The sequence below is a fragment of the Brevundimonas sp. 01N35 genome (assembly GCF_056399785.1).
The window spans coordinates 168,932-280,367 of the sequence record NZ_JBFTRZ010000003.1 but is presented as its reverse complement, the minus strand read 5'-3'; the positions used below and the strand labels follow the sequence as shown (position 1 = coordinate 280,367).

General features: G+C 66.7%; 104 protein-coding genes and 1 tRNA gene (2 of these 105 cut by a window edge). 59 read left to right on the top strand and 46 right to left on the bottom strand.

Annotated features, from left to right (window positions below):
- On the top strand, window positions 1–939 hold the 3' portion of the coding sequence (locus AC1DJ5_RS04575; protein ID WP_477019824.1) for a phosphoenolpyruvate carboxykinase (GTP). The gene continues 918 nt to the left of window position 1, outside the view; the window shows 939 of its 1,857 coding nt (coding positions 919–1,857); its start codon lies off the left edge, out of view; its stop codon occupies window positions 937–939.
- A gap of 48 nt (window positions 940–987) precedes the next feature.
- Complete coding sequence (locus AC1DJ5_RS04570; protein WP_441456014.1) at window positions 988–1,998, top strand: NAD(P)/FAD-dependent oxidoreductase; 1,011 nt, start codon at window positions 988–990, stop codon at window positions 1,996–1,998.
- On the opposite strand, the gene AC1DJ5_RS04565 is transcribed toward AC1DJ5_RS04570, so the two are convergent.
- Window positions 1,995–2,729, bottom strand: coding sequence for a TonB family protein (locus AC1DJ5_RS04565; protein WP_441456013.1), 735 nt, complete (start codon window positions 2,727–2,729; stop codon window positions 1,995–1,997). The genes AC1DJ5_RS04570 and AC1DJ5_RS04565 overlap by 4 nt on opposite strands.
- A gap of 123 nt (window positions 2,730–2,852) precedes the next feature.
- Here AC1DJ5_RS04565 and AC1DJ5_RS04560 point away from each other — a divergent pair, with 123 nt between their 5' ends.
- Both AC1DJ5_RS04560 and spbR read left to right on the top strand, forming a co-directional pair.
- Complete coding sequence (locus AC1DJ5_RS04560; protein WP_441456012.1) at window positions 2,853–3,659, top strand: transglycosylase SLT domain-containing protein; 807 nt, start codon at window positions 2,853–2,855, stop codon at window positions 3,657–3,659.
- Window positions 3,660–3,755: 96 nt separating this feature from the next.
- On the top strand, window positions 3,756–4,898 hold the full coding sequence (gene spbR / locus AC1DJ5_RS04555) for a SpbR family protein (RefSeq protein WP_441456011.1): 1,143 nt from the start codon (window positions 3,756–3,758) through the stop codon (window positions 4,896–4,898).
- 74 nt (window positions 4,899–4,972) lie between these two features.
- Here the strand turns inward: spbR and AC1DJ5_RS04550 are convergent, their stop codons facing one another.
- The 3 genes from AC1DJ5_RS04550 to AC1DJ5_RS04540 all read right to left on the bottom strand — a co-directional run bounded on the left by AC1DJ5_RS04550 (window position 4,973) and on the right by AC1DJ5_RS04540 (window position 7,448).
- Complete coding sequence (locus AC1DJ5_RS04550) at window positions 4,973–5,449, bottom strand: Hpt domain-containing protein (RefSeq protein ID WP_441456010.1); 477 nt, start codon at window positions 5,447–5,449, stop codon at window positions 4,973–4,975.
- 63 nt (window positions 5,450–5,512) lie between these two features.
- Complete coding sequence (locus AC1DJ5_RS04545; protein ID WP_441456009.1) at window positions 5,513–6,292, bottom strand: NAD kinase; 780 nt, start codon at window positions 6,290–6,292, stop codon at window positions 5,513–5,515.
- Between the two features lie 31 nt (window positions 6,293–6,323).
- Window positions 6,324–7,448: a DUF2336 domain-containing protein gene (locus tag AC1DJ5_RS04540; RefSeq protein ID WP_477019823.1), complete on the bottom strand. Its 1,125-nt coding sequence runs from the start codon at window positions 7,446–7,448 to the stop codon at window positions 6,324–6,326.
- Between the two features lie 164 nt (window positions 7,449–7,612).
- Between AC1DJ5_RS04540 and AC1DJ5_RS04535 the strand changes: the two genes are divergently transcribed.
- The 4 genes from AC1DJ5_RS04535 to AC1DJ5_RS04520 all read left to right on the top strand — a co-directional run bounded on the left by AC1DJ5_RS04535 (window position 7,613) and on the right by AC1DJ5_RS04520 (window position 13,645).
- Entirely contained in the window at window positions 7,613–8,377 is a 765-nt protein-coding gene (locus tag AC1DJ5_RS04535) for a class II aldolase/adducin family protein (protein WP_441456007.1), read from the top strand.
- Window positions 8,374–9,150 carry a hypothetical protein gene (locus tag AC1DJ5_RS04530; RefSeq protein WP_477019822.1) on the top strand — a complete coding sequence of 259 codons (777 nt, stop codon included), beginning with the start codon at window positions 8,374–8,376 and terminating at the stop codon, window positions 9,148–9,150. The genes AC1DJ5_RS04535 and AC1DJ5_RS04530 overlap by 4 nt, the downstream gene beginning before the upstream one ends.
- Window positions 9,151–9,260: 110 nt before the next feature.
- A complete protein-coding gene (locus AC1DJ5_RS04525) occupies window positions 9,261–10,412 on the top strand; it encodes an efflux RND transporter periplasmic adaptor subunit (protein ID WP_477019821.1) in 1,152 nt (383 codons plus the stop codon).
- Window positions 10,412–13,645, top strand: a complete 3,234-nt coding sequence (locus AC1DJ5_RS04520) for an efflux RND transporter permease subunit (protein WP_477019857.1) — start codon at window positions 10,412–10,414, stop codon at window positions 13,643–13,645. The genes AC1DJ5_RS04525 and AC1DJ5_RS04520 overlap by 1 nt, the downstream gene beginning before the upstream one ends.
- A 19-nt stretch (window positions 13,646–13,664) precedes the next feature.
- Here AC1DJ5_RS04520 and AC1DJ5_RS04515 read toward each other — a convergent pair whose 3' ends face one another.
- Window positions 13,665–14,195: a c-type cytochrome gene (locus tag AC1DJ5_RS04515; protein ID WP_441456004.1), complete on the bottom strand. Its 531-nt coding sequence runs from the start codon at window positions 14,193–14,195 to the stop codon at window positions 13,665–13,667.
- 149 nt (window positions 14,196–14,344) lie between these two features.
- Here AC1DJ5_RS04515 and AC1DJ5_RS04510 point away from each other — a divergent pair, with 149 nt between their 5' ends.
- On the top strand, window positions 14,345–14,617 hold the full coding sequence (locus AC1DJ5_RS04510; protein WP_441456003.1) for a FeoA family protein: 273 nt from the start codon (window positions 14,345–14,347) through the stop codon (window positions 14,615–14,617).
- The gene (gene feoB, locus AC1DJ5_RS04505; protein WP_477019820.1) at window positions 14,617–16,488 is read left to right on the top strand and encodes a ferrous iron transporter B; all 1,872 of its coding nucleotides are present in this window, start codon (window positions 14,617–14,619) and stop codon (window positions 16,486–16,488) included. The genes AC1DJ5_RS04510 and feoB overlap by 1 nt, the downstream gene beginning before the upstream one ends.
- A 78-nt stretch (window positions 16,489–16,566) precedes the next feature.
- Here the strand turns inward: feoB and AC1DJ5_RS04500 are convergent, their stop codons facing one another.
- The 3 genes from AC1DJ5_RS04500 to AC1DJ5_RS04490 all read right to left on the bottom strand — a co-directional run bounded on the left by AC1DJ5_RS04500 (window position 16,567) and on the right by AC1DJ5_RS04490 (window position 17,780).
- A complete protein-coding gene (locus AC1DJ5_RS04500; RefSeq protein WP_477019819.1) occupies window positions 16,567–17,193 on the bottom strand; it encodes a TetR/AcrR family transcriptional regulator in 627 nt (208 codons plus the stop codon).
- A 20-nt stretch (window positions 17,194–17,213) separates the two neighbouring features.
- A tRNA-Thr gene (locus AC1DJ5_RS04495) sits at window positions 17,214–17,289 on the bottom strand.
- A gap of 53 nt (window positions 17,290–17,342) precedes the next feature.
- Window positions 17,343–17,780, bottom strand: a complete 438-nt coding sequence (locus tag AC1DJ5_RS04490; RefSeq protein ID WP_441456000.1) for an HIT family protein — start codon at window positions 17,778–17,780, stop codon at window positions 17,343–17,345.
- A 116-nt stretch (window positions 17,781–17,896) separates the two neighbouring features.
- Here AC1DJ5_RS04490 and AC1DJ5_RS04485 point away from each other — a divergent pair, with 116 nt between their 5' ends.
- Both AC1DJ5_RS04485 and AC1DJ5_RS04480 read left to right on the top strand, forming a co-directional pair.
- A complete protein-coding gene (locus AC1DJ5_RS04485; RefSeq protein ID WP_441455999.1) occupies window positions 17,897–18,250 on the top strand; it encodes a phage holin family protein in 354 nt (117 codons plus the stop codon).
- A 68-nt stretch (window positions 18,251–18,318) separates the two neighbouring features.
- On the top strand, window positions 18,319–18,912 hold the full coding sequence (locus AC1DJ5_RS04480) for a DUF2239 family protein (protein WP_441455998.1): 594 nt from the start codon (window positions 18,319–18,321) through the stop codon (window positions 18,910–18,912).
- Here AC1DJ5_RS04480 and AC1DJ5_RS04475 read toward each other — a convergent pair.
- Window positions 18,909–20,381 carry a serine hydrolase gene (locus tag AC1DJ5_RS04475; RefSeq protein WP_477019818.1) on the bottom strand — a complete coding sequence of 491 codons (1,473 nt, stop codon included), beginning with the start codon at window positions 20,379–20,381 and terminating at the stop codon, window positions 18,909–18,911. The genes AC1DJ5_RS04480 and AC1DJ5_RS04475 overlap by 4 nt on opposite strands.
- 266 nt (window positions 20,382–20,647) lie before the next feature.
- Between AC1DJ5_RS04475 and AC1DJ5_RS04470 the strand changes: the two genes are divergently transcribed.
- The 4 genes from AC1DJ5_RS04470 to AC1DJ5_RS04455 all read left to right on the top strand — a co-directional run bounded on the left by AC1DJ5_RS04470 (window position 20,648) and on the right by AC1DJ5_RS04455 (window position 24,779).
- Entirely contained in the window at window positions 20,648–21,118 is a 471-nt protein-coding gene (locus AC1DJ5_RS04470; RefSeq protein WP_441455996.1) for a phasin family protein, read from the top strand.
- A gap of 195 nt (window positions 21,119–21,313) precedes the next feature.
- Window positions 21,314–21,643, top strand: coding sequence for an ATP-dependent Clp protease adapter ClpS (gene clpS, locus AC1DJ5_RS04465; RefSeq protein WP_441455995.1), 330 nt, complete (start codon window positions 21,314–21,316; stop codon window positions 21,641–21,643).
- A gap of 11 nt (window positions 21,644–21,654) precedes the next feature.
- Window positions 21,655–23,955 (top strand): ATP-dependent Clp protease ATP-binding subunit ClpA, encoded by a 2,301-nt coding sequence (gene clpA / locus AC1DJ5_RS04460; RefSeq protein ID WP_477019817.1) that lies wholly within the window; start codon window positions 21,655–21,657, stop codon window positions 23,953–23,955.
- Between the two features lie 248 nt (window positions 23,956–24,203).
- Window positions 24,204–24,779, top strand: a complete 576-nt coding sequence (locus AC1DJ5_RS04455; protein ID WP_441455993.1) for a DUF4287 domain-containing protein — start codon at window positions 24,204–24,206, stop codon at window positions 24,777–24,779.
- Between the two features lie 150 nt (window positions 24,780–24,929).
- Here AC1DJ5_RS04455 and AC1DJ5_RS04450 read toward each other — a convergent pair whose 3' ends face one another.
- From AC1DJ5_RS04450 to AC1DJ5_RS04435, 4 genes are all read right to left on the bottom strand, one after another.
- Window positions 24,930–25,235, bottom strand: coding sequence for a CsbD family protein (locus tag AC1DJ5_RS04450; protein ID WP_477019816.1), 306 nt, complete (start codon window positions 25,233–25,235; stop codon window positions 24,930–24,932).
- A gap of 84 nt (window positions 25,236–25,319) precedes the next feature.
- On the bottom strand, window positions 25,320–26,555 hold the full coding sequence (locus AC1DJ5_RS04445; RefSeq protein ID WP_441455991.1) for a GNAT family N-acetyltransferase: 1,236 nt from the start codon (window positions 26,553–26,555) through the stop codon (window positions 25,320–25,322).
- Entirely contained in the window at window positions 26,552–27,010 is a 459-nt protein-coding gene (locus tag AC1DJ5_RS04440) for a RidA family protein (protein WP_477019815.1), read from the bottom strand. The genes AC1DJ5_RS04445 and AC1DJ5_RS04440 overlap by 4 nt, the downstream gene beginning before the upstream one ends.
- 55 nt (window positions 27,011–27,065) lie before the next feature.
- Window positions 27,066–28,328 carry a DNA polymerase IV gene (locus tag AC1DJ5_RS04435; protein WP_477019814.1) on the bottom strand — a complete coding sequence of 421 codons (1,263 nt, stop codon included), beginning with the start codon at window positions 28,326–28,328 and terminating at the stop codon, window positions 27,066–27,068.
- Between the two features lie 120 nt (window positions 28,329–28,448).
- On the opposite strand from AC1DJ5_RS04435, the gene AC1DJ5_RS04430 reads away from it, so the two are divergent.
- The gene (locus tag AC1DJ5_RS04430) at window positions 28,449–28,814 is read left to right on the top strand and encodes a response regulator (protein WP_441456067.1); all 366 of its coding nucleotides are present in this window, start codon (window positions 28,449–28,451) and stop codon (window positions 28,812–28,814) included.
- A 6-nt stretch (window positions 28,815–28,820) separates the two neighbouring features.
- Window positions 28,821–30,185 carry a PleD family two-component system response regulator gene (locus AC1DJ5_RS04425; RefSeq protein ID WP_441455988.1) on the top strand — a complete coding sequence of 455 codons (1,365 nt, stop codon included), beginning with the start codon at window positions 28,821–28,823 and terminating at the stop codon, window positions 30,183–30,185.
- 101 nt (window positions 30,186–30,286) lie between these two features.
- Here the strand turns inward: AC1DJ5_RS04425 and rpmG are convergent, their stop codons facing one another.
- Window positions 30,287–30,454 carry a 50S ribosomal protein L33 gene (rpmG, locus tag AC1DJ5_RS04420; RefSeq protein ID WP_003164451.1) on the bottom strand — a complete coding sequence of 56 codons (168 nt, stop codon included), beginning with the start codon at window positions 30,452–30,454 and terminating at the stop codon, window positions 30,287–30,289.
- 135 nt (window positions 30,455–30,589) lie between these two features.
- Here rpmG and AC1DJ5_RS04415 point away from each other — a divergent pair, with 135 nt between their 5' ends.
- On the top strand, window positions 30,590–31,147 hold the full coding sequence (locus AC1DJ5_RS04415; RefSeq protein ID WP_477019813.1) for a hypothetical protein: 558 nt from the start codon (window positions 30,590–30,592) through the stop codon (window positions 31,145–31,147).
- A gap of 20 nt (window positions 31,148–31,167) precedes the next feature.
- On the opposite strand, the gene AC1DJ5_RS04410 is transcribed toward AC1DJ5_RS04415, so the two are convergent.
- Window positions 31,168–31,872, bottom strand: coding sequence for an NUDIX hydrolase (locus AC1DJ5_RS04410; RefSeq protein ID WP_477019812.1), 705 nt, complete (start codon window positions 31,870–31,872; stop codon window positions 31,168–31,170).
- A 142-nt stretch (window positions 31,873–32,014) separates the two neighbouring features.
- Window positions 32,015–34,330, bottom strand: coding sequence for a ribonuclease R (gene rnr / locus AC1DJ5_RS04405; protein ID WP_477019811.1), 2,316 nt, complete (start codon window positions 34,328–34,330; stop codon window positions 32,015–32,017).
- Window positions 34,331–34,444: 114 nt separating this feature from the next.
- Here rnr and AC1DJ5_RS04400 point away from each other — a divergent pair, with 114 nt between their 5' ends.
- The 3 genes from AC1DJ5_RS04400 to AC1DJ5_RS04390 are packed head-to-tail and all read left to right on the top strand — an operon-like array spanning window position 34,445 to window position 37,765.
- Window positions 34,445–35,848 carry a pyridoxal-phosphate dependent enzyme gene (locus AC1DJ5_RS04400; RefSeq protein WP_477019810.1) on the top strand — a complete coding sequence of 468 codons (1,404 nt, stop codon included), beginning with the start codon at window positions 34,445–34,447 and terminating at the stop codon, window positions 35,846–35,848.
- Window positions 35,849–35,852: 4 nt separating this feature from the next.
- Complete coding sequence (locus tag AC1DJ5_RS04395; protein WP_477019809.1) at window positions 35,853–36,605, top strand: alpha/beta hydrolase family protein; 753 nt, start codon at window positions 35,853–35,855, stop codon at window positions 36,603–36,605.
- Entirely contained in the window at window positions 36,602–37,765 is a 1,164-nt protein-coding gene (locus tag AC1DJ5_RS04390) for a cystathionine gamma-synthase (protein ID WP_477019808.1), read from the top strand. Before AC1DJ5_RS04395 ends, AC1DJ5_RS04390 begins: the two co-directional genes overlap by 4 nt.
- A gap of 7 nt (window positions 37,766–37,772) precedes the next feature.
- Here AC1DJ5_RS04390 and AC1DJ5_RS04385 read toward each other — a convergent pair whose 3' ends face one another.
- The 6 genes from AC1DJ5_RS04385 to AC1DJ5_RS04360 all read right to left on the bottom strand — a co-directional run bounded on the left by AC1DJ5_RS04385 (window position 37,773) and on the right by AC1DJ5_RS04360 (window position 40,948).
- Window positions 37,773–38,033: a hypothetical protein gene (locus tag AC1DJ5_RS04385; RefSeq protein ID WP_441455981.1), complete on the bottom strand. Its 261-nt coding sequence runs from the start codon at window positions 38,031–38,033 to the stop codon at window positions 37,773–37,775.
- A gap of 102 nt (window positions 38,034–38,135) precedes the next feature.
- Window positions 38,136–38,348 carry a cold-shock protein gene (locus tag AC1DJ5_RS04380; protein ID WP_114816421.1) on the bottom strand — a complete coding sequence of 71 codons (213 nt, stop codon included), beginning with the start codon at window positions 38,346–38,348 and terminating at the stop codon, window positions 38,136–38,138.
- Between the two features lie 279 nt (window positions 38,349–38,627).
- A complete protein-coding gene (locus tag AC1DJ5_RS04375) occupies window positions 38,628–38,840 on the bottom strand; it encodes a cold-shock protein (protein WP_003167329.1) in 213 nt (70 codons plus the stop codon).
- Between the two features lie 171 nt (window positions 38,841–39,011).
- Window positions 39,012–39,242, bottom strand: coding sequence for a CRISPR-associated endonuclease Cas2 (locus AC1DJ5_RS04370; RefSeq protein WP_441455980.1), 231 nt, complete (start codon window positions 39,240–39,242; stop codon window positions 39,012–39,014).
- A gap of 53 nt (window positions 39,243–39,295) precedes the next feature.
- The gene (locus AC1DJ5_RS04365) at window positions 39,296–39,991 is read right to left on the bottom strand and encodes a TorF family putative porin (protein WP_441455979.1); all 696 of its coding nucleotides are present in this window, start codon (window positions 39,989–39,991) and stop codon (window positions 39,296–39,298) included.
- Between the two features lie 30 nt (window positions 39,992–40,021).
- Entirely contained in the window at window positions 40,022–40,948 is a 927-nt protein-coding gene (locus AC1DJ5_RS04360) for an NAD(P)H-dependent flavin oxidoreductase (protein ID WP_441455978.1), read from the bottom strand.
- A gap of 275 nt (window positions 40,949–41,223) precedes the next feature.
- Here AC1DJ5_RS04360 and queF point away from each other — a divergent pair, with 275 nt between their 5' ends.
- A complete protein-coding gene (gene queF / locus AC1DJ5_RS04355) occupies window positions 41,224–41,685 on the top strand; it encodes a preQ(1) synthase (protein ID WP_178828914.1) in 462 nt (153 codons plus the stop codon).
- A gap of 26 nt (window positions 41,686–41,711) precedes the next feature.
- Here queF and AC1DJ5_RS04350 read toward each other — a convergent pair whose 3' ends face one another.
- Complete coding sequence (locus AC1DJ5_RS04350; protein ID WP_441455977.1) at window positions 41,712–42,749, bottom strand: hypothetical protein; 1,038 nt, start codon at window positions 42,747–42,749, stop codon at window positions 41,712–41,714.
- A gap of 201 nt (window positions 42,750–42,950) precedes the next feature.
- Between AC1DJ5_RS04350 and AC1DJ5_RS04345 the strand changes: the two genes are divergently transcribed.
- On the top strand, window positions 42,951–43,775 hold the full coding sequence (locus tag AC1DJ5_RS04345; RefSeq protein ID WP_477019807.1) for a DUF817 domain-containing protein: 825 nt from the start codon (window positions 42,951–42,953) through the stop codon (window positions 43,773–43,775).
- 131 nt (window positions 43,776–43,906) lie between these two features.
- Here AC1DJ5_RS04345 and AC1DJ5_RS04340 read toward each other — a convergent pair whose 3' ends face one another.
- Window positions 43,907–44,509: a nitroreductase family protein gene (locus tag AC1DJ5_RS04340; RefSeq protein WP_477019806.1), complete on the bottom strand. Its 603-nt coding sequence runs from the start codon at window positions 44,507–44,509 to the stop codon at window positions 43,907–43,909.
- Between the two features lie 45 nt (window positions 44,510–44,554).
- Here AC1DJ5_RS04340 and AC1DJ5_RS04335 point away from each other — a divergent pair, with 45 nt between their 5' ends.
- The 3 genes from AC1DJ5_RS04335 (at window position 44,555) to AC1DJ5_RS04325 (ending at window position 46,337) form a co-directional block, all read left to right on the top strand.
- Window positions 44,555–45,184, top strand: coding sequence for an NUDIX domain-containing protein (locus AC1DJ5_RS04335; protein ID WP_477019805.1), 630 nt, complete (start codon window positions 44,555–44,557; stop codon window positions 45,182–45,184).
- 25 nt (window positions 45,185–45,209) lie between these two features.
- Window positions 45,210–46,031 (top strand): serine O-acetyltransferase, encoded by an 822-nt coding sequence (gene cysE / locus AC1DJ5_RS04330; RefSeq protein WP_477019804.1) that lies wholly within the window; start codon window positions 45,210–45,212, stop codon window positions 46,029–46,031.
- Window positions 46,032–46,127: 96 nt separating this feature from the next.
- Complete coding sequence (locus tag AC1DJ5_RS04325) at window positions 46,128–46,337, top strand: DUF3126 family protein (protein ID WP_441455972.1); 210 nt, start codon at window positions 46,128–46,130, stop codon at window positions 46,335–46,337.
- A 92-nt stretch (window positions 46,338–46,429) separates the two neighbouring features.
- On the opposite strand, the gene AC1DJ5_RS04320 is transcribed toward AC1DJ5_RS04325, so the two are convergent.
- Window positions 46,430–47,029 carry a hypothetical protein gene (locus tag AC1DJ5_RS04320; protein WP_477019803.1) on the bottom strand — a complete coding sequence of 200 codons (600 nt, stop codon included), beginning with the start codon at window positions 47,027–47,029 and terminating at the stop codon, window positions 46,430–46,432.
- Between the two features lie 79 nt (window positions 47,030–47,108).
- Here AC1DJ5_RS04320 and AC1DJ5_RS04315 point away from each other — a divergent pair, with 79 nt between their 5' ends.
- The 3 genes from AC1DJ5_RS04315 (at window position 47,109) to AC1DJ5_RS04305 (ending at window position 51,024) form a co-directional block, all read left to right on the top strand.
- Entirely contained in the window at window positions 47,109–47,975 is an 867-nt protein-coding gene (locus tag AC1DJ5_RS04315) for a 50S ribosomal protein L11 methyltransferase (RefSeq protein WP_477019802.1), read from the top strand.
- Window positions 47,976–48,138: 163 nt separating this feature from the next.
- Window positions 48,139–49,965, top strand: a complete 1,827-nt coding sequence (locus AC1DJ5_RS04310; protein WP_477019801.1) for an aminopeptidase P family protein — start codon at window positions 48,139–48,141, stop codon at window positions 49,963–49,965.
- Between the two features lie 72 nt (window positions 49,966–50,037).
- Complete coding sequence (locus tag AC1DJ5_RS04305) at window positions 50,038–51,024, top strand: aldo/keto reductase (RefSeq protein WP_477019800.1); 987 nt, start codon at window positions 50,038–50,040, stop codon at window positions 51,022–51,024.
- A 160-nt stretch (window positions 51,025–51,184) separates the two neighbouring features.
- Here the strand turns inward: AC1DJ5_RS04305 and AC1DJ5_RS04300 are convergent, their stop codons facing one another.
- The 3 genes from AC1DJ5_RS04300 to ligA all read right to left on the bottom strand — a co-directional run bounded on the left by AC1DJ5_RS04300 (window position 51,185) and on the right by ligA (window position 54,613).
- Window positions 51,185–51,607, bottom strand: a complete 423-nt coding sequence (locus AC1DJ5_RS04300) for a DUF2147 domain-containing protein (protein WP_477019799.1) — start codon at window positions 51,605–51,607, stop codon at window positions 51,185–51,187.
- Window positions 51,608–51,677: 70 nt separating this feature from the next.
- Window positions 51,678–52,280, bottom strand: a complete 603-nt coding sequence (locus AC1DJ5_RS04295; RefSeq protein ID WP_477019798.1) for a 3'-5' exonuclease — start codon at window positions 52,278–52,280, stop codon at window positions 51,678–51,680.
- Complete coding sequence (gene ligA, locus AC1DJ5_RS04290) at window positions 52,280–54,613, bottom strand: NAD-dependent DNA ligase LigA (RefSeq protein ID WP_477019797.1); 2,334 nt, start codon at window positions 54,611–54,613, stop codon at window positions 52,280–52,282. The genes AC1DJ5_RS04295 and ligA overlap by 1 nt, the downstream gene beginning before the upstream one ends.
- 140 nt (window positions 54,614–54,753) lie before the next feature.
- Between ligA and AC1DJ5_RS04285 the strand changes: the two genes are divergently transcribed.
- From AC1DJ5_RS04285 to AC1DJ5_RS04275, 3 genes are all read left to right on the top strand, one after another.
- Window positions 54,754–55,722 carry a M28 family peptidase gene (locus AC1DJ5_RS04285; protein WP_441455964.1) on the top strand — a complete coding sequence of 323 codons (969 nt, stop codon included), beginning with the start codon at window positions 54,754–54,756 and terminating at the stop codon, window positions 55,720–55,722.
- A gap of 97 nt (window positions 55,723–55,819) precedes the next feature.
- Window positions 55,820–56,443 carry a methyltransferase family protein gene (locus AC1DJ5_RS04280; RefSeq protein WP_441455963.1) on the top strand — a complete coding sequence of 208 codons (624 nt, stop codon included), beginning with the start codon at window positions 55,820–55,822 and terminating at the stop codon, window positions 56,441–56,443.
- A gap of 56 nt (window positions 56,444–56,499) precedes the next feature.
- Window positions 56,500–57,015, top strand: coding sequence for a hypothetical protein (locus tag AC1DJ5_RS04275; protein WP_477019796.1), 516 nt, complete (start codon window positions 56,500–56,502; stop codon window positions 57,013–57,015).
- Window positions 57,016–57,038: 23 nt separating this feature from the next.
- Here the strand turns inward: AC1DJ5_RS04275 and AC1DJ5_RS04270 are convergent, their stop codons facing one another.
- Window positions 57,039–57,503: a peptidylprolyl isomerase gene (locus AC1DJ5_RS04270; RefSeq protein WP_300201005.1), complete on the bottom strand. Its 465-nt coding sequence runs from the start codon at window positions 57,501–57,503 to the stop codon at window positions 57,039–57,041.
- A 79-nt stretch (window positions 57,504–57,582) separates the two neighbouring features.
- Between AC1DJ5_RS04270 and AC1DJ5_RS04265 the strand changes: the two genes are divergently transcribed.
- Window positions 57,583–58,305 (top strand): RlmE family RNA methyltransferase, encoded by a 723-nt coding sequence (locus tag AC1DJ5_RS04265; RefSeq protein WP_441455961.1) that lies wholly within the window; start codon window positions 57,583–57,585, stop codon window positions 58,303–58,305.
- Between the two features lie 162 nt (window positions 58,306–58,467).
- Here the strand turns inward: AC1DJ5_RS04265 and AC1DJ5_RS04260 are convergent, their stop codons facing one another.
- Entirely contained in the window at window positions 58,468–59,007 is a 540-nt protein-coding gene (locus AC1DJ5_RS04260) for a DUF2061 domain-containing protein (RefSeq protein WP_477019795.1), read from the bottom strand.
- Between the two features lie 140 nt (window positions 59,008–59,147).
- Here AC1DJ5_RS04260 and guaB point away from each other — a divergent pair, with 140 nt between their 5' ends.
- The 5 genes from guaB (at window position 59,148) to guaA (ending at window position 64,789) form a co-directional block, all read left to right on the top strand.
- The gene (gene guaB, locus AC1DJ5_RS04255) at window positions 59,148–60,605 is read left to right on the top strand and encodes an IMP dehydrogenase (protein WP_477019794.1); all 1,458 of its coding nucleotides are present in this window, start codon (window positions 59,148–59,150) and stop codon (window positions 60,603–60,605) included.
- Between the two features lie 63 nt (window positions 60,606–60,668).
- On the top strand, window positions 60,669–61,061 hold the full coding sequence (locus AC1DJ5_RS04250) for an MAPEG family protein (protein WP_477019793.1): 393 nt from the start codon (window positions 60,669–60,671) through the stop codon (window positions 61,059–61,061).
- Between the two features lie 7 nt (window positions 61,062–61,068).
- Entirely contained in the window at window positions 61,069–62,499 is a 1,431-nt protein-coding gene (locus AC1DJ5_RS04245) for an RsmB/NOP family class I SAM-dependent RNA methyltransferase (protein ID WP_477019792.1), read from the top strand.
- Window positions 62,496–63,230 carry a 5'-methylthioadenosine/S-adenosylhomocysteine nucleosidase gene (locus AC1DJ5_RS04240; protein ID WP_477019791.1) on the top strand — a complete coding sequence of 245 codons (735 nt, stop codon included), beginning with the start codon at window positions 62,496–62,498 and terminating at the stop codon, window positions 63,228–63,230. The genes AC1DJ5_RS04245 and AC1DJ5_RS04240 overlap by 4 nt, the downstream gene beginning before the upstream one ends.
- Window positions 63,227–64,789, top strand: coding sequence for a glutamine-hydrolyzing GMP synthase (guaA, locus tag AC1DJ5_RS04235; RefSeq protein WP_477019790.1), 1,563 nt, complete (start codon window positions 63,227–63,229; stop codon window positions 64,787–64,789). Before AC1DJ5_RS04240 ends, guaA begins: the two co-directional genes overlap by 4 nt.
- A 273-nt stretch (window positions 64,790–65,062) precedes the next feature.
- Here guaA and AC1DJ5_RS04230 read toward each other — a convergent pair whose 3' ends face one another.
- Together AC1DJ5_RS04230 and AC1DJ5_RS04225 are read right to left on the bottom strand one after the other, a co-directional pair.
- Window positions 65,063–65,437: a hypothetical protein gene (locus tag AC1DJ5_RS04230; RefSeq protein WP_477019789.1), complete on the bottom strand. Its 375-nt coding sequence runs from the start codon at window positions 65,435–65,437 to the stop codon at window positions 65,063–65,065.
- A 123-nt stretch (window positions 65,438–65,560) separates the two neighbouring features.
- Window positions 65,561–67,003: an aldehyde dehydrogenase family protein gene (locus tag AC1DJ5_RS04225; protein ID WP_441455950.1), complete on the bottom strand. Its 1,443-nt coding sequence runs from the start codon at window positions 67,001–67,003 to the stop codon at window positions 65,561–65,563.
- 248 nt (window positions 67,004–67,251) lie between these two features.
- On the opposite strand from AC1DJ5_RS04225, the gene kdgD reads away from it, so the two are divergent.
- The 3 genes from kdgD to AC1DJ5_RS04210 all read left to right on the top strand — a co-directional run bounded on the left by kdgD (window position 67,252) and on the right by AC1DJ5_RS04210 (window position 70,743).
- On the top strand, window positions 67,252–68,196 hold the full coding sequence (kdgD, locus tag AC1DJ5_RS04220) for a 5-dehydro-4-deoxyglucarate dehydratase (protein ID WP_441455948.1): 945 nt from the start codon (window positions 67,252–67,254) through the stop codon (window positions 68,194–68,196).
- A gap of 62 nt (window positions 68,197–68,258) precedes the next feature.
- Window positions 68,259–69,158: a LysR substrate-binding domain-containing protein gene (locus AC1DJ5_RS04215; RefSeq protein ID WP_477019788.1), complete on the top strand. Its 900-nt coding sequence runs from the start codon at window positions 68,259–68,261 to the stop codon at window positions 69,156–69,158.
- A 10-nt stretch (window positions 69,159–69,168) separates the two neighbouring features.
- The gene (locus tag AC1DJ5_RS04210; protein ID WP_441455945.1) at window positions 69,169–70,743 is read left to right on the top strand and encodes a carboxylesterase/lipase family protein; all 1,575 of its coding nucleotides are present in this window, start codon (window positions 69,169–69,171) and stop codon (window positions 70,741–70,743) included.
- Here AC1DJ5_RS04210 and AC1DJ5_RS04205 read toward each other — a convergent pair.
- Genes AC1DJ5_RS04205 through AC1DJ5_RS04195 form a run of 3 tightly spaced genes read right to left on the bottom strand, consistent with a single transcriptional unit; the run spans window position 70,740 to window position 75,123 of the window.
- Window positions 70,740–71,933, bottom strand: a complete 1,194-nt coding sequence (locus tag AC1DJ5_RS04205) for an SGNH/GDSL hydrolase family protein (RefSeq protein WP_477019787.1) — start codon at window positions 71,931–71,933, stop codon at window positions 70,740–70,742. The genes AC1DJ5_RS04210 and AC1DJ5_RS04205 overlap by 4 nt on opposite strands.
- On the bottom strand, window positions 71,921–73,768 hold the full coding sequence (locus AC1DJ5_RS04200) for a DUF8034 domain-containing protein (RefSeq protein WP_477019786.1): 1,848 nt from the start codon (window positions 73,766–73,768) through the stop codon (window positions 71,921–71,923). The genes AC1DJ5_RS04205 and AC1DJ5_RS04200 overlap by 13 nt, the downstream gene beginning before the upstream one ends.
- Window positions 73,768–75,123, bottom strand: coding sequence for an MFS transporter (locus AC1DJ5_RS04195; RefSeq protein ID WP_477019785.1), 1,356 nt, complete (start codon window positions 75,121–75,123; stop codon window positions 73,768–73,770). Before AC1DJ5_RS04195 ends, AC1DJ5_RS04200 begins: the two co-directional genes overlap by 1 nt.
- A gap of 348 nt (window positions 75,124–75,471) precedes the next feature.
- Between AC1DJ5_RS04195 and AC1DJ5_RS04190 the strand changes: the two genes are divergently transcribed.
- Complete coding sequence (locus AC1DJ5_RS04190; RefSeq protein ID WP_441455938.1) at window positions 75,472–78,276, top strand: TonB-dependent receptor; 2,805 nt, start codon at window positions 75,472–75,474, stop codon at window positions 78,274–78,276.
- 713 nt (window positions 78,277–78,989) lie between these two features.
- Here AC1DJ5_RS04190 and AC1DJ5_RS04185 read toward each other — a convergent pair.
- A complete protein-coding gene (locus AC1DJ5_RS04185; RefSeq protein WP_441455936.1) occupies window positions 78,990–80,369 on the bottom strand; it encodes a sigma-54-dependent transcriptional regulator in 1,380 nt (459 codons plus the stop codon).
- Window positions 80,366–82,159 (bottom strand): sensor histidine kinase, encoded by a 1,794-nt coding sequence (locus tag AC1DJ5_RS04180; protein WP_441455934.1) that lies wholly within the window; start codon window positions 82,157–82,159, stop codon window positions 80,366–80,368. Before AC1DJ5_RS04180 ends, AC1DJ5_RS04185 begins: the two co-directional genes overlap by 4 nt.
- 339 nt (window positions 82,160–82,498) lie before the next feature.
- Between AC1DJ5_RS04180 and AC1DJ5_RS04175 the strand changes: the two genes are divergently transcribed.
- The 11 genes from AC1DJ5_RS04175 to AC1DJ5_RS04125 all read left to right on the top strand — a co-directional run bounded on the left by AC1DJ5_RS04175 (window position 82,499) and on the right by AC1DJ5_RS04125 (window position 100,453).
- Window positions 82,499–83,770, top strand: coding sequence for an MFS transporter (locus AC1DJ5_RS04175; RefSeq protein WP_477019856.1), 1,272 nt, complete (start codon window positions 82,499–82,501; stop codon window positions 83,768–83,770).
- A gap of 156 nt (window positions 83,771–83,926) precedes the next feature.
- Window positions 83,927–86,428 carry a TonB-dependent receptor plug domain-containing protein gene (locus AC1DJ5_RS04170; RefSeq protein ID WP_477019784.1) on the top strand — a complete coding sequence of 834 codons (2,502 nt, stop codon included), beginning with the start codon at window positions 83,927–83,929 and terminating at the stop codon, window positions 86,426–86,428.
- 61 nt (window positions 86,429–86,489) lie between these two features.
- Window positions 86,490–88,679 (top strand): penicillin acylase family protein, encoded by a 2,190-nt coding sequence (locus AC1DJ5_RS04165; protein WP_441455930.1) that lies wholly within the window; start codon window positions 86,490–86,492, stop codon window positions 88,677–88,679.
- On the top strand, window positions 88,676–90,202 hold the full coding sequence (locus AC1DJ5_RS04160; protein WP_441455928.1) for a CRTAC1 family protein: 1,527 nt from the start codon (window positions 88,676–88,678) through the stop codon (window positions 90,200–90,202). The genes AC1DJ5_RS04165 and AC1DJ5_RS04160 overlap by 4 nt, the downstream gene beginning before the upstream one ends.
- 560 nt (window positions 90,203–90,762) lie before the next feature.
- Window positions 90,763–93,039, top strand: coding sequence for a TonB-dependent receptor (locus tag AC1DJ5_RS04155; protein ID WP_477019783.1), 2,277 nt, complete (start codon window positions 90,763–90,765; stop codon window positions 93,037–93,039).
- Window positions 93,040–93,041: 2 nt separating this feature from the next.
- Window positions 93,042–94,364: a spinster family MFS transporter gene (locus tag AC1DJ5_RS04150; RefSeq protein ID WP_477019782.1), complete on the top strand. Its 1,323-nt coding sequence runs from the start codon at window positions 93,042–93,044 to the stop codon at window positions 94,362–94,364.
- A complete protein-coding gene (locus AC1DJ5_RS04145) occupies window positions 94,361–95,989 on the top strand; it encodes a carboxylesterase/lipase family protein (RefSeq protein WP_477019781.1) in 1,629 nt (542 codons plus the stop codon). Before AC1DJ5_RS04150 ends, AC1DJ5_RS04145 begins: the two co-directional genes overlap by 4 nt.
- On the top strand, window positions 95,989–97,578 hold the full coding sequence (locus tag AC1DJ5_RS04140) for an AMP-binding protein (protein WP_477019780.1): 1,590 nt from the start codon (window positions 95,989–95,991) through the stop codon (window positions 97,576–97,578). The genes AC1DJ5_RS04145 and AC1DJ5_RS04140 overlap by 1 nt, the downstream gene beginning before the upstream one ends.
- Before the next feature lie 107 nt (window positions 97,579–97,685).
- The gene (locus AC1DJ5_RS04135; RefSeq protein WP_477019855.1) at window positions 97,686–98,315 is read left to right on the top strand and encodes a TetR/AcrR family transcriptional regulator; all 630 of its coding nucleotides are present in this window, start codon (window positions 97,686–97,688) and stop codon (window positions 98,313–98,315) included.
- 78 nt (window positions 98,316–98,393) lie between these two features.
- A complete protein-coding gene (locus AC1DJ5_RS04130; RefSeq protein WP_477019779.1) occupies window positions 98,394–99,281 on the top strand; it encodes an SDR family NAD(P)-dependent oxidoreductase in 888 nt (295 codons plus the stop codon).
- Window positions 99,281–100,453, top strand: coding sequence for an acetyl-CoA C-acyltransferase (locus tag AC1DJ5_RS04125; protein WP_477019778.1), 1,173 nt, complete (start codon window positions 99,281–99,283; stop codon window positions 100,451–100,453). Before AC1DJ5_RS04130 ends, AC1DJ5_RS04125 begins: the two co-directional genes overlap by 1 nt.
- A gap of 48 nt (window positions 100,454–100,501) precedes the next feature.
- Here the strand turns inward: AC1DJ5_RS04125 and AC1DJ5_RS04120 are convergent, their stop codons facing one another.
- The 4 genes from AC1DJ5_RS04120 to AC1DJ5_RS04105 all read right to left on the bottom strand — a co-directional run bounded on the left by AC1DJ5_RS04120 (window position 100,502) and on the right by AC1DJ5_RS04105 (window position 103,511).
- Window positions 100,502–100,774 carry a hypothetical protein gene (locus tag AC1DJ5_RS04120; protein ID WP_477019777.1) on the bottom strand — a complete coding sequence of 91 codons (273 nt, stop codon included), beginning with the start codon at window positions 100,772–100,774 and terminating at the stop codon, window positions 100,502–100,504.
- A 101-nt stretch (window positions 100,775–100,875) separates the two neighbouring features.
- Entirely contained in the window at window positions 100,876–101,571 is a 696-nt protein-coding gene (locus tag AC1DJ5_RS04115; RefSeq protein WP_441455915.1) for a pirin family protein, read from the bottom strand.
- 85 nt (window positions 101,572–101,656) lie between these two features.
- Window positions 101,657–102,742: a chorismate synthase gene (gene aroC, locus AC1DJ5_RS04110; protein WP_441455914.1), complete on the bottom strand. Its 1,086-nt coding sequence runs from the start codon at window positions 102,740–102,742 to the stop codon at window positions 101,657–101,659.
- A 10-nt stretch (window positions 102,743–102,752) separates the two neighbouring features.
- Entirely contained in the window at window positions 102,753–103,511 is a 759-nt protein-coding gene (locus AC1DJ5_RS04105) for a DnaJ C-terminal domain-containing protein (protein ID WP_477019776.1), read from the bottom strand.
- Between the two features lie 139 nt (window positions 103,512–103,650).
- On the opposite strand from AC1DJ5_RS04105, the gene AC1DJ5_RS04100 reads away from it, so the two are divergent.
- The gene (locus tag AC1DJ5_RS04100; RefSeq protein WP_441455910.1) at window positions 103,651–104,082 is read left to right on the top strand and encodes a YciI family protein; all 432 of its coding nucleotides are present in this window, start codon (window positions 103,651–103,653) and stop codon (window positions 104,080–104,082) included.
- A 60-nt stretch (window positions 104,083–104,142) separates the two neighbouring features.
- Window positions 104,143–104,805 carry a pyridoxamine 5'-phosphate oxidase gene (gene pdxH, locus AC1DJ5_RS04095; protein WP_477019775.1) on the top strand — a complete coding sequence of 221 codons (663 nt, stop codon included), beginning with the start codon at window positions 104,143–104,145 and terminating at the stop codon, window positions 104,803–104,805.
- 4 nt (window positions 104,806–104,809) lie between these two features.
- Here the strand turns inward: pdxH and AC1DJ5_RS04090 are convergent, their stop codons facing one another.
- Window positions 104,810–105,454, bottom strand: coding sequence for a TetR/AcrR family transcriptional regulator (locus tag AC1DJ5_RS04090; RefSeq protein ID WP_477019774.1), 645 nt, complete (start codon window positions 105,452–105,454; stop codon window positions 104,810–104,812).
- Between the two features lie 58 nt (window positions 105,455–105,512).
- Entirely contained in the window at window positions 105,513–106,157 is a 645-nt protein-coding gene (gene udk, locus AC1DJ5_RS04085) for a uridine kinase (protein WP_477019773.1), read from the bottom strand.
- 282 nt (window positions 106,158–106,439) lie between these two features.
- Here udk and AC1DJ5_RS04080 point away from each other — a divergent pair, with 282 nt between their 5' ends.
- Both AC1DJ5_RS04080 and AC1DJ5_RS04075 read left to right on the top strand, forming a co-directional pair.
- Window positions 106,440–108,068 carry a long-chain-fatty-acid--CoA ligase gene (locus tag AC1DJ5_RS04080; protein WP_477019772.1) on the top strand — a complete coding sequence of 543 codons (1,629 nt, stop codon included), beginning with the start codon at window positions 106,440–106,442 and terminating at the stop codon, window positions 108,066–108,068.
- A 17-nt stretch (window positions 108,069–108,085) separates the two neighbouring features.
- Window positions 108,086–108,787, top strand: a complete 702-nt coding sequence (locus AC1DJ5_RS04075) for a DUF1499 domain-containing protein (RefSeq protein ID WP_441455901.1) — start codon at window positions 108,086–108,088, stop codon at window positions 108,785–108,787.
- Here the strand turns inward: AC1DJ5_RS04075 and AC1DJ5_RS04070 are convergent.
- The 3 genes from AC1DJ5_RS04070 to AC1DJ5_RS04060 all read right to left on the bottom strand — a co-directional run bounded on the left by AC1DJ5_RS04070 (window position 108,784) and on the right by AC1DJ5_RS04060 (window position 110,880).
- Window positions 108,784–109,710 (bottom strand): MBL fold metallo-hydrolase, encoded by a 927-nt coding sequence (locus AC1DJ5_RS04070; protein WP_477019771.1) that lies wholly within the window; start codon window positions 109,708–109,710, stop codon window positions 108,784–108,786. The two genes, AC1DJ5_RS04075 and AC1DJ5_RS04070, sit on opposite strands and share 4 nt — an antisense overlap.
- A 232-nt stretch (window positions 109,711–109,942) precedes the next feature.
- A complete protein-coding gene (locus tag AC1DJ5_RS04065; RefSeq protein WP_441455897.1) occupies window positions 109,943–110,347 on the bottom strand; it encodes a protein tyrosine phosphatase family protein in 405 nt (134 codons plus the stop codon).
- Window positions 110,348–110,349: 2 nt separating this feature from the next.
- Window positions 110,350–110,880: a hypothetical protein gene (locus tag AC1DJ5_RS04060; protein ID WP_441455895.1), complete on the bottom strand. Its 531-nt coding sequence runs from the start codon at window positions 110,878–110,880 to the stop codon at window positions 110,350–110,352.
- A gap of 275 nt (window positions 110,881–111,155) precedes the next feature.
- Here AC1DJ5_RS04060 and AC1DJ5_RS04055 point away from each other — a divergent pair, with 275 nt between their 5' ends.
- On the top strand, window positions 111,156–111,436 hold the 5' portion of the coding sequence (locus AC1DJ5_RS04055) for a TonB-dependent receptor domain-containing protein (protein WP_441455893.1). 2,764 nt of this gene lie beyond the right edge of the window; only the first 281 of its 3,045 coding nucleotides appear in the window; it begins with the start codon at window positions 111,156–111,158; its stop codon lies beyond the right edge, outside the window.

Here is a 111,436-nt window from a genome sequence, read left to right as displayed (position 1 = left end):
GACGACGGCCGCCTGTATGCGGTGAACCCGGAAGCCGGCTTCTTCGGCGTGGCGCCGGGCACCAGCCGCAACACCAATCAGAACGCCCTGGCGACCCTGACGAAGAACACGATCTTCACCAACACCGCCCTGACCGCGGACGGCGACGTCTGGTGGGAAGGTCTGACCAAGGAGGCCCCCGAGGGTCTGACGACCTGGAAGGGTCAGCCCTACGACGCGGCCTCGGGCGAGCCCGCCGCCCACCCGAACGCCCGCTTCGCCGCCCCCGCCGGTCAGTGCCCCGCCATCGCGCCGGAATGGGAAGACCCCAAGGGCGTGCCGATCGACGCCATCCTGTTCGGCGGTCGCCGCGCCTCGGCCGTGCCGCTGGTGACGGAGGCCTTCGACTGGGAGCACGGCGTCTTCCTCGGCTCGACCGTGGCTTCGGAAGGCACTGCCGCCGCCGAGAACAAGGTCGGCGAACTGCGCCGTGATCCCTTCGCCATGCTGCCCTTCTGCGGCTACAACATGGGCGACTATTTCGGCCACTGGCTGAAGTTGGGCGCGCAGGCCGATGCGGCCAAGCTGCCCCGCCTGTTCTTCGTCAACTGGTTCCGCAAGGGCGAGGACGGCAAGTTCGTCTGGCCCGGCTTCGGCGACAACGCTCGCGTCCTGAAGTGGATTGTCGAGCGTCTGGACGGCAAGGCCGAGGCCGTGGACACCGCCGTCGGCCGCGTGCCGTCGAAGGCGGCGCTGGACCTGTCGGGCCTGAGCCTGTCGGACGCCGAACTGAAGATCCTGCTGGATGTCGATGCCGACGTCTGGACCGAGGAGGCGGCCCTGATCCCCGCGTTTTATGAGAAGTTCGGCGACCGCCTGCCCCAGGCCCTGTGGAGCCAGCACGCGGCCCTGACCAAGCGTCTGGACGAGGCTAGAGCGGCCAAGCTCGCCGCCGAATAGGTCCATCGCCGGGTTGAAATCGGGGCGCGGTCGGTCGAAGGACTGGCCGTGCCCCTTTTTAATTCTCAAGACATCGTGGTCGTCGGCGCGGGCGTCCTGGGCCTATGCACGGCGGCCGAACTGGTCCGGCGCGGACATCGCGTGACGGTGGTCGATCCCGGCGGCGTCAACGCCTCGGCGGTCGCCGCCGGCATGATCGCGCCGGCGATGGAAAGCGCCATCGACGATCTGAGCCCTGACCACGCCGCCCTGCTGCGGCGCGGGCGCGATGTCTGGGCCGGATTCTCCTCGGCGACGGGCGTGGCGCTGAGCCGCGATCTGGCAGAGTGGCGGGGCGGCGAAGTCGAGGGGCTGGCCGCGCGGCTGGCCTCGCTGGGCTTCGAGCATGACTTCGACCGCGACGCTGGGCGGCTGACCACTGATGAAGACTGGAAGGTCGAGCCGGCGCAGGCGCTGCAGGCGATGAGCCGGGGTGTTCGCCTGGTGGAAGGCTGTGCGACGTCGCTGTTGCGGTCAGGGACGCGTTGGCGGGTCGAGACGACGGCGGGGCCGGTCGAGGCCGATCAGGTCGTGCTGGCGACCGGGACGGGCGCGCCACTGGCGGGTCTTCCCGAAGCCGTCGCCAGCCTTCTGGCCCTCATCACGCCAATTCGGGGTCAGATCGGTCTGGTCCGCGAACGGCTGACGGATCGGGTTCTGCGCGGGCCTGGGGCCTATGTCGCGCCCATGGGCGAGGGGTCGGTGATCGGCGCGACGATGGAGCCGGGCGAGCGGTCGCTGACGCCCGATCCCGAGCGATGCGCGCAGATGCTGGCGGCGGCCTGGGCTGTACTGGGTCAAGCGCCGCGACCGCTGGACATCGACTGGCGCGCCGGGGTTCGCGGGGCCACGCCCGACGGCCTGCCGATGGCGGGCGCGGTCGAGAGGGGGCTGCATCTGGCCCTGGGGCCGCGCCGCAACGGCTGGCTGCTGGGGCCGTTGGTCGCTGGCGTCGTGGCTGACGAAGTCGAGGGCCGGCCCTCGCAGGAACCGGCCCTCGCGCCCCGTCGCTTCATCTAGCCTTCAGGCAGGTTGAAGCGAATGGCCATGCTGACGCGGGCGCCGTCGACGGCCTGACCGTCGACCGTGCGCGGGCTGAGGCGGAAGTAGCGCGTCAGGCCCAGAGCTGCGCGGCCAAAGCCCTGATTGCCGGGCGTCTCGGATGCGACCGAACAGCCGGTCAGGGAGCCGTCCACCCGGACCAGGCAGGACAGGTTGGCGACGCCGCTGACGCCGCGCGCCTCGGCCGCCGAGGGGTAGGCGCGCATCATCTGCTCGGCCGTCGGCCTCTTGACCCAGTCCGGGTTGGTGATGACCGGGACCGGAGGCGTCGGTTGGGCCGTGGCGGCGCTTCCGTGCGCGGGCGTCGATGCCGGCTCAGTCAGGTTGATGATCGGACCGGCGTTTGCCGACGTGACGGGCGCGACTGGAACTTCCAGCGGAGCGACGGTCGAGGCGACGACGCGATCCGGCCGATGGATCGGCGGCGTCGGCGCGGGCGGAGCCGTGGGCGCGACCGCGGGCGGCGGGAGAACAGGGCGGATCATGTCGACGAGGGTGACCACGTCCTGGCCTTCGTCCGGCGTGGCGGCGATCTCGAACTTCTGCTGATACAACCACACGCCGGCGCCGACGTGGACCAGGGCCGAAACCCCGATCGCCGCCCACATCCAGCGGGGAATCGGCTTTCTTCGCTCGGAAAAGTCTATCGGGCTCACCAGTCCGGGGCCGCCCGCGGTTCTGATCATCATGGCCTTCAACTGTCGCAGGCCCTCCCCAGCGCCCACGCAACAAAGTTCGCGCCAAGCTTGCGGCGATATTGCGGCGCTTGTTCGTTAGGGGTTCGTTAACCTTGGTTAGCGACCGTCAACCATATGAGCGTAGGGGCGATTCCATCATCCGGCGGGGTTGAGGCGGCCATCAGGCGTGCGTCCAGCACGACCGGCGTGGACTTCGATTTCCTGATGAAGACGGCGCGTCGCGAGAGCGCGATGAACCCGTCCGCGCGGGCCGGCGCCTCGTCGGCCTCGGGTCTGTTCCAGTTCATCGAACAGACCTGGCTGTCGACCGTGAAACAGCACGGCGCCAAGCACGGCTACGGACAGTACGCCGATCTGATCCATCGCGACGACGACGGGCGCTGGCGGGTGCAGGGTTCGGCCCGCAACGTCGTGTTGGATCTGCGCTTCGACGCCCAGGCGTCCTCGACCATGGCGGCCGAACTCACCGCGTCCAACGCGGCCTATCTGCGCGGCCGCACGGGACGCGAGCCGGGCGCGGGCGACCTCTACGCCGCCCACTTCCTCGGCCCCGCAGGCGCCGCGAAGCTGATAGAGGCGATGCAGTCGCGGCCGCAGGCCAGCGCGGCGTCCCTGTTCCCTGAAGCAGCGTCGGCCAACCGTTCGATCTTCTATCGCGACGGCCGCTACGCCACGGTGGCCGAGGTGCACGCCAACCTGCAGCGCACGGCGGGCGAGGGCGCTCCGGCGGCGGGTACGGGGTCTGGGCTGACCACGGCCTCGGACCTGAGCGACAAGGACCGGATGCTGGCGGCGCGGCTGGATCGGTTGAAGCAGGACCAGAGCCTGCTGGCGCTGCTGCTGGGGCAGGACGGCCAGGGCGGCGGCCCGGGCGGCGGATTCGGCGGGGCCTTTGCGCCGCCTTCGGACGCGGCAGCGTAAAAGAACCTGGTTTCGTCTCATTCCTAACGAGGCGTTAACTATGTAACGCTAGGCGTGACGATTGATTCTTCGCCCGTCTAGCTCACGAGCTCTTCCATGACCGCCTACCGCGCCCGACTGACGGAAAGCGACATCAGGCGTCTGATCAAGTCGGATGCGGAAGACGACCGCGCGGCGGCGGCGCACAAACTGTGCCGCAGCATCGACCGCATGCCGCTGGACGACGCGGGCCGGGCGGCGGCGCAGAAGATCCTGAACGTGCTGGCCAATGACGCCGCCGAACTGGTGCGGCGGGCGCTGGCTGTCACTTTGAAGGCGTCCGAGCTGATGCCGCGCGAGGTGGCGCGCCGCCTGGTCGCCGACGCGGACAGCGTGGCCTTGCCGATCATCGGCAGTTCGCCCGCCTTCACCGACGACGACCTGATCGAAATCATCCGCGCGGGCTCGGTCGTGCGTCAGAATGCGATCGCGGGACGCGAGCGGGTGCCGCGCGACGTCGCCACGGTTCTGGCGGCCGAGGGCTGCCGCTCGGCGGTCCGCACTCTGGCGGCCAACGACAACGCCGACCTTTCCGAGGACGCGCTGCGCGTGGTCATCGACCGCTTTGGCGGTGCGCCCGAGGTAGTCTCGGCCGTCGCCTATCGCCAGGTCCTGCCGCTGTCGGTGACCGAACGGCTTGTGGCCCTGGCCAGCGACGCGGTGCGCGAGCATCTAGTGACGCGCCACGCCGTGGCCCCTGAGACCGCGATCCAGTTCGCCCAGTTCGCGCGCGAGCGGGTGACGGTCGATCTGGTGGATCAGGCGCGGGTCAGCGACGATCTGCCCGCCTTCATCGCCGGACTGAGCGCCCGCAAGGTGCTGAACGCCTCGCTGCTGTTGCGGGCGCTGGCGCGGGGGCAGATGGCCCTGTTCGAGCACGCCCTGGCTGAACTGACCGGCACGCCGCATCACCGCGCCTGGCTGATGGTGCATGACGCCGGGCCTTTGGGCCTGAAGTCGATTTATGATCGCGCCGGCCTGCCGCCGCGCCTGTTCCAGGCCTTCCGCGCCGGCGTGGACACCTGGCGGGCGCTGCAGGCCGAGGGCGGCGACACCGCCAGCGACCTGTTCCGCCAGCGGATGCTGGAGCGGTTCCTGAGCCAGCGGCCCAATACGTCGCGCGAGGATCTGGCCTATCTCATGGAGCGGCTGGATCGGCCCGGGCTGCCCGAAATCGAGACCGCCGTCAGCGCGGCCTGACGGATCAGGCTGAACACCATACGAAAAAAGGCGCCTCCGCAGGGGGGGCGCCTTTTCTGTTTGAGGGGCTCGGATCAGGCCAGGTGTTCGGCGACCCGGGCTTCCAGGGTTTCGGCCAGGGCGCGGCCGGTTGGATGATCGTCGGTCTGGATTTCGTCGCGGACCACGGCGCGAATAGCGTCGATGTGGGCGTCCAGGATCGCCACCGGCGCCTGCATCCGCTTGTCGGCGTCGTCCATCATCCGGCACAGGGAGCCGGCGATTCGCGTCACCAGCGGATACTGGTAGGTGGAGCCCAGGCCCTTCAGGTCGTGGGCGCGGAAATAGAGCCCCTCGGCCGTTTCGGGGGTGTAGCCCTTAGTGCGGATATCGGCCTGGGCCTGATCCAGCTTGACGATCTCGTCCTGAAGCCATTGGCCGAACTGAGCCGACATGGCTTTGAGGGCTTCTTCGGCCTTGGCGATGGCGTTGGCGTCGATGCCGCCGAAGCCCCCGCCGATCTTGGCGCGCAGGGGGTTGGGCGGGCGAATGACTTGCGGAGGGTTGGTCACGTCACTGGCTCCTGAACTCTTAGCGACGAGCCTAGACGCGGGAGGCTTAAAAACCCGTGACGTTTAACCGGCGAACTGTTCGGCCATGACGCGTTCCTCGAACGACCGCCCGGCGTCGAACAGCATGGTCAGGCTGATGTCGCGGCGTTCGCGCACTTCGACGTGGGTCACGCGGCGGACCTCGAAATTGTCGGCCGTGGCGCTGACGGGGCGTTTGTCGGGCTCCAGCACCTCGAATCGGACCCTTGCCGTATGCGACAGCAGGGCGCCGCGCCAGCGCCGGGGACGGAAGGCGCTGATCGGGGTCAGCGCCAGACTGGGCGCGTCCAGCGGGATGATCGGGCCGTGGGCCGACAGGTTGTAGGCGGTCGAACCGGCGGGCGTGGCGACCATGCAGCCGTCGCAGCTGAGTTCCTCCAGCCGCACCTTGTCGTTGATGCTGATGCGCAGCTTGGCGCTCTGGCGAGTCTGACGCAGCAGGGAGATCTCATTGATCGCCAGCCCGCTGTGGACTTCGCCGCTTTCGGTCCAGGCGTCCATCTGCAGCGGGTGGATCACGGTGCGGTCGGCCTCGGCGAGGCGCGCCAGCAGGTGGTCCTCGTCATAGTCGTTCATCAGGAAGCCAACCGAGCCCCGGTTCATGCCGTAGACCGGGGTGCGCAGTTGCAGGTTGTTGTGCAGGGTCTCCAGCATGAAGCCATCCCCGCCCAGGGCGACGATCACGTCGGCTTCGGCCACGGGAACCGAACCGTAGCGTTCGCTCAGGCGCAGGCGCGCGGCCTCCGCTTCCGGCCGGTCGCTGGCGACGAAGGTGAGGGCGAGGGGAGGGCGGGACTGGGTCACGCCGCTACGCAAGCCGAGCCGGTCGGCCGTGTCAAACGGAAGCGGCGTCGATTTCCGCCATCAGTAACCGGAATTCATAGGCGGCCTGATCCGCCGACCGCTCGGCCAGCCGCCAGGCGGAGCTGTCAGGATCGCGCGGGAAGCCTTGGTTCAGCTTGCGGATTTCGGTCAAAATGGCGGGGAAGGCGGCGCGGTCCAGCCCTACCGCGATACACGCCAGGAACAGAGGGCGGGCGGTGTCGCCCGCAAGCGCACGTTTAACCTGGGCGACCTCGAACCGGCCCAGGGTGGCTAGGCCGTGCGCGAAGACGCCAAGCTTTTCCTCACGCAGGGCGCGGATCAGATAGGCCGGGCGCAGTTGGCCGGCCGCGTGCAGTTTGGTCACCAAGCGGGCGTCGGGGTCCTCTGCGGTGGATCCCCATTCGGCGGCGGGTTGGCCGGCGGCTTGGGTGGCGGCCTGGACGGCTTCCGCCAAGCGAGCGGGGTCGAGAGTGAAACGATCGCTGATGGCCTGACGCAGGGCCTCGCCGACCCACTGATACAGGCGCAGTGCCAGATCTTCGTCCAGCAACGGGTGACGGGTCAGGGGCGCGCGCAGGGCGGCCAACTGACGCGAATGTCCGATCAGATCGGCGAAGGCGGCGGTTTCGATCTGGGCGCTGCGGTTGGTCACAAGCGCAGTCATCACCGCCGGGTCGCCGCCGGCGATGATGGCGCGGGCGACGGCGGCGCCGATGTTGGGGCGCAGGGCTACCTGTATCTGATGCTCGATGGAACGGTCGGCCAGAAGCTGCAACAGGTCGTCGTCCAGCAGCAGGGGGCTGGCGGCGATCACCGGGCGAGCGATCTCGATCTCGTCGGCGGCCAGCATCCGCACCAGGGCGGCGGGCGCCCATTCGACCCTGGCCAGCCGCTGGGCCAGGACCTGACGGATTTCGCGCTCGGCGCTGCGGGTCAGGGCGATGAAAATGTCGGCCAGGGCTTCGGGCGCGCCGCCATGCGCGCCGGCGGACTCATAGAGACCCGCCACGCCCATCAGCAGCCGGTTCTGGTCGTCGGGCGAGCGCTTCTTGGCCAGGTCGAGCAACTGGTTCAGCCCGGAGAGGGGTATGGCCTGCGATGGCTTGGTCGGGTCTAGCGGAACGACTGTGGACACCGGCGGCTCCGCGTATCGAAAGACGGCCGCCTCGGCCGCGCGGCATAGTCGTCCGGCGCGCGTGAAAACAGGGTTAACGAAAACCTTCCGGGCCGAACGCGGGTCGCTTGACGGCGGAGCAGGGCGGGGCGAGGTTCAACGGAACAATGATAAGGGAGGTCGTCATGGCGGATGGATCGGCGGCATCGCTGAAATCGCGGGTGTCCGAGGCCGAGTGGCAGGCGCGCGTCGAACTGGCGGCGCTCTATCGGCTGGTGGCTCTGCACGGGTGGGACGACATGATCTTCACCCATGTCTCGGCGCGCGTGCCGGGGCCGGAGCATCATTTCCTGATCAACCCCTACGGCTGGTATTTCGACGAGATCACGGCCTCGTCGCTGGTGAAGGTCGATCTGGACGGCAACATCGTTCAGGACACGACCAGCTTCATCAATCCGGCCGGCTTCACCATCCATTCGGCGGTCCACGCCGCGCGCGAGGACGCTCATTTCGTCATCCATCTGCATACGGTGGCGGGCGTCGGCGTCGCGGCGCAGCAGCACGGCCTGCTGCCGATCAGCCAGAACGCCTGCCTGTTGCAGCATCAGGTCGCCTATCACGGCTATGAAGGGCTGGCGCTGAACCACGACGAGCGCGAACGGCTGGTGGCCGATCTGGGCGACAAGCCGCTGATGCTGCTGCGCAACCACGGCACGATGGCGGTGGGCCAGACGGCGGCCCAGGCCTGGGTCGGGATCTTCTTCCTGGAGCGGGCCTGCGCCCAGCAGGTGGCGGCCCTGTCGGGCGGGCGCGAGCACGTGCTGATCGCGCCGGACGCCGCCCAGGCCGAAACCAAGGATCAGGGGCGGGGGATCGGCTTCATCTCGTCGCTGGCCTGGCCGGGGGCGCTGCGCCAGCTCGAGCGAAAATCGCCCGGCTACGACGTGTGAGGGCGGTCGGGGGGCTGCTGATCGTTCTGGGGCTGGCGTCGGCGTCTTCGGCCGTCGCAGGAACCTGGAGCCTGCCGAAGGGGCAAGGGCAGGTGATCGTGAAATACGAGGACATGCAAGCCGACGAGGGGTTCGGCCCCAACGGTGGTCGCGTCGATCTTCCCGCTGAACGGCTGGACCGGTCCGTGTCGGCGTTTGTCGAATACGGCCTGACCGACCGGGTGACGCTGCAGTTCAAGGGCGAATGGCAGCAGGGGCGAGACGCCTATGTCGACTTCGACGGAAGCGGCCCGGTCGAAATCGGCGCGCGCTGGCAGGCTTACCGCGACGACCACACCGCCGCGGCCGTTTATGTCGGCTACGCCCAGGGCGGGGCGGCGCGCAACGCTGGATATGCGTCGCCGGGCGCGGGCGACAGCGACTGGGAGGCGCGCGCGCTGGTCGCCCGTTCGCTGGACGGCGGCGGGCGAGCGTGGGCGCCTCAACGCAGTTTTGTCGAGGCGCAGGTGGCGCGACGCTGGCGTCAGGGCCTGCCGGACGAGGTACGGGTCGACCTGACAGCCGGAGCCCATCTGAGCGCGAACTGGATGCTGCTGGGACAGGCGTTCGGCGGCGCGACGGATGGCGAGAGCGCGCGCTGGCTGTCGGTCGAGGGCTCGGCGGTGCGCCGTTTTGGCGACTGGAGCGTGCAGGCGGGATGGCGGCAGGCCATGGCGGGCCGAGAGACAGTCGTGTCGGGCGGGCCTGTCATCGGCCTTTGGCGACAATTCTGACGCGGTTTTCCGCGACGGAAACCAAACACCTCGACGTTACAGATACTTTATTTGCGTAACGGCCATGACCCGCTAAGCGGGAGCGCTTGTTGTCGGGGAGACTGCGTCGCGTGTTCAAACGCCATTTTTTCATCATCGCTGCGGCCTGTCTCGTGGGGCTTATGGTCCTGGCGGCGGTTCTGAAAATCACTCTCGCTGACGACAGCAAGGGCGGCGGGGGCGGTCCCGGTGGTCCTGGCGGCCGGGGCGGACCCGGCGGCGGTCGGGGCCAGGCCGTGGCCGAGGCGGTCGTGACCCAGCGTGAGTTCGCCGATCAGATCCGTGTTCTGGGCGTGGCCCGCAGCCGCCACTCGGTCAACATCACCTCCAATACGACCGAACTGATCACGCGGGTGATGTTCACGGACGGCCAGCGCGTCGCCGCGGGCGCGCCCCTGGTCGAGTTGCAGGCGCGCGAGGAAGACGCTGATCTGATCCAGGCGAATGCGCGACTGGTTCAGGCGCAGCGCGAGTATGATCGCTACAAGACCCTGGCCGAGCGCGGCGTCGCGCCGCGCATCACGGCCGAACAGGCCGAGACAGCGCTTCACACCGCCCGCGCGGCCGTCGCGGCCTCGGAAGCCCGTCGCGGCGACCGCATGCTGCGCGCACCCTTCGCCGGGGTGCTGGGCCTGACCACGGTGACGCCGGGCACGCTGATCACGCCTGGGGCGGTCATCACCACCCTGGACGACACCAGCTCGGTCCGCGTCGACTTCCCCCTGCCGGAGCGTTATCTGGGTGTGCTGCGGCTCGGCACGCCGCTGACCGCGACCTCCGACGCCTATGCCGGCGAGGTCTTTTCCGGCCGCATCGCGCTGCTGGACACGCGCGTCAATGAACAGACCCGCGCCGTCATCGCCCGCGCCGAATTCGCCAACCCCGGCAATCGTCTTCGCCCCGGCATGATGATGCGCGTCGCCGTTCAGCAGGGTCGTCGCCAGAGCCTGGCGGTGCCGGAAGCCGCCGTTCAGTATGAAGGGCAGGGCGCCTTCGTCTATCGCATCGCGCGCGGCGAGAAGGGCACGACTGCTCAGCGCGTCGAGGTGCAGACCGGCGCCGTCGAGGGCGGCTTTGTCGAAATCCTGTCGGGTCTGGACAACAACGACCACGTCGTCGCCTCGGGCCTGAATCGTATCCAGCCCGGCGCGCCCGTGAGCGTCGGCGGCGGCGGGGACGAGCAGAAGGGCGGCGCGCGCGCAGCTCAGGCGGCCCGCCAATGATGCTGTCCGATCTCTCGGTCCGCCGCCCCGTCTTTGCGGCGGTGGGGGCCATCGTTCTGTGCGTGATCGGCCTGGCGGCCTTCTTCTTCCTGCCCGTGCGGGAACTGCCGGACGTCGATCCGCCCATCGTTTCGGTCAACACCACCTACGCCGGGGCCTCGGCCGAGGTGATCGAGAGCCGGATCACCGAGCCGATCGAGCAGCAGATCGCCGGCATCCAGGGCGTCCAACGCATCAATTCGACCAGCCGCGACGGCCGCTCGAACGTGAACATCGAGTTCTCGCTGAATCGCAACATCGACGACGCCGCCAACGACGTGCGCGACCGCGTTTCGCGCGTCGTCGGCCGTCTGCCGGATCAGGCCGACCCCCCGGAAGTGGCCAAGGCCGATTCCAACAGCCAGCCGATCATGGTCCTGTTCCTGCGCTCCACGACGATGAACCGGCTGGAGCTGACGGACTACGCCGACCGCTATCTGGTCGACCGGTTCGCCACCGTGCCGGGCGTGGCCCAGGTCCAGATCTTCGGCGAGCAACGCTACGCCATGCGTATCTGGCTGGACGCCGCCGCCATGGCCGCGCGCGGCCTGACGGTCAACGACGTCGAGACGGCTCTGACCAACCAGAACGTCGAACTGCCGGCCGGTTCGCTGGAGTCGACGCAGAAGGACTACACCGTCCGCGTCGCCCGCACCTATGCGCGGCCCGCCGACTTCGCCCAGTTGCCGATCGGCACGCGCGGCTCGGCCTCGACCGCCACGGGGGCGCAGGCGTCCGGCACCCTTGCCGGGGCGACGACCGCCATGACCAACGGCGTGACCGGCGCCCTGCTGGGCAACGCCGCCTATGTCACCCGCCTGGGCGATATCGCCCGGATCGAGGAGGCGCCCGCCGAGGCGCGGCGCCTGTTCCGCGGCAACGGCATCGACCAGATCGGTCTGGCCGTCACGCGTCAGGCCCAGTCGAACGACCTGGCCATCTCCGAGGGCGTGCGCGCCCTGATGTTGCAGGTGCAGCCGACCCTTCCGCCGGGCACGACGCTGGAAGTCGGGTCCGACAATTCGGTCTTCACCTCCCACGCCATCGACGAGGTCTGGATCACCATCGGCATTTCGATGGCGCTGGTGGCCCTGGTCAATTTCATCTTCCTGGGCAGTCTGCGGGCGGCGATCATCCCTTCGGTGGTGGCGCCCATCTGCCTGCTGGCGACCTTCATCGTCCTGGCCCCGCTGGGCTTCTCGCTGAACCTGCTGACCCTGCTGGCTCTGGTGCTGGCCATCGGCCTGGTCGTCGACGACGCCATCGTGGTGGTCGAGAACATCCAGCGTCGCCTGGACCTGGGCGAGCCCCCGCTGATCGCCGCCGAGCGCGGCGCCCGTCAGGTCTTCTTCGCCGTCGTGGCGACGACCGTGGTCCTGCTGTCGGTGTTCGCGCCCCTGCTGTTCCTGCCCGGATATGTCGGCCGTCTGTTCGTCGAACTGGCGGCGGCCATCGCCGCGGCCGTGGCCTTCTCGGCCTTCCTGGCGCTGAGCCTGTCGCCCATGCTGGCATCCAAGATCCTGAAGCCGGCGCAGACCGGCGGGTGGCTGGCGCGCCGCGTCGATCGGGCGATGGATGCGCTTAAGAACTCCTACGCCAACTCGCTGAACGCTCTGTTGGGCCGTCGCATCGCCGTCGTCGGCGTCATCGGCCTGATCGTCCTGGTCGCGGCCGGGGCGGGCGGCATCTTCCTGACCCTGCCCAGCGAACTGGTGCCGCCCGAGGACCGGGGCCGCGTCGGCGTTCGCGTTCAGGGGCCGGAAGGCGCCGGCTTCGATTACACCCGCAAGATCATGCTGGGGCTGGAGCCGATCCTGGCCGAGTACAAGGAAAAGGGCGAAGTCGAATCCTATCTGATCTCGGCGCCCGGCTTCGGCGGCGGCAGCTACAATTCCGGCAGCGCCAGCCTGACGTTGAAGGACTGGTCCCAGCGCAAGCGCTCGGCGGACGAGATCGCGCAGGAACTGAACCGCAAGCTGCGCGGCCAGACCGACGCCCAGGTCAACGCCTCGACCCCCGGCGCCTTCCAGCGCGGCGGCGGCAGCTCCAACTCGGTCGAAATGATCGTCACCGGCGCCGAATACGGCCCGCTCTACAACTGGCTGCAGCCCATCCTGGCGGCGGCGCAGGAGAACCCGGGCTTCTCGCGTCCGCGTCTGAACTATGAGCCGAACGCGCCGCGCCTGCTGGTCAACGTCGACCCGCAGAAGGCGGCGGCCCTGGGCGTGTCGTCGCAGCAGATCGGCCGCACCCTGGAGACCATGTTCGGTTCCCGCCGCGCCACGACCTATATCAAGGGCGGTCAGGAATACGATGTCATCCTGCAGACCGACCGCAACAACCGTCGCGAGGTCGCGGACCTTCAGGCGCTGTATGTCGCGACCGGCGCGGGGCAATTGGTGCCGCTGTCGGCAGTGGTCACGACCGAGACTTCGGGCGACACGCCCGACCGTCGTCGTCTGGACCGTCAGCGGGCGATCACGCTTCAGGCCGACCTGAACCCGGGCACCACGATCGCGGACGCCATGGCCTTCCTGAACGCCGAGGTCGCCAAACAGCCGCAGGGCCTGGCCACTGTCCGTTGGGGCGGCGCGGCGCGGGATCAGCAGGAGGCGGGCAGCGCCGTGGGCTGGGCCTTCGCCCTGGCCTTGCTGCTGGTCTTCCTGGTTCTGGCGGCCCAGTTCGAGAGCTGGATCACCCCCGCGGTCATCATGCTGACGGTGCCTCTGGCGGCGGCGGGCGGGTTGTTCGGCCTGCTGATGGCCGGGTCCAGCCTGAACATCTACAGCCAGATCGGCCTGATCATCCTGATCGGGGTGGCGGCCAAGAACGGCATCCTGATCGTCGAATTCGCCAACCAGCTGCGCGATCAGGGGCGTTCGATCCGCGAGGCGATCATCGAGTCGTCGTCGCTGCGCCTGCGCCCCATCATCATGACCTCGATCGCCACCGCCTTCGGCGCCCTGCCGCTGGTGCTGTGGCACGGGGCGGGGGCGGGCAGCCGCCAGACCATCGGCGTGGTCATCTTCACGGGGGCGATCTTCGCCACCGTCCTGACCCTGTTCGTGGTGCCGGTGATCTATGGCGTGCTGGCGCGCTTCACCAAGTCGCCGGAATGGACCGCCCGCAAGATCGAGGAGTGGGAAGCCCAGGAGTTGGCCGACGGAAAGTCGGCGGACATGACTCCGGGGTAAATCGCTGTGGGCTGAATCCTCAGGAAGCGGGGGCCGTCGCGGGAGCGGCGGCCTTCGCCGTTTCCGGCTTGTAGCCCGTCTCCACCTTCAGGAAGGCGATGACGTCGCGGCGGTCGGTGGCGTCGGGAAGGCCGGGGAAGGTCATCTTGTTGCCCGGCAGGAAGATCTTCGGGTTCTGCAGCCAGTGGTCCAGCTTGTCCGCGTCCCAGGTGAAGCCCGCCGTCCGCATGGCGTGCGAGTAGCTGTACTTGTCCAAGGCCCCGGCCTGGCGGCCGAAGACGCCGTACAGGTTCGGCCCGGCCATATTCGGGCCGCCCGGCGTGATGGTGTGGCACGATCGGCAACGGGCGAAGGCGCGACGGCCGTTCTCCAGATCGCCAGCGTTGTAGGGCGAGGGCAGGGCGGCCAGCATCGCCACCTTCTCCGCTTCGGTCGGTGCGGGCGGAGGCGGGGCCTTGGCTGTTTCGGCGCCGGGCGCGGCGTTGTCGCCGCAGGCGGCCAATCCCAGCGAGGCGGAAAGAACAGCGGAAAGGATCAGGGCGGTGCGCATGGCGGACTCCATAGGCCAGACCGCCTTGATAGCCGATGGACGTTTGGTCGCAACGCTGCGGTTATCCTTACTGGACGCGGCGGCCTCGCACCTGATAATCACTGTCAATAGAGAGTGAACGGCGCCCGCGCGCCGTTGTAATGAGCGCCATGACCGACACCATCAAACTCAGCCAGGCCCGTCGCGGCGATCGCGGCGTCATCGTTCAGGTCGGCGCGCATTGCCATCATCAGGACCATGAGGTCGAACTGGAGCGCCGCCTGCTGGAATTGGGCTTCGTCGAGGGCGCCCACGTCGAACTGTTGCACGAAGGCCTGTTCGGTCGCGATCCGATCGCCATCAAGGTGGACGACATGCGCGTCGCCCTGCGTCGCCACGAGGCCGCCAGCCTGACCATCCGCCTGGAAGGCGGAGCCCTCTGATGGACATGGCCGTTCGCACCGCCCGCGTCGCCCTGGTTGGCAACCCGAACAGCGGCAAGACCGCCCTGTTCAACGCCCTGACCGGCGCGCATCAGAAGGTCGCCAACTACGCCGGCGTCACCGTCGAACGCAAGGAGGGGCGGATCACCGCCGCCGACGGGCGCACCCTGTCGGTGCTGGACCTGCCGGGCACCTATTCGCTGCGCGCGCGCAGTCTGGACGAAGAAGTCACCCGGGACGCCGTTCTGGGCGCCCTGCCGGGCGAGACGCCGCCGGACGTCGTCATCTGCGTCGCCGACGCCACCAATCTGCGTCTGGTGCTGCGCCTGGCGCTGGAGCTGAAACAGGTCGGGCGCCCGATGGTTCTGGCGCTGAACATGTACGACATCGCCCAGCGTCAGGGCCTGCGCATCGATCTGGAAAAACTGTCGGCTGAGGTTGGCGCGCCGGTGGTGACCACGGTCGCCACGCGCAAACGAGGCATCGCCGAACTGGTCGCCGCCGCCCAGGCCCAGGCTGATCAGGCGGTGGGCGAGACCCACAGCGAATGGCACGCGCCCGCAGCCGCCGAAATCCGCGCCGCCCACCGCGAAGCCGAACGCATCATGAAGGCCTGCGTGCGTCCGCCCGAGCGGCCGGACACGCTGACGGGCAAGATCGACAGCGTCCTGCTGCACCCGGTCGCCGGTCTGGCGATTCTGCTGGGCGTGCTGTTCCTGATGTTCCAGGCGGTCTTCACCTGGGCCACGCCCGCCATGGACGGCATCGAGGCTGGTTTCGCCCTGTTGGGTCAGGCGGTCGCCGCCTTCGTGCCCGACGGCCTGGTGCAGAGCCTGATCGTCGACGGCCTGATCTCGGGCGTCGGCAGCGTTCTGGTCTTCCTGCCGCAGATTTTGCTGATCTTCCTGTTCATCATCGTGCTGGAGGACTTCGGCTATATGGCGCGCGCCGCCTTCCTGATGGACAAGATCATGGGCGGGGCCGGGCTGCACGGCCGCGCCTTCATCCCCCTTTTGTCCAGCTTCGCCTGCGCCATTCCCGGTATCATGGCGACGCGGGTGATCGAGGCCCGGCGCGACCGGCTGACCACCATCCTGATCGCGCCGCTGATGACCTGTTCGGCGCGGATTCCCGTCTACACATTGATCATCGCCGCCTTCATCCCGAACCGGACGGTCTGGGGCTTCGCCAATCTGCAGGGTCTGGTGATGTTCGGTCTCTACGCCAGTGGCATCATCAGCGCGCTGCTGGTCTCGCTGGTGGTGCGCAGGGTGTTCTGGCGCGGCGCGGTCGAGCCTTTCATGATGGAACTGCCCGCCTACAAGATGCCCGACATCAAGAGCGTCCTGTTCAATCTGTGGTTGCGGGCCAAGATTTTCCTGCGTCGCGCGGGCAGGATCATCCTGCCGTTGATGATCATCGTCTGGGCGCTGGCGACCTTCCCCTATCCGCCGGAGGGCGCGACCGGGCCGGCCATCGACTATTCCTTCGCCGGCATGATCGGCAAGGCGCTGGCGCCTGTCTTCGCCCCCATCGGCTTTAGCTGGCAGATGGTGGTGGCCCTCGTCCCCGGCATGGCCGCGCGCGAAGTGGCCGTCGCGGTGCTGGGCACGGTCTACGCCGTCGCCGGGGCCGAGGAGAATGTCGGGGCGCTGGCCTCGGTGCTGTCCGCGGACTGGTCGCTGGCGACGGGGCTGGCCTTCCTCGCCTGGTATGTCTTCGCGCCGCAATGCCTGCCGACCATCGGTGTCGTGCGCCGGGAAACCGGCTCGCTGAAATGGACGTTGATCATGGTCGGCTACATGTTCGGCCTGGCCTATCTGGCGGCCTTCATCGTCTATCACCTGGCCGTGGCGCTGGGCGGGGGCTAGGCCGCTTCGGGTCGAGAAGGCGGAGCCTTCTGACCGCGGCCCACAAAAATGAAGGGGCGCTCACGCTCTCTTCGGGCGTCAGCGTCCGGTCGTCAGCTTGACGACGATGTGGGCGGTGGTGTCGACGATGGCCTCTGCCGTGTCGGCTCGGCGCATCAGGGCGAAGCCGGCGGCGACGGATTCCACCAGATTAGCGGTCTCGTAAGAGGTCAGGCGCGGGCTCAACCCCTCGGGAAGATAGCCGTTGGCCTTGGCCTGGGCGATGCGGCGCTCCAGCGCCAGGTGCAGGCGTCGCTGGCGCTTGATGCGGCTTTCGGCGAAGGCGGGCTCGCCCTTGTCGGCCAGCATGTGTTCGACCCGCAGCACAGGCCCGTGGTCGTTCCATAGCGTCAGCACCTCCAGCACATAGGCGCGGACGGCTTCGAAGGCGCGGTCCCCGGTCCAGTCGGCGTGAATGTGCTTGGCCAGGCGCTGGAAGTCCTCGCCGGCCTCCTCGCACAGGATCAGCAGCCCTTCATCGACCGAGTTGAAATAGGTGTAGAAGGTCGGCGCCGAGACGCCCGCCGCCTGGGCCACGTCGGCGGCGCGGATTTCGCCCAGATGCTTGTGGTTCAGCAGGCCGCGTAGGGCGTCGAGGATGGCGCGACGAGTGCGCGCGCCGCGCGTCCCGATCTTGTGGCCCAGTTTGTTGGTCGTCTCGGACATGGAGGAGGCGGCCGGAGAGGTGGTGCCGGTTGCAGGAATCGAACCCGCGACATCCAGTTTACAAAACTGGCGCTCTACCAACTGAGCTAAACCGGCGTTGCGCGCCTTATGCTGGCCCGGCGCGGCGGAGGCAAGCGAGGAAAGCCGCTTCAGTCCAGTTCGGCGGCGATCCGGGCGGCCAAGGCCTTCAGCTGTTCGGCGTCGGCCATGGGGGCGTGGCCGTGGCCCTTCATGGCGCGGTCGCTCCAGCGCGGGATGATGTGGAAATGCAGGTGGAAGACGGTCTGGCCGCCAGCCTCGCCGTTGAACTGCATCAGGCTGAGACCGTCCGGCTTCAGCGCCCTTTCCACCGCGCGCGCGGTGCGCTGGACGGCGGCGGTCAGCGTCGCCAGCGTCGCGGGCTCGACATCCAGAAGATTGCGTGCCTGAGAGGTCTTGGACACGACGAGCACATGACCTTCGGACTGGGGGAAGACGTCCATGAAGGCCAGCACGTCATCGTCTTCCCACACCTTCACGGTCGGGATCTCGCCGCGCAGAATCCTGGCGAAGATGTTGTCGGGGTCGTAGGCGCCGTGAAGGCTCATGGGGAGGCTCCGTCAGTGTGGTCGGGCCAAGGCTAGCAGGGCAGAGCGGATTTCGCACGGAGCCGAACGCGATCTGGCGCACTATATGGTCAAGGTTCAACCAGACAGAGGCTGTCATGCTGCGTTTTATTGTTCAGGCCGTCGTCACCGCCCTGGGGCTGTGGCTGGCGGCCAAGATCGTGCCGGGGGTGGACTTCACCTCGACCGGGTCGCTGATCGCAGCGGCGGTCATCCTGGGTCTGGTCAACGCTATCGTGCGGCCGATCATGGTGATCCTGACCCTGCCGCTGACCATCGTGACGTTCGGTCTGTTCCTGCTGGTGGTGAACGCGGCGATGATCGGGCTGACGGCCTGGTTCCTGGGCGGGTTCGTCGTCAACGGCCTTTGGGCCGGGATCGGCGCGGCCATCGTCACCGGCGTGGTCAGCTGGATCGCCGCCTCCCTATTCGGTGAGGGCGAGCGCGCCTAGGTAATTATCCGGATAATATTGACGCCCATATTTTATCCGGGTAAATCATCGCGACCTTCAAGGAGCCGATGATGACCGCCGCTACCTGCACCGCCTTCGCCGGCGACCGCCTGATTGCATCGGGTGCGCCGTCCCAGGTCGCCGCGGCCGTAAAGGCCGTGCATGACGCGGGGAAGGCGGTTCTGGTGTTCGATGACGCCGACGCCCGTCCGGTCGAGTTCGACCTGCGCGGCGATCTGGACGCGGTCCTGGCGCGCCTGACGCCCGCCGAACTGGTCGAGAAGCGCGGGCCGGGGCGGCCCAGGCTGGGCGTCACTGCCCGTGAGGTGACGCTGTTGCCGCGTCACTGGGACTGGCTGGCGGCCCAGCCGGGCGGGGCGTCGGTGGCGCTGCGCAAGCTGGTCGAGAGCGCCCTGCGCGAGGCCGAGGGCCCGGACCGGGTGCGCCGCAGCCGCGAGGCCGCCTATCGGTTCATGACCGCCGTAGCGGGCGACAAGCGCGGCTACGAGGAGGCGACGCGGATGCTGTTCGCGGGCGACTGGATCGCCTTCGACCTGGCGGTCGAGGGCTGGCCTGCGGACGTGCGCGACTACGCCAATCGACTGGCCGAGGGCGGTTGGCGCAATGGTAAGGGCCGAAAGGCGACCACCGAGCGCGATTAGCTCGGGCGGATGACCATACAGGTGACGCGGCGTTCGTTCAGGGTCTCGCATGCGGCTTCGGCGGCGGCCTGGGTCATGCCGGTAAAGCGCGAGCGATACCAGCCGTTGGCGGTCTGCACGTCGCGTTGCGCCTCGGTGAACTGGGTGCGGAAGCGGCGACTGACGTCGTTCAGCCAGTCACGCGCGACGGTTTCCTCGCGGAAGGCGCCGACCTGAACCGTCCAGCGGCCGGCGGGCTCGCGCGCAGCCTGGCGGGTCGGTTCACGCGTCGGCGTAGCGGCGGCGGATGAGGATGAACGGCGCGTGGCCGTCGTCGTCCCGCCGTTCAGCGCGGCGGTAAGGCTTTCCGGCGGGCGAGGCGCTTCGGCGCGCTGGACCGGGGCCGCGGCGCGGGGCGTTGCGGCGCGAGGAGCGGGCGCAGGCGTCCGGGCCGAGGGCGGCGGCGTGATTTCGGTGGGCAGGGTGCGCGGCGCCGGCCCGGAGACATAGGCGACCGTCGTCGAACCGACGCCTTCGCCGTCCTCGTCCGAAGCCGAGGCGTATTCCACCGGCGGGTTCGGATCTGCGATGACGCCGAAGCCGCGTTGTTCGAAGAAATTCTGGGCAATCTGGATCGGTTCGCCCTGGCCGCGACGGCGTTGGACCTCGAAGCCGGTGTCCATCAGTTCCGAGACATGAGAGTTGCGGCTGGCCGTCGAGCGGCCGCCCATGACGATGGTGATGATCCGCTTGCCGTCCCGGACCGATGAGGCGGCGAGGTTGTAGCCCGAGGCGTTGGTGAAGCCGGTCTTGATGCCGTCATAGCCGCGGCCGGTAGCCAGCAGACCGTTGGTGTTGCGATAGTCGCGACCGTTGTAGGCCCAGTCGCGCAGGCCGAGGTAGCGGTAATATTGCGGGAAGTCGCGCATGACCGCGCGGCTGAGGATCGACAGGTCGCGGGCGGTCGTCGCCTGACGCGTGTCGGGCAGGCCGTTGGCGGTGGTGAACCGAGTTTGGTCCATCCCCAACTCCTTGGCCTTGGCCGTCATCCGGGCGGTGAACTGGGCTTCCGAGCCGCCGATGTGCTCGGCCAGGACCACGGCCATGTCGTTGGCGCTGCGGACCGCTGTGGCGCGCATGGCGTCGTCCAGGCTGATCGACTGGCCGGCGGCGAGGCCCAGTTTCGACGGGGGCTGCGACGCGGCGCGCGGCGACACGGTCAGAGTGTCGGTCAGCTTGACCTTGCCGGACTCCAGCGCCTCGAACGTCAGGTACAGGGTCATGACCTTGGTGATCGAGGCGGGATAGCGTCGGGCGTCGGCGAAGCGAGAGAACAGCACCTCACCCGAGGCGGCGTCGACCACGATGGCGGCGTAGCGCGAACTGTCGGAATCCTGAGCGACCGGCGGAAGCGCGCCGAGGGCAGGGGTCAGGACGAGCCCGCCCAGAACCATGGCGGCCAGGAAGCGACGGCGGAATACGGCGTTCATGGTCAATCAACTAGCCTCGTCACTGTGGCGCGAAGACGACCCCGATCATCGCGCGTTAACAGAGGCTAACATCGGACTCCGGGGTTTCGAGACGGTTAACAAGCCGTCAACGGAGTTGTGATCGGCGCGGGCGGGAACGGGTGATCGCCGATCATATTGTGCGCCGCACAAATTTAACTTGAAGTCATTTCGCACATGCACCATATGACCCCTGTCGCGATGAACGCCGTTCGTCGTGAGGCCCTTTTCGCTTCAGGAGAGTCCCAATGGCTGACGCCGCCGAGACTGTTAAGAAGACCGTCGAACAGACCACCGCCAAGGCCAAGGCCCAGGCAGAGAACATCCAGGCCGCCGGCGCCAAGGCCTTCCGCGAAGGCGTGGACAAGTCCGTCGCCTCGCTGACCGAGCTGAACGCTCAGGGCAAGAAGAACCTGGAAGCCGTGGTCGAGTCGGCAGCCGCCGCCCAGAAGGGCGCCGAGGCCCTGTCGCAGGAAGCGCTCGCCTTCTCCAAGAAGAGCTGGGAAGACGGCGTCGCCGCCGCCCAGTCGCTGAGCCAGGCGCGTTCGGTGCAGGAACTGGTCGAGCTTCAGACCTCGTGGGCCAAGTCGGCCGCCGAGGCCTATCTGGCGCAGTTCGGCAAGGCGACCGAGATCTTCACCGCCTCGGTGAAGGACAGCTTCAAGCCCATCAACGAGCGCGTCACCGCGACCGTCGAGACCTTCCAGGCCGCCCGCTAAGCCGGATAAGTTTCAGTAGGCGTACAATCAGGCCCCGGCGGAAACGCCGGGGCCTTTTTGCGTCTGGGAGGCGTTTCAAAGCGTGGCGGTCGAGAAGACGTGTAGCCGCAGGCGACACGACTCACTGGACGCCCCTACAAATCCGGCCATCATTGCCTATCTGATCCATCGAACTCCCCCGAAGACGGACAAAGAATGCCTACGAGACGGCCAGGTGAAGAAGGCGGAGGCGCAGGCGCCGCCGTCGTCACCGAGACAAAGCCGAAGCTTCAGCGGCCCTCCCTATATCGGGTGCTGATCCTGAATGACGACTACACCCCTATGGAGTTCGTCATCTATGTGCTGGAGCGGTTCTTCCAGAAGAGCCGCGAGGACGCGACCCGCATCATGCTGCATGTGCACCAGCATGGCGTTGGGGTGTGCGGCGTCTTCACCTACGAAGTGGCCGAAACCAAGGTCGCCCAGGTGGTCGAGACGGCGCGCCGTCACCAGCATCCTCTGCAATGCACGATGGAAAAAGACTGAGAGGATCTCCCATGCCCTCCTTTTCTCGTCCTCTCGAAGAGACCCTGCACCGCGCGGTCAGCTATGCGAACGAGCGTCGGCACGAATACGCCACGCTTGAACACCTGCTGCTGGCCCTGATCGACGATATCGACGCGGCAGCCGTGATGACCGCCTGCAACGTGGACCTCGGCGCGCTGAAGGCGGCTCTGACCCTCTATGTCGACAACGATCTGGCCGCCCTGGCCACGGCCGACGGCGACGACGCCAAGCCCACAGCGGGCTTCCAGCGCGTGATCCAGCGCGCGGTGATCCACGTCCAGTCGTCGGGCCGGGAAGAGGTTACGGGGGCCAATGTCCTGGTCGCCATCTTCTCGGAGCGCGAAAGCCACGCCGCCTATTTCCTGCAGGAGCAGGACATGACGCGCTATGACGCGGTCAACTTCATCGCCCACGGCATCGCCAAGAAGCCGGGCGCGACCGAGGCCCGCCCCGCCAAGGGCTCGCCCGAGGACGCCGAGGACGCCGCCGCCGTGAAATCGGGCGGAGAAGCGCTGGAGGCCTACTGCGTCGACCTGAACGAGAAGGCCCGCAAGGGCAAGATCGACCCCCTGATCGGGCGTCAGGCCGAGGTCGAACGCTCGATCCAGATCCTGTGCCGCCGGACCAAGAACAACCCGCTGCTGGTCGGCGACCCCGGCGTCGGCAAGACCGCCATTGCGGAGGGCCTGGCCCGCAAGATCGTCAACGGCGAGGTGCCGGACGTTCTGAAAGACGCCACCATCTACAGCCTCGACATGGGGGCGTTGCTGGCCGGCACCCGCTATCGCGGCGACTTCGAGGAACGGCTGAAACAGGTCGTCAAGGAACTGGAGACGCACGAGAACGCGGTCCTGTTCATCGACGAGATCCACACGGTGATCGGCGCCGGCGCGACCTCGGGCGGGGCGATGGACGCGTCCAACCTGCTGAAGCCGGCCCTGGCCTCGGGCAGCCTGCGCTGCATGGGCTCGACCACCTACAAGGAATACCGCCAGCACTTCGAGAAGGACCGCGCCCTGGTCCGCCGCTTCCAGAAGATCGACGTCAACGAGCCGACGATCGAGGACACGGTGAAGATCCTCAAGGGTCTGAAGACGACCTACGAGAACCATCACAAGCTGCGCTACACCGACGCCGCCATCCGCACGGCGGTCGACCTGTCGGCTCGCTACATCACCGACCGGAAACTGCCCGACAAGGCCATCGACGTGATCGACGAGGCGGGGGCCGGCCAGATGCTGCTGCCGGAATCCAAGCGCAAGAAGGTCATCGGTCAGAAGGAGGTCGAGGCCGTCATCGCCAAGATGGCCCGCATCCCGCCCAAGTCGGTGTCCAAGTCGGACACGGAATCCCTGCGCGAGCTTGAGGCCGACCTGAAGCGGACGGTCTATGGCCAGGAGCAGGCCATCGACCAGGTCTCGTCGGCGATGAAGCTGGCGCGGGCGGGGCTGCGCGATCCGAACAAGCCCATCGGCGCCTTCCTGTTCAGCGGCCCGACCGGCGTTGGCAAGACCGAGGTGGCCAAGCAACTGGCCGCCACGCTCGGCATCGAGATGCAGCGCTTCGACATGTCGGAATACATGGAGCGCCACACGGTCAGCCGCCTGATCGGCGCGCCTCCGGGCTATGTCGGCCATGACCAGGGGGGCCTGCTGACCGACGCCGTCGACCAGCACCCGCACTCGGTTGTGCTGCTGGACGAGGTCGAGAAGGCCCACCCCGACGTCTACAACATCCTGCTGCAGGTGATGGACAACGGGACCCTAACCGACGCCGTGGGCAAGAAGGTCGACTTCAGGAACGTCATCCTGATCATGACCACCAACGCCGGGGCCGCCGACAACGCCCGCGCCTCCATCGGCTTTGGCCGGGGCAAGGTCGAGGGCGAGGACGACAAGGCCATCCAGCGCCTGTTCGCGCCGGAGTTCCGCAACCGCCTGGACGCCATCGTGGCCTTCAAGCCTCTGGGCGCCGAGACGATCCGCTCGGTGGTGACCAAGTTCGTGATGCAGTTGGAAGCCCAACTGGCGGACCGCAACATCACCATCGAACTGACCGACGAAGCCGCCGACTGGCTGGCCAAGAACGGCTTCGACGAACTGTATGGCGCACGCCCCCTGGCCCGCGTCATTCAGGAGCACATCAAGAAGCCGCTGGCCGACGACATCCTGTTCGGCCGCCTGACCCGCGGCGGCCACGTCAAGGTCGAGCTGAAGGACGGCAAGATCGCCTTCGACATCACCCCGACCAAGGGCGCGGCGGTGAAGGAAGAGGAAGAAGAAACGGCCTGATTTCGGTCAGGTCGAAGTCAGAGGCCCGGGCGGAAACGCCCGGGCCTTTTTCTTTAGCGCTTCCCCATAACCCCGCTCATCCCGGCGGACGCCGGGATCCAGTCAGAGCCAAGGACGTTCCCCGGCGAATTCTAGCGTGAGTACTTGTAGCCAAAGAGCTGGATCCCGGCGTCCGCCGGGATGAGCGGAAGAGGTGGTCGCGGAGCATCCAGCGTTGCATAGTCCTCTCGAATTCGAGAGGGACGCACATGACCGCAGTGCTGACGGAGCGGCAGAAGAAGTGGTTCGCCACGGTTCAGGCCAATCTGGAGAAGAACACCGGCAAACCGCTGGCCGACTGGGTCGCCATCATGAAGGCTTGTCCCGAGACCGCGCCGCGCGCTCAGGCGGTCTGGTTGAAGACGGAACACGGCGTCGGCCAGAACCACGCGGCGCAAATCCTGGACGCCTGCCGCCCGTCCGACGGCCCCGGCTGGGACGAGCCCGAGGCCCTGCGCGCCGCGCTGTGGAAGGATGCCGATTCGGCGGCGATCCTGGAGGCGGTCGAGCGGGGCGCGGACGGGGTCGAGGGTGTCATCTCGGGCCAGCGCAAGGGCTACACCGCCTTCTCACGCACGGTGCAGTTCGCGGCCATGCGTCCGCTCAAGGGCGGTCGGGCGCTGCTGGGCTTGAAGTTGGCGCCGGAGGCCTCGCCGCGCCTATCGCCGTCGGCGCGGCGGGAAAGCTGGTCCGAGCGGCTGACGGCCGTGGTCGAACTGGACGCGCCGGATCAAGTGGACGCGGAGATTGGCCGCCTGTTCGCCCAGGCGGCCGATAACGGTTGATGACCTTTCCTCCCTGTTCGCAAGGCGAATGGGGAGGTGGATCGGACGCGTAGCGGACGAGACGGAGGGGGCGACTCGACGGTTGATGTCAGTGCCGCCCCCTCCACCACTGCGTGGTCCCCCTCCCCACGAGTGGGGAGGAAAGGAATGTCAGCGTTTACGGCCCAGCGCGCCCAGAAGCACCGCAGCCCCGGCGATGAGGGCGGTGGTCAGCAGGGGTTTGCGGCGAGCGAAGTCCAGTCCCTTGTGGGCGGGATCGCGAAGATCGGCGGGGGCCTTGTCGACCATGCCGTCCAGTCCGTCGATAACGCGGCCATAGGCGTCCTTCGCCTTGCCCTTGAACTCGGTCAGCTTGCCTTCGACCTGAAGCTTGCCGTCGCCGGTCAGGCGGCCCGCGCCGTTCTGGGCCTTGCCCTTCAGTTCCGTCGCGACGCCTTCAATACGTTGATCAGTCATGGTGATCCCTGATGTGAGGAGGAGACTCCTCTCCCCAAGCGCGCTGGTGTCCCGAGGGTTCCTCGCGGCGCTCGCGGCGAAATGTCAGGCGCTGCGGTAAGGCGACAAGGTTTCGGCCATCTCAGCCATCTCGGCCTCGACCGCCGGGCGCTCGTTGTCGAGATAGCGGGCGACCGGATCGCGCAGGGCCGGGTCGGCGATCCAGTGGGCGCTATAGACCGGGGAGGGCAGGTAGCCGCGCGCGATCTTGTGCTCGCCCTGTGCGCCCGCCTCGACGCGGGACAGGCCGCGCGCGATGGCGAAGTCGATGGCCTGATAGTAGCAGAGCTCGAAATGGAGGAAGGGGACCTCCTCCAGCGCGCCCCACTGACGGCCATAGAGAGCGTCGCGACCGATGAAGTTCAAGGCCCCGGCGATGGGCGTCCCATCCCGAAAGGCCATGACCAGGGCGATCCGGTCAGCCATGGACGCGCCGACGCGGGCGAAGAAGTCGCGCGTCAGATAGGGCCGGCCCCATTTGCGGTCGCCGGTGTCCATGTAGAAGTCGAAGAAGGCGTCCCAGTGCGCCTCGGTCAGGTCGGCCCCGCTCAGGACGCGGATGTCGAGACCTGCTTGCGCCTCGCGCCGCTCGCGCCGGATGGTCTTCCTCCGATTGGACGACAGGGCGGCCAGAAAGTCGTCGAAGCTCCGATAGCCGTCGTTGCGCCAGATGAACTGGATGTCGCGTCGAGGGAGAAGGCCCGCCTCGGTCATGAGGCGCCATTCGGGCTCGGTCGGGAAGTTGACGTGCAGGGATGAGGCGCCGAGCCGTTCGACCAGGGTCAGGGCGCCTTGCAGCAGGGCCGCCCTGATCGCGTCATCCCGGCCGGAGCGAAGCGCAGAGCCGGGACCGCCAAGGGCGCTGCCGTCGGCGTCTTGGGCGGCCCCGGATAAGCCCCGCGGGCTTTCCGGGGTGACGCCGGGTTTGATCAGAAAACGCGGCCCCGTCGCCGGGGTGAAGGGCACGGCGCTCAGAAGCTTGGGATAATAGCGGCCGCCGGCGCGCTGATAGGCGTCGGCCCAGCTGTGGTCGAAGACGTATTCGCCCTGGCTGTTCCCCTTCAGATAGAGGGGCATGACGCCGAGAACGGCGCCGTCGTCATCGTGCAGGGACAGGTGGCGCGCCCCCCAGCCCTGGGACGGGACGGCGCTGCCGGACGCCTCGCACGCGTGCAGGAAGTCGTAGGAGACGAAGGGATCGCCGGTCGGGGCCGCGCAGGCGTCCCACGCGTCCCGGCCTATGTCGGCGACCCCGTCGTTGACCTGGAGCGTGAAGCTCACTTCACCTCGATGATGGCGTCGACTTCGACTGCGAAGCCGAGCGGCAGCTTGTAGACGCCGACGGCCGAGCGTGAGTGCTTGCCCGCGTCGCCGAAGACCTGGACCATCAGGTCCGAGCAGCCGTTGATGACGGCGGGGATGGCGATGAAGTCCGGTCCGGCCTGGACGAAGCCGCCCAGCTTGACGATGCGGACGACGCGATCCAGGTCGCCGTCGACGGCGGCGTTGATCTGGGCCAGCAGGTTGATACCGCACAGGCGAGCGGCCTCGGCGGCCTGTTCCGGGGTCACGTCCACGCCGACGGTGCCCTTGATGCCGCCATTGGCGTCGTTCGACAACTGGCCCGAGATGAAGATCTGCGAGCCCGACTGGACGTAGGAGACGTAGCTGGCGACGGGCTTGGCCGGCTCGGGCAGGGTGATGCCGAGTTCGGCGATGCGGGCGTGGATGCTCATGTCGGAGACTCCGTTGAATGGGTTGTGCGGGGTTTAGCGCGCCAGACGGGCGGCGTCATCCGGGCTTCTTCAGGGCGCGGCCCGCGACCACGGCGGCGACGCCGAATTTGGCGCGCAGGGCGTCGATGGCGGTCTCGGTCTTCAGGGCGCGGGTCTCGGCGGTGGCGAACAGGCCGGCGGGCGCGGCCCCGGCGTCGGTGATCTCGGCCAGGCCGATGCCGATCAGTCGATAGGGGACGCCCAACTCCGGCTTCAGCAGGTCGCGCCCGGCGGAAAACAGCACCCGCGCCGTCTGCACCGGCTCGACCAGGGTGACGCGGCGGGTGACGATCTTGAAGTCGCTCTTGCGCAGCTTCAGCACCACGACCCGGCTGGCCACGCCGTCGCGTCGGGCCTTGGACGCCAGCTTCTCGCACAGGGGCCAGAGCTCGGCCTCCAGAGCCTCGGCCGTGGTCAGGTCGTCGTTGAAGGTGGTCTCGGCGCTCATGCCGCGCCGGTCGTGGTCTGGTCGAACCGGACGGGCGTCGCGGGCATGGCTGAGGTCGTAGAGGCGAAGGCCCGTCTCGCCATAACGCCGGACCAGATCCTTGACGTCGGCGGCGGCCAGATCGCCGACCGTGGCGAAGCCGTCCGAGCGCAGGGTGCGGCCGAAGACCGGGCCGACGCCGGGCAGGATGGAGACGGGACGGGGCGCCAGCAGGTCCTTCGCCTCGGCCACGCCGATGACGGAAAAACCGCGCGGCTTATCCAGTTCAGACGCGATCTTGGCCAGGAATCGGTTGGGGGCCAGGCCGATGGAGACGCTCAGGCCGGTCTCGTCCTCGATCCATTTCTGTAGCCGGATCAGTTGGAAGGCGGGCGGGCCGCCGTTCAGCCGCTCGGTCCCCGACAGATCGATCCAGGCCTCGTCCAGCGACAGGGTTTGAACCAGCGGCGTCAGCTTTTCTATCGCGCCGAAGATGCGCCGGCTCTCGGCGACGTATTTGGCGAAATCCGGTTTGATGACAACGGCGTCGGGACAGGCCTTCAGCGCCTTGTACATGGGCATGGCCGAGCCGACGCCGTGCAGGCGGGCGACATAGCAGGCGGTCGAGACCACGCCGCGCTTGCCGCCGCCGATGATGACCGGCTTGTCGCGCAGTTCCGGCCGGTCGCGTTTCTCAACCGAGGCGTAGAAGGCGTCGCAGTCCAGGTGGGCGATGGACAGGTCGGCCAGTTCGTCATGGGCGATGACCCGGCGCGAGGCGCAACTCGGACACCGCGCGACCTTGCGGTCGCCGGTCCACAGGCAGTCGCGGCAGACGGCCGTCAGGCTCAAAAGGAACTCCGGTTCTTCAGCTTCACGTCAACTTAAGACTGCGCGCGTCACAGTGCATACGAAGAAGGCGAAAAGCCCATCGCAGGTGCGCGATTTCGAGGCGAAACAGCCGGGTGGCGGATGTCCAAGAAAGTCCTCATCGTCGAGGATAACGAGCTGAACATGAAGCTTTTTCATGATCTGCTCGAGTCCCAGGGCTACGAAACCCTGCAGACCCGTGAAGGGCTGCAGGCGCTCGCCATCGCGCGCGAACACCGGCCCGACCTGATCCTGATGGATATCCAACTGCCGGAAATCAGCGGCCTTGAGGTCACCAAGTGGCTCAAGGACGACGAAGAGCTGAACCATATCCCCGTCATCGCCGTTACCGCCTTCGCCATGAAGGGCGATGAGGAGCGGATCAGGCAGGGTGGTTGCGAGGCCTATATCTCCAAGCCCATCTCGGTGGTGTCGTTCCTCGAGACAATCCGCAAGCATCTGGGGTAGGGCCGCATGAGCGCGCGCATCCTGGTCGTGGACGACGTCGACACCAACGTCCGACTGCTCGAAGCCAAGCTGACCATCGAATATTACGACGCCCTGACCTGCAGCGACGGGTTGACGGCCATCGCCCTGGCGACGGCGGAACAGCCGGACCTGATCCTGCTGGATGTCATGATGCCTGGCCTAGACGGGTTCGAAACCTGTCGCCGTCTGAAGGAGGACCCCCGGACCCGACATATCCCCGTGGTGCTGGTCACGGCGCTGGACGGGCGACATGATCGTATTCGCGGCCTGGAAGCCGGCGCCGACGACTTCCTGACCAAGCCGCTGGACGACGTGATCCTGATGGCGCGGGTCAAGAGCCTGACCCGGCTGAAGATGGTCATGGACGAACTGCGCGAGCGCGAGGAAAGCGGGCGGCGGGTCGGCGTCGACACGGCCGGCGTGGCGCGGCTCAAGGGCTCCGGCGGGCGGGTTCTGGTCGTCGACGACAACGAGCTTCAGGCGGCCAAGGTGGCGCAGGAACTGGCGGTCGAGCACCGCCCCCTGATCGAATCGACGCCCGAGGCGGCGCTGGAAGCGGCGCGGGGGCCGGTCGATCTGATGATAGTCAATGTCACGTCCGAGGGCTTTGACGGGCTGCGCCTGATCGCCCAGGCGCGCTCGAAGGAGCCGACGCGGCGGTTGCCGATTCTGGCCCTGGTGGATTCGCAGGACCGGCCTCGGCTTCTGAAGGCGCTGGAACTGGGCGCCAACGACATCCTGACCCGGCCTGTCGATCCCGAAGAGTTGTCGGCGCGGGTGCGCACTCAAGTGCGGCGCAAGCGTTACGGCGACTTCCTCCGGGAAAAGCTGGACTACAGCCTCGAGATGGCCGTCACCGACGCCCTGACCGGACTTCACAACCGCCGCTATATGTCCAGCCAGCTTCAGGCCCTGGTGGCGCGCGCCAACAACGGCGGCGAGCCGCTGGCCGTGCTGGTGCTGGACATCGATCACTTCAAGGCGGTCAACGACGGCTTCGGCCACGACGCCGGCGATGAAGTGCTGCGCGAGTTCTCGGTGCGTTTGGCGACCAATGTCCGGGCGGTGGATTTGCCCTGCCGATTCGGCGGCGAGGAGTTCGTCGTGGTCATGCCCGGCACCACGCTGGAGGACGCCAGGCGAATCGCCGAGCGAATCCGTCGTGACGTGGGCGCGGCGCCGTTCCGCGCCCTGGGCGGGCGCGAGCTTCTGAACATCACCGTTTCTGTCGGCGTGGCGGCGACGACGGGCGAGGGCGATACGCCCGAAGCCCTGCTGAAGCGGGCGGACGAGGGGGTCTATGAGGCCAAGGCTTCGGGCCGGAACAAGGTCGTCGCCCGCGCGGCTTGAGCGGCTTAGTTATTGAACGTGCAACGAAAAACGCCCGGCTCAAAAGCCGGGCGTTTCGAATTCTGCAGTCAAGCGAGCCAAAAGCCCGGGCGGTTAAGCCCTTACTTGATCTTGCCTTCCTTGAACTCGACGTGCTTGCGCACGACCGGATCGTACTTCTTGACGACCATCTTTTCGGTCATCGTACGGGCGTTCTTCTTGGTCACGTAGAAGAAGCCGGTGTCGGCGGTGGAGTTCAGGCGGATCTTGATGGAAGCCGGTTTGGCCATCGGAATTACCTTTGCGACGGCGAAAGCCGCATGAAACAAGAGGCGCGGAACATACTCAGGCGCGAACCAAAGTCAACGCCCGCGATGTCGCGTTGAGGAATGGCTTCTAGCGGCTAGGCTGCCGGAATGAAAGCCATGACCTCGATCGCCTTTGCGGCCGCCGCCCTGACCCTGTCGTCCTTGCCCGCCGCCGCGCAGGCGGAGACGCCACAGGACGCCTTCTTCAAGAACCTGAGCGCCCTGTGCGGCCAGCGCTTCGAGGGCAAGGTGGTGACGACCGACGCCGCCGATTCGGATTTCGCCAGCCAGCGGCTGCTGATGCATGTCCGCGATTGTTCGGCCGAAGAGATTCGCATTCCCTTCTGGGTCGGCGCGGACCGGTCGCGTACCTGGGTGGTGACGCGCACGGCCACCGGGCTGCGGTTGAAACATGATCACCGCCACGACGACGGCACGACCGACGTCCTGCACTGGTATGGCGGTGACACGGCGGGATCGGGCACGGCCCAGCGGCAGGAATTCCCGGTCGATCAGGAATCCATCGACTTGTTCACCGCCAACAACGCCTCGGTGTCGAACACCAACACCTGGGCGATGGAAGTCCATCCGGCGCAGATGTTCGCCTATGAACTGCGTCGCCCCAGCCGCCATTTCCGCGTCGAGTTCGACCTGACGAAGCCGGTCGCCCAGTAAAGACGGGGGGCCTCGGGCCGTCAGTCCCGATGTTCGACCACGTGGCGGCCCCGCACCATGCGCACGAAGGGCAGGGGGCGGTTGGGATGCTCCAGCCGCTCGGCCATTTCGCCTAGGACGAAGCGGGTGATGGCGGGCAGGTCCAGGCGCTGCGCCTCGGCCAGCGGCAGCCAGGCGATCTCGTCCAGTTCGCCTGAGCCCTTGATCCGGTCGGGATCGCGCAGCGCCTCGACCGGGGCCATGAAGAAGCGGGCGTCGAAGCGGCGCGAGCGGCCCGGCGGGGTCACGGCGCGGGCCACGTAGGACAGCACCGACAGGTCGGGCAGGACGCCCGCCTGACGATACTCGCGCCAGGGTCCAGCGACCGAGGCGGGAGGGGCGGGGCGGCCCAGGATCAGGCCGGTCTCCTCGAACGTCTCGCGCACGGCGGTCAGGGCCAGGGCGCGGGCGCGGCGGGCCGGCATTTCGGCCTCCAGCCGCCGGGCCACGTCCGAGGACAGGTCGCCGGTCGAGGCGGCGGTGAAGTCGGAACGGTCGATACGTCCGCCAGGAAAGACCCACTTCGACGCCATGAAGACATGACCGGGCGCGCGACGCCCCATCAGCACCTCGGGCCGGTCGCCGCCGCGCGTCAGGATCAGGGTGGCGGCATCCTTGGGCCGCTGTCCGCCGCCCGTGCGCGGGGCGTCGGCCAGGTCCTGAGCGGCGTCGAAGGGCGCTCTCATATCCGCTCACCCCGGCGGACGCCGGGGTCCAGTGAGAGCCAGGCCCGCTGCGGCGCACCTGCTTGGGCAATGATCCGCGCGCGGCGTCTGAAAGCCAAAGAACTGGATCCCGGCGTCCGCCGGGATGGGCGGGAGGAAAGGGTCACCGCCGCTTGCCTTTCCGAACCCCCTTCAGTCCGCCGGAGGGCTTCACGCCGTTGCGGGGCTTGGGGCCGCCGGGGCGGCCCTTGCCGCGCTGGGGCGGGCCGTCGCCACCGCGTCCGCGAATGCCGTAGCGCGGGGCCGGGGCGTTGGGGTCGCGCGGGTCAGGCTCGGAGAGCATTTCCAGCACCAGGCCGCCGGTGACCGGCGTGGCCTCCATCAGCTTGACCTCGACACGACGGCCCAGCGTGAACCGCTTGCCGGTGCGTTCGCCGACCAGGGCGTGGGCGCGGTCGTCGTGGGTGAAATACTCGCTGCCGAGCGTCGAAACCGGCACCAGGCCGTCGGCTCCCGTCTCGTCCAGGCGCACGAACAGGCCGAAGCGGGTGACGCCGGTGATCCGGCCGCTGAAGGTCGCGCCGACGTGGTCTTCCAGGAAGGCGGCGATGTAGCGGTCCATGGCGTCGCGCTCGGCGGCCATGGAGCGGCGCTCGGTGGTCGTGACCTGCTCGGCAATGGCGGTCATTTCGGCGATCTCGCGGTCCGTCAGCCCGTCCGAGCCCAGGTTCAGCCCTCGGATCAGGCCGCGGTGAACGATCAGGTCGGAATAGCGCCGGATCGGCGAGGTGAAGTGGGCGTAGCGGTCCAGGTGCAGGCCGAAGTGGCCGACGTTGTCCGGCGAATAGACGGCCTGCATCTGGGTGCGCAGCACCACCTCGTTGACGACCTCGGCGTGGGGGCCGTCGCGGGTCTCGTCCAGCAGCTTGTTGAACCGCTTGGTGTTGGCCGGCTCGCCCTTGTTCCAGGGCATGGCGATGGTGTGCAGGAAGTCCGCCAGGTTGAAGATCTTCTCCTGGCTAGGCGCTTCGTGGACGCGATAGATCAGCGGCGTGCGCGTCTTCTCCAGCGTTTCGGCGGCGCAGACGTTGGCCTGGATCATCATCTCTTCGATCAGGCGATGGGCCTCGAGCGACTTGCGCGGCTCGATGGCGGCGATGCCGCCGCCGGGGTCCATCACCACCCTGCGTTCGGGACTTTCGATCGCCAGGGGGCTGCGGCGGTTGCGGCCCTTCAGCATGGTCGAATAGGCGTTCCACAGCGGATAGAGGATGGCGTTCATGATCGGACCCGTCACGTCGTCCTGCTGGCCGTCGATGGCGTTCTGGGCCTGCTCGTAGGAGAGCTTGGCGTGCGACCGCATCAGGCCGCGCACGAACTTGTGCCCGGTCTTCTTGCCGTCCTTGTCGAAGATCATCCGCACGGCCATGCAGGCGCGGTTCTCGCCCTGCTTCAGGCTGCACAGGCCGTTGGACAGGACTTCCGGCAGCATCGGCTCGACGCGGTCGGGGAAGTAGGTCGAGTTGCCCTTGTCGCGCGCCTCGCGGTCCAGCGCCGAGTTGGGCCGGACGTAGGCCGCCACATCGGCGATGGCGACCCAGACGATCCAGCCGTCCGGGTTCTTGGCGTCCATATCGCGCTCAGCATAGACGGCGTCGTCGTGGTCGCGCGCGTCGGCCGGGTCGATGGTGATGAAGGGAACCTCGCGCAGGTCCTCGCGGCCCTTCAGCGTCGGCAGGGCCTGATCATCGGCCTCGCGCTCCACCTGTTCGGAAAAGCCGGTCGGCAGGCCGTGGGCGTGGATGGCGATGATGGAGGCGGCGCGGGGATCGTCCTCGCGGCCGATGGTCTCGAGAATCTTGCCGCGCTTGGGTCCGTAGCGGTGATCGCCCTTTTCGATGGAGGCCAGCACCAGATCGCCGTCGCGCAGGTCGCCCGCCACGGCGTTGGGGATCAGCAGAACGTCCTTGGAGCGCTTGTCGACCGGCTCGACGCGGGTTTCGCGGGCGGATTTGCGGATCACGCCCAGGACGCGGTTGGTCCCGGCGTCCAGCCGCTTGACCAGCCGGGCCTCCCAGCCCTCGGCGCCTTGCGTAAACTTGACCAGCAGTCGGTCGCCCAGGCCGGGCGCGGGCGTCTTGCCTTCGCGATCAGGCAGCAGAAGCGCGCGCGGCGCGTCCTCGCCGGCCTTGACCAGTTCGACGTAGAGCTCGCCGTCGGCGTCGCGATCCACGACATCGACCACGCCCACGGCGGGCAGGGCGCCGGCCTCGGCAAAGCCCTTGCGGCCGCGCTTGCCCAAGGCGCCTTCGGCCTCCAGCGTCTTCAGCATTTCGCGCAGTTGGCGGCGTTCGATCCCTTTCAGGCCGAAGACGCGGGCGATGTCGGCCTTCTCGGCCTCGCCGGCTTCGCGCAGGAAGGCGATCAGGGTGTCTTTGTCGGGCAGACCCGCGGCGGGGCGTTTGGGCGTCTTGGTCATTGCGTCCTATGTAATGCGCTTCGGGGCAAATGGGTGAAAACTTGCGTGAGTTGACCGCGAGGGCGCCGACGCCCAGCTTCCGCCCCTGAACACGCCCTTTTCGGAGCCTTCCGCATGTCGATGTCCGACGCCCCCGTCCTGTCCCGTCCCGTGGGGTCGCTGCTGGACCTGATCGGCAAGACGCCGATGGTCGAGGTGACCAAGATCGACACCGGCCCCTGCCGCCTGTTCCTGAAGCTGGAGAGCCAGAACCCAGGAGGGTCGATCAAGGATCGGATCGCCCTGTCGATGATCGCGGCCGCCGAGGAAGCCGGCTGGCTGAAGCCCGGCGGCACGATCGTGGAAGCGACCGCGGGCAACACCGGTCTGGCCCTGACGCTGGTCGGCAAGCAGAAGGGCTACAAGGTCCTGCTGGTCATCCCCGACAAGATGTCGAAGGAGAAGATCCAGCATCTGCGGGCCATGGGCGCCGACGTTCGCCTGACCCGTTCGGACGTGCCGCACGGCCACCCTGAGTACTACACCGACATGGCCGAGCGCCTGGCCCAGCAGATTCCGGGCGGCTATTTCGTCAACCAGTTCGCCAACGACGCCAACTCCGAGGCCCACTTCAAGACGACGGGGCCGGAGATCTGGGAGCAGATGGAGGGCAAGGTCGACGCCTTCGTCGCCGGCATCGGTTCGGGCGGCACCATCACCGGCATCGCCCGCTATCTGAAGGCGCAAGGCTCGGACGCCGAGATCATCCTGGCCGACCCGGTCGGTTCGGCCCTGGCGGGCCTGATCAACGAAGGCGTGGCTGGTCCGGACGGCAGCTATACGGTCGAAGGCATCGGCCAGAACTTCATGCCCGAGACCGCCGATCCTGACCTGATCGACAAGGCCTATTCGATCCCTGACTCGGAGGCGATCGCCACGGTGCGCGACCTGCTGCTGAAGGAAGGCATTCTGGCCGGCTCGTCGTCGGGCACCCTGATCGCCACAGCCCTGCGCTGGTGCCGCGAACAGACCGAGCCGAAGCGGGTCGTGACCTTCGTCTGCGACACCGGCGCCAAGTATCTGTCCAAGGTCTACAACGACGCGTGGTTGGCTGATCAGGGCCTGACCCAGCGCGAGCTGCACGGCGACCTGTCGGACCTAATCACCCGAAAATACGCTAATGGCGACGTGGTCGTGATCGGGCCAGACGACACCCTGGACACCGCCTTCAAGCGGATGAAGGGGGACGGCGTCTCGCAGCTGCCGGTCATTCAGGACGGCCGCCTGGTCGGCATTCTGGACGAGAGCGACATCGTCCACACGATGAACACCGACGACATCACCCGTCAGGAGCGCTTCGCCATGCCGGTGTCCTCGGCCATGACCCGCGACCTGGACGCGCTGCAGGTCAAGGAATCGCTGGACGCCCTGATCCCCATCTTCGACCGCGACCGGGTGGCCATCGTGCTGGACGGCGAGACCTTCGTCGGCCTGATCGCCCGCACCGACCTGATCAACCACCTCAGCCTGAACCGGTAGGGCCATGCTGACCCGGCGCGCAGGGCTGGGCGGGCTGGGCGGCGTCGCTCTGGCGACGTTAGGCGGCGGCGTCTTGGCGCAGGCCGCGCCCTTCGAGGGCGTGGCCTTCGACAGCGGCGGCAAGTCGATCCGCGCCATCTATTACCCCGCTCAGGGCGACGCGCGGGGCTCGGGGGTCGTCATGATGCATGGGGCGGGAGCCCGGATACGAAGCGCCGGACCCTGGCATGAACTGGCGCTGCGGTTTGCCGGGGACGGCTACGCCGTGATGACGCCCCTATTCGTCGACGCAGCCCCGGACGATGGTCGACGGCCGCCGCCGGTCATGGCGGCCTGGCGGCGGGTCGGGCTGGACGGGGCCGACTGGCTGGCGACGCGAGCCGGTGTAGAGCCCGAGCGGATCGGCCTGTTCGGCTATTCCCTGGGTTCCTACGTCGCGGTGGACGGCGCTCTGGGGGGCGGTCACGCGGGGGCGGCGATTGGTCTGGCTGGCGGTGTGGATGTCTATACGCCGCGAAATCCGCAACGACATATCCCGGTTCTGATCATTCGGGCCGAGAACGACGCCCATGTGAAGCCCGGCAACACCGCCGCCTGGGCCAGCTTCATCCGCGATCACGACGTGCCGGTGCGGGTCCAGGTGCTGCGTGGCGCCGGACATATTTTGAATGCACAACAATGGGCCGAGGTGTTCACCCGGTCCTCGGACTATTTCGACGGCAACATCGGCCGTCGCAGAGACAGGACAAGATCATGAGCTTGCTCAAGAACAGCCAGGGTTTCTCGACCCGCGCCATCCACGCGGGCCAGAAGCCCGACCCGACCACGGGCGCGGTGATGACGCCGATCTACGCCACCTCGACCTACGCCCAGGAAAGCCCGGGCGTGAACAAGGGGTATGAGTATGCGCGCGGCAAGAACCCGACGCGCGAGGCGTTCGAGGCCTGCATCGCCGATCTGGAGGGCGGGGTTCAGGCCTTCGGCTTCGGCTCGGGTATGGCGGCGACCTCGACGGCGCTGGAACTGCTGGACGCCGGGTCGCACATCGTCACCGGCGACGACCTGTACGGCGGCTCGTGGCGGCTGTTCGAGCGGGTGCGGCGGCGCTCGATGGGGCTGGACTTCGCCTATGTCGATCTCAGCGACCTGAAGGCGGTCGAGGCGGCGATCACCGACAAGACGCGGATGCTGTGGGTCGAGACCCCGACCAATCCGATGATGAAGCTGGCCGACATCGAGGCCCTGTCGAAAATCGCCAAGGCGCACAAGCTGATCCTGGTAGTCGACAACACCTTCGCCACGCCGTGGAGCCAGCAGCCGCTGGCCTTGGGCGCGGACGTGGTCATGCATTCGGCGACCAAGTACCTGAACGGCCACTCCGACATCGTCGCCGGCGTTCTGGTGGCCAAGGATGCCGAGATGGCGGCCCAACTGAAGTTCCTGCAGAACTCGATCGGCGGGATCATGGGGCCGTTCGACGCCTTCCTGGCCAACCGGGGGCTAAAGACGCTGGGCCTGCGCATGAAGGCGCACAATGAGAACGCCATGGCCGTGGCGCGCTGGCTGGAAGACCGCGCCGGCGTCGCCAAGGTCATCTATCCGGGCCTGATCAGCCACCCGCAGCACGATCTGGCTGCGCGCCAGATGAACGGCCGCTTCGGCGGCATGGTCACGGTGCTGATCGACGGCGATCTGGAGCAGACCAAACGGGTGTTGGAGCGGGTCCGCGTCTTCACCCTGGCGGAGTCGCTGGGCGGGGTCGAAAGCCTGGTGAACCACCCGGCGATCATGACCCACGCCAGCGTGCCGAAAGAGGTGCGCGAGGCCGGCGGCGTCACTGATAACCTGATCCGTCTATCGGTCGGGGTCGAGGACGTGGAAGACCTGATCGCCGATCTGGATCAGGCCTTGAGCTGAAGGCCGATCAGGCCGTCTTGGGGGGCAGGGCGGTCTGGTGGCCGGTCGCGGGCGGCAGCTTCTTCTTGGGGGCTGCGCGCTTGCGCACGACCGTAGCCTTGGGCGCTGCAGCGATTTCGGCCAGACGGGCGTCGATCAGCGGAATGATTTCGGACGCGGAAGCGACCTGAACCGGTGAGCCGGTTTCCGCGAGGCGAGCGGCGTTGGCGCGCAGGGCCTTGAGGTCGGTTTCGGTCAGGGTCGGAATTCTATCGGCCAGGGAAGTCATGGGCGTCTCCAGATGGCGTCAGGGCCGGCGCGCATGCGACCGGCCCCTCAGCGAATAGAAAGCGAGTTCGGCGACTTTTCAGCCGCCGATCAGGTGCTGAGATTAGTCAGCAGCCTGAAGACGGCCAGCGGACTCTTTGCCGCTGCGGCTGTCGCGTTCGATTTCGTAGGAGATCTTCTGGCCTTCGTTCAGCATGCCGAGCGAAGAAGCCTCGACGGCCGTGGCGTGGACGAAGACGTCCTTGCCGCCGTCGTCAGGCTGGACGAAGCCGTAGCCCTTGGTGGAATTGTACCATTTGACAGTGCCGGTAGCCATTTTCAGGACTCCCCGTTTGAGTGGCCGCAGGAAGGATATCCTGGTGGCCTGTCGGGTCTGAATGGATCGGCTTTGGACCTCGGTGCGCGATGCAAAGGGGCAGCAGCGTTTCGCAGAGAGATCGACAAGATAGAGGTGGGCGCTTTGCCGGCCATTAGCAAGGGCAGGAGGCAAAAAGGCCTTGGAGAGGCCTTGGCGCATGCCCCAAACGAAAACGGCGGCGACAGCCGAAGCCGTCGCCGCCGTTAGAAATCCGCGCCGAATGAACGGCGCGAGAAATCAGCCTTCGGTCTTCAGTTGACCGGCCGATTCCTTGCCCGAGCGACGGTCGCGCTCGATTTCGTACGAGACCTTTTGGTTCTCGTCGAGGCCACGCAGGCCGGCAGCTTCGACAGCCGAGATGTGCACGAACACGTCCTTGCCGCCGTCATCCGGTTGGATGAAGCCGTAGCCCTTGGTGGAGTTAAACCATTTCACAGTGCCGGTAGCCATTTTCAGGACCTCCGCTAGTCGTTGGCCTCGGGGAACATCCCTTGGGCCTGTCGGGTCTGAATGGATCGGCTTAGTCCTCGGTGCGCATAGCAAAGGGGCAGGAGCGTTACGCAGAGAGATCGACGAGGGGTAAAATGGACGGCAATCGCGTCCAACGCAAGCCCCTAGGTTTCAGGCGTCTTCTTCCTCGACTTCGACCGCGGCTGAATCTTCGGCGCCGCCGACGAAATTCTCCTGGCAGCGTTTGCGCAGGGCGGCGGTGATCGTGCCGCCGTAGAGGCTGTCCTGAATGCGGTCATAGCCCTCGCTCTGAAGGGCCTGTTTGACGTCGCTGACCGTCCGGCAAGCGCCGCTTTCAGCCAACTGATACGCACGCTCTAGGGTGGTGGGGCGGAAAGTCATGCCCTTAACGTAGGGACTTTCCGCCGATTGACCACCGCTGATCGGTCAGGAACTCAGAAGGCGTAGCTGACGCCCGCCACCAGGGCCGAGCGGTACTGCTCGCCCGGAACATCGGCGTCGGTGTCGTAGTAGCGCAGCTCCAGATCCATCTTCGGGGTCAGGGCGTAGCTGCCGCCGACGTTCCAGCCGGTGTAGTCGATGGCGTTGTTCTGCTCACGGCGGCCGATCTCGGCCGAGACGTTCAGCTTGTCCGTGAAGTCCCAGCCGCCACGCACGGCGACCCAGGTCCAGGCCTTGGTCGAGCCGGTGCCGTCGGGCGAGTACTGCAGCCGCAGACGGGCGCTGGCCGGGCCGATCGACCGCTTCATGTCGGCGGTGAATTCCCAGGCGTCGGCGTCATAGCCGTCGTCGGCGCCGATGCGGTACTTGTGGGCGACGCTCAGGTCGAAGTCGAAGCCGGCGAACTCGGGGCGGACGCCCACGGCCAGTTCGTTCTCCAGCTTGGAGCCGCCGCCGTCGATGGTTTCCAGGCCGCCTGAACCGTAGAACAGGCCGCTGGCGCTCTCCCATTCCGCCGTCCCGAAGACGAAGGGATCGCCGTCGGACTTGGAGGCGTCCTTGGAGCGGTTGTCCGTCGCCGCACCGGCGGAGAAGGACCACTTGCCCGCGTCCTGCGCATGGGCCGTGGAGGCCAGCAGGACCAGGGGGGTGGCGGCGAGAAGGGCGGCGTTCGTCAGGGTGCGGAGCATGAGGGCCTCGTGAAAGCGACGAGCCTGCCTCTAGAGACGCTTCTTATCGAATTTGTCACAGGCTTGCGAAAATTCATCCGTCAACCGCGCGACAAGCTGGGCCGCGGAGGGGATGTCGTGCACGGATCCGGAACCTTGGCCTGCGGACCAGACGGTCTTCCACGCCTTGGCTTCCTCGCCCATGTCCAGCTTGTGCGCGGGCAGGGAAGCGGGGTCGATCTTGTTCTCGACCAGGGAGGGGGTCAGGAAGTTGGCGGGGATGCCCGAGACGGCGGGCGTATAGGTGATGTCGGCGGAGCCGGAGGCGACGATCAAGTCCTTGTAGTGGGGCTGGGCCGCGCTTTCGGTCGTGGCGATGAAGCGGGTGCCCATATAGGCGAAGTCGGCGCCCATCATCAGCGCCGCCGCCACGTCCTGACCCGTCGAGATGCAGCCCGCCAGGATGATGGTCCCTTCATAGAAGCTGCGCACCTCGTTGATCAGGGCGAAGGAATTGACCACGCCCGCGTGGCCGCCGGCGCCGTTGGCGACCAGGATCAGGCCGTCGACCCCGGCCTCGGCGGCCTTTCTCGCATGGCGGACATTGGCGATGTCGTGGAAGACCACGCCGCCGTAGCCGTGCACCGCATCCACCACGTCGCGCACCGCGCCGAGCGAGGTGATGATCAGCGGCACTTTTTCTTCGACCGAGACCATCATGTCGGCCATCAGGCGCGGGTTGGTCGGATGGACGATGTGGTTGACGCCAAAGGCGGCGGCGTCGGGCTTCAACCGCGACTTGATCTCCTGAACCCAGTCGCGATAGCCCTCGGTCGTGCGCTGGTTCAGCGAGGGGAAGGTGCCGATCGCGCCCGCATTGCAGGTCTCGACCACCAGATCCGGCCCCGAGACCAGGAACATGGGGGCCGCGATGACCGGCAGCTTGAGGCCGGACTGCAAGGAAGCGGGAATGGCCACGGGCGTCTCCTGGGTTGCTTTTGGCTACGCTAGACGGCTGTCGCGGGGGAAGGCAATGCATCCATCACCCTTCTCCCACGAGGGGAGAAGGACGATTGAAGAGGGCGCGCCGAAAAAACAGAGTCCAATTCGTCTGAATCGTCTGAAATCCCCCTCAGGCCCATCCGTCCGCGAGCCGCATTCTACCACGGCCAGCAGGGGCGCCAGGTCGATTGTCGAAACGCCCGCGCGGGGCGAGGATTTTCTTTGGCGGGGCGAACGCCTAAATGGCGGGCATGACGCACTATACCGACAGCCTGTCCCAGCTCGGCGCCCAGACCGCCGCCCCGACCAACCCGGAAGAGGCGGTGCTGGAACGCGTGCCCAATCCGCACGCCGACACCCTGTATGTCGCGCGCTTCACCGCGCCCGAGTTCACCAGCCTGTGCCCGGTGACGGGCCAGCCCGACTTCGCCCACATCGTCATCGACTATGTGCCCGGCGACTGGCTGGTCGAGTCCAAGAGCCTGAAGATGTACCTGACCAGCTTCCGCAACCACGGCGCCTTCCACGAGGACTGCACCGTCGCCATCGGCAAGCGCCTGGCCGACCTGCTGCAACCGAAATGGCTGCGCATCGGCGGCTACTGGTACCCGCGCGGCGGCATCCCCATCGACGTCTTCTGGCAAACCGGCGCGCCCATCGAAGGCGTCTGGCTGCCGGATCAAGGCGTCGCGACCTATCGCGGGCGGGGGTGAGGGGCGTATGCAGCCAAGCAGGTGGCCTAGGTGCGCGGAGGGGAGCGTCGACCTTTGCCTCGCCGTCGGGCGGCAAGTTCTTCCTTCATGATCTTGTTGAATTGAAGCTGCCAATCCGACGTGTGGACGACACGATCGAATTTAGCGTCATGATCTCGTAGGAGGTCGAGGCGCGAACGCTTCGAGATTTCGTCCCAGTCATCATAGAGGATGTATAGCGCGTTCCCGTATCTGAGGTTTTCGAAAACTACTAGGTCTTCGGCGAACTTGGCACCGAAATAAGATCCAAATTGTCCTGATCCTCGAATGTAGGACTCGGGCTTCAGCTTGCTAAAGGCAGAGGTTCGATCTCGAAGATGTTTTTCGAAGTCTGGTGCTTTAGATGCTTTGCTCGGCTTTGAAGAAAACCATGCGACGACATCATCAATTGTTCCTGGTGGGAATATGTCCCAGTCGAGCTCTATGGTGCGAATAAAATCGTCTTTGCTGGCGGTGGTGGAAAATATACCCGTAACCCCGGTGTTCTCCTGCAGCACGTTTAGCGCCCAGAGAAGCATTAGTTCGAACTCCGGCTGGCTACGGCTCAGCAGAGGTGTAAGTGCGAACTTGACTAAGACGTAGTCGCCAGTCGTTTGAGATAAGATCGTTGGCTCAATCTCCATGCCCTGAGGCTCGAAGACTTGATTCTGATAGACCTGCCTGCTTTGGTAGTGGGTGTGCGTTCCGTACGTTGACGCGTCACCGAAGTTTGGCGTTTCCCATACGAAGCTCTTAGAGACCATGGGGAGGTCTCGGCGTTTGCGTTCCCAGCCTCGGGCGTTCCGGTAAGACCACTTGCCTGCATCTTCGACAGGCTGCTTGGGGCCGTCAGTTACGATGGCATCGTCTAGCAAGTCGACATTTAGGCCCAGGTGGCTGTAGAGGCCGCTATTGATATCAGCGACGCGAACTGACTTTACAGCCGCGACTGCGATTAGGTCGCCGTCGACCTTCTCAAGATCGGTCCGCACCTTCGGTGGGATTTTCAAGAAGTTGCTCTTCCACGGAAAACGCTTTTTACCCATTGCCATACCCCCATTAGTCAAGCTTGCATCTTGCAGATGGTGTCCGTTCGACGAACGTCAAGTTCTCAATCTGTCTCGCGGATGTTCGCCCCTTCGCGCGCCGGATGTCGTAGGGGGCATGGTGTCCGATTGGGCTGCTGCTAACCTCCTCTCATGACCCCATCCCCCCGTCTCCCGCTCGAAGCCTGGGGCCGTCGGCTGATGACCCACGCGGAGGCGTGGGCGGATCGGGGGCGGTGGCGGGGGTATGCCTATGAGTTCCTGTGGTTCGGGCTGAAGCAGGGGTGGGCCTGTCTGTTCGGCGGGGCCATGCTGGTGCTGCTGGTCGGGACGCATCTGCTGTGGCCGGTCCTGTGGCCTGAGGGCGGGGCGCCGGTGGCGCGCTATGACGTTCTGGTCATCGGGGCGCTGGGGATACAGGGGCTGATGCTGGCCTTCCGGCTGGAGAGCTGGGAGGAGGCGCGGGTCATCTTCCTGTTCCATGTCGCCGGGACGATCATGGAGCTGTTCAAGACCTGGCACGGGTCGTGGCTCTACCCTGAGGACTCGCTGCTGCGGATCGGGGCGGTGCCGCTGTTCTCGGGCTTCATGTATGCGGCGGTGGGCAGCTATATCGCGCGGGTGCAGCGCATCTTCCATATCCGGGTGAGGCACTATCCGCCGCTGTGGACGACGTGGGTTCTGGCGGCGGCGATCTATGTCAACTTCTTCGCCCATCACTGGCTGCCGGATGTGCGGATCGCGCTGTTTGCGGCCACCGTGCTGCTGTTCGGGCGGGGCTGGTTCTGGTTCACCGCAGACCGGCGGCGGCGGTCGATGCCGCTGCTGCTGGGCTTTGGGCTGGTGGCCCTGTTCATCTGGTTCGCCGTGAACCTGGGGACGTTCGCGCGGGCCTGGGTCTATCCGGGGCAGGAGAGCGGGTGGGAGATGGTCAGCCTGAACAAGCTGGGGGCGTGGTTTTTGCTGATGATTATTTCGGTGGTGCTGGTGTCGATCGTGCATCGGCCGGAGGCGGAGGCGAGGTAGGGCGTCCTTCTCCCCTTGCGGGAGAAGGTGGCCGAGCAACGCGAGGTCGGATGAGGGGTCTCGCCGCCGGTTGCAAAACCCCTCATCCGCCCCTTCGGGGCACCTTCTCCCGCAAGGGGAGAAGGGAGGATTTACGGCCGCCGGGTGACCTTGTGGGCCATGACCGGGCGGGGGCGTTCCAGGGGGGGCTCGGCCAGGGTTCCCATGTGGATGAAGCCGGCGATGGTCTCGCCGTCCTCGACGCCGAACAGGGCGACGGCGGCGGGGTCGTAGGCGTACCAGTCGGTGATCCAGCTGGCCGAATAGCCCAGCGCGTCGGCGGCGTGTTCCAGGTTCATGCAGACGGCGCCGGCGGACAGCTGCTGCTCCCAGACCGGGACCTTGTGGCCCTGGATGGGGGTCGAGATCACCAGAATGGTCAGGGGCGGATTGGCCAGCTTGGCCAGGACGGCCAGGTCCTTGTCGACGCGGCCCTGGGCCTCGGCCAGGACGGCGAGGGCTTCGGACAGTTCGGTGCGGCTCTGCGGGCCCAGCACCACGAAACGCCAGGGGAAGAGCTTGCCGTGGTCCGGGGTGCGGGCGCCGAGGTGCAGGATCTGGTCGATCTCGGCCTCGGAAGGGCCGGGCGCGGCGAGCGACTGGGCCGGGGCCGAGCGGCGCGTCGCCAGGCGGTGCAGCAGTTCGTCGGAGCGGACGGGCAGGGGCAGGGCGGTCGAAAGATCGGCGTCGGTCATCTCGTCTAGCTAGGATTTCGCGGCGTCCGGCGCCATAGCGGAGACATGAGCGATATCGTCGATATCAAACCGCGCTGGGCCGAACACCTGCCGGAACCGCCGCGCTGGCGCAGCGACGGGACGAGCGTGCTGGTCGACACGCCGTGGATGCGGGTGACGCGGCACCCGGCCGTCGCCCCAACGGGCATGGACGCCGACTATGTGGTGATGCGGCCCAAGAACGTCGGGACCGGGGTCCTGCCGCTGCACGACGACGGCACGGTGGTTCTGGTCGGGCAGCATCGGTTCACCCTGATGCGCTATTCCTGGGAAATGCCGGAAGGCGGCGCGCCGAGGGACGAGGACCCGTTCGACGCCGTGCGCCGCGAACTGGCGGAAGAGGCCGGGGTGCGGGCCGATCACTGGCGGGCGGCCCTGGACATGGATCTGTCGAACTCCATCACCGACGAGCGGGTCATGACCTGGGTGGCCTGGGGGCTGAGCCCGGTTCCGGTCGATCCCGATCCGACCGAGGTGATCGTGTCGGCGCGCGTGCCCTTCCTGGACCTGATGGCCGAGATCAAGCGCGGGGCGGTGCGCGACGCCATGACGGTGGCGACGGCCTACAAGGCCTACCATATGGCGCGGGAAGGCGAACTGCCCGCCGCGCTGGCGCGGGCCATGCTGGGGGCGTAGGATCGCACCCTGAATCGGAGGGCCGATGGCCAAGCTGGAAGTCGTGCCGCAACAGCCGGACCTTTGGGCGCAACTGCGCGCCGCGGCGGAAGAGGCCGCGCGCGAGGAGCCGCGTCTGGCGTCGCAGCTGAACGCCGTGGTGCTGGCGCATGACGACCTGGCCGGGGCGTTGAGCTTCCAGATCGCGCGCAAGCTGGGCGACGCCGAACTGGGGGCCATGACGGTGCGCGAGGTCGCCCTGTCGGCCTTCGCCGCCGACCCGGGCATCGTCGCCGCGGCCGAGGCGGACCTGAAGGCGGTGCAGGACCGCGATCCGGCGATCCGGTCGTTGTTGCAGCCCTTTATGTATTTCAAGGGCTTCCAGGCGCTGCAGGCCTGGCGCGTGGCGCATTGGCTGTGGAGCGAGGGGCGCGACACCCTGGCCTTCCATTTCCAGAGCCGCATTTCCGAACTGTTCCAACTGGACATCCATCCGGCGGCGCAGATCGGCTCGGGCGTCTTCCTCGACCACGGCACGGGCATCGTCATCGGCGAGACGGCGGTGGTCGGCGACGAGGTGTCGATGCTGCACGCCGTGACCCTGGGCGGGACCGGGGCCGAGCGCGGCGACCGTCACCCCAAGATCGGCCGCGGGGTCCTGCTGGGCGCGGGGGCCAAGGTGCTGGGCAACATCACGATCGGCGACTACGCCAAGGTGGCCTCGGGCTCGGTGGTGCTGAAGCCGGTGCCGGCGGGCTGCACCGTCGCCGGGGTGCCGGCGCGCATCGTCAACTGCCCGACCGACGCCACGCCGGCCCGGACCATGGATCACACCCTGGCCGACATCGCCTATGATTTCGTCATCTGAAGGGGCCGCCGTCTGTGGACGCCTGCTGCGTGGGCTTCCCATGGCGAGACGCCTTCTCTAGGGTCCGCCGTCAACGACACCAACGAGGCTCCCCCCGTGAAAGAATCCGATCTGAAGCGCGTCGAAACGCACCTGAAGCGCACCTTCAACCACGGCGGCATCAAGGTGAAGGCCCGCAAGGTCGCCGACTCCGCCGAAGTCTATGTCGATGACGAGTTTATCGGCGTGGTGTTCGAGGACGAGGACGAGGCCGGCTCGTTCATGTTCGAGATGGCGATCCTGGCCGAAGACCTGCCGGAAGAATAAGCCGCGTCTCCAGAGCCTTCTGGAAACCACGCAGGAAAAAGGCCGGAGGGGCGAACCCTCCGGCCTTTTGTCGTTTCAGGCGATGGCCGAAATCAGTTCTTCTTGCCGAAGATCATGTCGCCCAGCTTGGCGAGGAAGCCCTTGGGCTCCGCCTTGGGCTCCGCCTTGGGCTCTGCCTTGGGAGCGGGCGCCGGTTGCGGAGCCGCAGCGGGCTTGGGCGCTTCGACCGGCTTGGGAGCCGGGGCGGGCGCAGCCGCGACCGGAGCAGGAGCGGGCGTCGGAGCCGGGGTGGGGGCCGGAGCAGCAACCGCAGCCGGGGCGACGGCGGGCTTGGGCGCTTCGACCGGCTTGGCGACGGGTTTCGGTGCAGCCTTGGGCGCCGCAGTCTTCTTCGGCGCGGCGGTCTTGGCGGGAGCCTTCGGAGCAGCGGTCTTGGGCTTCGCCGCGGCGGCCTTCACGGCCGGAGCCTTGGCGGCGGCTTTCGGAGCGGCCTTTGCGGCGGCCTTGGGCGCAGCCGTCTTGGCGGCGGGCTTTGCAGCAGCGGCCTTGGGAGCGGCGGTTTTCGGCGCGGCCTTCGGTTTTGCAGCGGCCTTCGGCGCCGCAGCGCTCGACTTTGCCGCCGGTTTCGGCTTGGAAGCGGCAGGCGCCGCCTTCGGCGCAGCAGATTTCGACTCAGACGGTGCTTTAGCCATGGATTCCCGGACCCCTCAGTGGAAACGGGCGATCCGCACGCCCGCACTCGTGATTCGTTATCATAACGGTGTTTGAGAAATGTCCGAGTCCGCTCTCCAGGTAATTGCACGCGGCGAACGCGAAGCCGCCGAAGCCGCCGCCGCCGCCATCGACGCCAACCCCCTGCTGGAGGGCGCGACCTATTCGATCCTGGAAGAAGACGAGGACAAGGGCGTTTGGCGCATCGACGCCTTCCCGACGACGGACGAGGAAGCCGAGGGCATCGCCGCCACCCTGCGCGCCCAGGGCGAGCTGGAAGTGATCGTCGAGAAGTTGGCCGACGCCGACTGGCTGGCCATGTCGCTGTCGGGCCTGCCGCCGGTCGAGGCCGGGCGCTTCTTCGTCTATGGCGCCCACGATCAGGGCAAGATCCCCGAGGGTCGGGTCAACCTGAAGATCGACGCCGGCGCGGCCTTCGGCACCGGCCACCACGGCACGACGGTCGGCTGCCTGGAGGCCTTCGACAACCTGTTGCAGACCGAAAAGTTCGACAAGGTTCTGGACGTCGGCTGCGGCACGGGCGTGCTGGCCATCGCGGCGGCCAGGACGGGCTCGCCCATCGCCGTCGGCACCGACATCGACGAGCCCTCGGCCCGCATCGCCAACGAGAACGCAGCGATCAACGACGCCAAGTGCGAATTCTATTTTGCCGACGGCCTGAGCGATCCGCGCATCGCCCAGCACGCGCCTTATGATCTGGTCTTCGCCAACATCCTGGCCGCGCCTTTGGTGTTTTTGGCGCCCGAGATCGGTCAGGCGTTGAAGTCGGGCGGCGTCGCCATTCTGTCGGGCCTGCTGCGCACGCAGGAGGAGCGGGTGCTGGACGCCTATCGTCCGCTGGGCTTCGTCGTTGAGCAGACCATCCACCACGACGCGTGGAGCGCGTTGCAGCTGCGCAAGGGCTGATGCTCTGATCCTTCTCCCCTTGCGGGAGAAGGTGGCTCGCGGAGCGAGACGGATGAGGGGTTGCGGGACATCAAGTCTCGCAGCCCCTTTTGCGTTGAGAGACCCCTCATCCGCCCCTTCGGGGCACCTTCTCCCACGAGGGGAGAAGGGATAAGAGCTACCTATGCGCCAGACCTTCGACGAAACCACCGATCCGTCCTTCGGGGGGAAGCATCTGCCCTTGCTGCGGGCGAAGATGGCTGAGCAGGGCCTGGACGGCCTGCTGGTCCCGCACGAGGACGAGCATCAGAACGAATACCTGCCCGACGCCAGCGAGCGTCTGGCCTGGGTCAGCGGCTTCACCGGCTCGGCCGGGGCGGGCGTGGTGCTGACGGACAAGGCCGCCGTCTTCGTCGACGGCCGCTATACGGTTCAGGCCAAGGCCCAGACCGATCCGGCCCTGTTCGAGCGGGTCGAGCTGGGCAGGCTGGCCGCCTGGCTGGAGACCCTGACCACCGGTTCGGTCATCGGCTATGATCCGCGCCTGCACAGCCCCGACGCCCTGGCGACCCTGCGTGCCGCCGTCGAGAAGGCCGGCGCGACGCTGAAGGCCGTCGAGCCCAACCCCATTGATCTGGCTTGGGGCGATGCTCGCCCGGCCCAGCCGCAGGCGCCGGTGGTCCCGCACGAGGACCGCTATACCGGCGAGAACGCCGCCTCCAAGCGCGCCCGCATCGGTCAGGCCATCGCCGCCAAGGGCGCGGAGGTGGCGGTGCTGACCTCGCCGTCGTCGCTGGCCTGGCTGTTCAATATTCGCGGCGGCGACGTGATCCGCACGCCTCTGCCGCTGGGGCAGGCGGTGGTGAAGGCCGACGGGACGGCCAAGGTCTTCCTCGACCCCGCGAAGATCACCAATGAACTGCCCGGCTGGCTGGGCGACGCCGTGACGCTGGAGGCGCCCGAGGCGCTGCCCGCCGCGCTGGACGCCCTGTCGGGCTGCAAGGTGCTGATCGACCCGGCGGTGTCCTCGGCCTGGTATTTCGACCGTCTGGAAACGGCGGGCGCCGCCATTGTGCGCGGCATGGACCCCTGCGCCCTGCCGCGCGCGCAGAAGAACGAGGTCGAGATCGAGGGCAGCCGTCAGGCGCACATCCGCGACGGCGCGGCCCTGACCCGCTTCCTGCATTGGGTCGATACGGTCGCTCAGGCTGAACTGCCGGACGAGCGGGCGGTGGTCGAGGCGCTGGAGGGCTTCCGCGAGGCGACCGGGATGCTGAAGGACCTGTCCTTCGACACCATCGCCGGGGTCGGCCCGAACGGCGCCCTGCCGCACTACAAGCCGGTCGGCGCCAAGATCCGTCCGATGGAGCAGGGCAGTCTGCTACTGGTGGACGGCGGCGGTCAGTATCTGGACGGGACCACGGACGTGACCCGCACCATGGCCATCGGCGAGGGGACGGCGGACCAGCGTCGCATGTTCACCCTGGTGCTCAAGGGGCATGTGGCCATGGCGGTGATCCGCTTCCCCGCCGGGACCACGGGGCATCAGTTGGACGCGGTGGCGCGTCAGCCGCTGTGGAACGCGGGCTTCGACTTCGACCACGGCACCGGCCACGGCGTCGGCTCCTATCTGGGCGTTCACGAGGGGCCGCAGCGCATCGCCCCCTACGTCAACACCCAGCCGCTGCTGACCGGCATGATCCTGTCGAACGAGCCGGGTTATTACCGCGAAGGCGAGTGGGGCATCCGCATCGAGACGCTGCAGGTCGTGACCGCTCCGGCCCAGGTTCCGGGCGGCGAGCGGCCGATGCACGGCTTCGAGCAACTGACGCTGGCTCCGCTGGATCGCAAGCTGATCGACACAGCCCTGCTGACCGCCGATGAGCGCGCCTATGTCGACGCCTATCACGCCGAGGTCCTGGCCAAGGTCGGGCCGCTGCTGGCCGACGGCGTGCAGAAGGACGAGGCGGCGCTGGCGTGGCTGAAGGCGCAGACTTCGCCCTTGAACTAAGGCCGAACGGCGCCATCTGGTGAAGGTCGGCGGCAACGTCGCCGGCCCTCTCACATCAGAAGGAAGGCGCTCATGAAGACGCGCAAGCTGGGCCCGAACGGACCCGAAGTCTCGGCCATCGGTCTGGGCTGCATGGGCATGAGCGCCTTTTACGGCCGTTCTGACGAGGCCCAGTCCATCGACGTGGTGCATCGCGCGCTCGACCTGGGCGTGACCCTGTTCGACACGGCCGAGGTGTACGGGCCGCACACCAATGAACTGCTGCTGGGCAAGGCGCTGAAGGATCGGCGCGACCGGGCCTTCATCGCCACCAAGTTCGGCATCGGCTACAATGCCGACCGCACGGCGTTGGCCGTCGACGGGTCGCTCGCCAACGTGCGGCGCGCCATCGAGGGCAGCCTGAGCCGGCTCGGCGTCGACCACGTCGACCTCTATTATCTGCACCGCGTCGATCCCGATACGCCGATCGAGGAGACGATCGGGGCGATGGGCGAGCTGGTGACCGAGGGCAAGGTCCGCTTCCTCGGCCTGTCCGAAGCCGCGCCCGCGACCCTGCGCAAGGCCCATGCGGTCCACCCCATCACCGCCCTGCAGACCGAATATTCGCTGTGGAGCCGCGAGCCGGAGGACGAGATCTTCGCCACGGTGCGGGAACTGGGCATCGGCTTCGTGCCCTACAGCCCGCTGGGGCGTGGCTTCCTGTCGGGCGAGATCAGGTCGGTCGACGATCTGGCCGCCGATGACTTCCGCCGCTCGAACCCGCGCTTCATGGGCGAGAATTTCCAGAAGAACCTGGATCTGGTGGCGGCGGTGGGCGCCATCGCCGCCGACAAGGGCGTGACGGCGGCGCAACTGGCCCTGGCCTGGGTGCTGGCCCAGGGCGAGGATCTGGTTCCCATCCCCGGCACGCGCCGGATTGCAACGCTGGAGCAGAATGTCGCCGCGACCGAGATCGTGCTGACGCCGGAAGACCTGGCGCGGATCGAGGCGGTCTTTCCCAAGGGGGCGGCGTCCGGCGAACGCTACGCCGCAGCGGGGCGCTCGGCGCTGAACCGCTGAAGCATCCGATCCTCCCCTATGTAGCGTAGCGAAATGGGGGAGGGGGACCGCCGCAGGCGGTGGAGGGGGCGGCTTCAAGCGTAGGCGGCTAGGTTTCGCCCCCTCCACCATGCTGCGCATGGTCCCCCTCCCCCGCAAGCAGGGGAGGATTGCCAGAGGCCTACTGGATGCGGGTCCAGGTCTGGGTCTTGCACAGGGGGACGACGATGCAGCCGCGCAGGCGCAGACTATTGTCGCCGGTCATGGTGATCGTGCCGTGATAGGTGCCGCCGTCATCGGGATTATAGACCGAGCCGCCGCGCCATTCGGCTGGCCCGCCGGTGAAGCCTGAAAGCAGCGGCAGGTTGCGCAGGGTGCGGCCGCGAAGCTCGGGGTTCTTGTTGCGCACGTCGCGGGCGTTGGGATCCTGACGGATGCGGTCGGAGGTCTCCAGCGTGCCGCACAGTGCCTGGCCGCAGCGGGCGATGCGCACCTGACCGCCGTTGGTCGGCGTCTGCCACAGGCCGGTCGGGTCAGACGCCAGAGCGGGCGAGGCCAGGGCAACCACGCTTGCCGCCAGGGCAAGAACGAGCGGAGCTTTCATCTTGTTTCCTCGCGTTATAGTCCGAAGCTGATCCTGGTTCGCGATAGAATCAAGGCCCTTGGCGAGACCGTTAGCGCGGCTTCCTGGGCTTGGCCGAGGAGCAGGGGCTGTAGCCGCCGGCGTGCAGCCGTCCGAGACTGATGCCCGTCGCCCGCGCGAGCGAACTGGCGCAGGCCGCCTCGTGCATCCGCAGGGTCTCCAGAGCGACAGAGGCGCAGGCGAAGGCGTCTTCGGCGGCGTCGTGGTGTTTGAACTGGATGCCCAGTTCGGCGCAGACGTTGTTCAGCTTGTGCGAGGCGAATTCCGGCCAGGTGATCTGGGCCAGTTTCACCGTGCAGAGGTAGTCGAACTCGGGATAGGCGAGGCCGTAGTGGTCGCATGTGCCGCGGATGACGCTGACGTCGAAGGCGGCGTTGTGGGCCAGCACGGTCCGGCCCTGCAGGCGCGGGGCGATGGCGGCCAGGACGGCGGGGAACTCCTCCGCGTCCGCGACCTGATCCGGGCCGATGCCGTGGAAGGCGATGTTGAAGCTGGCGAAGCGCATGCCCGGCGGGCGGATATAGTGGTGCTCGACGGACTCGATCCGGCCGTCGTTGATCCAGGCCAGGCCGATGGAGCAGGGGCTGGCCCTCTGTTCATTGGCGGTTTCGAAGTCGATGGCTACGGCTCGCATCAGGCGACCGAAGTTCCCGCAATAAGCGCCAGCCATTCGTCCTCGGTCAGGACGGCGACGCCGTGCTTTTCGGCGTCCTTCAGCTTGGAGCCGGCGCCGGGACCAGCGACGACATAGTCGGTCTTCTTGGACACCGAGCCCGAGACCTTGGCGCCCAGGCTTTCGGCGCGCGCCTTGGCCTCGTCGCGGGTGAAGCGTTCCAGCGAGCCGGTGAAGACGACGGTCTTGCCGGCGACCGGACTGTCGGTCACAGGCGCGGCCACGTCCTCGACCCGGTCCAGTTCGGCCAGCAGGGCGTCGACGACCTCGCGGTTGTGCGGCTCGTGGAAGAAGTGGGCCAGGGCTTCGGCGGCGACGGGGCCGACGCCCGAGACGCCCGCGATCTGGTTCAGCATTTCGGAGGGACCTTCGCTGCGGGCGACGGCCGCCCAGCGGGTCAGGTCGGCCCAGCCGCCGGAGATTTCGGCCAGCGAGCGACGGGCGGGCGCGGCCATGCCGGGGAAGGCGAGGGCGATCTTCTGATCCATCGGCGCCGCGGGCCAGGGATCGTCGGCAGGCGGCCGCGCCTCGGCCATCAGGGTCAGGACGCGTGGCGAGATGGCGTGGGTCGCGGCCAGGGCCTTCCAGTCGTCGCTGGCCAGACCCTGCGACGCGGCCATGCAGGCGTCGCGGAAGGCGGTCCAGCTGCCGAAGGCGCGCGACAGGACCAGCGAGGTCTGCTCGCCGATCTCGGGCACGCCCAGGCCGAAGATCAGGCGGTCCAGGCTGATGGTCCGCCGCGCCTGGATCCCGGCGACCAGATTGCCGACGCTGGTCTCGCCGTAGCCGTCTTCCCGACGCAGCAGGGCCAGTTTTTCCTCGTCGCGGGCCAGGCGGAAGATGTCCGCCGGCTCCTTGATCCAGCCGCGCGCGTGGAAGGCGGTCAGGTGCTTTTCGCCAAGCCCTTCAATGTCGAAGGCGCGGCGGCTGACGAAGTGCTTCAAGCGTTCGACGATCTGGGCGTCGCAGATCAGGCCGCCGGTGCAGCGGCGTTTGACCTCGTCGCCCTCGCGCACGGCCTCCGAGCCGCAGACGGGGCAGACGTGGGGGAAGGCGAAGGGTTCAGCCCCTTCGGGACGCAGGCCTTCGACCACGCCGACGATCTGCGGGATGACGTCGCCGGCGCGTTGCAGGATGACGGTGTCGCCGATGCGCACGTCCTTGCGGGCGATCTCGTCCTCGTTGTGCAGGGTGGCGTTTCGCACGACGACGCCGCCGACGGTGACGGGGTGCAGCCGGGCGACAGGGGTCAGGGAGCCGGTGCGGCCGACCTGGATGTCGATGCCCTCCAGCACGGTGGTCGCCTGTTGCGCCGGGAACTTGTGGGCGATGGCCCATCTAGGGCTTCTGGCGATGAAGCCCAGGCGATGCTGCCAGTCCAGGCGGTCGACCTTATAGACCACGCCGTCGATGTCGTAGCCGAGGCCGCTGCGGTCGGTCTCGAGCCCGCGATAGACGCCGACTAGCCCTTCGGCCCCCTCGACGCGGCGGGACCGTTCGTTGACCTGGAACCCCCAACTGCGGAAGGCTTCCAGAGCGCCGTGCTGGGTTTCAGCGAACGAGGCCGAGGTCTCGCCCCAGGCGTAGGCGAAGAAGGTCAGGGGGCGCTTGGCCGTGATCTTCGGGTCCTTCTGGCGCAGCGAGCCGGCGGCGAAGTTGCGCGGGTTGGCGTAGGTGCGGCGGCCCTCGGCTTCGGCGGCGGCGTTGAAGGCGTCGAAGGCGTCATTGGGGGCATAGACTTCGCCCCGGATCTCGATGACGTCGGGCCAGCCGGAGCCGGTCAGGCGCTGCGGGATCGCTGCGATGGTCTTCAGGTTGGCGGTTACGTCCTCGCCGGTCTTGCCGTCGCCGCGCGTGGCGCCCTGGATCAGGACGCCCTTTTCATAGCGCAGGCTGGCCGAGAGGCCGTCGATCTTGGGCTCGGCCACGAAGGCGATCGGCTCGTCGCCGGGCAGCTTGAGGAAGCGGCCGATGCGGGCGACGAAATCGCGCACCTCGCCTTCATCAAAGGCGTTGTCCAGCGACAGCATGGGCACGCCGTGGCGGACCTCGGCGAACTGGGTCGAGACCGGCGCGCCGACGCGCTGCGACGGCGAGACGGGGCTGGTCAGGGCCGGGAAGCGGGCCTCGATGGCCAGGGCGCGGCGCTTCAGCTCGTCGTAGTCGGCGTCGGAAATCTCGGGCGCGGCGTCGGCGTAGTAGAGGGCGTCGTGGCGGGCCAGTTCGGCCGACAGATGCGCCAGCTCCTCGCGGGCCTGGTCTTCGGTCAGGATGTCGACGGGAGTTTCGGACATGGGAATCGCGCGGTCAGCCTCGTTGGTCCGGCTGTTTAGCACTGGCGGGGGCTGCGTCGCACAGTCCATGACAGAAACGTAATCTGACGCGGGCTCCGACGCCCGCTAGCGTCCGCCGACCCACCTGCCCGGAGCCTTCCATGCGTCCTGTTCTCGCCAGCCTGTCCGCCGTCGCCGCCGCCCTGACGCTGGCCGCGTGCGAGACGACGACGCCTGTCGAAACGCTGCCGGCGGCGGCTCCGATCGAGGCTTCGACGGCGGACTACGCCCAGTTGATGGACGACCTGCGCATTCTGTCGGCCGACGACATGCAGGGGCGCGACACGGGATCAGAGGGCGGGGCCAAGGCGCGCGACTACATCGTCGGCCGGCTGGAGGCGCTGGGCGTACAGCCGTCGCCGATGGGGCGGCTGCAGCCGTGGGAGATGCAGGGCCGCACGCGCGAGGGGCCCAAGTGGTTCAACGGGACCAATATCCTGGGCGTCATTCCCGGCACGCGCGTCGGGGACAAGTACATCGTCGTCACCGCCCATTACGACCACGTCGGGGTGCATGGCGATCAGATCTACAACGGCGCCGACGACAACGCCTCGGGCGTGGCGACCATGCTGGAGCTGGCCAAGCGGCTGAAGGCCAATCCGCCGGAACACACCGTCCTGATCGTCGCCCTGGACGGGGAAGAGCGGGGGCTTCTGGGGGCCAAGCGTTTCGTCGAGGCGCCGCCCATGCCGCTGTCGTCGATCTCGATGAACATCAACTATGACATGACCGCCCGCGCCGAGACGGACGGCAAGCTGTGGGTCACGGGCACTTATCAACATCCATATTTCCGTCCGCTGCTGGAGCGGATCGCCGCGCGCGGCGCTGTGGCGCTGGCCTTTGGCAAGGACACGCCCGAGGACAAGGGCGAGGACAACTGGGTCAATGCCTCGGACCACGGCGCCTTCAACGCCGTCGGCCTGCCGTTCCTGTATTTCGGCGTGAACTACCACCCCGACTATCACCGCCCCAGCGACGACTATGAGCGGGTCACGCCCGGGGTGTTCCAGGCCTCGACCGAACTGGCCATCGAGAGCTTCCGCGCCCTGGACGGCTGGCTGGACCAGTAGGTTCGCGGTGCGGGCGAAAATCGCTCGCAAATAAAGGGCTTGCGCGGGACGCTGAACGGGCGTTTGGCTCCCTCCGAAATGGGGGGAAGTAGGCGTCATGTCAGCAGTGCAAGGGTTCGATATTCAAAAGGTCCAGAAGGTTCGCAAGATTGCTCTTGCGATCGGCCTGGCGGCCGTGGTGGGCCTAGCCTTCTTCACGCGGTCCAGCTGGGGCGAGGGCGGGCTTCACGAGGTGCTTGAAGCCGTCGGCCTGGGCCTGATCGTCATCTGCATTGTAGGACGCGCCTGGTGCTCGCTCTATATCGGCGGGCGCAAGAAGGCCGAGATCGTCAATCGCGGCCCTTACTCGATCAGCCGCAACCCGTTGTATATTTTCAGCTTTATGGGCGCGTTCGGCGTCGGCGCCCAGACGGGCAGCCTGATCCTGGCCGCCCTGTTCCTGATCCTGACCGTCGGCGTCTTCTACGCCACGGTGCGGCGCGAAGAGGCCTGGCTGTCGGAAGCGTTCGGCCAGACCTATGCCGATTATTGCGGCCGCACGCCGCGCTTCTGGCCGAACTTTTCCAAATGGCATGACGAGGGGATGCTGGAGATCAAGCCCAGCTTCTTCCTGGCTACGCTGCGCGATGGGCTGGTCTTCCTGCTGGCCGTGCCGCTGTTCGAGTCGGTCGAGAAGCTGCAGGATATCGGCTGGCTGGCCTCGCTGATCCATCTGCCGTGAACCCATCTGCGATGAGGCGGGGGCGTTTCGCGGCTGTCGCGGCTCTGGCCGGCCTCATGGCGTTGGCGGCCTGCGACCAGCCGCCCAAGGCGCCTGAAACCGTGACGGCGTCGAAAGCTGCGGCCTTTGCTCATGATTTGCCGGAAGACGTGTCCGGCTATTACATCCCGACCGCCGAGGTTCGGGTGGACAACTGGCGTCTGCACCACGTCTTCATGGGACAGGTCCCGGACTTCATCGCCTGGGAGGGGGGCGAGCGACCGGCGGGCTTTGCGCCGGTGATGATCGAGTTCGAGGACATGACGGGGCCGCCGGTCGAGACCGTCAACGGCAAGAACCGGCGTCGGCTGCGCCTGATCCCGGCGACCTACGATGTGACCGAGAACCGGGTGCGCGTTCAGGCCCTGTCGGGCGGATTGGGCGCGGTGTCGTTCGATGGAAAGCTCGACCAGGGCGCGCTGGCGACGGCGCGGCGCAATCTGGGAGACAAGGGCGTCGTCCTGAAGGGGACGCTCAAGGTCGGAAACCGGACCTTCAACAACGTGTCGATGCGATGGTGGGCGGGGGACTGATCCCCCGCCGCTAGTACCGTTCGTTAGGCGACGGTCGCCTTGACGATCTTGCCCGGAGCGCGGGGCGGCTCGCCCTTGGGCAGGGCGTCGACGTGTTCCATGCCTTCGATCACTTCGCCCCAGACGGTGTACTGGCCGTCGAGGAAGCGGGCGTCGTCGAAGCAGATGAAGAACTGGGAGTTGGCGCTGTTGGGATCCGAGGTGCGGGCCATCGAGCAGACGCCGCGGACGTGCGGCTCCTTCGAGAACTCGGCCTTCAGGTTCGGCTTCTTGGAGCCCGAGGTGCCGGTGCCGGTCGGGTCGCCGCCCTGGGCCATGAAGCCCGGGATGACGCGGTGGAAGACCACGCCGTCATAGAAGCCTTCCGAGGCCAGTTCGGTGATGCGGGCGACGTGGCCGGGGGCCAGATCGTCGCGCAGCTTGATCACGACGTTGCGTTCTTCGCCGTCGCCGGTGTCCAGGGTGAAGGTCAGGGTTTGGTCGGCCATCAGGCTCTCCTTGGTGTGTGCGGGCCAGAATTGTGCGCGGGTCATAGCGGCTGAACGCTGTCACCGCTATGTGGGAAGCATGACTGACGACGAAAAGCCCACCGAGAAGCCGCCGGAACGCCGCCGGATGGTTCGCCCGCCCACGGGCGGCACCGCCGCAGGGCGCGGCCTGGGCCAGAAAATGAAGACGGCCGACACCAAATCCATGTCGAGCCAGCAGTGGATCAAGCGCCAACTGTCGGACAAGTGGTCCGAGCGGGCGCGCGCCGAGGGCTGGCGCAGCCGGGCGGCCTTCAAGCTGCTGGAGATCGATGACCGTTTCCGCCTGATCAAGAAGGGCTCGCGGGTCATCGACCTGGGCGCGGCCCCGGGCGGCTGGATCCAGGTGGCGCTGAATCGCGGGGCGACGGCGGTGGCGGGCGTGGACCTGCTGATGATCGAGCCGATTCCCGGCGCGACCCTGATCCAGGCCGACTTCACCCATCCGGGCGTGGACCAGCAGATGATCGACGCCATCGGCGGCCGACCGGACCTGGTGCTGTCGGACATGGCGCACAACACCGTGGGCCACCGCCAGACCGACCACCTGAAGATCATCGCCCTGATCGAGATCGCCGCCGACTTCGCCATCCGCACGCTGAAGCCCGGTGGGAATTTCGTATCCAAGAACTTCCAGGGCGGCGACGCTGGCGGGGTTCTGGCGCGGCTGCGCGAGGAGTTCGAGACGGTGAAGTACGTGAAGCCGGAATCGAGCCGCAAGGGCAGCGCCGAGGTCTTCCTGGTGGCGCTGAACAAGCGGTAGGGCCCCCTCTATTCCGCTCATCCCGGCGGACGCCGGGATCCAGTCCTTTGGCCACGCACACGCCGACTTACGGCCAGAACGACTCTTTCAGTCGCTGCGTCTGAGGTTCTCACTGGATCCCGGCGTCCGCCGGGATGAGCGGCGGTGGGGTACGGGTGCACTCTAAGCCGAGGCGGCGGCTTCCGCCGCCCGGCGGGCCTTCTTGGCTTCGATCCGCGTCCAGATACGGTCGTGCAGGGTGAAGAAGACCGTCTGCACCAGGGGCTCGACTGTGCCGATGGCCAGGGCGATGCGCCAGTCGCGGGTCAGGGCGAAAGCCACGAGCACCGCCACGGCGAAGTGCATGACGCCATAGGTCACGGTCTTCAGCGCCACCTGTTTCAGGCTGCGGGGCAGGGCGTGGCTGTGGCCGTGATGGTTGTGCACGCGGTTCTGCTCGTGGGCGTTCATCAGCTCCAGACGGGCGGTGACGGCCTCGGCGGTTTCCTCGAAGCCTGACAGCATCCGGCGTTGCTCGACCCGGCGCCAGACCCGGTCGTGGATGGAATAGGCGAGGGTCTGGAAGATCGGTTCGACCACCCCGACCGCCAGGGCGATGCGCCAGTCGCGGGTCAGGGCGAAGGCCACGAGGATGGCCACGATCAGGTGCATGAGGCCGTAGCTCGCGATCTTGAGCGCGAGGCGTCGGGCGGTGCTGATCAATATGCGAACCATTCGCAATATGTGGGTTTGAACGCGCCGGGACGCAAGGCAATTCCTCTTATTCCCGGCATAGGTCCGTCTTGGGGTTGCGGTGGCCCGCCCTCGGGCGCTATACGCGGCCCGCAAAACGGAGACTCCTCATGGAGATACGCGAAGGCCTAACCTTCGACGATGTTTTGCTCGAACCCGGCCCGTCCGAGATCATGCCAGCGATGGCGGATGTCTCGACCCAGCTGACGCGCAACATCAAACTGAACATCCCGCTGCTGTCGTCCGCCATGGACACAGTGACCGAAAGCCGTCTGGCGATCGCCATGGCGCAGGCCGGCGGCCTGGGCGTGCTTCATCGCAACATGACCATCGAGGAGCAGGCCGAGCAGGTCCGCACCGTCAAACGCTATGAAAGCGGCATGGTCATCAACCCGGTGACCGTCTCGCCCGACACGACCCTGGGCGAGGTTCGCCAGATCGTCGAACGCAAGAAGATCACCGGCTTCCCGGTGGTCGATCCGGCGACGGGCAAGCTGGTCGGCATGCTGACCAACCGCGACATGCGGTTCGAGAGCGATCCGTCGATCAAGGCCTCGGCCCTGATGACCACGGGCGACCTGATCACCGTGCGCGAAGGCGCCGGTCGTGAAGAGGCGTGGAACCTGCTGCGCACGCGCAAGATCGAACGCGTCATCGTCGTCGACGAGGCTTATCGCGCGGTCGGCCTGATCACGATGAAGGACATCGAGAAGGCCCAGGCCTTCCCGAACGCCGCCAAGGACGAGCAGGGCCGCCTGCTGGTCGGCGCCGCCTCGACCGTCGGCGATGCGGGCTATGAGCGCGCCATGGCCCTGGCCGAAGCGGGCTGCGACGTGGTGGTGATCGACACCGCCCACGGCCACTCGATCTCGGTCGCCCAGGTGGTCGAGCGCATCAAGCGCGAGAACAACCGCCTGCAGATCATCGCCGGCAACGTCGCCACCTATGACGCCACCCGCGCCCTGATCGACGCGGGCGCCGACGCCGTGAAGGTCGGGATCGGTCCGGGCAGCATCTGCACCACCCGCATCGTCGCGGGCGTGGGCGTGCCGCAACTGACCGCCGTGATGGACGCCGCCCGTGCGGCCAAGGACAGCGGTTCGTCGGTCATCGCCGACGGCGGCATCAAGTATTCGGGCGATCTGGCCAAGGCCATCGCAGCCGGCGCCAGCGTGGCCATGATGGGCTCGATGTTCGCCGGCACCGACGAAAGCCCCGGCGAGGTCTTCCTGTACCAGGGCCGGACCTACAAGTCGTATCGCGGCATGGGCTCGGTCGGAGCCATGGGCGCCGGCTCGGCCGACCGCTACTTCCAGAAGGAAGTCTCGACCGAGAAGCTGGTCCCCGAAGGCATCGAGGGTCAGACGGCCTACAAGGGTCCGATCTCTCCGGTGCTGCACCAGATGGTCGGGGGCTTGCGCGCCTCCATGGGCTATGTCGGCGCCGCCACGATCAAGGACTTCCAGGAACGCGCCCGTTTCGTGCGCATCACCAATGCGGGTCTGCGCGAAAGCCATGTCCACGACGTGATGATCACGCGCGAAGCGCCGAACTATCGTCAGGGCTGACCTGATCCGCTCCCGGTTCCAGCCGGGAGCGGTTTCGTTTCGAGCGGATGCGGAGGATAGGGCGTGACGACTGAACTGACCTATCTGGCGGCCGTGTTGATCCTGGCCCTGGTGCAGATCCTTCTGCCGGCGGGCGCTCGCCTGCTCGAGTTCGGCGTCGCCTGGAACGCCGGCGCGCGCGATCAGACGCCGGAGCCCAAGCATCCGCTGACCGGCCGCCTCGAAAGAGCCCAGCGGAACCTCTATGAGACCCTGCCGCTCTTCATCGGCGCCGTCCTGATCGCCCATGTCACGGGTCAGGAAAGCGCTCTGACCCTGTGGGGCGCAGCCTTCTATTTCTGGGCGCGCGTCGCCTATATTCCGCTCTACGCCCTTGGCGTGCCCTATATCCGGTCGTTGGTCTGGCTGGTCTCGTTCGCGGGACTGGCGATGATCCTCACGGCCCTTTTCATTTGAGATCCGATTGACTCCTGCAGCCCGCCTCGCCGCCGCCGCCTCCGTCCTCGACAGCATCGCCCACAGCCGCCAGCCGGCCGAGGTGGTGCTGAAGGCATGGGGCGCCGCCAACCGTTACGCGGGGTCCGGGGATCGTCGCGCCATCGCCGACCGCGTCTATAAGGTCATCCGCGCCCGCGGCCGTCTGGTCTGGGCCATGGGCGGACGTGAAGACGGCCGGGCTCTGGTCATCGGTTCGCTGTCGCTGATCGACGGTCTGCCGCTGGACGAGATCGAATTGCTGCACTCGGGCGAGGGCTATGGCCCGCGTCCGCTGTCGAAGCAGGAGCGCGGCCGTATCACCTCGGCGCCGGGCGAACTGCCCGGCTGGGTCGCCGCCGGCCTGCCCGAGTTCGTGGTCGAGGACTTCAAGATCACGTTCGGCGACCGCTGGACCGAAGAAGCCCACGAACTGATGGCGCCGCGCGCGCCCATCGACCTGCGCGTCAACGTCGCGAAAACCACGGTCGCGGCCGTCGAGGCGGAACTGGTCGCAGCCGGTCTGTCGCCCGTGCGCACGCCCTGGTCGGCCGTGGGCCTGCGCCTGTCGGCCGAGCCCCCGCCCAACGTCCAGGCGCTGGAGGCCTTCAAGCAGGGCCATATCGAAATTCAGGACGAAGGCAGTCAGGTCGCCTGCTGGCTGACGGGCGTCGTGCCCGGCATGACCGTGGTCGACTATTGCGCCGGCGGCGGCGGCAAGACCGTGGGTCTGGCCATGCTGGGCCAGCCGGTCATGACCAAGGCACCCAAGGTTCAGGCCGAGGCCGCGCCGGTCGCCGCCTGGTCGCCGGTCGGCGGGGACGGGGAGGCGGCTCCGGTCGCCAAGCCCAAGGCCAAGCCGGTCGAGATCACCAGCAACATCCGCCTGTTCGCCTATGACGTGGTGAAGAAGCGTCTGGACAACATCCGTCCGCGTCTGGCCCGCGCCGGCGTCACCGCCGACCTTCGCCTGCTGGGCCAGAACGGCGGCGGGGTCGAGGACCTAGTGCGTCAAGCCGACGTGGTTCTGGTCGACGCGCCGTGCAGCGGTTCGGGCACCTGGCGTCGTCGTCCCGAGGACGCCTGGCGTCTGAAGCCGTCCGAGGTCGAGCGCCTGCACGCCCTGCAGGTCCAGATTCTGGATCGCGCCTCGGCCCTCGTGAAGCCGGGCGGCCGTCTGGTCTTCGTCACCTGCTCCATGCTGCGCGGCGAGAACGAGGCCACGGCCGACGCCTTCGAGGAAAACCACCCCGAGTTCGCGCCCGTGCCGGTCGCCGAGGCACTGAACAGCCCGGCCCTGACCGACGCTGCGCGCGATCGTCTGGGCGCCCTGGCGGCTGGCGGTCATCGCCTGCGTCTGTCGCCCGCCTCGACCGGCACCGACGGCTTCTTCGCCGCCGTCTATGAGCGGACGGCGTGAGCGAGGGCCGCTCAGAAACCATCTATGGCCTGACGGTCCTGCCCGTCATGGCGGCGCCGGCTGAATACGGCGCCGCCCTTCAGGCGCGCATCGTGCCGCTGATGACCGGGGTCGGGCCGGTCGAGGCGGCGATCGCCCTGACGGCCGCCCTGACGCGGCTGGAGGCGGGCGACGCCCTGCCGGACCTGATCGTCTCGCTGGGCTCGTGCGGGTCGCGCGACCTGGACCATGCGGCGGTCTATCAGGCCTCGTCCGTCAGCTATCGCGACATGGACGCCAGCCCGCTGGGGTTCGAGAAGGGGCGGACGCCTCTGCTGGACCTCCCGGCCATCCTGCCTCTGCCTTGCCCCATTCCCGGCGTGCCGACGGCGACCCTGTCGACCGGCGCCAATGTCGTCTCAGGCGCCGCCTATGACGCCATCGACGCCGAGATGGTGGACATGGAGACCTTCGCCCTGCTGCGCGTCGCCCAGACGTTTGGCGTGCCGCTGGTGGCGCTTCGCGGCGTCAGCGACGGCAAGAGCGAGCTGACCAAGCTTGAGGACTGGACCTCCACCCTGCACCACGTCGACGCCAATCTGGCGCTCGCCTGGGACCGTCTGAGCGAGGTGCTGACGACGCAAGGGCTGGCTGCCTTGGTCGATGTTCCCGCCTCGCGACTTGATCCCGACGTCTTCACCCGTCAAGAACCCGCCCCATCAACGCCCGCTTCGGATTCTGAGTCCTCATGACCGCCCCTCATACGCATGAAGCCGTCCTCATCGTCGATTTCGGCAGTCAGGTGACGCAACTGATCGCGCGGCGACTGCGCGAAGCCGGCGTCTATTGCGAGATCCATCCGTTCAACAAGGCGGGCGAGGCGCTGAAGGCGATGGCGCCCAAGGCCATCATCCTGTCGGGCGGCCCCAACTCGACCACGGACGCCGACAGCCCCAAGGCTGACCACGCCCTGTTCGACGCCGGCGTGCCGGTGCTGGGCATCTGCTACGGCGAACAGACCATCTGCGCCGAGCTGGGCGGTAAGGTCGAGAGCGGCCACCATGCCGAGTTCGGCCGCGCCGAGATCGTCATCACCCGCGAGAGCCCGCTGTTCGCCGGCATCGGCGCCCTCGATCACCGCGAGCCGGTATGGATGAGCCACGGCGACCGCGTCACCGCCATCCCCGAAGGCTTCCACGTCATCGCCACCTCGGAAGGCGCGCCCTTCGCCGCCATCGCTGACGAGGAGCGCAAGATCTACGGCGTGCAGTTCCACCCGGAGGTGATGCACACCCCGCGCGGCGCCGTGATCCTGAAGAACTTCACCCACGGCATCGCCGGCCTGACCGGCGACTGGACCATGGCCGCCTATCGCGACGAGCAGATCGCCAAGATCCGCGAGCAGGTCGGCTCGGCCAAGGTGGTCTGCGGCCTGTCGGGCGGGGTGGACTCGTCTGTCGCCGCCGTCCTGATCCACGAAGCCATCGGCGACCAGCTGACCTGCGTCTTCGTGGACACCGGCCTGCTGCGCAAGGAGGAGGCGACCCAGGTCACGACCCTCTTCCGCGAGCACTACAACATCCCGCTGGTACATGTTGATGCGTCGAAGGAATTCCTCGGCGAACTGGCCGGGATTTCGGACCCCGAGACCAAGCGCAAGACCATCGGCCGCGTCTTCATCGAGATTTTCGACCGCGAGGCCGCCAAGATCGACGGCGCCGAGTTCCTGGCCCAGGGCACCCTCTATCCCGACGTGATCGAGAGCGTCTCGGCCTCGGGCGGACCCTCGGCGGTGATCAAGAGCCACCACAATGTCGGCGGCCTGCCGGACTTCATGAAGCTGAAGCTGGTCGAGCCGCTGCGCGAACTGTTCAAGGACGAGGTCCGCGCCCTGGGCCGCGAGCTGGGCCTGACCGACGCCTTCGTCGGACGCCACCCCTTCCCGGGGCCGGGTCTGGCCATCCGCATCCCCGGTGAGATCACGCCCGAAGCGGTGGCGACCCTGCAAGACGCCGACGCCATCTACCTCGACGAAATCCGCAAGGCGGGTCTCTACGACGATATCTGGCAGGCCTTCGCCGTCCTGTTGCCGGTCAAGACGGTCGGCGTCATGGGCGACGCTCGGACCTATGAAAAGGTCCTGGCCCTGCGCGCCGTCACCTCGACCGACGGCATGACCGCCGACTTCTACCAGTTCCCCTGGGACATCCTGGCCAAGACCGCCACGCGCATCATCAACGAAGTCCGCGGCGTCAACCGCGTCGTCTACGACGTGACGTCGAAGCCCCCCGGCACCATCGAGTGGGAATGAAGGCTTGGTGTAATGTTAGCAATAACAATAGCTTAAGTGCCGTGCCAGATAGTCGATTTCACATGGTCAATGAGCCTTGGCCTTGGCTAAGTGTTTGAAAAGTCGGGCTCGAGGCGATCAAAGCCGGAAACGATGGCGCTCTGCGCCTCGAGGCCTGAGACGATCCGAGCCAGCTCCGTGCGTTTTTACACGGCCTCGACTCAAAGCTGCGGTTCGGAAGGTCTGCTTTGGGACCTATCGCCGGGGCCGCTCGGACGGGTCTTCGCCAAAGGCTCAGTGAGGCCAGCGTTCGGTGAGGAACTGGGCCTCGCCGTCGGCGAAACGAATCTCGGCCGAGGGTTCCGCCGGCTGTCCGGGCGCAAACAGTTCGAAGATGGCGATCCCGTCCTTCTGAACGCTCTCGATGATGCGCTCGGGGCGGGCCTGTCTCAGGACGCTATCTGTCAGGGCGCGGACGGGTTCTGGCATTTCTTCGAAGGCCAGGTCGCGTTGGATCTCGACGATATCGAAGCGCCCGTCGATCTGCTGGACATCCAATTCGATCTCGGTCCCGTCAGGCCGTTGGCCGGCCACGTCGAAATAGATGCGGTCCTCGCGTTCCTTGCGCTCGGCGCCAGTGATGGTCAGGCCGGACGACGCCGCCAGCACTTGGGCAGTCAGGGCGGGGGGCAGTTCAGCCGGGGTCAGAGGCGTGATGACGGAGTGCGGCCCTGAGGCAGGGTGATCTGGACCACGGCGGCAGGACCAGGGAGGGCGAGCCTAGTCTGGCTCCTAACCCGCCGAGTAGCTGGTCTTGATCTGGGTGTAGAACTCCACCGCGGCGAAGCCCTGTTCGCGGGGGCCGTAGGAGGACTTCTTCGAGCCGCCGAAGGGCACGTGGTAGTCCACCCCGGCGGTGGCCAGGTTGACCATGGTCATGCCGGCGCGGGCGTTCCTCTGGAAGTCGCGGGCGTGTTTCAGCGACTGGGTGACGATGCCCGCCGACAGGCCGAATTCGACGCCGTTGGCGACGGCCAGGGCTTCTTCGTAGCTGGCGACGCGGATGGTCGAGGCGACGGGGCCGAAGACTTCCTCGGTGTTGATGCGCGCATCCGGCAGGGTGTCGGCGATCAGGGTCGGCTGGACGTACCAGCCCGGCTTGTCGAGGCTGAGGCGCTCGCCGCCGACGACAATGCGGCCGCCGCCGGCGCGGGCGATGTCGATGTAGTTGTAGGACACCTCGCGCTGGGCCTCGGTCACCGCCGGGCCCATCTGGGTGTTGGGGTCCAGGGCGTCGCCGACCCGCAGCGCCGCGACCTTCTCGGCCAGCAGCGCCACAAAGCGGTCGTGGATTCCGTCCTGCACGATCAGGCGGCTGGAGGCGGTGCAGCGCTGGCCGGTGGCGAAGAAGCTGCCGTCCAGGGCGATGGCGACCGCCCGCTCCAGATCGGCGTCGTTCAGCACGATCAGCGGGTTCTTGCCGCCCATCTCCAATTGCACGCGGGCCTGACGCTTCATCGCGCCCTCGGCCACGCCGGCGCCGACGGCCTGCGAGCCGGTGAAGCTGATGCCGTCCACGCCCGGATGGGCGACGATGGCGCGGCCCACGTCGCCGTCGCCGATGACCATGTTGACCACGCCCTTGGGCAGGCCCGCCTCATGCAGGACAGCGATCAGGGCCTCGGCCGTGGCCGGCGTCGGACCGGCCGGCTTGATCACGACCGTGTTGCCGAAGGCGATGGCGGGGGCGATCTTCCAGGCCGGAATGGCGATGGGGAAGTTCCACGGTGTGATCAGGCCGAAGACGCCGACCGGCTGGCGATAGGTCTGAATCTCCACCCCCGGACGGGTCGAAGTCAGGTTCTGGCCGTGAACGCGCAGCGCCTCGCCGGCGAAATACTTCAGGATGCGGCCAGCGCGGACGGTCTCGCCGATGCCCTCGGCCAGGGTCTTGCCCTCTTCGCGCGACAGCAGGCGGCCGATCTGTTCGCGCCGCTCCATGATCATCGAGCCCGCCCGGTCCAGCACGTCGAAGCGGACCTCGGGCGAGGCGTCGGCCCAGCCGGGGAAGGCTGCCCGCGCCGCCTGTACCGCCTGATCCACCTCGGCCGCCCCGCCCTTGGGCGTGCGGGCCACGACGTCGCGCGTATCGGACGGGTTCAGGCTCTCGCCCGCCAGCGCCCCGCCGACCTTCTCGCCGCCGATCCAGTGGGAGAGTTCGAGCGTGTCCGTCATGGGAAGCGTCCTTTGCCTTGGCCTTTGGCGATATGGTCTAGCGGCCCGCCGACCGGATGCGAACCTTCAAGACGGCATAGATCAAGAGCATTCGGGTATTGATCCAGCATCGTCGGATCAAGCCAAAAGCAGCATCGGTCGATAGTCCCTTTGGCTTAGACCGGAATGGTCGCCCTCGATACGGTCCTTCCCAGACGCGAATGAGAGCGCCGTTGGGGCTGCTTTTCCGCGAGAAGACAGGGAATTCCATGTCCAGAATGACCCCGGCGGAGATGGCCGGAACGATTGGCGGCGGCCTGCTGTCCTTCCCCGTCACCCACTTCGACGCCCAGGGCCGTTTTGTCGAAGCGGCCTATCGCGAGCACTGCGACTGGATGCTGCAGAACGATCTCGCCGGTCTGTTCGCGGCGGGCGGCACGGGCGAGTTCTTTTCGTTGAAGCCGTCGGAAGTCGAGGCAGTCGTCAGGGCCGCCGTCGCCGAGACGAACGGGCGCACGCCGGTCATCGCCGGGGCCGGTCATGGGACCGCCATCGCGGTCGAGATGGCGCAGTCGGCCGAGGCCGCTGGCGCGGATGGCGTCCTGCTGCTTCCTCCCTATCTGATGTTCCCGGGGCAGGAGGGCCTGGCCGCCCACGTCGAGGCCGTGTGCAAGTCCACCAAGCTGGGCGTCATCGTCTATAATCGCGACAACGCCATCCTGAACGCCGACACGCTGGAGAAGCTGTGCGCGCGCAACCCGAACCTAGTCGGGTTCAAGGACGGCGTCGGCGAAATCGAGCTGATGATGCAGGTTTATGCCCGCCTGGGCGACCGGCTGACCTATATCGGCGGCCTGCCGACGGCCGAGACCTTTGCGCCGGCCTATCTGGAGATGGGCGTGACGACCTATTCCTCGGCCATCTTCAACTTCGTGCCGGACTTCGCGCTGAACTTCTACAAGGCGGTGCGGGCGCGGGATCACGAGACGATCATGGCGGGCCTGCGCGATTTCGTGCTGCCCTACATCGCCCTGCGCAACAAGGGCAAGGGCTATGCCGTGTCCATCGTCAAGGCGGGCATGACTGCCGTCGGCCGCACCGCCGGCCCGGTGCGCACGCCCCTGGTCGACCTGAAGGACAGCGAGTTCGCCGAGCTTCAAGCCCTGATCGCCCGCATCCAGCCGACGTCGGCCAAGCTCGCGGCGAACGGCTAGGGCATGACCTGTTCCCATCGGATCGAAGCGCCTAGGCTCATCGATCCGATGGAGGGGGGACCATGTTCGAACTGAGCCAACTGCGCTGCTTCGTGGCCGTGGCCGAAGAACTTCACTTCGGTCGGGCGGCGATGCGCCTGAACATGACCCAGCCCCCGCTGAGCCGACAGGTGCAACTGCTGGAGCGCATTCTCGGCGTGGTGCTGCTGGATCGGACCAGCCGGTCGGTGCGGCTGACGCCGGCCGGTCGGTCCTTCCTGATCGAGGCGCGCCGCATCCTGCGTCTGGCCGAGTCGGCGTCGCTGGCGACGCGGCGGATCGCCAGCGGCGAGGCGGGCCGGGTGGCGATCGGCTTCACCGCCGCCTCGGGCTACAGTTTCCTGCCCAAGCTGGTCGAACTGGCACGCGAGCGTCTCCCCAGCGTCGACCTGGCGTTGCGGGAAATGGTGACTGGCGAACAGATCGAGGCCCTGCTGACGGGGCGGATTGATCTGGGGCTAATCCGGCCGCCGCTGAACCGGCCCGAGTTCGACAAACTGCGGGTCATGACCGAGTCTCTGGTGGCCGCCCTGCCGTCCGGCGATCCCAGGCTGGAGAAGCCAGTCCTGTCGCTGAGCGATTTCGACGCCCTGCCGATGATCATGTATGCGCCCGAGGGGGCCGGCTATTTCCATGGCATGCTCAGCGGCCTGTTCGATGCGGCGGGGGTCTCGCCGCAACAGGTCCAGCACATGAGCCAGATCCATTCCATCCTGGCCCTGGTCCACGCCCGCATCGGCACGGCGGTGGTGCCAGAGGCGGCGATGCGCCTGCATTTCGACGGGGTCGAGTTCCGCCCGCTGGACATCACGCCCGCGCGGCCGGTCGAGCTGTTCGTGGCCTGGCGACGCGATAATGACAATCCGAGCCTGAAACCGCTGCTCGACCTGTTCAGAGCTCAGGTTGAGGACGAGGCTCCCTGAAGGACGTTTCATGACCCTGAACCCGACGCGTCGAACCCTTGGCACGCTTGGCGGGGGACTGGTTCTGGCCGTGATGGCCGGCGGCGTTCACGCCGAGGGCGCGTCGCCCGTCGCCGAGACCCGCCACGGCAAGGTGCGCGGCTATGTCGATCGCGACATCAAGGTCTTCAAGGGCGTACGTTACGGCGCGGACACCAGCGCCCGTCGCTTTCGTCCGGCGGAGAAGCCCGCGGCCTGGAACGGGGTCGCGGACGCCACAGCCTATGGCCACGCCTCGCCGCAGAAGAGCAGCGAGCCGGATCAGGCCGAGGACTGCCTGTTCCTCAATGTCTGGACTCCGGCCCTGGCCGACGGCGGGGCGCGGCCGGTCATGGTCTATGTGCACGGCGGAGCGCACGCCAACGGCTCGGGCTCCAGCCCGCTTTATGACGGCGTGGCCCTGTGCCGCCGCGGCGACGTGGTGGTGATGACGGTCAATCACCGGCTGAACGTCTTCGGCTACAACGGTCTGGGGCAACTGCTGGGCGGCGAGTTCGCGGCCTCGGGCAGCGTCGGCAATCTGGACCTGATCCTGGCGCTGGAATGGGTGCGCGACAACATCGCCGGCTTCGGCGGCGATCCGTCGAACGTCACCGTGTTCGGCCAGTCGGGCGGGGGCGCCAAGCTGGTGACCCTGATGGCCATGCCCCGCGCGGCGGGCCTCTATCACCGCGTCATCACCATGAGCGGCCAGCATGTGACGGCCATGGGGCCGCAGCACGCCGAACTGCGGATGCGGCGCTTCCTTGAACACCTGGGGCTGACGCCCGATCGAGCCGGCGAGTTGGCGACCTTGCCGGCGGGACGGCTGGTCGAGGCCCTGTCGATGGCTGATCCGCTCGAGAAGGGTGGGATCTATTTTCACTCGGTGATGGATCACGAGACCCTGCCGCGGCATCCCTTCGTGCCGGATGCGCCGCGCGAGAGCGGCCACATCCCCATGATCATCGGCAACACCCACGACGAAGCGCGCGCCTTCACGGCGGGGGACGAGCGGAACTTCCACCTGACCTGGGACACGGTGGCGGCCAAGCTGGCGCCCGAGTTCGTGGTCGATCTGAACGCCCAGTATGTCGTCGACTGGTACCGCCAGCGCTTTCCGCAGATGTCGCCCAGCGACGTCTTCTTCGCGGCGGCGACGTGCGGACGCTCGCGGCCGGGTCATCTGATCCAGGCCGAGGAAAGGGCGAAGCTGAAGGGGCCGACCTGGATGTATCAGCTGGACTTCGGCTCGCCGGTCGAGCCGCGTCTGGGCGCCTACCACAGCTTCGACATCGCCCTAGCCTTCGATAACTGCGACAAGCCGGGGTCGAAGACGGGAACGGGGCCAGAGGCGCTGAAGGTCGTCGAGACGATGAGCGAGACCTTCATCGCCTTCGCGCGGACGGGCGATCCGAACAATGCGGCGGTCCCCGGTTGGAGGCGCTACACCTTGCCTGAACGGGCGACGATGATCTTCGACGTCGATAGCCGAAGTGAGAACGATCCGCGCGCTGACGAACGTCGCCTGTTCCAGACCGCGCCCTTCCTGAAGCAGGGAACCTAGTCGCAGGCGTCAAGGGGGATGGCCTCGGCCATGGCTTGATAGCCGGCGTCGGACGGGTGCAGCCAGTCGCCGCTGTGGAAGGCGGTCCGCAAGCGCGCAGGTGCGGTTGGATCGCGGAGGATGGCGTCGAAATCGACGACGCCGTCGGCCTCGGCCTGATCGCGCAGCCAGGCATTGACGGCCTGCCGGATCGCTTCGCCTTCGGGGGTGAAGTAGTTAGCGCCCTCGAAGGGCGGAAGGGTTGCCAGGACGACCTTTAGCCCGGCCGCCTGGGCGCGGCGGATCACCTGACGATAGGCGGCGATCAGGTCATCGGGGCTGACGACCTGATGCTCATACTGCGGCCGGGCGGGGCGGCCGATGTCGTTAATGCCTTCCAACAGGATCAGGCAGCGCGCGCCGGAGGGAACCAGGGCGTCGGCGTCCAGCCGCTCCAGACCCGACGGCCCCGAGCCCCGATGCAGCAGACGGTTGCCGCCGATCCCGGCGTTGATGATCGCCCACGGACGCCCGGTCTCGACCAGACGCGCCGCCAGCCGTTCCGGCCATCCTCCCGCGCCGCCGGGCAGGGCACCGGTGCCTTCGGTGATGGAGTCGCCGAAGGCCACGATGACGCCAGTCGGCGTGGCGCTCTCGACCTCGATCCCGGCCAGCAGGGCGCCCAGCCGCAGGGGCGCGCTTTCGGCGCCGTCCGCGCTGCGCAGGGTCTGACGCAACCGGTGCGTCGGCAGGCGCGTGGGGCGGGGCAGGGCGATGCTGACCGTCACCCGATCCATGGCGGCGACCGGCAGGTCGATCGGGTCCGAAACCAGCGGCGCGCCCGCGGGAAGGACCGGCGCGTGGCCGCCGCCGAAGCGGACCTCGCGCGTCAGGTCGTCCAGATGCACGGTCACGGCGCCGAGGGCCACGGGGTCGGCGCTGTAGGCGTTCGACAGGCGCAGCCGGATGCGCCCGCCCGACGCCGTCACCCGCGCGGTCTGGGTCAGGATCACGCCCTCGACGACCGCCGGCCCCAGCGGACCGCGCACGTCCCTGGGGTTGGGGGCGGAGGCGGGGCCGACGGGGCCGGCCTCCGACGAGGGCGGAAAGGCGTAGGCGGCGACCCAGCGTTCCTGAGCGACGGCTGGGCTGACGGCTAGGCCCAGCAGTCCCAGACCGACAACGAGGGGGCGACGCCCTATCGACGCCACGGAAATTTCAGCGTCGGCGGATTGACGTAGCGGTCCATGGTCAGGACCAGGCGCGCGCCCGCGCCCGGCTCCAGCCGTAGGTTGAAGTCGGGCCCGTTCACGGCGCGGCGACTGTCGCCGATCTGCACGTCGCGGATGCGGTGCTCGCCATAGCCGCCGCCCTGGATGACGACGGTGCGGGCCTCGGTCTGGCTGAGGTTGACCAGGGTGACGCAGGTCTCGGTCGCGGTCATCCGATCGATCAGGGCGGCCGTGTCCGGCGGCAGGCCGGCGCGGCGCGCGTCGGCGTCGAAGTAGCGCAGACGGGCGTAGAGCGGCGACCCGCCGGCGTTGGCGCTGCTGGGCGCCCAGGACGGCCGGGCGATGTGCAGGGCGCCCATGGTCTGATGCATCAGGGCGGTGATGCTGCACGGATTGATGTCCAGCACGCCGTCGGCCAGACGGGTGTCGGGCGTGGTGGTGTCCTCGCGCTGGGCCTTGGCGCGTTCAGCGACCTGGGCCAGATCGGCGCGCAGGGCGGTCTCGACCCAGCCCGGGTTGCGTCCCTCCAGATAGGCGACCCAGGGATGGTCCGGCGCGCGGCGGCGGTCGCTGTCCTTCATCGACAGCCACCAGATATCCAGGGTGTTGGCCTGATGCAGGCCGTCCTTGAAGCCGTACCAGCCGTCGGCGCCGTACATGGTCGGCGTCTGCACCTTGCCGTTGACGGTGCGTTTCTGGGCGTTGATGCGGTCGGCCTGGGCGCGCCAGGTCTGCAGATACTTGTCGTCGCCGGTCAGCAGATAGGCGTTGAAGAAGCCCATGGCGGTGCGCGGCACCCGGTTGCGGTCCTCGCGCTTGCCGGTGACCGGGTTCACGGGACTGAAACCCCAGCCGTAGGCGCCGCCCCACCACTTGCCGTCGGCGGCCGAGCCGATCACCCCGTCCAGGCCGATGTTGGAGGGCAGGATGTCGTCGTTGGCCCTGGCCCGCTCGGCCCAGGCGTCGATATAGCCCAGCAGCCAGTCGCGGTACTTGGGTTCCTGCTCCAGCATGAAGGCGTTCAGCGCCAGGGTGGTCGAGAACATGTTCAGCGGGTGGTCGCCGACGACGTCGGTGTATTCCTCGTAGTGCTGAAGCGTCTGTTCGTAGGTGTCCTCGCCGTGCTCCATGAAGAAGTGCGTCGGATCGAAGGGATCGCCGGCCCAGTCCAGCGCCGTCGCCTTGCGCAGCATCGGACCCTTGGAGCCGTTCATCAGGCTTCGGATGATCTTGTGCTGCGGATCGTAGTTCGGGGCGCTGGGGTCTTCGCCCATGTAAAGGCCGGCGAAGCGGTGGGCGCGGTCGCGGAAGCGGGGATTGTCCGGGTCAGACAGGCCCTGGACGTTGAACAGCGTCATCTCTTCGGCGTGATGCTGCCAGTCCAGCTGGACGTTGAATTCCTTATGGAACATGCCCTCGCGGGCGATCTCGACCTCGGTGGTCTTGGCCTCGGTGAACTGACGCAGGTGGCCTTCCCAGGCCTGGGTGTACATGGCCCTGACCCGGTCGGGCGCGCCGATGGCGTGCAGCAGGGGCCAGCCGTTGACGTTCTCGATGGCGTCGTCGGGGCCGTCGTTGGCACCCCAGCGCTCGAAGCAGAGGAAGTAGCCGCGCTCGTCGAAATAGCGGGCGTAGAAGGCTTCGCACGCCTCGGTGTTGGCCCGGATCAGCTCGCGTTGCAGCAGGGACCAGGTCGGCGCGGCCATGGGGGCGCCGACCTGGATCGCAGCGGCGTGCGCGGCCGAGGGCTTCCACGCCGTTCCCAGCGCAGCGACCGAGGCGCCGGCCAGAATCTGTCTGCGATCGAACCGCATCAGGCGTTCTCTTCCGCCGAGGCCAGGGTCAGGCGCTCGATCTTGCCGGTGATCAGGAAGTAGGCGGCGATGACCAGCAGGCAGTGCAGGCCCACGAACCATAGGGCGCCGTCGAACGAACCGGTCGCGGCGACGATGTAGCCGATGACGATCGGCGTCACGATGCCCGCCGTATTGCCGAAGGTGTTGAAGATGCCGCCGGTGACGCCGACGAACTCGCGCGGCGAGGTGTCGGACACCACGGCCCAGCCCAGGGAGGCTATGCCCTTGCCGAAGAAGGCCACGGCCATGACGGCCACGATCAGGGCCGAGCTTTCGATATAGGCGCAGGCGATGATCAGGGCCGACAGCAGCATGCCGATCAGCAGCGGCGTCTTGCGCGCGATGGTCAGCGAGCCGGTCTTCTTCAGCAGGGCGTCCGAGATGACCCCGCCCAGCACGCCGCCGGCAAAGCCGCACAGGGCCGGAGCGGCGGCCGCGAAGCCGGCCTCCAGAATGTTCAGACCGCGTTCCTTGACCAGATAGATCGGGAACCAGGTCACGAAGAAATAGGTCAGGACGTTGATGCCGTACTGGCCGATGAAGACGCCGATGAGCATGCGGCTTTTCAGCACCTGCTTGACGTTGGGCCAGGAGAAGGCGACCGCCTTGGTGACGGTACGGTCTTCCATGCGGATCAGGCCGCCGCCGGCCTCGATGTAGTCGAGTTCGGCCTGATTGACGCCGGGGTGGTCGACGGGGTTGCGCACCACCTTCCAGAAGACGAAGGCGGCGAGAATTCCCAGGCCGCCCATGACGAAGAAGACCGAGTGCCAGTCATAGGTATGCACCAGCCAGCCCATGAGGGGGGCGAAGACGACCAGCGAGAAGTACTGGGCCGAGTTGAAGATGGCCGAGGCTGTGCCGCGCTCCGAGCCCGGGAACCAGGCGGCGACCAGCCGGGCGTTGCCGGGGAAGGAGGGGCTTTCGGCCAGCCCGACCATGAAGCGCATGGCGAACAGACCGGCGAAGATCGCGCCGCCCGTCAGGAAGCCGGAGAAGCCCTGAACGAGGGTGAAGAAGGACCAGGCGGCGATGGCCAGGGTGTAGATCAGCTTGGTGCCGAAACGATCCAGCAGAGCGCCGCCCGGGATCTGGCCGATCACATAGGCCCAAGCGAAGGCGGACATGATGTAGCCCATCTGGATGGGGTCGAGACCCAGATCTTTCGACGCCGCATCGCCCGCGATCGAAAAGGTCGACCGGTCGGCGTAGTTGATCGTCGTCAGGAGGAAGATCAGCAAAAGGATGCCGTACCGCACCTTGGTGCGGGGCGGGTTCGCGGCGAGTGCGGCCGCAACTGTCCCGTCGATCATCTATGCGTTTCCTCGATCTGCGAGACCAGACCGGGGGCGTCGATCACCGCTGGCCGTCTCTCCCTCACAGCGCCTCTGCGGGCGCCTTTAGACCGACGATAGGCAGGAAGTCCGCCGGGCGTCTAAGCTAAAATCCCTATAGATCGATCCAGGTTTGGTATCGATAGGAAACCGGTATCAGTTCATATCCTGCATCGGTTCATGCCTTCTTCGGATTGGCGTGCATCGATCTCGTGAACCTATCGTCATTATGCGAGATCGGGTGACCGGCGCGCGGCGCGAGGCTCCTCGGATCACGCGCCCCATAGAGAGATCCGCGAAACGCGGGCGATTAGGGAGGGAGAGGCGATGCGTTCCAAGCATGGATTCCAATTTGCGTTGAAGGCCGGGGTGTCTGCGGTCGCCGTACTGGTGGCGAGCGCTGGCGGCGCTCATGCGCAGTCGGCCGGCGCGGCGGGCCAAGACGACCCCACGACCCAGGTCGATGAAGTCGTCGTCACCGGCTTCCGAGCCAGCCTGCAGGGCGCCATCAGCGCCAAGCGCCGCGAAAGCGGCGTCGTGGATGTCATCAAGGCCGAGGACATCGCCGACTTCCCCGACCTGAACCTCGCGGAATCGCTGCAGCGCGTTCCGGGCGTCACGATCACCCGCGCCAACGGCGAAGGTCGCCAGATTTCGGTGCGCGGCCTGGGTTCCGAATACACCCGCGTCCGCGTCAACGGCATGGAGGCCATCGCCACCACCGGCGGCACGGTCAACTCGGGCGGCACCAACCGCTCGCGCGGGTTCGACTTCAACATGTTCGCGTCCGAGCTGTTCAACAGCCTGACGGTGCGCAAGTCGGCCTCGGCGGACGTCGAGGAAGGCTCGCTGGGCGCCACGGTGGACCTGCAGACTGCGCGTCCGTTCGACTATCGCGAGCCGACGCTCGTGGTCGGGGTCCAGGGCAGCTACAACGACCTGGCGCGCGACGTGAAGCCTCGCTTCACCCTGCTGGCCTCGGACACCTGGATGGACGGCAAGTTCGGCGCCCTGTTCTCGGCCGCCTACGAGCAGCGTCACATCCTGGAAGAAGGCGCCAACATCACGCGCTGGACCTACGGCGGCGCGAACGGGGGGTTCAATGCGGCCTCTACGATTGATGGTTATACGATCGGTCAGATCAACAGCACCAACTATCAGGGCGCTTCGCCGACCGCGCTCTATCACCCGCGAATCCCCGCCTACGTCCAGTACGACCACAACACCGAGCGTCTGGGTCTGACCGGTTCGCTGCAGTTCAAGCCCGACGACCAGACGACCCTGACGCTGGACGTGCTATATTCCGACGTGAAGAGCACGCGCGACGAGGCGCAACTTCAGGCCATCGGCTTCAGCCGCGCCGGCACCGGCAAGCCGCAGACGATCATTCGCTCGGGTACCGTCGAGGGACGTAACATCGTCAAGGGCGTGTTCGACAAGGTCGACGTGCGCACCCAGTCGGCCCACGACGAACTGCAAACCCAGTTCCAGCAATATACCTTCACCGCGACGCGTAACTGGACCGACCGGTTCCGCTCAGGCTTCATCGGCGGCTATTCGCGGTCGGAGTTCACCAACCCGGTCTCGACCATCGTCACCTTCGATCGGGCCGACACCAACGGCTTCTCCTACGACTTCACGTCGCGGATGCCCAAGTTCGACTTCGGCTTCGACCTGACCAACCCGGCCAACTGGTCGATGATCAACGGCACGTCGGAAGTCCGCATCCGTCCCAACGCCGTGACCAACACCTTCACCACCGCCAAGGCCTATGGCGAGTGGGACGCCAACGAGCACATCACTCTGAAGGCCGGTCTGGACTATCGTCGTTTCGGCTTTGACTCGTCCGGCCAGACACGCGCCACGGAAACCGTTGTCCAGACTCTGACTGCGGCGCAACTGGCCGACGTGTCGCGGGTCTTCTCTGGCTTCGGACGCAACCTCGGCCTGCCGGGCGGGGTCGCTACCAGCTGGCTGGCGCCCGACCTGAACAAGTTCATCTCGACCTATAACATCTATTCCAACACCGGCATCTACGCGATCAGCGATCAGACTAACCAGGCGCGGGGTCAGAACGTCACGGTCCATGAGAACGATATCGGCGCCTACTTCCAGGCTGATTTCCGCTTCGACGCCTTTGGCTTGCCGTGGCGTGGCGACGCGGGCGTGCGTTATGTCCTGACCGAGCAGTACTCGGACGGCTATGCGCTGGTCGGCAACGCCATCCAACTCGCCCGGGCGCGCCGCGACTACGACATGTGGCTGCCTTCGGCCAATCTGGCGGTGGACCTGACGGATAACGTGGTGGCTCGCCTGTCGGCGGCCCAGACCATCTCGCGTCCGTCGATCAGCAGCCTGACCCCTGGCAGCGACATCAGCATCCAGGGCTCCAACCTGAGCGTCTCGTCGGGCAACCCCAACGTCATGCCGACCAAGTCCGACAATGTGGACGTGTCGCTGGAGTGGTATCCGGACGCGGACAGCTTGTTCTCGGTGGGACTCTTCTACAAGAAGATCAACACCTTGGTTCAGACCCTGCCGCAGGACATCCCCTTCAACCAGACGGGCCTGCCTCTGTCGTTGCTGGATGGCACGGGGGTCGCCCCCACCGCAATGTTCCGCACCACCCAGCCGATCAACACGGACGGGGGCAATCTGACCGGCTTTGAGATCAATGCCCAGAAACGCCTGAGCTTCCTGCCCGGCTGGATGGAGAATTTCGGAGTCCAGGCGAACTACACCTTCGTGGACTCCAAGGTCGAGTATCGGACCTCGCCCCTGCCCAATACGCCGGTGATCGAAGACACCTTGCTCGGCCTTTCGAAAAACGCCGCCAACTTCACCCTCTACTACGAGACCGACAAGTTCAGCATCCGGGGCTCGGCCGCCTATCGTCAGGGCTATCTGACCCAGGTGCCGGGCAACGACGGCAACAGCGTCCACGGCACCAACGAGACCCTGAACTTCGACGTCCAGGCCTCCTACAACATCAGCGACAAGCTGAAGGTCAGTGTCGAGGGCATCAATCTGACCGACGAGTTCAACGACCAGTACGTCGACGCCAGCAATCGCCTGAATGTTCGCAGCCACACCGGTCGCCAGGTCTTCGTGGGCCTGCGTTACACTTTTTAAGCGGGCTTCCTTCTCCTGTCCCGCGCTTGACGCCGTCCCTCAATGAGGGGCGGCGTTTTTTTAGTTGCCCGACAGCCCTATGAAGCGGTGCGCGAGTGTGAGGTATCGCTCAAATCCTGCTCCCGCACCCAAAATAACAAGAACCCCAGGGCCAAAATCCTGGGGTTTTTCGAGGATCTACGGCGTGGTGATGCTGAGCTTGTGGGTCGTGCCGTAGAGTGAAGGGCTGATCAGGGTGTTGGAGCCCAAGTTCACACGGAAAGCGAAGAAGAAGGTCGAGTTCGCCGGATAGCCGTTGAGCGCAGGGGTGGTGCCGCTGCGGCTCCTTCGTTGTCAATACGTATAGAAATATGTCGTGTTCACGCGTTTTTACAGCAGTTAAGTTGTTCAACGTTTTAAGAATACTTAAATTTTGTCGGTTTCTGGATCGGTGTCGGTTGGCTGGGAGTGAAATATAATTACGTAAAAACAAATCGCTACATGGATTTTGTGCAATCGAGTGGGAGTGAGGGGCGGCGGGCCCGCTGAGATAGTCTCCATATAGGGGCTTTGTTGACGATAGAGCGACTTTAGGCGCCTGCGGCCGGTTCGACCCGCGACTTCACGGTATTAGATTTGCGGTGTTGGCGTCGGTGTCTGACGCAATTCAGATTCTTGGAGCGTCCGCTCCGGTCACTCGGTCTTCACCGTCATCCGCATGGGGTGATGCAACTTTAGCCGTTTCTTGTCGACTTGGCCCGGTAGGTATTGGCGTCGATATTATGCCGCTTGAGCTTGTCGTAGAGTGTCTTGCGCGCCACCCCGAGCAGGGCCATCGCCTCGGTCATGTTTCCCAAGGTGGACTGGAGGGCTTCGCTGATGATCAGGGCTTCGTAGGCGTCGATGCGGTCTGTCAGCGGCGCGTGCCCAAGAGGGGCGGTTCCACCGTTGGCGGCAGGAAGGTCCAGCACGGCGCTGACGGCGAAGTTGCGCAGTTCGCGCACATTGCCGGGCCAGTCATGCTCCACCAGTCGCCGGCGAACGTCGTCTGACATCGTGTAGTCCTTGACGCCAATTCGCTTGGCCGCCTGCGCGGCGAAGAAGGCGAAAAGGGGGAGGATGTCCGACCGACGTTCCCGCAGCGCCGGCACGCGCAGGCGCACGACGTCCAGTCGGTAGAACAGGTCTTCGCGGAAAGCGCCCTTCTTCACCGCTTCGTGCAGATCGCATTTGGCGGCGGCGACCACATGCAGATCGACCGGCCGCGGTTCGCCTCCACCGAGAGATGTAACCTCGCGTTCCTCAAGTACCCGCAACAGTTTGACCTGCAGAGTGGGGCTCATGCTGTCGACTTCGTCCAGAAACAGCGTGCCTTTGTCGGAGGCTTCGATCCGGCCGACGTGCTGAGGCTGGCGATAGCCGGAGCGATCAGGCGCGTGGCCGAACAGTTCGGCTTCGGCGAAAGCGTCGGGAACGGCGCCGCAGTTGACGGCGATGAAGGGACGACCTCGCCGGCGGCCGAGCCGATGCAGCAGCAGGGCGACCAACTCCTTGCCGGTGCCGGTTTCCCCTTCGATCAGGACGTCCAGATCCGCCTTTGCGACGTGGGAGATCGTTTCCCGCAAGCGAACCATGACGGCGCTGTTGCCGATCAGGGGGCTGTCCGTATTGATGACGGCTGCGGCGGCGACGCGAAGAGCGCGGTGCTCCATCGCGCTGCGTCGGCTCTCCAGGGCCTGGCTGGCGGCACCGACCAGCCGCTCCAGCGGAAAGGGCTTTGTCAAAAAGTCGAAGGCACCGTCCTGAAGCGCCTGCACAGCCATGGGGATGTCGGCGTCGCCGCTGATCAGGATCACGGGGATTTCGGAATCGATGGTGCGGATGCGCGCGAACAGCTCCAGCCCGTCCATGCCCGCCATGCGAATGTCGGTCACGACCACGCCGGGGAAGTCGGCGTTCAGCATCGCAAGCGCCTGTTCCGCATCGGCGCACGGCCAGACGGTCAGATCGGCCAGTTCCAGGGCCTCGGTGATGGCGCGCCTGAGGGCGGCGTCGTCCTCAACGAATAACACCGGCGCAAGGCGGGGCTGGGGCGGGGGCAGGGGCTCGGTCATGCGCGTCTCAAGGTGATGCAGAATGCGGCCCCGCCCAGCCGCGAGGGGGCGGTTTTCAGGCTGCCGCCGAACTCGCGAGCGATGTCGCGCGCGATGCCCAGGCCGAGGCCCAGACCTTCCGGCTTGCTGGTGATGAAAGGGGTGAACAGCGCACCGGTAACATCGCCGCTGAAGCCGGGTCCGTTGTCGTGAACCATGACGCGGACGGTGTCGGCATCGTCCGCTTCGACATCGATGGCGATGCGAGGGGAGGCCGTTTCGTGAAGCGCTTCCACGGCGTTCTGAACCAGATTTATGAGAATCTGCTCCAGTCGGATGCGGTCGGCCGTGACGAGGATAGCGGCGTCCGGGCTGTCCAGGCAAAGGGTCACGCCAGCCGCGCGGATGCCGTCTGAGATTAGCAACAGGGCGCCTTCGATGGCCTCGTTCAGATTCACGGCCTGGATGGCGGGCGTGCCGCGTCGCGCAAAGCGACGCAGTTCGGTGGTGATCTTTCCGACGCGGTCCACCAGTTCGACAATGCTGCCCAGATTGCTCTTCGCGCGGCTCAATTCGTTGCGGTCGAGCAGGCGGCCAGTGTTTTCGGCGTGGGCGCGAATGGCGGCGATCGGCTGATTGATTTCGTGGGCGACGCCGGTGGTGACCTGTCCTATCAGGCCGAGACGATTGGCCTGGGCCAGTTCTTCACGCGCCGCGCGCCAGCGACCGTCGGCGGCCATCCGGCGCTGGGATTCCGATTTCAGGCGCTCATTCACCTGACGCAATTCGGCGGTCCTAAGCGAGACTTCATCTTCGAGCATCTGCTGCATGTCGGTCTGGGCCAGCCGTCGCATGTGAACGCGCCAGAAGAGGGCGAAGGCGAGCGCGCCGACGATGATGGCGCTGAGCACCGTCAGGCGCGCGCCGCCAGCGGCGCGGGCGCGAGCGGGCTCCACCGGCTCGAAATGCACGAGGCGGGCGCCCCTAAGCGCCACTGGCGTTTCGGCGGTGCGATAGGGGGCGTCCCTGACGGAGAAGCGCAGATCTCCCCCAGCGTCCGGGCGCAGATTCACACGATCCAGGGGCTGGGATCCGAACTGCATCGTGCGGCGAATCTCATCCTTCTCGGCCGCCGTGGCGAGACGGGTGGCGCGAAAGCGCCAGGGTTCGTGTCCGGTGATGATGACGACGCCGTGGGACTCGATGATCGCCGTGCGGCCGCGTTCGCGCGCCCACTGTGTCTCCAGTTTGGAGAAATCGATCTTAACGACGATGACGCCCAGGGCCTTGCCCTGTTCATCGATGCGGCGCGCGACAAACAGACCGGAGCGGCCGGTGACGGAGCCGACGGCGAACAGTTCCGCCTCTCCATCGGCCATTGCGCCCTGGAAATAGGGACGGAAGCTGAAATTCTCGCCGACGAAGCTGCCGGCCTGACGCCAGTTGCTGGCCGCCAATGTGTCGCCTTCGCTTCTGATCACATAGATGGCCGCCGCATCGGTCCTCTGGGCCAGAAGCTCGAGCTTGCCATTGAGGCGATCGATGGCGTCGGGCGCGCCGCTGGCAAGAACGGAATGAACGTCGGGGTATTCGCTCAACACCAGCGGAAGTAGACGGAATTTCTGCAATTCGCCCGCTAGCACGCGCGCGTGCTTCTCCGCCTGATCACGGGCGGCCGCATCCGTTTGCTTGCGGGCGACATCGTCGATCCATTGCGCCGAAAACCAGATAGCGAGAGCCGCCGCCCCCGCCAGCCCAGCGGCGGCGATGGTCAGAGCTCTATGTCTCGGAGTCAGAACGTGTGACAGCATTGTATAGAAACACATACAGTTTGTCACATTGTATGTGCATCATTCCATACGGTCTATGGTCTTATTGTGTCTGGCCGGCGTCTAAAAATGGTCAATGTAAACAACTGTGTTTTCACTATTTCAATCGGTCGTCGGACTTTTGTTTCTAGGTGTAGCTGTCTCCGCCAGAGTGTTTGAGGAAATGCGGCCTCTTGCGCCGTATCACGACAGAAGGCGGCGATTTTTCATATGCTCAGCCATCATAAGTCTTCGGGCTCAAACTTTGCGGCGACGCCGGGCGCCGAATCCGCTCCCCTGCGGGCTGCGCGCAAGGTGGGCGATCCGGTCGAAGTCGGGGGCATGACGCCGGCGCGCCGGCTGCGCAACATTGTCGGCGGATCGGCCGGGAACCTGGTCGAATGGTTCGATTGGTACGCCTATGCAGCGTTCGCGCTCTATTTCGCTCCGGTCTTCTTTCCCAGCGACAACTCGACCGCCCAGCTATTGAGCGCGGCGGGGGTGTTCGCCGTCGGTTTCCTGATGCGTCCCGTGGGCGCCTGGGTGATGGGGGTTTATGCCGATCGAAAGGGAAGAAAGTCAGGGCTGACCTTGTCGGTCAGTCTGATGTGCGCCGGCTCGCTGCTGATCGGCTGCACGCCCGGTTACGCCGATATCGGCATTGCGGCGCCGGCCCTGCTGTTGTTCGCGCGCCTGATTCAGGGGCTCAGCGTCGGCGGCGAGTACGGATCGTCCGCCACCTATCTCTCGGAGATGGCGACGGCCAAGAACCGTGGCTTCTGGTCCAGTTTCCAGTACGTGACCCTGATTTCAGGCCAACTTCTGGCTTTGGTTCTGTTGATCGTCCTGCAGCAGACGATGAGCGCGGAAGCCCTGGCAGGATGGGGATGGCGCATTCCCTTCTTCGTGGGCGCCGGCCTGGCTGTGGTGGTCTTCTGGCTGCGTCGCCGACTGGACGAAACGACCGCGTTCAAGGCTGAAGATACGCGCGCGGCGCCGCGATCCAGCGCCCTGCTGCTGATCCTGAAGCACCCGAAGGAGGCGCTTCTGGTGTTCGGCTTAACGGCCGGCGGCACCTTGGCCTTCTATACCTACACGACCTACCTGCAGAAATTCCTGGTCAACACCTCGGGCTTTTCGAAGGAGGCGGCGACCCAGATCAGCGCCGCCGCCCTGTTGGTGTTCATGCTGTTGCAGCCCGCGGTGGGGGCCTTGTCCGACCGGATCGGTCGGCGGCCGGTGATGATCGCGTTTGGCGTCACGGGAGTGCTGTTCACCGTGCCGATCATGTCGGCGCTGGCGGTGGTCGACAACAGCTTCACAGCCTTCTGGCTGGCTCTGGCGGCCCTGATCATCGTCTCTGGATACACCTCCATCAATGCCGTGGTGAAGGCAGAGTTGTTCCCGGCGCATATCCGCGCCCTGGGCGTCGCGCTGCCCTATGCGCTGGCCAACGCCATCTTCGGCGGTTCCGCAGAGTACGCGGCCCTATGGTTCAAATCGGAAGGAAACGAAAGTGTATACTTCTGGTACGTGACGGTGATGATCGGAATATCACTAATAATCTTTGTATGCATGAAGGATACGAAGTTTAACAGCAAGATTATCCATTAGATAAAATATCTATAAGTGCCTTTAGCTATGAATGTATTTCTTGTTTTGTCTGTGATGTGGATTTGACGCTCGCGGCAAAGGTCTCTTTGTCGGAGCTTTCTGGAGGGGTGGACTATGTCGAGCCGGGGTAACGCCGCGTATCTTAAGATGATGGCTATGGGGTCAGTCAGCGCGCTGAGTCTCATCGGCCCCGCCGCCATAGCCCAGGAGCGGCCTGTCAGGGCCGAGGCCGAGCAGGCGGGAGCGACCGAAGTGGGCGAGGTGATCGTCACTGGCCTGCGCGGCAAGCCCAGGACGGCGATCGAAAGCCCCACACCGATCGATGTGTTCAATTCAGAGCAGTTGACCCAGGGCGCCCAGACTGGCGTTTTCGAATCCATTCGCTATCTCGTGCCGTCGTTCAACCTGCCGTCGCGGGCCGGGGGCGGCAGTTCGACCGTCATCGCCACCGGATCGCTGCGGGGGCTAAACCCCGATCAGACGCTGGTGTTGGTCAATGGCAAGCGTCGTCACAGGACCGCGCTGATCAACTCGGTGTCGACGCTCTACAACGGCTCTGTCGGCGTTGATCTGAACATGATCCCGTCGGCCTCTATTTCCCGGATCGAGGTGCTGCGTGACGGCGCCGCCGCCCAGTATGGTTCGGACGCCGTCGCTGGCGTCATCAACGTCATGTTGAACGACAGCGACAAGGGCGGGCAGATCTCCGTCAGCCACGGGCAAAATTTCGATCGGCAGGACGGCAAGTATCTGACGGTGGACACCAACCTCGGCCTGTCGCTGGGCGAGCGCGGCTTCGCCAACCTGTCGTACAGCTATGTTGACCGCGGCGCGTCGAACCGCGCTGAGCGGATCGCGGACACCGTGCGCCTCTATCCGCTGGTCGGCGGCCAACCGGACCCGCGAGAGAAGAGCATCGACCGTCTGGTGACGACCAACTACGGCGCCATGCCCCAGGAATCGAATGTCTTCGGTCTCAACGCCGAGTATCGCCTGAACGAGGACGTCGAACTCTATACCTTTGGCACCTATGGCAACCGCGTCTCGGATCTGAACTGGACCTTCCGTCCCGCGACCAACGTCCTTTCCCTGCCCGAGATCGCGCCAGACGGCTTCCGGGCGCAGACGGTCATCAAGGACGAGGACTATGAACTGGTCGGCGGAGCGCGCGGCGTCGCCGGCGGCTGGGACTGGGATCTGTCCACCAGCTACGGGACCAGCATCTCGGACTGGGAGAACAACAGCTTCAACGCCAGCTTGGGCCCGAGCAGCCCGCGCCACTTCTACATCGGTCAGTTGCGTTCGGCCGAATGGGTCAACGCCCTGGACGTCACGCGCGGCTTCGAGCTGGAAGGCGCGGGCGACCTGCAGGTGTCGTTCGGCCTCCAGCACCGTTGGGAAAGCTACGAGATCGGGCAGGGCGACCAAGCCAGCTGGATTCAAGGCGCCTATGTCCGGCCGGTCGGTCAGCCCGGCGCGGGCCAGATTTTGGCGCCTGGCGCGCAATCCACGCCCGGCTTCCGTCCTGAGGACGAGGCTGATGTCAGCCGCAACAACTATAGCGCTTACGGCGAACTGGGTTGGAACCCGACCGAGCGCTTCTATCTGGGCGGCGCCGTTCGCTACGAAAACTTCGACGACGCGGCGGGCGATACGACGATCTTCAAGGTCAGCAGCCGCTACGAGTTTACCGATTGGTTCGCCGTTCGCGGCTCGTACAATACCGGCTTCCGCGCCCCCAGCTTGGCCCAGCAGGCCTATTCGGCGACCACCAGCCAACTGCGTGACATCGCGGGCAACGGCATTCTGGTGCCGCTGCGGCTGAAGAATCTTCAGGTCTCGTCGCCTGAGGCTATCGCCCTGGGCGCCAAGCCGCTGACGCCGGAACTGTCCAAGAATGTCAGCGCCGGCTTCACCCTGACGCCGTGGCGCAACTTCGCCCTGACGCTCGACGCCTATCAGATCGACGTGGATGACCGCATCGCGGTGACGACCACCTTCTCGCCGCTGGATACGCGCCTTTCGGCGGACGGCGTGACCACCATAGGCAAGCAGTTGCAGAAAATCCTTGTGGCCAATGGCCTCTCGCCGGACGTCAGCGGCCAGTACTACACCAACGCCATCGACACTCGGACGCGCGGCGTTGATATCGTCGCCACCTACAAGCTGCCGACGGACGGCTTCGGCGACTTCGACTTCAGCCTCGGCTACAACCACAACAAGACCGAGATCACCGGCATCATCGCCAACCCGCCTGAGTTGTCGGCGCTGGGCAATATCGTCATCTTCGACCGCAGCAAGCAGGCGGCCCTGACGGAATCCCTGCCGAAGTCTAAGATATCGCTGAATACGAACTGGTCTCTGGGGCAGGTCAGCGCCAATCTGCGGGCGACGCGTTTTGACGGCTTCGTCACGCGCAACGCCACCAACCCCGCTCAGGACCGGACCATCGAGGCGGACTGGATCGTGGATGCGCAGGTCAACTACGACCTGACGGAAGCCTTCCGTATCAGCGCCGGGGTCAACAACCTGTTCAACACCTATCCCACGCGCGTCGATGCGCCGTCGGCGGACCTGGGAACTAACATGTACAGCGGTCTGGCCCCGTTCGGCTTCACCGGCGGATCCTGGTTCGTGCGCGGCGTCTACAAGTGGTGATGAAAGGGGGCGTCGCCGGCTCGGCGGCGCCCCTCTTCTTTTGCGTTCGGGGAGAGAAATCATGCTGATTATTCGTCGTCGGTTCATGGGCCTGGCTGCGGCCGTCCTGGTCAGCGTCGCCTCGGGACCAGTGCTGGCCCAGGCGGCCGCTCAGGCTGCGGGCGCCGCAACGACGCCCGCCTTCGCCGCCTTCAAGCCGAAGACCAATGAGATCCTGTGGGACACCTATGGCGTCCCGCATGTCTATGGCGTGGACAAGCCCTCGGTTTTCTACGGCTATGGCTGGGCCCAGGCCCAGAGCCACGCCAGCGCGATCATCCGCCTGTATGGCGAGGCGCGCGGCAAGGGCGCCGAATACTGGGGGCCTGAATACGAGGAGACCTCGGTCTGGCTGCTGACCAACAGCGTCCCGGCCCGCGCCCAGAGCTGGTACGACCAGCAGGAGCCCGAGTTCCGCGCCAACCTCGACGCCTTCGCCGCCGGCATCAACGCCTATGCCGCCGCTCATCCCGAAGCGATCGCCGAGGATGTCCGTCAGGTTCTGCCCGTGTCGGGCGTGGACGTGGTGGCCCACGCCCACCGTCTGATGAATTTTGTCTATGTGGCCTCGCCCGGAAAGACTCTGGGCGAAGGCGATCCGCCGGACCTGTCCGAACAGGGCTCCAACTCCTGGGCCGTCGCGCCGCGGAAGACCGCGGACGGCCATGCCCTGCTGCTCCAGAACCCGCATCTGCCGTGGGCTACGGATTACTTCATCTATTACGAAGCCCATCTGACGGGGCCGGATTTCGAAATCTACGGCGCCACCCAGATCGGTCTGCCGATCGTCCGCTTCGCCTTCAACCAGCAGATGGGCATCACCAACACCGTCAACGGCATGGTTGGGGCGACCAACTACAAGCTGGCGCTCAAGGACGGCGGCTATCTGTTTGACGGTCAGGTGCGTCCGTTCGAGACGACCAGCACCACTTATCGCGTGCGCCAGCCTGACGGATCTGAGCTTGAGAAGCCGCTGGTCATCCGCACCACCATTCATGGTCCGGTGTTTGACCGTGCGGATGGAACCGCCGTCGCCGTGCGCGTGGCGGGTCTCGACCGCCCTTATATGCTGCAGCAGTATTTCGACATGGTGACGTCCAAGGATTTCGGGACCTATGAGACGGCGCTGAAGCGTCTGCAGGTGCCGACCTTCAACATCGTCTATGCCGACCGCGACGGCCATATCGACTATACTTTCAACGGCATCGCGCCGCGCCGCGCCGAAGGCGATCTGGCCTTCTGGTCCGGCCTCGTTCCGGGCGATACGTCGCGCTACCTGTGGACCGAGACCCACCCGCTGGAGGATCTGCCGCGCGTCACCGACCCGGTCGGCGGCTTCGTCCAGAACGCCAATGATCCGCCCTGGGTCGCCAGTTGGCCGGTGACGATGAAGCCCGATGACTACCCGTCCTATCTGGCGCCGCGGACGCCTGAGTCCTTGCGGGCCCAGTACGCCGTGCGCGCCATCGCCGAGACCGACGACATCTCCATGGACAAGTTCGTCCAGCTGAAACTGGGCCAGGACGCCGTCATGGCCGACCGCGTCCTGCCGGACCTGATCCCGGCGGCCTTGGCCGATCCCGACCCCGAGGTTCAGGCGGCGGCCCGTTTGCTGGCCGGATGGAACCGCACTTTCGACGCCGACAACCGCGCGGGTCTGCTGTTCGAGGAATGGGCGCGCCTGTTCGCCGGGCCGACCTTCGCAGGGCAGGGCGGCTACGCCGTCCCCTGGTCTGAACAGCGACCTATCAGCACCCCGACCGGTGTCCGCGACACGGCTGCCGCCGTCGAACAACTGAGGCGCGCCATCGCTGTGACCAAGCAGAAGTACGGCGCGGTCGACCGGCGTTTCGGCGACGTGTCGCGCTTCATCCTCGACGGCGTCGATGTGTCGGGCAGCGGCGGGTTCGGCAACCTGGGCGCCTTCCGCGTCATCACCTGGTCCGACCTGAACGCTCAGGGGGTGCGCACGCCGAACCATGGCGAGACCTGGGTGGCGATGATCGAGTTCTCGACGCCGGTGAAGGCCTACGGCCTGATGAGCTACGGCAATGCGCGCCAGCCCGGCACGACGCACCACAGCGACCAACTGGAAATGCTGTCGAACCAGCAGTTCCGCGAACTGTGGCTGCGTCGCGATCAGGTTGAAGCGAACGTGGAAGAACGGACGGCGTTCGCGCCTTCGACGATCCAAAGAAGGACGAGTCGATGAGAGGTTATCGTATGCGGAACTGGTGCAAGTACGGCGCGACCATACTGACGCCGATGGTGCTGGCGGCGACGGCGGTTCACGCTCAGGAACCGGCCTTCACCTCGATCCAGCCGGAGACGTTCGGTGTCGTCGGCTCGCTTTCGACTGCCTGGGCCGACTTCGACAATGACGGTGATCTGGATTTCGCCGTCTCGCTGAAGAGCGGCGAGGTTCGTCTCTATCGCAATGACGGAGGCGTTTTCGCCAACATTGGGGGTGAACTAGGCCTGCCGACCGGTGGGGACGAAATTCGCGGCCTCAGCTGGGGCGATTTCGAGGGTGACGGCTTTGTCGATCTGCTGGGCGGGTCGAACGTCGTGCCGGTCGTGCCGGGCCAGAACCGCTCCTATGTCTGGAAGAACGACGGGGGCAAAAAGTTCGTCGAGGTCGCGGCTGACATCGGCCTGACCATTCCCGAACGGATCAGCCGTCAGGCCAACTGGATCGACTTCGACAATGACGGCCGGCTGGACCTTTACGCCTCCAACCGTTCCGGCCCGAACCAGCTTTATCGCAATGAGCGCGGCCATTTCGTCAAAGCTGGAGGCGAGGGTGGCGTGAACGATCTGCGGCCCACGGTCGGCAGTTGCTGGTTCGACTATAACCGCGACGGCAGGCTGGACCTGATCCTGGCCAACCAGTCGGGCGCGACGGACGCCCTTTGGCGCAACGACGGCGGCGGCGTCTTCGTCGATGTGGCCCCGGCTCTGGGCATGGATCAGCCCGGCCGCGACCGCAGCGAAGGCGGCGTCGGTTGCGCCATCGGCGACTACAACAATGACGGCTATTTCGATGTCTTCGTCGCGGTCTATGGGGCCAACCTTCTGTATCGCAACAACGGCGACGGCTCCTTCTCCCAGGTCGCGGCCGAAGCCGGCGTCGACAACGACGGGCACGCGGTCAGCGCCGCCTGGGGCGACTATGACAACGACGGCCATCTCGATCTGTTCGTCGCCACCTATGAAGGCGAGCCGGGGTCGCAGACGCCGCTGAATCTGCTGTACCACAATGACGGCAACGGCCATTTCACCCAGGTCCTGACCAAGGACAGTCTGCTGAACGCCGCCGATCACAGCGTCGAATTCGTGGACTACAACGCCGACGGCGCGCTCGATCTGGCGGTGACGCGCGGCTATGGCCCGGTGGGCGGCCATTTCCTGTTCCGCAACGACCTGAACGCCGAGGCCCGTGCGCGCAGCCTCAGCGTCCTGGTTCTGGACGCCTCCGGCCGTGTCGTCGTGCCGGGCGCGGAGGTCCGGCTGTTCGACCAGGCTGGCAAGATCGTCGCCTCGCGTCAGGTTCCGACCGGCGGCGGCTACAACGCCCAGAGCGCCATCCCCGTCCACTTTGGCCTCAAGACGCTGGAGCCCCTGACGGTCGAAGTCACCTATATGAGCCCGAGCGGGCCAAGGGTGCAGAGAGTGACGGACGTCGATCCCGGCGCCTATATCGGCAAGTCGCTCAAGGTGGTCAGGACGGACTGAGGATCGTCCCGGTCGGACGTCAGGCCTGACGTAAAGGACACCGACGCGCGGGCCTCGGTGTCCACGCCCAGCGAGAAGACGTCGGGGCGGGAATAATCCGGAGCCTTTCGGCACTTCGTAGCTCGAACTAAGTCACTGACTTATAAGGTAAATGTCTTCTCCGCCTCTCGATGCCTTTCGAGGGGCAGCGATCCCAGGCGTCGGTCCTTCTGACGGTCTTCCTCCCATTGCCTGCCGAGACTCCGCCTCATACCGTCATAGGCCTGCAGGCGTCCTGACGTCGGCGCTTGAAGGCGGCCCAGCGCTTTGAGCATTTCGCCCAGCGCCGGATGAATCATGCGCCCCATGGCGGACAGCCCGCGCAGCGTTGACCGCAACGGCCCAGGAGCATGTCCGCGCTGGCCTCCCGTGCCGGATTGCGCCGGCGTGCGGCCTGGGTCGCCGGGAAGTCTGCAAAAAACATTCACACGCGTGAGAGTTAGTATTGACCAATGTTCGCGGACGAGCCAGCTTGGCTGAAGAACGCTGGCGGGAATGATCGGCGTCTGGGGAGAGAGCAAATGAAATCGTACATGATGATGTCCGCCTGCGTGTCGGCCCTGGGTCTGGCGATGTCGGCCATGCCGGCGGCGGTTCTTGCGGAAGAGCAGGCGCGTGCGGCGCCTCAGGATCCGGCCGTGACCGACGTCGGCGAGGTCTTGGTTACGGCGACGCGCCGGGCGACGCGCCTGCAGGACGTGCCGATCAGCGTCACGGCCTTCTCGCAGGAGCAACTGACCGCCAAGGGGATCGTCGGCTACGAAGGGCTGGCGCGCGAGACGCCGGGCGTCGTGCTGAACAAGCCGACCGCCAACTTCAACAACTTCACCGCGCGGGGCGTGGCCACCAACGGCTATAACGCCAACCTGCAGAGCACGGTCGCCATCTACATCGACGAACTGCCGATCTCGACCATCGGCAACACCACGGTGCTGGACCCGACCCTGTTCGACGTCGAGCGCGTCGAATTTCTGCGCGGACCGCAGGGGACGCTGTTCGGTTCGGGCTCGCTGGCAGGCGCGCTTCGCATCCTGACCAAGGCGCCGGTGCTGGATGAGTATCAGGCGGGCACCCTGGTCGATTTCGGGATGACCGGCGCGGACTCCTTCCGTCAGCGCTACAACGGCATGATCAACATCCCGCTGATCGAGGACAAGCTGGCGCTGCGCGTCGTCGCCTTCCACCGTGACGAAGAAGGTTACACCGACAACCTCGGCACCGGGATCACCAACTCCAACACCCTGATCAACAGCGGCGTTCGCGGCTCGATGCTGTGGAAGCCCGACGACCGCCTGTCGGTGCGCCTGACGGGATCGTACGAATATAGCGAGCCTAAGGATTCCGGCCTGATCAACCCCCTGCTGGGGCGCAACAAACGCGTGTCGGATCGGCCGGATCTGTTCGTCGGCGAGATGACCACCGCGAACGCCACGGTCGAGTACCAGTTCAACGGCGCCAAGCTGACCAGTTCCTCGACGCTGTCGCAGTTTGACCAGAAATTCTACGTCGACCTGGCCGGCACCTTCGGCGGCGCCATCGCCTTCGCCCTGGACGCGGACGGCTATCAGAAGACCTTCGTCGAAGAGCTGCGGCTGGCGTCGGATGCGGGCGGCAACATCGACTGGGTGGTGGGCGGCTTCTATCTGAAGCGCCGTTTGGACGTGGACTACTTCTATCGGTCGTCGCCCGAGTTCCTGGCCGCGCGCGGCATCACCGGCCTGCCGGACGAATATTACCAGCGCATGGGCGTGAACATCGAGTCGCATGAGTTGGCGGCGTTCGGCGAACTGACCTACCGCTTCAACGACGACCTGTGGGTCACGGGCGGCATGCGCTATGGCGACATGGCGGCCCAGGGCTTCACCGAGGCGGGCGGCTATAACAGCAACTATCTGATCATGGCGCTGTTTGGCCTGTCGGGCCCAGTCACCATCACCCCCATCGACGCCGCCGAAGGGCTGAAGGCCAAGGGGTCCAAGCCGTCGTTCAAGGTCAGCGCCTCGTGGCGGCCGAGCCCGGCGGTGACGACCTACGCCACGGTTTCGACCGGCTTCCGCACCCCGATCATCAACGGCTACGGCGGCCGACCCAGCCTGGTCGATCCCAACGACCTCATCATCCCGGACGGCGCCACGTCTGACGACCTGACCAACTATGAGTTGGGCGTGAAGGGCCGCTTCCTGGGCGGTCGGCTGTACGCCAACCTGGCCGCCTACTGGATCGACTGGAGCAATATCCAGGTTCAGGCCAACCGCGTGTCCGACTCGGTGCAGTTCGCCACCAATATCGGCGCGGCCGAGAGCAAGGGGCTGGAGTTCGAACTGCGGGCCTTCCCGATGACGGGCCTCAGCCTGGGTTTGAACGGTTCGTTCAACAGCGCCAAGGTGACCAAGTTGACGCCGGAGGAGGCCGCCATTTCCGGCGCTGTTCCCGACGCTCGACTGGCCAGCCCGCGCTTCCAGGGTGCGGCCAGTGCCGACTACACTTTCGACCTGCCCTATGGCGCGGCGGGCAACGCCTCGGTCGTGGTCCAGCACGTGGGCTCGTTCCCGGGCATGTTCCCGAACGTGCCCGGCCGGCCCGGGGTCCAGCAGGCGACCTACGGCTTCACGGAGTCCTATTACAATGTGAACGCCAGCTTCGCGGCCTCGCGCGAGAATCTGACGCTGGGCATCTATGTCGAAAACCTGTTCGACGATCACTCGATCACCTACGTCCACCCGGAGGCCTTCCTGGCCAACCGGTTCGGCACCATGCGCCCGCGCACGTTCGGCGTGCGTCTCGGCTATGAGTTCTGACCATGAGGGACGCGAATGTCTCGCTGATGCACGGGGTCGAACAGACCCCGCGCAAAGGCGCCTGGCTGGTGCTGGGCATTCTGTGCTTCGTCTATGTCCTGAACTTTCTGGATCGGCAGTTGCTGTCGATCCTGGCCAAGCCGATCCAGGATGATCTGGGGGTCACCGACGGCCAACTGGGTCTGATCAGCGGGCTCTATTTCGCGCTCTTCTATTGCATCATCTCGATCCCGGTCGCCTGGCTGGCCGATCGGACCAATCGGGTGAAGGTCCTGTCCATCGCCTGCGGCCTGTGGAGTCTGGCCACGGTCGCCTGCGGCATGGCTTCCACCTATCCGCAGCTGGTGCTGGCGCGGATGACGGTCGGGGTAGGAGAGGCGGGCGGCGTGCCGCCCTCCTACGCCATCATCACCGACTATTTCCCGCCCAGCCTGCGCGGTCGGGCCCTGGGTCTGTTCAACCTCGGTCCGCCGATCGGCCAGTCCCTGGGCGTCGCCTTCGGGGCCGCCATCGCCGCCGCCTACGACTGGCGACTGGCCTTCATCATCCTGGGCGTCGTCGGCGTCGTCGCCGCCTTTGTGGTGTTCTTTGTCGTTCGCGAACCCGAGCGGGGCGGACTGGACGTCCAGCCGGTCAGGGTCGAGGCGACGGCCGCCGCCGACGAAGCCGCCTTGGGCTTCTGGCCGACCTGCAAGATGTTCTGCACCAATCCGACCCTGATGCTGGCGGCTCTGGGCAGCGGCGCCAACCAGTTCATCACCTATGCGACGCTGAATTTCGCCACCCTGTTCCTGATGCGCGAAAAGGGCATGACCCTGGAACAGATCGCCGTCTTCTACGCCATCCTGATCGGCGTCGCGATCTGCGGCGGCATGTATGTCTCGGGCCGGATGCTCGACGTGATGAAGAAGAAGTCCAAGGCGGCCTACGGTCTGCTGCCGGGCGTGGCGCTGATCCTGGCCATTCCCTGCTTCGTCGGCTTCGTCTGGGCGCCGACCTGGCCGGTGGCCCTGGCCTTCATGGCTCCGCCCCTGTTCCTCAACTATTTCTACCTGACGCCCTCGGTGGCCCTGATCCAGGAAGAGGTGAAGCCGCGTCAGCGGGTGCTGTCGGGCGCCATCCTGCTGCTGGTCATGAACCTGCTCGGCCTGGGCCTCGGCCCGACCTATCTGGGTCTGGCCAGCGACTTCTTCGCCCGGACCAATCCCGAGCATTCGCTGCAGATGGCCTTCTACACGCTGACGCCCTTCTACGTGCTGGCGTCGGTCCTGTTCCTGATCCTGGCGCGTCGTCTGGGTCGGGAAAGCAAGGGAGTCGCGGCATGAAGACGACCATGATGCGGGGGCTGAGCCTAGCCGCCCTGCTGGCGGGATCAGCCGGGTCTGCGGCCCTTGCCGGGACGGTGGTTCAGGCGCCGGCCGGTCCGGTGCAGGGCGTCGTTCGCGAGGGCGTAGCGGCCTACAAGGGCCTGCCCTACGCCCAGGCCCCGGTCGGCGCCCTGCGCTGGCGGGCGCCGGCGGCCCTGCCGGCCTGGGCCGAGACGCGCGACGCCGGCGAATACGGCGCCGCCTGTCCCCAGCCCACGTCGCGACCCGGCAGCATCTACGCCTCGGTCCTGCCCAAGATCGCCGAGGACTGCCTGTTCCTCAACGTCTGGACGCCTGAAAGGGCCGAAAAGGCCCCGGTCATGGTCTGGATTCATGGCGGCAGTCTGGTCACCGGCGCCGGCAGCGAGGGCATGTATGACGGCGCGGCTCTGGCGGCGCGCGGCATTGTGGTGGTGACGATCAACTATCGTCTCGGCGTGCTGGGCTATATGGCCCATCCCGAACTGAGCGCTGAGAACCCCGAGGGTCTGTCGGGCAATTATGGCCTGCTGGACCAGGTTCAGGCTCTCAAGTGGGTACGCGACAATATCGCGGCCTTCGGCGGCGACCCGGAAAACGTCACCATCGCCGGAGAGTCGGCGGGGGCGCTCAGCGTCATGTACCTGATGGCGTCGCCTCAGGCGCGCGGTCTGTTCCGCAAGGCCGCGGCCCAGAGCGCCTATATGATCTCGACGCCCGAACTGCGCGGTTCGAGCCACGGCGAGGCCTCGGCCGAAGATGGCGGCCGGACGTTGTCGCAGGGGCTGAAGCGCGATGTCGCCGGTCTTCGCGACATGGACGCCCTGGAGCTGGTGGCGGCTGCGGCGGCCAACGGCTTTGCGCCGTTTGGCGCGGTCGACGGCAAGGTGCTGCCGCGCCAGTTGGTCGAGACGTTTGATCGCGGCGAGCAGGCGCCGGTGCCTGTGCTGGCCGGCTTTAACGACGGCGAGATTCGCTCCTTGCGCTTCCTGGCCCCGCCGCCGCCCGCGACGGCGGCGGATTATGAGGCGGCGATCCGCGCCCGCTACGGCGATCTGGCCGAGGATTTCCTGCGCCAGCATCCGTCCTCGGACATGGGCGAGAGCGTTCAGACGGCTGTACGGGACTCTCTCTATGGCTGGACCGCCGAACGGCTGGCGCGCAAGCAGACCGACCTGGGACAGCCGGCCTATTTCTATCATTTCGACCACGGCTATCGCACGGCGGACGAGATGGGGCTGCACGCCTTCCATGCGGCGGAAATCCCCTATGTCTTCGGCGCCTTCGATCGGACGCCGGTCGCCTGGCCGCGTCCGTCCCTGACGATCGGCGAGGCGCGCCTTAGCGAGGCCATGGCCGAATACTGGGTCTCCTTCATTCGCACCGGCCGACCTATGGCCGAGGGGGAGGCCGAGTGGCGTCCCTATGGCCAGGAGCGGAACTACGTGGCGTTCGAGGACGTCCCGCGGTCCGGCCGCCATCTGGCGCCGGGCATGTATGAGTTGAACGAAGACGTCGTGTGCCGCCGCTTCAAGGCCGGCGGGGTTCCGTGGAACTGGAACGTCGGCCTGTGGGCGCCGGAAGGAATGCCGAGTAAATGCTGATGACCGACGGGGACGTTCAGTCCTTTCCCCTGACGCTCGACAAGTTCCTGGATCACGCCGCCAAGTGGCGTCCGAATTCGGAGGTGGTCACGGCCCGGGACGACGGCTCCGTCGCCCTGATCGGCTACGCGGGCTTGCGGGCTCGCAGCGTGAAGATCTCAGGCCTTCTTCGCCAGTACGGCGTCGAGCAGGGGGGGCGTGTCGCCACCCTGGCCTGGAACACGCAAGGCCATGTCGAGGTCTGGTACGCCATCATGGGCATGGGCGCGGTTTGCCACACGTTGAACCCCCGTCTGACGGCCGAACAACTGTCGTCCATGCTGGAGCAGTCGGGCGCGCGGATCCTGTTCGTTAGTCCTGATCTCGCGCCGTTGGCGTCGCGCATCGCATCGCTGACGCCCCGACTTGAGCGAATCCTGGTGCTGGACCTGGACAAGGGCTTCGACGCGCCGGAAAGCGCGGCGGACATTCGTTTGCTGGAGCCGCTTCTGGCCGATGCGCCGAACGATATGGTCTGGGGACAGTTCCCTGAAACCGCGCCCAGCGGCCTGTGCTTCACCTCGGGCACCACGGGCGCGCCCAAGGGCGTGACCTACACCCACCGTTCCAGCTTCCTGCACACCTTGCGGCTGCTGCAGGCCGACGGCATGGCCGTCACGGGACGCGACAGCGTGCTGGCGGTCGTGCCGATGTTTCACGCCAACGCCTGGGGGCTGCCGTTTGCGACGTCCGCCGTGGGCGCGAAACTGGTTCTGCCGGGGCGGCGTCTCGACGGCGCCAGTCTTGCGCGCCTTGTAGCGTCGGAACAGGTGACGGTCGGTGTCGGGGTGCCGACCGTCTGGCTGGCGCTGCTGGAGCATGTCGAGGAGACGGGCCTTGAGCTTCCGCCCCTCGAACGGATCATCATGGGCGGCGCACCCCTGGCCCCGGCCCTGATGGAACGGATCGAGAAGCGCCTGGGCGTCCTCATCCAGACCAGTTGGGGCATGACCGAGTTGTCGCCGTCAGGCACGGTGGCGCCGCCGCATGATCAGCGCCGCTCGGCCCATTTGTCGGGGCGCCCGGGGATCGGGATTGATCTGCTGCTGACGGACGAGGCGGGACAGGCCTTGCCGGAACAACGCGGGGCCGAAGGGCATCTGAAGGTGCGCGGAGCGACCGTAGTCCGCCGGTATTTCGGTCAGGATCAGGACGCTGTAGACGTCGACGGCTGGTTCTCGACCGGCGATCTGGCGCGCATCGATGCGGACGGCAATCTGACCATCACGGGCCGGGCCAAGGATCTGATCAAGTCTGGCGGAGAATGGATCAATCCGGCCGAGATCGAGGCCGTCGTCGGCGCCCTTCCGGGCGTGGCGCTGGCTGCGGTCATCGGGCGGTCTGATCCCAAGTGGGGCGAGCGGCCGATCCTGCTGGTCGAGGTTTCCTCAGAAGCGCCGGCCGATGACGAATCCCTGCTGGAGCCCTTGAAGGGCAGGGTGGCTTCGTGGTGGATTCCCGACGCCGTCTATCGGCTGGAACGAATGCCTCTGGCCGCGACCGGCAAGATTGATAAGCTGAAGTTAAGAGCCGATTACGGCGCGCGTTGACCCAGTATCCTTTTCCTCGCCCTGAACAGGTCACCGAACGAGTTCCCTTGCCCCAGTCTGCCAAACCGACCCGACGCAAGCCGACCAAGGCTGAACAGCGCGCCGAAATGACCGAACAGATCCTCGACGCCGCCGAGGAGCTGTTCTCCAAACACGGCCTCTATGGGGTGACGCTGAAGGACGTGGCGGGCAAGGTCGGGGTGCATCATACGCTGGTGAACTACTACTTCGAGGACAAGCGTCACCTGTTCGACGCCGTCTTCGCTCGTCGCGCCCATGTCACCAGCGAGCGGCGGATGGCGGCGCTGGACGCCTATGAGGGCGCGTCAGGCGGCAAGCCGACGGTAGAAGGGGCCCTGCGCGCCTTCCTCGACACCGACCTGGACCTCTATATCGAGGGCGGGGAGGGCTGGAAAAACTACGCCGCCCTGGGCGCCCAGGTGGCCAATACGCCCGAATGGGGCGCCGATCTGATGGATCAGCATTTCGACCCCGTGGTTCTCAGATTGATCAACTTGCTGAAGCTGGCCCTGCCAGGCTGCAGTGAAGAGGATATCTTCTGGGGCTACCACTTCGTCACAGGGGCCCTGATGCTGACGCTGGCGCGGACGGGGCGGATCGACAAGCTCTCGGGCGGGCGGTGCCGGTCTGACGACTTCGTCGCCGTCAAGGAACGCATGGCCGCTTTCATGGCCGCCGGCTTCCGCGAGGTCTGCGCTCGTCGTGGATCGACCTGAAAGCGGCGCGCCAGCCGCCCCTACCTTTCGCTTGAAATACTCACTCTCTTGTTAGTTAATGTAATGCGGAGACAAACCATGTTGCAGGGCCGTGTAGCGATCGTCACCGGCGCCGGGGGCGGCCTTGGCCGCCGCCATGCCCTCTATCTCGCCTCGCAAGGCGCGCGGGTCGTGGTCAACGACCTGACCGAGGACGCCGCTCGCGCCGTCGCGGACGATATCATCGCAGGCGGCGGAGAAGCCATCGCCGCCGCCGGGTCGGTGACGGATGTGGACGCGGTTCAGCGCATGGTTGATGCGGCCATGGCCCAGTGGGGCAGGATCGACATCCTGGTGAACAACGCCGGCATCCTCCGCGACAAGAGCTTCGCCAAGATGACGATGGACGACTTCCGCCTGGTGGTGGACGTGCACCTGATGGGGGCCGCCATCTGCTCCAAGGCGGTGTGGGAGATCATGCGCCAGCAGAACCATGGCCGGATCGTCATGACCACCTCGTCGTCGGGTCTCTATGGCAACTTCGGCCAGGCCAACTATGGCGCGGCCAAGCTGGCCCTGGTCGGTCTGATGCAGACCCTGGCCATCGAAGGCGAGAAGTACGGCATCCGCGTCAACGCCCTGGCTCCGACCGCCGCCACACAGATGACCGACGGCGTGCTGTCGAACAAAAGCCTGACGGCGCTCGATCCGGGTCTGGTCAGCCCCGGTCTGCTGGCTCTGGTGCATGACGACGCCCCGACCCGCGCCATCCTGTGCGCCGGGGGCGGCCATTTCGCCCGCGCCAACGTCACCCTGACCCAGGGCGTTCGCATCGGCGGCGGCGCGGACGCGGGCCAGGCCCTGATCGCGGCCTGGGATCAGGCTTCGGATCGCGCGGGCGAGGCCGTGCCGGCCTATGGCTTCCAGCAGGCCGAGCAGGAACTGGCTTCGGCTGGCGTGACCGGTCCCGTGATGGCGAGGGCCTGATGCGCCACGCCGTCATCGTCTCGACCGCCCGCACGCCGATCGGCCGCGCCTATCGCGGCGCCTTTAACGACACGCCGTCGCCGACCCTGGCCGCCCACGCCCTGACGGCGGCGGTCCAGCGTGCGGGCGTGGATCCCGCCGAGATCGAGGACTGTCTGCTGGGCTGCTCCCTGCCGCAAGGCGTGCAGCAGTCCGTCGGCCGCATGGCGGCCCTGGCCGCCGGCTTCCCGGTGTCGGTCGCGGGCATGACCCTGGACCGCCAATGCTCCTCCGGCCTGATGACCATCGCTACGGCGGCCAAGCAGATCATCGTCGATCACATGCAGATCACGGTTGCGGGCGGGGTGGAGTCCATCTCCATGGTCCAGACCGAGCAACTGCGCGTCGCGTCCGATCCGCTGGTCCTTCAGCATCAGCCCGACGCCTATATGTCCATGCTGGACACGGCCGAGACGGTGGCTCGCCGCTATGGCGTTTCGCGCGAAGCCTGCGACGCCTACGCCCTGCAATCGCAGCAGAGAACCGCAGCCGCCCAGGCTGCAGGCCGTTTTACCGACGAGATCGTCCCCCTGGCCTCGCGCATGAAGATCATCGACAGGCAGAGCGGCGAAGTCAGTTATCGCGAGGTACTGCTGCAACAGGATGAGGGCGCGCGCGCAGAAACCACGGCCGAAGGCCTGGCCTCGCTGCGGACCGTCTTCCCCGAGGGCACAGTGACGGCCGGAAACGCCAGCCAGCTATCGGACGGCGCCTCCGCCTGCCTGCTGATGGAGGCGGGCGAGGCCGAGCGCCGGGGGCTTCAACCCCTGGGCCGCTACATCGGCATGGCGGTGGCCGGCGTCCGCCCGGATGAGATGGGCATTGGTCCTGTCGTCGCCGTGCCGCGCCTGCTCGAGCGGTTCAATCTGAAGATGGACGACATCGGCCTGTGGGAGCTGAACGAGGCCTTCGCGGTTCAGGTTCTTCATTGCCGCGACCAACTGGGCATCCCGGACGAGCGCCTGAACGTCAACGGCGGCGCCATCTCGATCGGCCACCCCTACGGCATGTCCGGCGCCCGCATGGTCAGCCACGCCCTAATCGAGGCGCGGCGTCGCGGCGAACGCTATGTCGTCGTCACCATGTGCGTAGGCGGCGGCATGGGGGCAGCAGGACTGTTCGAGGTGTTGTAGCGGCGTGCTGGGAAAATGAACTGAGGGACCCTTCGACGCCTTTCGGCCTCAGCAGTTCTTGCCTTGCCGCTGTCTTTGTTCACAGCGCCGCTGTTCGCGTTGCCAGTCACGCTGTTCGCGCTCGCGTCTGGCCCTGGTCTCTTCGTCGGAGGTGGTGACGGCGTCGACGCCCGCGCCGAGCACGGCGCCGGTGGCCTTGACCGTGCCGCCGACCACGGCCGCGCCGGTTCCGACCACCGCCCCGACCAGGCAGCCTTGCAGCATCAGCGAACCGCCGACGAGGGCCAGAAGGGCGGTCGCCCGCGCGAAGGGTTTGATCATGAAAATCTCCCGAGGCGCCTATTCTGCGCGACGGAAGTGAACAGAGGCTGACGCGACAGCGAGGCGATCCTCCCCCGCTGCGCAGGGGAGGATTATGAAGCCTACAGGCTGTCGACCATGACCAGTTCGGCGTCTTCGCTGGCCGTGATGGTGATCGTCGGCTCGTCGACGATGCCGGCGCCGTCGCGGGCCTTCAGCGTCGCGCCGTTGACGTCCACCTGACCCACGGCGGGGACCAGATAGGCGCGACGGCCGGCGGCCAGGTCATAGGTCAGGCTCTCGCCCGCCTTCAGCGTGGCGGCCAGGATTTTGGCGTCGGCGTTGATCGTCAGGGCTTCGTCGGCGGGATCGCCCGAGGCCACGACGGTGAAGCGGCCCGAGCGGTCGCTCTTGGGGAACTCGCGCTGGCCCCAGGACGGCGGGGCGCCCGGCTTGTCCGTCTCGATCCAGATCTGAAACAGGGTGGTCAGCTCGTTTTCGAGGTTGAACTCCGAGTGACGGACGCCCGTGCCCGCGCTCATCACCTGAACGTCGCCCGCGACGGTGCGGCCCTTGTTGCCCATCGAGTCCTCGTGGGTGATGGCGCCGGTGCGGACATAGGTGATGATCTCCATGTCGGCGTGCGGGTGAGGCGGGAAGCCCGACTTGGCGCCGATCTCGTCGTCGTTCCAGACGCGCAGACGGCCCCAGCCCATGCGCTTGGGATCATAGTAGTTGGCGAACGAGAAGTGGTGGCGGGCGTTCAGCCAGCCGTGGTTCGCGCCGCCCAGGGTTTCAAAACGTCGAACGTCGATCATGGTGTGGTCTCCCTTCCAAGGAATGCTTGAGACCTAGATAGGATCGCGAAATTTTATTTGCAACTGTTGTGGTTCCAGATTGGACTCAGCCCACCTGAGCCCGATGCCGCAGCATGGCGTCGGCCAGGACGATAGCGGCCATGGCCTCGACGACCGGGACGCCACGCAGGGCGACGCAGGGGTCGTGGCGGCCCTTGGTGCGGAGGTCGACCTCGGCGCCGTCGCGATTGATGGTCTGGCGCAGGGTCAGGATGGAGGAGGTGGGCTTGAACGCCACCCGCGCCGTCAGCGGCTGGCCGGTCGAGATGCCGCCCAGGACGCCGCCCGCCTTGTTCGACAGGAAGACCGGCAGGCCGTCGTCGCCCAGGCGCATCTCGTCGGCGTTGTCCTCGCCCGACAACTCGGCGGCGCCGAAGCCCGCGCCGATCTCGACGCCCTTGACAGCGTTGATCGATATGAGGCCGGCGGCCAGTTCGGCGTCCAGCTTGGCGTAGAGCGGCGCGCCCCAGCCGGCGGGAACGCCCGTGACCTCCAGCGCCACGACGGCGCCGATGGAGGAGCCGGCTTTGCGCACGCCGTCCAGATAGTCTTCCCAGGCGGGGACGACGTCAGCCGAGGCGGCGAACAGGGCGTTGTCATAGACGGCGTCGAAGTCGAGGGCTTCGTCGGCGATGCGGTGCGGGCCGAGTTGGACCACGCCGGCGCGGATGCGGATGGTGTCGCCCAGGACCTTGCGGGCCACGGCACCGGCCGCCACGCGGCTGGCCGTCTCGCGGGCCGAGGAACGCCCGCCGCCGCGGTGGTCGCGCACGCCGTATTTAGCCTGATAGGCGTAGTCGGCGTGACCGGGGCGGAAGGCGCGGGCGATCTCGCCATAGTCCTTGGAGCGCTGGTCCGTATTCTCAATAAGCAGACTGATCGGCGTCCCGGTGGTGACAGGGCCGTTCCCGTCGTCGAAGACGCCGGACAGGATGCGGACCTGATCGGCCTCCTGCCGCTGAGTGACGAAGCGGCTGCCGCCGGGCTTCCTCAGGTCGAGCAGGGGCTGGATGTCGGCCTCGGTCAGCGGGATCAGCGGCGGGCAGCCATCGACGACGCAGCCGATGGCCGGGCCATGGCTTTCGCCCCAGGTGGTGACGCGGAACAGGTGACCGAAGGTGTTGTGCGACATGGCTTACCGCTTAGGCCGCGATCCGCTCCGGCGTCCAGACCCGCGTGAAGCGAAGCAGCAGGTCTTCGGCCGCCGAGGGCAGGTCGGCCGAAGCCTCCAGCTTGACGAACAGGTCGCCGGCGGGGCGGTTTCCGCGCGCGGGCAGACCCAGGCCCTTCAGCCGCAGACGCACCGGTTCTACCATGTCGGGCACCAGCCAGGACGAGCGCAAACCGGCGTGGGTCTGGATCTCGATGCGGCCGCCGTCGTCCATCATCCGCTGCGGCACGGCCCAGTCCATGAACAGGTCGCCGCCCAGAACCGACAGGCCGTCAGCGGGTCGGATCAGGATGGGCAGCAGGGCGTCGCCGCCATCCGCGCCACCGCGTTTCAGGCGGATCCTGTCGCCGGTGCGCACGCCGGGCGGCGTGTGGACCAGCAGGGTGCGGGCACCCAGGGTCACGCGGACACACCCGCCGCTGATCGCCTGCATCGGCGTCAGGGCCAGCAGCGAGGAGGGGGCGGGAGGCTGGATAAAGGGCGTCGCCTTTAGGTGTGTCTGGGGCGCGGGCAAGGCCAGGGTCTGGGCCTGCAGCAGCCGGTAAGCGGCGATGACGTTGCGGAACCGCTCGGCGTCGCCGCCCGGCAGATCAGGTCGCGCCGTCTTGACCGCCGTGCGGAAGGCCGAGGCCAGACCCTCGCTGCCGACGGGACCCGTCAGGCCCAGAAGGGTCCGGGCGTTTTCGAGGGTGAGGGCGTCGGCGCACATGGCGGCCAGCCTCGGGCCCATATGGTCAAGACCGAGTTAACCTTGCCCAATTTTGAAAAATCGCGGCCTGATGTTGGCGCAACGTAAGGATGGGCGTCACCCGTTCGACGTAGCGTCGTCGCGAGGGCCAGCCTCGCCGTTCAACAAGGGAGAAAACACCATGCGCGTGATGGTGATGATGAAAGGGACGGACGCCATCGAGGCGGGGGTTCAGCCGTCCGAGGCGCTGATCCGAGATATGATGACCTTCAACGAGGAACTGGCGGCGGCGGGCATGTTGCTGGCCGGCGAGGGACTGCAGCCGTCGTCGAAGGGCAAGCGGGTCGTTTTCGGCGGGCGCGACACGCCGATCGTGATCGACGGGCCCTTTGCCGAGGTCAAGGAACTGATCGCCGGCTTCTGGATCTGGCAGGTCAAGGACATGGACGAGGCCGTCGCCTGGGCGCGCCGCATCCCCGACACTGACAAGCTGCACGGCGAGGTCGAGATCCGACCCATCCTGTCGACGGAGGATTTCGAGGCCATCACGCCCGACATCGTGGCGCGTGAAGAGGCGTTGCGGGACCAAGCGGGGCGTTATGGTGAAGCTTGATGTCGCTGACTAGTCTACGCCTGATGACGTAGGGGAAGCGTGGGTGTAAGGAGTCGGTTCATGACCCAGTCCGTGATCCCGCCCAGCCCGTCCGCCGAGGACTACGCCGCGCAACTGGCGGCCAATGCGGATGAGACCATCTTCGAGCGGGGCGATCCCTTCGCCCTTTTCGTGGAGTGGCTGGAGGCGGCCAAGGCGTCGGAGCCGAACGACGCCAACGCCATGGCCCTGGCCACGGTGGACGCGGACGGCCTGCCCGATGCGCGCATGGTGCTGCTGAAGGACGTGGACGCGCGCGGCTTCACCTTCTTTTCCAATCGGGAAAGCGCCAAGGGCGAGCAGTTGTGGGCCCATCCGTCCGCGGCGCTGCTGTTCCACTGGAAGAGCCTGCGTCGCCAGGTGCGCGTGCGCGGCGCCGTCGAGCCGGTCAGCGCCGCCGAGGCCGACGCCTATTTCGCCAGTCGCGCCCGCGAAAGCCGCATCGGCGCCTGGGTCTCGGATCAGTCACGCCCCTTGGCCAGCCGGGAAGTGCTGGAAGCCGGGGTCGCGGCGGAGACGGCCCGATTTGAAGGCCAGGACGTGCCGCGTCCCGAGCGCTGGAGCGGCTGGCGCGTCGTTCCGCAGCAGATCGAATTCTGGCGCGACCGTCCGTTCCGCCTGCATGATCGGTTGCGGTTTGACCGCAACCGCGACGACTGGAAGCGGACGCGCCTCTGGCCCTGAGGCGTCAGGCGGCGTAGCGCGCCAGGAAGGTCTCCACCGCATCCTCGGCGATCTGTCGCGGGGGCCGCGCCGCCATCACTTCGTCGCCTGTCACCAGGGGCACGAAGAAGACGGGGTGTTCGACCATCCCCATCAATTGACCGGCCGCCCAGGACGGCTTGGCGATCTTGATCTGTCCCGCGGCGCTCATGTCGGCCAGGGTGGCGATCAGCACGGCGCCGAAGTCATGCTTGCAGCGCTCGAAGAAGCTCCGGGCTACGGCCTCGAAGCGCGGGCGTTCGGCCACGACCAGCCGGAACACCGAATGCACGAACGGGTCGCTCATGAATTCCGTGTAGGCGCTGAGGAAGCCCGTCAGTCGTTCACGCGGCGCGCCTTCGCAGGTTTTGACCGCCGCCATGCGTCGCGAGAAGTCCTCGGACGTGTCTTCGATGACCGCGGCGAACAGGGCCGCCTTGCTCTCGAAAAACGCATAGAGGGTGGCGGTGGATACCCCGGATTCGCGGGAGATCGGCTCCATCCGTGTGGAGGCGTAGCCCTCGGAAATAAAATGCAGTCTGGCCTGGCGCACAATGGCGGCGCGTCGAGGGTCGTCGAGATCATGGACCGCAGCGGTCATCGGAACATTGCCCAGATGTAATGCGACCACGTTGCCTCTTTTTGGTCATGATTGCAAACGCGAACAAGGTTCCGTGAGCAGAAATCAACTAATGATGCCAAGCAGCTAGGAGCGGGTGCGCTAGAACCGGGGCCACAAGGCGAATGACCGCCTGCGGATCTTCCAGGCGTACCGCCGCGGTGGCGTCGGCGACGATGAAGTCGGCGTGGGTCCGTGAGGGTTCGGTCAGGCGTTCATGGCCGGGGCGGACGGTCAGCAGATACTGGTGGATGACGGATTCGGCGGTGCGTCCCCGCTCGGTCTGGTCCCGCAGCAGGCGGCGGATGAAACGGATGTCGGCGGGGGTGTCGACGAAGACCTTGATGTCGAACAGCGCCGTCAGCGCCGGGGTGCACAGGACGTGGGTGCCCTCGACGATCACGACTTCGGCGGCGTGGATGGCTTCGCCCCCGGGATCGCGGCCGTGGTGGAGGAAGGAATAGAGCGGGGCCATGACCGGCCGCCCGGATTTCAGCTCCGACAGGTGCTCGACCAACAGATCATGGTCGCGCGCGGCCACATCGTCGAAATCGTGGGTGTCGGCGTCGAAGCCGGGAACGCTGGCTGCATCCCGGTAATAGGAGTCTTCGCGCATCAGAACGGCGACGCCTTGGGGCAGGGAGGCGACCAGGGCCTCGGCCAGCGTGCTCTTGCCGGAGCCGGAGCCCCCGGTGATGGCGATCAGGATGGTCATGGGGCTCTCCGTGCGTCTCGCCCGCTTTCTAGGCGGGTCCGCCGCGATTGACCATGTTTCACGTTTGACCTGATCGCGGGTCGAGCCTGCCCTCGCCATCCGCCTTTATGGGCAAGGCTTTGCCGTTCGTTGCGGAATGGGGGCGACGTGTTGTGTTCTGGCGGCGGCGGCCGGCAGGAGAACGGCGATTTGTACGGCTGAGGCGCCGTTGCTTATCGCTGTTCACCTAGATAGCGTCGGCGCAAAGCGCCACGTTTAGAGGGCGCACGACGAGGGAATGCGATGCTGGGTTTGATGCAGGACTGGCCGCTGACGGTCGACAAAATTCTCGATCACGCCAAGAATTGGCACCCCAACCGCGAGGTCGTGACCCGTTCGGTCGAGGGGCCGATCGAGCGCACCACCTATGGCGCGATCCACGGTCGCGCCAAGCGGGTGTCGAACGCGCTGAAGGCCTGGGGCGTGCAGCCCGGCGACCGGGTCGCCACCCTGGCCTGGAACACCGCGGACCATATCGAGACCTGGTACGGCATCATGGGCATCGGGGCGGTCTGCCACACCCTGAACCCGCGCCTGTTCCCGGAACAACTGGTTTACATCATCAACCACGCCGCCGACCGGATCATCTTCGTCGATCTGACCTTCGTGCCGCTGCTGGACGCCATCCTGCCGCACTGCCCGTCGGTCGAGCGGGTCGTGATCCTGACCGACCCCGGCCATATGCCGCAGACCAAGCTGCCGGTGGTCGACTGCTATGAGACGGTGCTGGAGCAGTCGTCGGAAGACGTGACCTGGGGCGGGTTCGAGGAAAACACCGCCTGCGGCCTCTGCTACACCTCGGGCACGACGGGGAACCCCAAGGGCGTCCTCTATTCGCACCGCTCGAATTTCATCCATACGCTGCTGGGGCTGCAGTCGACCGTCCTGGGCGCCACGCCCAAGGAAGTCATCCTGCCCGTGGTGCCGATGTTCCACGCCAACGCCTGGGGCATCGCCTTCGGCGGGCCGGCGGCGGGGTCCAAGCTGGTCATGCCGGGCGCGCGCATGGACGGCCCCTCCATCTACGAACTGCTGGAGATCGAGGGCGTCACCTTCTCGGCCGCCGTGCCGACGGTCTGGCAGGGTCTGCTGAACCACCTGCGCGAGAACAATCTGAAGCTCTCGACCGTCAAGCGTGTGCTGATCGGCGGCGCCGCCGTGCCGGAAAGCATGATCCGCGCCTTCCACGACGAGTTCGGCGTCGAGGTCCTGCAAGGCTGGGGCATGACCGAGACCTCGCCCATCGGCACCCTGTCGAACATGACGCCGGAACTGGCCGCCCTGCCGTTCGAGGAACAGCTGAAGTGGCGCGTCAAACAGGGCACGCCGCCGCTGGGCGTCGAACTGAAGCTCAAGGACTACGACGGCAAGGAAATGCCGCACGACGGCCAGACCTATGGCCGGCTGATGATCAAGGGGCCGACCATCTCGCGCGCCTATTTCCGCGACGATAGCGAGATCCTGGACGACGAAGGCTTCTTCGACACCGGCGACGTTTCGACCATCGACGACCACGGCTTCATGCAGATCACCGACCGGGCCAAGGACGTCATCAAGTCCGGCGGCGAGTGGATCAGCTCCATCGAGATCGAGAACCTGGCTATCGGCCACCCCAAGGTCGCCCTGGCCGCCGTCATCGGCTCGGCCCACCCGAAATGGGATGAGCGCCCGGTCCTGCTGATCAAGCTCAGGGAGGGAGAGGCTGAGGACAAGCAGGAGCATCTCGACTTCTTGGTCGGCAAGATCGCCAAATGGTGGATGCCGGACGACGTGGTCTTCGTGGCCGATATTCCGCTGGGCGCGACGGGCAAGATCGACAAGAAGCTGCTGCGCGAGCAGATGAAGGACTATCGCCTGCCGACTGCGGGCTGATCCTTCAGGAGGGCCGCATGGCTGAACCATCCCGGACGCAGGCGCGAACGGCTGAAATCCGATTGCGCTGGCTGACGCTGGCGGCGTTTCTGGCGCCGTTTCTGGCGCCGCTTCTGGTGCTGGTCGCGGTGTTCGGCGCCCGGTTGGGCCTGTGGAGCGTCGGTTTCGGGCTGGAAGTCCTGACGCTGAAGATCGGCCGCATCCTGGCCTTCGTCGGACTGGCGGCGGCTCTGGTCGCGACGATCATCGCGCTGAAGGACGTGCGCCGGCGCGGGCTTTATGCGGTCGTCGCCCTGGTGGTCGTCGGCGCGACCATAGCCCTGCTTCTGGTGCAGGAGCGGCGTTTCGCGGTCGAGGCCGCGACCGATGTCACGACCGACGCGGCCGAGCCGCCGGCCTTCTCGCGCACGGTGGTCGCCATGCGGGGCGGGCAGGGGGCGGCGCCCGTCGCCTGTCCCGGCCTGATCGCCGTTGCGCGTCAGGTGGCACCGGAAACCGCAGCGGCGGCGCTGGAGGCGGCGGGCTTCACGGTGCGCGGGGCGGCGCCCTTCCGCGCCGACGGCTCCAAGGAAGGCTTCTGGTTCGGCCTGACCTATGACGCCGCCATCCGTATCCGGCCTGGTCGCACCGACATCCGCGTCGCTGCGCGCGAAGACGTGAAAGTGGGCGATGAAGCCTGCCGTCTGGCCCGCGCCGTCGCGGAGGGTCTGCAGCCTTAGGGCGAGGTCAGGCTATAGCGCGCCGCCAGCGTCGGCTCCGGCGCGGCGGTCGCCCGGCCCTCCTTCACCAGTTTGATCAGGTGCGACAGCACCGACAGGCTGGCCGCCGGCCACAGGCGCTGATCGACGGCGGCGTAGAGGGCGGGGACGATCGCGGCGATCGTCGCGTCCCCAGCCGCCAGCCGCGCCATGATCTGCGCCTCGCGCTCCAGCCGATGGTCGCGATAGGCCTTGAGGAAGGGGGCGGGCTGGGTGATCGCAGGACCGTGCGTCGGCCAGATCGTCGAGAAGCCGCGCGCCAGCACTCGATCCAGACTGTCCATATAGGCCGCCATGTCGCCGTCGGGCGGGGCGACGACCGTTGTGGACCAGCCCATGACGTGGTCCCCGCTGAACAGGGCGTTCTCGTCCCTCAATATATAGGCCATGTGGTTGGAGGCGTGGCCGGGCGTGGCCATGGCTTCCACGGTCCAGCCGTCGCCCTCGATCCTCTGGCCGTCCGTCAGGATGACATCAGGTCTGAAATCGTCGTCGTCGTCCTCGTCCATGGGGGCCTGATCCCTCTGGTCCGAGGCGTGAACCGTCGGCCCGTGCGGTTGCGCCGCCAGGATCGGCGCGCCGCCGAGCGCTTCGGCGAGGGGGCGGGCGAGGGGGGCGTGGTCGCGGTGGGCATGGGTCACCAGGATATGGCTGACCGTCCGTCCCTTCACCGCCCGCAGCAGGGCGTGCAGATGCGCCTCGTCGTCGGGGCCGGGGTCGATCACCGCCACCCTCGCGCCCGGCATGTCGCGCCCGACGATATAGGTGCCTGTCCCGGTGAAGGTGAACGGCCCCGGATTGTCGGCGATGACGCGCTGGATCAGCGCCGACACCTGGTCGCGGCGGCCATAGGTGAAGTCGAACTGTCGGACATAGGGGATCACGGGCGGGCGTCCTCGCTCAACTCATCGGTCTGCAGCGGCGCCGACCTTGCTTTCAACGCACGTAAACTCTTTCAGGAGCCCGCGTCGTGATCCGTTCTGCCGTTTTTCCTGTCCCAAATCGAGCGAAGGCCCTGGTGGCGGCCGTCGTCTGTCTCCTGACGGCGCAGTGGCTCGTCGCATCCTGCACGCCGGAGCCAGCGACGCCCTATGCCGTGCGCGCTGCCGTCGAGCGCTAGAGCGGCACGCGGCTGAGGTCGTAGCCGGCGGCCAGGGCCTGGGCCCTCAGTTCGTCCGCATCCGCCCCCCGGCCGGCCTCCGCCATGGCCCAGGTGGCGGCCGACCGCATGCCCGAACGGCAGAAGAGCAGCGCCGACGCGCCGTCGTCCAGGAACGCGCCGACGCGGCGGATCGTCTCGGGATCGGGTAGGCCGCGCACCGGCGCCTCCAGATAGGCCAGGCCGGCGGCCTCCGCGGCGTTGTGGATTTCGGCGCTGGTGGGCTGGCCGAGCTCTTCATGATCGGGCCGGTTGTTCACCACCTTGCGGAAGCCCAGTCGCGCGGCCGTTTCGGCCAGCGCCTCAGGCGCGATCTGGCCCGAAAGCCAGATGTGGTCGTTTAGGGCGACGGGATCGGTCATCTCTATTGTCTCTTTACGCGCACGGCGCGGCTGCGGCCGGCGGTCAGTTGATAGCTGCCAAGGGAGGCGCGGCGCACTCGAATTTCCATGCCCTCGCGATTCTGGAATCGCACCGGATCGGAATCGATCTGGCGCCATTCAGAGCCGTCCGCCAGTCGGAACAGCCATTTGCCGTCCGCGCCCTGGCCGGCGCTGAGCAAGGTGGTTTCGACGGCGTCGATCTTTTCGTCCGCCTCGTCGCGGCTGAACATCGGCGGCAGCGAGGGAAGTTCGAAGCCGAACAGCTGCCGGCGGGCCTCGCGAATCTGTCCGCGGTCGACCACCACCACCTCGCCCTGACGCTCTGCGGCGTCCAGCGCGCCCGCCGCATTGTCGAAACAGCGCAGGCGCTCGACGTCGGATGTGATCTGCCGACACCGGGCCACCTGCTCCAGAAGGGGTGAGCGGTTTGTGGCGAAATTTTGCGCATAACTCGGCATAGAGAGCAACAAAATGGCGATTGTTGCGAGTCCGAGTGTGGTGATGATGCGCACATTTCTCTCCTTGAGAACTTATGCATTTCAAGATTTGTCTTAATGGCACGCGCCTTCGTTTAAGGCCAGACAAGATCGGGCGTGGCGATTTTGCGACAGCGCAGAGGCGTCTTTGTTACGGATGTGTAATTTCCCTGTCCGATGCAGGTTTCGCGTGGCTACCTACTGACCAGCTATCGGTAGGGCGCCGATTTAGGCGTCACCCGAGTCTAGCCGTGGTCGACAGGCGAAGGGCAAGCTTTGCTGTTGCCGTCCACAACTCAGGAGGACGAACCTTGAAATTCCAGATCAAACGCGAGCGTCTGCTGGCGTCGACGATGATCGCGGGCTTTGCGCTCGCCGGGCTGGCGGCTCCCGCCATGGCCCAGACGACGCCGACTCCGGCGCCGGCTCAACCCGAGCAGGCCAGCCAGGTGGGCGACATCGTGGTCACCGGCTCGCGCATTCGCCAGCCCAACCTGACCACCACCAGCCCGGTAACCCAGGTCACGGGCGAGGACATCGACATCCAGGGCGTGACCCGCGTCGAGGATCTGATCACCCAACTGCCGCAGGC

Excerpts from the sequence above, each read along its gene's own strand:
- AC1DJ5_RS04345 (WP_477019807.1), top strand. The coding sequence starts at position 42,951 with ATGACCCACGCGGAGGCGTGGGCGGATCGGGGGCGGTGGCGGGGGTAT.
- AC1DJ5_RS04265 (WP_441455961.1), top strand. The coding sequence starts at position 57,583 with ATGACTGACGACGAAAAGCCCACCGAGAAGCCGCCGGAACGCCGCCGG.
- AC1DJ5_RS04275 (WP_477019796.1), top strand. The coding sequence starts at position 56,500 with ATGGCGTTGGCGGCCTGCGACCAGCCGCCCAAGGCGCCTGAAACCGTG.
- AC1DJ5_RS04270 (WP_300201005.1), bottom strand. The coding sequence starts at position 57,503 with ATGGCCGACCAAACCCTGACCTTCACCCTGGACACCGGCGACGGCGAA.
- AC1DJ5_RS04155 (WP_477019783.1), top strand. The coding sequence starts at position 90,763 with ATGAAATCGTACATGATGATGTCCGCCTGCGTGTCGGCCCTGGGTCTG.
- AC1DJ5_RS04370 (WP_441455980.1), bottom strand. The coding sequence starts at position 39,242 with ATGACTTTCCGCCCCACCACCCTAGAGCGTGCGTATCAGTTGGCTGAA.
- guaA (WP_477019790.1), top strand. The coding sequence starts at position 63,227 with ATGACCGCCCCTCATACGCATGAAGCCGTCCTCATCGTCGATTTCGGC.
- clpS (WP_441455995.1), top strand. The coding sequence starts at position 21,314 with ATGCCTACGAGACGGCCAGGTGAAGAAGGCGGAGGCGCAGGCGCCGCC.
- AC1DJ5_RS04535 (WP_441456007.1), top strand. The coding sequence starts at position 7,613 with ATGGCGGATGGATCGGCGGCATCGCTGAAATCGCGGGTGTCCGAGGCC.
- spbR (WP_441456011.1), top strand. The coding sequence starts at position 3,756 with ATGACCGCCTACCGCGCCCGACTGACGGAAAGCGACATCAGGCGTCTG.
- AC1DJ5_RS04395 (WP_477019809.1), top strand. The coding sequence starts at position 35,853 with ATGCTGACCCGGCGCGCAGGGCTGGGCGGGCTGGGCGGCGTCGCTCTG.
- kdgD (WP_441455948.1), top strand. The coding sequence starts at position 67,252 with ATGTCCAGAATGACCCCGGCGGAGATGGCCGGAACGATTGGCGGCGGC.
- AC1DJ5_RS04375 (WP_003167329.1), bottom strand. The coding sequence starts at position 38,840 with ATGGCTACCGGCACTGTGAAATGGTTTAACTCCACCAAGGGCTACGGC.
- AC1DJ5_RS04180 (WP_441455934.1), bottom strand. The coding sequence starts at position 82,159 with ATGCTGTCACACGTTCTGACTCCGAGACATAGAGCTCTGACCATCGCC.
- AC1DJ5_RS04225 (WP_441455950.1), bottom strand. The coding sequence starts at position 67,003 with ATGACGGACACGCTCGAACTCTCCCACTGGATCGGCGGCGAGAAGGTC.
- AC1DJ5_RS04175 (WP_477019856.1), top strand. The coding sequence starts at position 82,499 with ATGACGCCGGCGCGCCGGCTGCGCAACATTGTCGGCGGATCGGCCGGG.
- AC1DJ5_RS04300 (WP_477019799.1), bottom strand. The coding sequence starts at position 51,607 with ATGAAAGCTCCGCTCGTTCTTGCCCTGGCGGCAAGCGTGGTTGCCCTG.
- AC1DJ5_RS04285 (WP_441455964.1), top strand. The coding sequence starts at position 54,754 with ATGCGTCCTGTTCTCGCCAGCCTGTCCGCCGTCGCCGCCGCCCTGACG.
- AC1DJ5_RS04315 (WP_477019802.1), top strand. The coding sequence starts at position 47,109 with ATGTCCGAGTCCGCTCTCCAGGTAATTGCACGCGGCGAACGCGAAGCC.
- rpmG (WP_003164451.1), bottom strand. The coding sequence starts at position 30,454 with ATGGCCAAACCGGCTTCCATCAAGATCCGCCTGAACTCCACCGCCGAC.
- AC1DJ5_RS04215 (WP_477019788.1), top strand. The coding sequence starts at position 68,259 with ATGTTCGAACTGAGCCAACTGCGCTGCTTCGTGGCCGTGGCCGAAGAA.
- queF (WP_178828914.1), top strand. The coding sequence starts at position 41,224 with ATGACGCACTATACCGACAGCCTGTCCCAGCTCGGCGCCCAGACCGCC.
- AC1DJ5_RS04470 (WP_441455996.1), top strand. The coding sequence starts at position 20,648 with ATGGCTGACGCCGCCGAGACTGTTAAGAAGACCGTCGAACAGACCACC.
- AC1DJ5_RS04485 (WP_441455999.1), top strand. The coding sequence starts at position 17,897 with ATGCTGCGTTTTATTGTTCAGGCCGTCGTCACCGCCCTGGGGCTGTGG.
- AC1DJ5_RS04200 (WP_477019786.1), bottom strand. The coding sequence starts at position 73,768 with ATGCGGTTCGATCGCAGACAGATTCTGGCCGGCGCCTCGGTCGCTGCG.
- AC1DJ5_RS04210 (WP_441455945.1), top strand. The coding sequence starts at position 69,169 with ATGACCCTGAACCCGACGCGTCGAACCCTTGGCACGCTTGGCGGGGGA.
- AC1DJ5_RS04310 (WP_477019801.1), top strand. The coding sequence starts at position 48,139 with ATGCGCCAGACCTTCGACGAAACCACCGATCCGTCCTTCGGGGGGAAG.
- AC1DJ5_RS04295 (WP_477019798.1), bottom strand. The coding sequence starts at position 52,280 with ATGCGAGCCGTAGCCATCGACTTCGAAACCGCCAATGAACAGAGGGCC.
- AC1DJ5_RS04410 (WP_477019812.1), bottom strand. The coding sequence starts at position 31,872 with ATGAGAGCGCCCTTCGACGCCGCTCAGGACCTGGCCGACGCCCCGCGC.
- AC1DJ5_RS04195 (WP_477019785.1), bottom strand. The coding sequence starts at position 75,123 with ATGATCGACGGGACAGTTGCGGCCGCACTCGCCGCGAACCCGCCCCGC.
- AC1DJ5_RS04115 (WP_441455915.1), bottom strand. The coding sequence starts at position 101,571 with ATGATCGACGTTCGACGTTTTGAAACCCTGGGCGGCGCGAACCACGGC.
- udk (WP_477019773.1), bottom strand. The coding sequence starts at position 106,157 with ATGACCATCCTGATCGCCATCACCGGGGGCTCCGGCTCCGGCAAGAGC.
- rnr (WP_477019811.1), bottom strand. The coding sequence starts at position 34,330 with ATGACCAAGACGCCCAAACGCCCCGCCGCGGGTCTGCCCGACAAAGAC.
- AC1DJ5_RS04510 (WP_441456003.1), top strand. The coding sequence starts at position 14,345 with ATGACCGACACCATCAAACTCAGCCAGGCCCGTCGCGGCGATCGCGGC.
- AC1DJ5_RS04190 (WP_441455938.1), top strand. The coding sequence starts at position 75,472 with ATGCGTTCCAAGCATGGATTCCAATTTGCGTTGAAGGCCGGGGTGTCT.
- AC1DJ5_RS04450 (WP_477019816.1), bottom strand. The coding sequence starts at position 25,235 with ATGACTGATCAACGTATTGAAGGCGTCGCGACGGAACTGAAGGGCAAG.
- AC1DJ5_RS04305 (WP_477019800.1), top strand. The coding sequence starts at position 50,038 with ATGAAGACGCGCAAGCTGGGCCCGAACGGACCCGAAGTCTCGGCCATC.
- pdxH (WP_477019775.1), top strand. The coding sequence starts at position 104,143 with ATGACCCAGTCCGTGATCCCGCCCAGCCCGTCCGCCGAGGACTACGCC.
- AC1DJ5_RS04125 (WP_477019778.1), top strand. The coding sequence starts at position 99,281 with ATGCGCCACGCCGTCATCGTCTCGACCGCCCGCACGCCGATCGGCCGC.
- AC1DJ5_RS04390 (WP_477019808.1), top strand. The coding sequence starts at position 36,602 with ATGAGCTTGCTCAAGAACAGCCAGGGTTTCTCGACCCGCGCCATCCAC.
- AC1DJ5_RS04560 (WP_441456012.1), top strand. The coding sequence starts at position 2,853 with ATGAGCGTAGGGGCGATTCCATCATCCGGCGGGGTTGAGGCGGCCATC.
- AC1DJ5_RS04320 (WP_477019803.1), bottom strand. The coding sequence starts at position 47,029 with ATGGCTAAAGCACCGTCTGAGTCGAAATCTGCTGCGCCGAAGGCGGCG.
- AC1DJ5_RS04160 (WP_441455928.1), top strand. The coding sequence starts at position 88,676 with ATGAGAGGTTATCGTATGCGGAACTGGTGCAAGTACGGCGCGACCATA.
- AC1DJ5_RS04415 (WP_477019813.1), top strand. The coding sequence starts at position 30,590 with ATGACCTCGATCGCCTTTGCGGCCGCCGCCCTGACCCTGTCGTCCTTG.
- AC1DJ5_RS04430 (WP_441456067.1), top strand. The coding sequence starts at position 28,449 with ATGTCCAAGAAAGTCCTCATCGTCGAGGATAACGAGCTGAACATGAAG.
- AC1DJ5_RS04340 (WP_477019806.1), bottom strand. The coding sequence starts at position 44,509 with ATGACCGACGCCGATCTTTCGACCGCCCTGCCCCTGCCCGTCCGCTCC.
- AC1DJ5_RS04455 (WP_441455993.1), top strand. The coding sequence starts at position 24,204 with ATGACCGCAGTGCTGACGGAGCGGCAGAAGAAGTGGTTCGCCACGGTT.
- AC1DJ5_RS04135 (WP_477019855.1), top strand. The coding sequence starts at position 97,686 with ATGACCGAACAGATCCTCGACGCCGCCGAGGAGCTGTTCTCCAAACAC.
- AC1DJ5_RS04100 (WP_441455910.1), top strand. The coding sequence starts at position 103,651 with ATGCGCGTGATGGTGATGATGAAAGGGACGGACGCCATCGAGGCGGGG.
- AC1DJ5_RS04075 (WP_441455901.1), top strand. The coding sequence starts at position 108,086 with ATGGCTGAACCATCCCGGACGCAGGCGCGAACGGCTGAAATCCGATTG.
- AC1DJ5_RS04380 (WP_114816421.1), bottom strand. The coding sequence starts at position 38,348 with ATGGCTACCGGCACTGTCAAATGGTACAATTCCACCAAGGGCTACGGC.
- guaB (WP_477019794.1), top strand. The coding sequence starts at position 59,148 with ATGGAGATACGCGAAGGCCTAACCTTCGACGATGTTTTGCTCGAACCC.
- AC1DJ5_RS04130 (WP_477019779.1), top strand. The coding sequence starts at position 98,394 with ATGTTGCAGGGCCGTGTAGCGATCGTCACCGGCGCCGGGGGCGGCCTT.
- aroC (WP_441455914.1), bottom strand. The coding sequence starts at position 102,742 with ATGTCGCACAACACCTTCGGTCACCTGTTCCGCGTCACCACCTGGGGC.
- AC1DJ5_RS04185 (WP_441455936.1), bottom strand. The coding sequence starts at position 80,369 with ATGACCGAGCCCCTGCCCCCGCCCCAGCCCCGCCTTGCGCCGGTGTTA.
- AC1DJ5_RS04440 (WP_477019815.1), bottom strand. The coding sequence starts at position 27,010 with ATGAGCATCCACGCCCGCATCGCCGAACTCGGCATCACCCTGCCCGAG.
- AC1DJ5_RS04385 (WP_441455981.1), bottom strand. The coding sequence starts at position 38,033 with ATGACTTCCCTGGCCGATAGAATTCCGACCCTGACCGAAACCGACCTC.
- AC1DJ5_RS04335 (WP_477019805.1), top strand. The coding sequence starts at position 44,555 with ATGAGCGATATCGTCGATATCAAACCGCGCTGGGCCGAACACCTGCCG.
- AC1DJ5_RS04490 (WP_441456000.1), bottom strand. The coding sequence starts at position 17,780 with ATGAGCCTTCACGGCGCCTACGACCCCGACAACATCTTCGCCAGGATT.
- AC1DJ5_RS04425 (WP_441455988.1), top strand. The coding sequence starts at position 28,821 with ATGAGCGCGCGCATCCTGGTCGTGGACGACGTCGACACCAACGTCCGA.
- AC1DJ5_RS04565 (WP_441456013.1), bottom strand. The coding sequence starts at position 2,729 with ATGATGATCAGAACCGCGGGCGGCCCCGGACTGGTGAGCCCGATAGAC.
- AC1DJ5_RS04105 (WP_477019776.1), bottom strand. The coding sequence starts at position 103,511 with ATGGGCCCGAGGCTGGCCGCCATGTGCGCCGACGCCCTCACCCTCGAA.
- feoB (WP_477019820.1), top strand. The coding sequence starts at position 14,617 with ATGGACATGGCCGTTCGCACCGCCCGCGTCGCCCTGGTTGGCAACCCG.
- AC1DJ5_RS04475 (WP_477019818.1), bottom strand. The coding sequence starts at position 20,381 with ATGAACGCCGTATTCCGCCGTCGCTTCCTGGCCGCCATGGTTCTGGGC.
- AC1DJ5_RS04400 (WP_477019810.1), top strand. The coding sequence starts at position 34,445 with ATGTCGATGTCCGACGCCCCCGTCCTGTCCCGTCCCGTGGGGTCGCTG.
- AC1DJ5_RS04280 (WP_441455963.1), top strand. The coding sequence starts at position 55,820 with ATGTCAGCAGTGCAAGGGTTCGATATTCAAAAGGTCCAGAAGGTTCGC.
- ligA (WP_477019797.1), bottom strand. The coding sequence starts at position 54,613 with ATGTCCGAAACTCCCGTCGACATCCTGACCGAAGACCAGGCCCGCGAG.
- AC1DJ5_RS04170 (WP_477019784.1), top strand. The coding sequence starts at position 83,927 with ATGGGGTCAGTCAGCGCGCTGAGTCTCATCGGCCCCGCCGCCATAGCC.
- AC1DJ5_RS04165 (WP_441455930.1), top strand. The coding sequence starts at position 86,490 with ATGCTGATTATTCGTCGTCGGTTCATGGGCCTGGCTGCGGCCGTCCTG.
- AC1DJ5_RS04480 (WP_441455998.1), top strand. The coding sequence starts at position 18,319 with ATGATGACCGCCGCTACCTGCACCGCCTTCGCCGGCGACCGCCTGATT.
- AC1DJ5_RS04140 (WP_477019780.1), top strand. The coding sequence starts at position 95,989 with ATGACCGACGGGGACGTTCAGTCCTTTCCCCTGACGCTCGACAAGTTC.
- AC1DJ5_RS04145 (WP_477019781.1), top strand. The coding sequence starts at position 94,361 with ATGAAGACGACCATGATGCGGGGGCTGAGCCTAGCCGCCCTGCTGGCG.
- AC1DJ5_RS04350 (WP_441455977.1), bottom strand. The coding sequence starts at position 42,749 with ATGGGTAAAAAGCGTTTTCCGTGGAAGAGCAACTTCTTGAAAATCCCA.
- AC1DJ5_RS04365 (WP_441455979.1), bottom strand. The coding sequence starts at position 39,991 with ATGCTCCGCACCCTGACGAACGCCGCCCTTCTCGCCGCCACCCCCCTG.
- AC1DJ5_RS04120 (WP_477019777.1), bottom strand. The coding sequence starts at position 100,774 with ATGATCAAACCCTTCGCGCGGGCGACCGCCCTTCTGGCCCTCGTCGGC.
- AC1DJ5_RS04515 (WP_441456004.1), bottom strand. The coding sequence starts at position 14,195 with ATGCGCACCGCCCTGATCCTTTCCGCTGTTCTTTCCGCCTCGCTGGGA.
- AC1DJ5_RS04500 (WP_477019819.1), bottom strand. The coding sequence starts at position 17,193 with ATGTCCGAGACGACCAACAAACTGGGCCACAAGATCGGGACGCGCGGC.
- AC1DJ5_RS04080 (WP_477019772.1), top strand. The coding sequence starts at position 106,440 with ATGCTGGGTTTGATGCAGGACTGGCCGCTGACGGTCGACAAAATTCTC.
- cysE (WP_477019804.1), top strand. The coding sequence starts at position 45,210 with ATGGCCAAGCTGGAAGTCGTGCCGCAACAGCCGGACCTTTGGGCGCAA.
- AC1DJ5_RS04065 (WP_441455897.1), bottom strand. The coding sequence starts at position 110,347 with ATGACCGATCCCGTCGCCCTAAACGACCACATCTGGCTTTCGGGCCAG.
- AC1DJ5_RS04150 (WP_477019782.1), top strand. The coding sequence starts at position 93,042 with ATGAGGGACGCGAATGTCTCGCTGATGCACGGGGTCGAACAGACCCCG.
- AC1DJ5_RS04520 (WP_477019857.1), top strand. The coding sequence starts at position 10,412 with ATGCTGTCCGATCTCTCGGTCCGCCGCCCCGTCTTTGCGGCGGTGGGG.
- clpA (WP_477019817.1), top strand. The coding sequence starts at position 21,655 with ATGCCCTCCTTTTCTCGTCCTCTCGAAGAGACCCTGCACCGCGCGGTC.